Source organism: Pseudomonas sp. GW821-FHT02B10, assembly GCF_059421865.1.
Map to the genome: position 1 here is coordinate 283,047 of NZ_JBWKVU010000005.1, position 112,610 is coordinate 395,656.

Genomic DNA, 112,610 nt, shown 5'->3' on the forward strand with positions numbered 1-112,610 from the left:
CTGTAACCCCGACGTCCGTGGCCGACCGCCTGGCGGTCGGCCCTCGACCTGTAGGCGCGAAGCTCGCCCGCGAAGGCGTCCAACCTGACACCCCACCATCGCAGGCAAGCCACGCGCCCACGGGATCACCGAATTCTGGAAGGAATGCATTATGCGTATCGTCGTCGCACTGGGCGGCAACGCCCTGCTCCGCCGGGGCGAACCCATGACCGCGGACAATCAACGCGCCAATATCCGCATCGCCACCGAACAGATCGCCAAGATCCATCCCGGCAACCAGCTGGTGATCGCCCACGGCAATGGCCCGCAGGTCGGCCTGCTGTCGCTGCAGGCGGCGGCCTACACCTCGGTGTCGCCTTACCCGCTGGACGTGCTCGGCGCCGAAACCGAAGGCATGATCGGCTACATCATCGAACAGGAACTGGGCAACCTGCTGGATTTCGAAGTGCCCTTCGCCACCCTGCTGACCCAGGTCGAGGTCGATGCCAAGGACCCGGCGTTCCAGAACCCGAGCAAGCCCATCGGCCCGGTCTACAGCAAGGACGAAGCAGAAAAACTGGCCAAGGAAAAAGGCTGGGCCATCGCCCCCGATGGCGACAAGTACCGCCGCGTGGTGGCCAGCCCGAAACCCAAGCGCATCTTTGAAATCCGCCCGATCAAATGGCTGCTGGAAAAGAGCAGCATCGTGATCTGCGCCGGCGGTGGCGGCATTCCAACCATGTACGGTGAGGATGGCAAGCTCAAGGGCATCGAGGCGGTGATCGACAAGGACCTGTGCTCGGCACTGCTGGCCGAACAGCTGGAGGCCGATCTGCTGGTGATCGCCACCGACGTCAACGCGGCCTTTATCGACTGGGGCAAGCCGTCGCAGAAAGCCATTGCCCAGGCGCACCCGGACGAAATGGAAAAGCTCGGCTTCGCCGCCGGCTCCATGGGACCGAAGGTCCAGGCGGCCTGCGAGTTCGCCCGCCATACTGGAAAAGTCGCAGTGATCGGTTCACTCTCGGACATCGAAGCGATCGTCCAGGGCAAGGCCGGTACGCGCATCAGCACGGCCCAGCCGGGCATCACTTACCGATAAGAGCAACTCAGGGTGCAGGCCGCTGGCCTGCACCACTCCCCATGCCTTGTAAAGGAGAGAGCCATGGCCCAGTTCGAACCCGGTCATTTACACATCGAGCGACACGCACTGACCAAGGACGATGTCAGCTACAACATCTGTATCGACTATGAAGTCGCGCAGGACCCCAAGGAAGGCAAAGGGATGCAGTTCAAGATGCATGGAACGATTCAGGGCAAGGAGCTCGATGAACCGTTCTTTCTGCCCAAGGATCAGGCTTACAACTTCGCCAGCAACGTGACGAAAATCGCCGAGAAGTATGGGATTCCCAAGGCACTGAGCAGCATCGGCTCGCTGCACAAATATTACGACGCGATGTTTGAGGATGTGCGGGTGCAGTTGAATATGAAATCCGGGGATCCAGTCAACCCCGAACACCTCGAGTAACCCCAGCCCGTGGGTCGCGGGCTTCCCCTGCCCGCTTAACCTGTAGGAGCGAGGCTTGCCCGCGATGAACTCAAGGACGCCGCGGCGTATCAGGCCAGGCTTCCCGCGTCATCGTTGAGGCTATCGCGAGCAAGCCTCGCTCCTACAGAAGCCCGTGGCCACGGCGAATTTCACCAAACAGCATCCGCCAAGGCATACTTGCCACCCTCCGTTTTCCAGAACCCTTGACCGCCCCATGCGCATCCACGTCAGCTTTATCGACCGCGTCGGTATCACCCAGGAAGTCCTGGCCCTGCTCGGTGGGCGCAACCTCAACCTGGATGCGGTGGAGATGGTGCCGCCCAACGTCTACATCGACGCCCCGACCCTCAGCCCGCAAGTACTGGAAGAGCTGCGCGACGCGCTGTTCAGCGTGCGCGGCGTGCAGGCGGTGACGGTGGTCGACATCTTGCCCGGCCAGCGCCGCCACCTGCAGCTCGACGCCCTGTTGGCGGCGATGACCGACCCGGTGCTGGCCCTGGACAGCGCCGGCAAGGTGCTGCTGGCCAACCCTGCGTTGATTGCCCTCTATGGCCGCGAGCCGGCCGGGGAAAGCGTGGCCGAGCTGTTCGACGACCCGGCGCTGCTGGAAACCTTGCTGGAACAGGGCTTTCGCTTGCCCCTGCGGGAAATCACTCTCAATGGCCAGACCCTGCTGCTGGACGCCACGCCGATCACCGACGCCGGCGCGCTGCTGACCCTGTATCAGCCCAATCGCATCGGCGAACGCCTGTCGGCCCTGCACCACGACCATGCCGAAGGCTTCGACGCGCTGCTCGGCGACTCCCCGGCCATCCGCACCCTCAAGGCCCGCGCCCAGCGCGTCGCCGCGCTGGATGCGCCGCTGCTGATCCAGGGCGAAACCGGTACCGGCAAGGAACTGGTGGCGCGAGCCTGCCACGCCATCAGTGCGCGGCACGGCGCGCCGTTTCTGGCGCTGAACTGCGCCGCCCTGCCGGAAAACCTCGCCGAGAGCGAGCTGTTCGGCTACGCCCCCGGCGCCTTCACCGGCGCCCAGCGCGGCGGCAAGCCGGGGCTGATGGAGCTGGCCAACCAGGGCACAGTGTTTCTCGACGAGATCGGCGAAATGTCGCCCTACTTGCAGGCCAAGCTACTGCGTTTTCTCAACGACGGCAGCTTTCGCCGGGTGGGTGGCGACCGTGAGGTCAAGGTCAATGTGCGGATCCTCAGCGCCACCCATCGCGACCTGGAAAAGATGGTCGCCGAGGGCAGCTTTCGCGAAGACCTGTTCTATCGCCTCAACGTGCTGAATGTGGAAGTCCCGCCCCTGCGCGAGCGCGGCCAGGACATCCTGTTGCTGGCGCGCTACTTCATGCAGCAGGCCTGCGCGCAGATCCAGCGCCCGGTCTGCCGCCTGGCGCCCGGCACCTATCCGGCGCTGCTGGGCAACCGCTGGCCGGGCAACGTGCGCCAGTTGCAGAACGTGATCTTCCGCGCGGCGGCGATCTGCGAAAGCAGCCTGGTGGACATCGGTGACCTGGATATCGCCGGCACCTCGGTGGCGCGCCAGAACGACACCGAAGTCGAAAGCCTGGAACAGGCCGTCGAGGAGTTCGAGAAGGCATTGCTCGAAGGCCTCTACGTCAACTACCCCTCGACCCGCCAGTTGGCCAGCCGCCTGCAGACCTCCCACACCGCCATCGCCCATCGCCTGCGCAAATACGGCATCCCCAACAAGCCCTGAGCCTGCCGCGGCTTTTGATGTTGTAGCCGCTGTCGCAGGCTGCGATCGCTCCCGCAGGGAGCGCAAGCTCTCAAGATCGCCGAAGGCCTTCGGCCTTATCGCAGCCTGCGGCAGCGGCTACAAGTGGCGTAGTCGCATCTGAAAGCGACCTCCACCTGTACTGAAAGCGCTACAGCGGAACGATATCGCTACAGCCAGTTGTAATCGGCGCTACGCAAGGCTTTGATCCCCATAGGCTTTTCCCTGGCCCTCCAGCTGTAGCGTTTTCGCTACAGCCGTTAGCTTCCGGCAACCACCAAAAACTCATAACTCATTGATTAATAACAACTAAAAAACATTGGCCGCATTTTTGCTAAGGGCTTATCCATTCCGCTCGGCCCTGCACGAGCATTCAATCGCGTCCACCAGACGAATCTGGCCCCTTGAGGAGTTTCCATGAGCGAGTTGCGTTTTACTGAAGATCACGAATGGCTGCGTACCGAAGCCGATGGCAGCGTTACCGTCGGCATCACGGCTTTCGCGCAAAACGCCCTGGGCGATGTGGTGTTCGTGCAATTGCCGGAACTGCAGGCCTACGACAAGGGCGCCGAAGCCGCCACCGTGGAATCGGTAAAAGCCGCCAGCGGCGTGTACATGCCCCTGGACGGGGAAGTGGTGGAAACCAACCCGGCCCTGGAAACCAGCCCCGAGCTGGTCAACGAAGACCCGCTGGGCGAAGGCTGGTTCTTCCGCTTCATTCCCGCGAACGCCGCCGCTGTCGGCCAACTGCTGGATCAGGACGCCTACGACCGCCTGATCAAAGCCAACGCCGACGCCTGAGGAACCGCCATGACTCAAGTCAACCTGAGCACCGCCAACGAATTCATCGCGCGCCACATCGGCCCGCGCCAAGGCGACGAGCAAGCCATGCTCAACAGCCTGGGCTTCGACTCCCTGGAAGCCCTGAGCGCCAGCGTGATCCCCGATAGCATCAAAGGCACCAGCGTCCTCGACCTGCCCGCCGGGCAGAGCGAAGCCGACGCACTGGCCTCGATCAAGGCCATCGCCGCCAAGAACCAGCTGTTCAAGACCTACATCGGCCAGGGCTACTACAACTGCCACACGCCGTCGCCGATCCTGCGCAACCTCCTGGAAAACCCGGCCTGGTACACCGCCTACACCCCGTACCAGCCGGAAATTTCCCAGGGCCGCCTGGAAGCGCTGCTGAACTTCCAGACCCTGATCAGCGACCTTACCGGTCTGCCGATCGCCAACGCCTCACTGCTCGACGAAGCCACCGCCGCCGCCGAAGCCATGACCTTCTGCAAGCGCCTGAGCAAGAACAAGGGCAGCCACGCCTTCTTCGCCTCCAGCCATTGCCACCCGCAGACCCTCGACGTGCTGCGCACCCGTGCCGAGCCGCTGGGCATCGACGTGGTGGTCGGCGACGAGCGCAAGCTGACCGACGTCAGCCCGTTCTTCGGCGCCCTGCTGCAATACCCGGCGAGCAACGGCGACCTGTTCGACTACCGCGAGCTGACCGAGCGCTTCCACGCCGCCAACGCCCTGGTGGCGGTCGCCGCCGACCTGCTGGCGCTGACCGTGCTGACCCCACCGGGTGAATTCGGCGCCGACGTGGCCATCGGCAGCGCCCAGCGCTTCGGTGTGCCGCTGGGCTTCGGTGGCCCGCATGCGGCCTACTTCTCCACCAAGGACGCGTTCAAGCGCGACATGCCGGGCCGTCTGGTCGGGGTGTCCGTGGACCGTTTCGGCAAGCCGGCGCTGCGCCTGGCCATGCAGACCCGCGAGCAACATATCCGTCGCGAGAAAGCCACCAGCAACATCTGCACCGCCCAGGTGCTGCTGGCCAACATCGCCAGCATGTACGCCGTGTACCACGGCCCCCAAGGCCTGAGCCGGATTGCCCGGCGCATCCACCAGTTGACCGCGATCCTGGCCCAGGGCCTGAGCAAGCTGGGGATCAAGGTCGAGCAGGAAAACTTCTTCGACACCCTGACCCTGCACACCGGCGCACGCACCGCGGCGCTGCACGACAAGGCCCGCGCCCAGCGCATCAACCTGCGGGTGATCGACGCCGAGCGCCTGGGTCTGTCGCTGGACGAAACCACCGGCCAGGCCGATGTACAAGCGCTGTGGAGCCTGCTGGCCGACGGTCAGGCGCTGCCGGACTTCGCCGCGCTGGCCAGCACGGTACAGAGCCGTATCCCGGCGGCGCTGGTGCGTCAGTCGGCGATCCTCAGCCATCCGGTGTTCAACCGCTATCACTCGGAAACCGAGCTGATGCGCTACCTGCGCAAGCTCGCGGACAAGGACCTGGCCCTGGACCGCACCATGATCCCGCTGGGCTCGTGCACCATGAAGCTCAACGCCGCCAGCGAAATGATCCCGATCACCTGGGCCGAATTCGGCGCCCTGCACCCGTTCGCCCCGGCCGAGCAAAGCGCCGGCTACCAGCAACTGACCAGCGAACTGGAAGCCATGCTCTGCGCCGCCACCGGCTACGACGCGGTGTCCCTGCAGCCGAACGCCGGCTCCCAGGGCGAATACGCAGGCCTGCTGGCCATTCGTGCCTATCACCAGAGCCGCGGCGACGACCGTCGCGACATCTGCCTGATCCCTTCGTCCGCCCACGGCACCAACCCGGCCACCGCCAACATGGCCGGCATGCGCGTGGTGGTCACCGCCTGCGACGCCCGCGGCAACGTCGATATCGAAGACCTGCGGGCCAAGGCCATCGAGCACCGCGAGCACCTCGCCGCGCTGATGATCACCTACCCGTCGACCCATGGCGTGTTCGAGGAAGGCATCCGCGAAATCTGCGGCATCATCCATGACAACGGCGGCCAGGTGTACATCGACGGCGCCAACATGAACGCCATGGTCGGCCTCTGCGCCCCGGGCAAGTTCGGCGGCGACGTGTCGCACCTGAACCTGCACAAGACCTTCTGCATTCCCCACGGCGGTGGCGGCCCGGGCGTCGGCCCGATCGGCGTCAAGTCGCACCTGGCACCGTTCCTGCCTGGCCACGCGGCCATGGAACGCAAGGAAGGCGCGGTCTGCGCCGCGCCGTTCGGCAGCGCGAGCATCCTGCCGATCACCTGGATGTATATCCGCATGATGGGCGGCGAAGGCCTCAAGCGTGCCTCGCAGCTGGCGATCCTCAATGCCAACTACATCTCCCGTCGCCTGGAAGAACACTACCCAGTGCTCTACACCGGCAGCAACGGCCTGGTGGCCCACGAGTGCATCCTCGACCTGCGCCCGCTCAAGGACAGCAGCGGCATCAGCGTCGACGACGTCGCCAAGCGCCTGATCGACTTCGGCTTCCACGCCCCGACCATGTCGTTCCCAGTGGCTGGCACCCTGATGATCGAGCCGACCGAAAGCGAATCCAGGGAAGAACTGGACCGCTTCTGCGACGCCATGATCCGCATCCGCGAAGAAATCCGCGCGGTGGAAAACGGCAGCCTGGACAAGGACGACAACCCGCTGAAAAACGCCCCGCACACCGCGGCGGAAATCGTTGGCGAGTGGTCGCACCCCTACAGCCGTGAACAGGCGGTGTACCCGGTGGCCTCGCTGATCGAAGGCAAGTACTGGCCTCCGGTCGGCCGCGTCGACAACGTGTTCGGCGACCGCAACCTGGTGTGCGCCTGCCCGTCGATCGAAAGCTATCAGGACGCCTAAGACGGCATCGCCGTCCATCGCGGGCAAGCCTCGCTCCTACGGTTTCTGCGTATACCTGTAGGAGCGAGGCGGCTGGCGACGAATACCGGCCAGACCGAACCGCAATACCCGCTTCCCCCGTGCGTGCCGATCAACACAATAAGAAACCGGAGAACCAACATGTCCTTGAGCGTGTTCGACCTGTTCAAGATTGGCATCGGCCCCTCCAGCTCCCACACCGTAGGCCCGATGCGCGCGGCCGCGCGCTTCGTCGAAGGCCTGCGGCGCGACGGACTGCTGGGTGCCACCACCTGCGTCAAGGTCGAGCTGTACGGCTCGCTCGGCGCCACCGGCAAGGGCCACGGCAGCGACAAGGCCGTACTCCTGGGCCTGGAAGGTGAACACCCGGATACCGTGAATACCGAAAACATCGCCGCTCGCCTGCAGGAAATACGCAGCAGCGGACGCTTGAACCTGCTCGGCGAACACCTCATCGCGTTCAACGAGAAAGAACACCTGGCCATGATCCGCAAGCCCCTGGCCTACCACCCCAACGGCATGATCTTCCGTGCCTTCGATGCCGCCGGATTGCAGATCCGCAGCCGCGAGTACTACTCGGTGGGCGGCGGCTTCGTGGTCGACGAGGACGCCGCCGGTGCCGACCGCATCGTCGAAGACACCACCAAACTGACCTTCCCCTTCAAGAGCGCCAAGGACTTGCTCGGTCACTGCACCACCTATGGGCTGTCGATCAGCCAGGTGATGCTGACCAACGAAAGTGCCTGGCGACCGGAAGCGGAAACCCGTGCCGGCCTGCTGAAGATCTGGCAAGTGATGCAGGACTGCGTGGATGCTGGCTGTCGCAACGAAGGGATCCTGCCGGGTGGCCTGAAGGTCAAGCGCCGTGCCGCCGCCCTCCACCGCCAGCTGTGCAAGCACCCCGAGGCGGCCCTGCGCGACGCCTTGTCGGTACTGGACTGGGTCAACCTGTATGCCCTGGCGGTCAACGAAGAAAACGCCAACGGCGGGCGCGTCGTCACTGCGCCCACCAATGGCGCCGCCGGCATCATCCCGGCAGTGCTGCACTACTACATGCGCTTCATCCCCGGCGCCAACGAAGACGGGGTGGTGCGTTTCCTGCTGACCGCCGCCGCCATCGGCATTCTCTACAAGGAAAACGCCTCCATCTCCGGCGCCGAAGTCGGCTGCCAGGGCGAGGTCGGCGTGGCCTGCTCGATGGCGGCCGGAGCCTTGTGCGAAGTGCTCGGAGGTACGGTGCAACAAGTGGAAAACGCCGCCGAAATCGGCATGGAACATAACCTCGGGCTGACCTGCGACCCGATCGGCGGCCTGGTGCAGGTGCCCTGCATCGAGCGCAACGCCATGGGCTCGGTCAAGGCGATCAACGCCGTGCGCATGGCCTTGCGTGGCGACGGGCAACACTTCGTCTCCCTCGACAAGGTGATCCGCACCATGCGCCAGACCGGCGCCGACATGAAAAGCAAATACAAGGAAACCGCCCGCGGCGGTTTGGCCGTCAACATCATCGAGTGCTGATGCACGCACATACGCATCTCGCGTTTACCCAGGAGCTGAACATGTCCACCGAAACACTGTTGAAGACCCCGCTGCACTCGCTGCACCTCGAACTCGGCGCGCGCATGGTGCCGTTCGCCGGTTACGACATGCCCGTACAATACCCGTTGGGCGTGATGAAAGAACACCAGCACACCCGCGAGCAGGCCGGCCTGTTCGATGTCTCGCACATGGGCCAGATCCGCCTGACCGCCGCCAAGGCCGCCCAGGCCCTGGAAACCCTGGTGCCGGTGGACATCATCGACCTGCCCGTGGGCATGCAGCGCTACGCCATGTTCACCAATGAAAACGGCGGCATCCTCGACGACCTGATGGTCGCTAACCTGGGCAACGACGAGCTGTTCCTGGTGGTCAACGCCGCCTGCAAGGACCAGGACCTGGCCCATCTGCGCCAGCACATCGGCCATTTGTGCAGCATCGAGCCACTGTTCGAGGAGCGCGCCCTGCTCGCCCTGCAAGGCCCGGCGGCCGTCACCGTGCTGGCGCGCCTGGCGCCGGAAGTGGCGAAGATGACCTTCATGCAATTCACCCGCGTGAAGCTGCTGGGCGTGGACTGCTTTGTCAGCCGTTCGGGCTACACCGGCGAAGACGGTTTCGAAATCTCGGTACCAGCGGCTGACGCCGAAACACTGGCCCGCGCCCTGCTGGCCGAACCGGAAGTGGCCGCCATCGGCCTCGGCGCCCGGGATTCGCTGCGCCTGGAAGCCGGCCTGTGCCTGTATGGCCATGACATGAACAGCCAGACCACGCCGATCGAAGCCAGCCTGCTGTGGGCCATCTCCAAGCCACGGCGCGCCGATGGCGCGCGGGCTGGCGGCTTCCCTGGCGCGGAACAGGTGTTCGCCCAACAACTCAATGGCGTGAAACGCAAACGCGTGGGCCTGCTGCCCCAGGAACGCACACCGGTGCGTGAAGGTGCGGAGATCGTCAACGAAGCGGGCGAGGTGATCGGTAGCGTCTGCAGCGGCGGTTTTGGCCCGACCCTGGGTGGTCCGTTGGCCATGGGTTACATCGATAGCGCTTATGTCGCACTCGATACGCCAGTTTGGGCAATTGTTCGTGGGAAAAAGGTGCCAATGCTTGTAAGCAAAATGCCATTCGTTGCACAACGCTACTATCGTGGTTGATCAACTGTTTCTATAAGTAACGCGGTTGCGTTAAAAGTGCACTAATCTGTAACGCAACCGCCATAAAATAGTGCATATCTTCGATATTGAACTTGCCTTATAACAGTTGAAAACAATTGAACGACCCTATCGAATAAGCCCAGATGCCTAGTTCCGGCAAACAGCCACCAAGCTGAGGAAAACCGGGGTTTCGCAGGGCTTGTTTTTTCTCCCATAGTTGGCGTAGAGTTTCCCCACTGTGTTTGCATGGGTCGCTTGGAATCGTGACCTGGGCAGTAGCTAACAAGTTTGCTACAACCCGTTCGACGTCTCTTACTTTCCTGCAACCCAGCCCAGTACTCCTTCATGAGAAAGAGACTGTCATTAATTTTTTAGCGTCAAAGGAAATAAGAAATGTCCCAACGTCAGAGCGGTACCGTCAAGTGGTTTAACGACGAGAAAGGTTTTGGTTTTATCACTCCAGAAAGCGGTCCGGATCTGTTCGTGCATTTCCGCGCTATTCAGGGCAACGGCTTCAAGAGCCTGAAAGAAGGCCAGAAAGTGACCTTCATCGCTGTGCAAGGCCAAAAAGGCATGCAGGCTGACGAAGTTCAAGCCGAAGGCTGATCGTCTGTAACGAAAAAGCCCCTGATGCTGACATCAGGGGCTTTTTTGTGCGCGTAATTCCGTAAAATGGCTTCTTTCTTTCGATCGAGAGGCCTGTGATGCCGAAGCACCTGCTAACCCCCCAGGGCGATTTCCCCGCCGCTGGCCTGGGCCGTCGTCTGGCAGCGATGTTCTACGATTTCCTGCTGTGCACCGCACTGCTGATCGTCACGGGCGGCGTCTACAAGTTCATCCAGTTGCAGATCCTCGGTGAAACCCGGATGCGCACCCTGACCGAATCCGGCGCGCTGGACGGCGATCCGCTCTACTCCACCGTCCTGCTGTTCGTGCTGTTCGCCTTCTTCGCCAAGTTCTGGACCCATTCCGGCCAGACCCTGGGCATGCAGGTCTGGGGCATTCGTGTGCAGAACGCCGACGGCAGCCGCATCAGCCTGTGGCAGGCCCTCCTGCGCTTCATGGTCTCGATCGCTTCCTGGCTGTGCGCCGGGCTGGGTTTCATCTGGATCCTGGTAGACAAGCAGAAGCGCAGCTGGCACGACATCTACTCTTCCAGCCAGATCGTGCGCATTCCCAAGCAGAAAAAATAATCCGCCGCACAGAAAAACGCCCCGAATCTCGGGGCGTTTTTCTGTGCGCTTGTCGAAGGCGATCAGGCATTGCCCGCCAGCTTCATCCGCGCCGCCTGAGTGAAATCCAGCATGCGCTTGAGTGGGCGAATGGCCTGGGGAATCAGCGCCGGGTCGACGAATATCTCGTTGCTGCCCTCACGCAGGCTCTGCAAGGTGCGCTCCAGGGTATTCATGGCCATCCACGGGCAGTGGGCGCAGCTGCGGCAAGCCGCACCGTTGCCGGCCGTTGGCGCCTCGATGAACACCTTGTCCGGGCACAGCTGCTGCATCTTGTAGAAGATGCCGCGGTCGGTCGCCACGATCAGCGTCTTGTTCGGCAAGCGTTGCGCGGCGGCAATCAGCTGGCTGGTGGAACCCACCGCATCGGCCAGCTCGATCACCGACGTCGGCGACTCAGGGTGGACCAGAATGGCCGCGTCGGGATACAGCGCCTTCATGTCCTCCAGCTGCTTGGACTTGAACTCTTCGTGGACGATGCAGGCACCGTCCCACAGCAGCATATCGGCACCGGTCTGGCGTTGAATATAGGTGCCCAGATGCTTGTCCGGCCCCCAGATGATGGTTTCGCCGTTATCCATCAGGCTTTCGACGATTTCCAGGGCGCAACTGGAGGTCACGACCCAGTCGGCACGGGCTTTGACCGCTGCCGATGTGTTGGCATAGACCACCACGGTGCGTTCCGGATGCTGGTCGCAGAACGCCGAGAACTCTTCCACCGGGCACCCCAGGTCGAGGGAGCAGGTGGCTTCCAGGGTGGGCATCAGCACGCGTTTTTCGGGGTTGAGGATCTTCGCCGTCTCGCCCATGAACCTGACACCGGCGACCACCACGGTCTTGGCCGGGTGAGCGTTGCCGAAACGGGCCATTTCCAGGGAGTCGGACACACAGCCGCCGGTCTCTTCGGCCAGGGCCTGAATCACCGGGTCACAGTAGAAGTGAGCCACCAGCACGGCGTCCTGAGCCTTGAGCTCGGCAGCAATCGCGGCACGGTAATGGGCTTCCTCTGCGGCCGTCAGCGGCTTGGGCTGTTTGGCGTCAAGGTGGGCCTGAACCAGAAGGCGTTCGGAAATGTGCGTCATGATCGCAAGACCTGCGGGCGCTTATGCGCGAAAGTCGAGTATACACCCGGCTCCGGACCCATTGAGGGTACCGCCGGGAGAGTGAGTATTCATCAGGTGGTGCAGCGTTGAAACTGCGCAAGGCTACAGAATATCCCCTTGATGTAAAAGATGATTCTGACCTGTGTCACACGGCTCGCCCCGGCACGGAGCAGGCATCGGTCAAGGGGTACGAAAGCCTGCCAATTGCAGCCCCGACAGCGCAAACGCTTCAGTGACGCGCAACGCGCACTTGCACCATTTATGCGCATTGCATGCAGGCGAGCCTCGGCCCGGCGGTGAATCCCCTCGATCGACCAAGCGTTTTTTTACACTTCATAGCAATTTTACCTTTCTGCGCTAACGTCAGTTACAGAAACAGCTAACTGCTGGTTGGTTGCAGCAACACTTGGTGGGCTCTGGTTCAGATGACGGAGAAATGATCCCTGCTGACCGGCCCTTGCGGTTTCCCCCAGCCCAAACAAGGATGCAGTGCATGAACAGTGATTGTGTACAGGTGCTCAGGAGAGTGGCGTGGACATTGATTGTCGCTGGTCTTCCCACCGGAATGGCCATGGCGGCATCAAATAACTGCGCTGGATTGCAGCCACTGCCGTCGACGGTGGAAGTAGGAGAGGGTCAGCAGACGATAATGCACTCCCCCGTCGCCATTACCCGGTTGGCCGTGGGCGACCCGAAAATTGCCGATGTGTATCTCAATGGACGGGATTCGTACCTGCTGACGGGTATTGCGCCCGGCGCCACCAGCCTGATGGTCTGGACGGCATGCGACAAGGAACCTCGCCAGAGCATGGTGTTCGTCCAGGGCAAAGGCCCTCATTCAATGGTGAGCTCACTGTTGCCCCCCTCCGAAGATCCGGCGCTGGCCAGCCAGGTGCAGACCGATATCCGCTTTGTCGAAGTCAGCCGCACCAAGCTGAAAGAGGCCGGCACCTCGATCTTCGGCAAGAGCGGTAACTTCCTGTTCAGCTCCCCGGGCACGGTCCCGTTGGTGACGGTGACGCCCGGCAATATCGGTGGCGTCAGGCCGAACATACCGCTCAACAACGGCCAGTTCAATATCGGCTTTGGCGGCGGTAACGTCCTTGGGCTGATCAACGCTCTGGAAGGCAGTGGGTTTGCCTACACCCTGGCGCGTCCGAGCCTGGTGGCGCTGAGCGGGCAGAGCGCCAGCTTCCTGGCCGGTGGTGAAGTGCCGATTCCGGTCCCCAGCAGCGGCAGCGACAGTATTACCATCCAGTACAAGGAATTCGGCATTCGCCTGACCCTGACCCCCACGATCGTCGGAAATGACCGCATCGCCTTGAAGGTCGCCCCGGAAGTCAGCGAGCTGGACTTCAACAACGGGATTACCGTCAACGGCATCTCGGTGCCAGCCCTGGTTGTGCGTCGCACCGACACCAGCATCTCCCTGGCCGACGGTGAGAGCTTCGTGATCAGCGGCCTGATCAGCACCACCAATACCACAGCCGTGAGCAAGTTCCCCGGCCTGGGAGAGATTCCGATCCTGGGGGCATTTTTCCGTGATTCTTCGATCAGGCGCGAAGAGAAGGAACTGCTGATGATCGTCACCCCGCATCTGGTGCAACCGCTGGCGGTCAACGCCAAGCTGCCGGTACTGCCTGGCGAGCCATTGCGCAACTACGACCCGAACTGGTTCCGTCTGTACTTCCTGGAAAACGGCAATTATGACCAGGCCGCCAGCGGGCTTTCGCAATGAATCAGGGTTCTGGCTCGTCGCTCGCTACGTTCAGGCTCAACGACACCGGACTCGACAAGTCCGGTGTTGGCCATTCCTCGACAATCGGATTGTTCCAGGAGGGAAAAATGAAAGTAGTCATTGCTGCCTTAGGGCTGCTCATGCTCGGCGGCTGTGCCACGAATGGCGGCGGTGCCTGGTCGAAACAGGCATGCAGCAAGCTGGATTCGGATCAGGAACTGTCGCTAAGCCTGGCCGACGACATGATCGGCGAAGGCAAGCTGCATGCCGGTCTGGCCAATCTGCAACGCCTGCCGGATAACCTGGCACAGGTTCGCATGCGCAAGGCCAAGGTCTATCGCCAGCTCGGCCAAAGCGAGGCCGAGCCGCTGTACCGCAGCCTGCTCAGCACCTGCCTGGCCGCCGAAGGCGAGCATGGCCTGGGCCAACTGGCGGCGTCACGCAACGATAACGCTCTGGCCCTGGAACATCTGACGCGAGCGGCACGCCTGTCCCCCACCGACGAGAAAATCCGCAACGACCTGGGGGTGGTTTACCTCAACCAGGGAAATACCAGGCAAGCCCGCTTTGAGTTCCTCACGGCCATGGAGCTGAAACAGGACGATCAGCTGGCAACCCTGAACCTGGTGACCTTGCTGATTTATCAAGGCAACTGGAAACAGGCCTCGGACCTGGTCAATCGTGCCGGCCTGAAACCCGAACAAGTCTCCAGCGCCAAGGAGCGGGCCGAAAAACTCAGGAACGCGACGAAGAAGGCAGTTAAGGATCAGGCAGTCACTGCAACGGATTCGTCGCCATCGAGTGTCAATCAACCAATAACGCAGAGGTAGTGATGAAATACCAAACGCTTAGCTGCCTGGGACTCTTGCTTCTTCCGCTGGTGACCCAGGCTATCGAACCCGGCCCGGCCTCCCTGTCACAACAGTCGACCGAAACCTGGCTGCTGCTGCAGAGTCGTAACCAGGTCAAGTCGCCCATCCCGCAGAACGCCTCGCCCAGCGAACGGGAACTGACCCTGCAGCGCTGGCTGGACAACTACAAACACCCGATACCCGAGTACTACAAGGAGTACGCAGGTTCGGGTGGGTCAGGTGGTTCGAAGTGACAGCAAGTCGCGATGGCGTTCAGTTCAGAGGGGGCAATGCCATCCATGCCGATGGCCCTTGCCCCTCCCCTCTTTCATAACTTCCCGAATACTTTGAAGACGCCGATGATTGCCGGCCCTATGGCTACCAGAAAGAAGCTTGGCCACAGGCAGAAGATCAGCGGAAACACCAGCTTGGTGCCGATTTTCGCGGCTTTCTCTTCGGCCTGCTGTGTGCGCCGGTCACGAAACTCCTCGGCATAGATACGCAGGGTCGTCCCCACGCTGGTCCCGAAGCGAATGCTCTGCGCCAGCAGACTCACCAACCCGCGAATGTCTTCCAGCCCAGTACGCTCGGCCAGATGCTTGAGCGCTTCGGTACTGGGAATCCCGGCCCGGATCTCGGAGTTGACCAGTGCCAGCTCCATGGCCAGCTCAGGCTGGCTGACCGCTATCTCTTCCGATACCCGCTCGATCGCCTGGGGCAAGGCAAGGCCTGACTCCACGCAGACCACCATCAAGTCCAGCGCATCCGGAAAGGCGACGAGCAAACGGGTCATCCGCGCGTTCCTGCGGCTGTCGACATAGATGGCCGGTACCAGCCAGCCTACCCCCAACGCCAGGATCACCAGCCCCATCCCCAGAAGCAGCGATACCTTCGGTATCAGCGGCAGCGCCAAGACCGCCAGCGCCACCAATGCCAACGGTGTCAGCAGGCGCACCGCCCAGTACATCTGGACAGCGGCCGGGGAGCGAAAGCCCGCATGGATCAGCAAGGTCCGGGTCGCCGAGGCCTGTTCCTGTTCACCGGAGGCAAAACGCTGGCCGACCTGCTCCAGCATCAATTGCAGGTTGCTCGGCGCCCCCTGCTGCCGGTGACCATCGCCGCCATGACCGCGCTTGATCAGCAGAAGACGGCGGTGCACCGGGTCCTGCAACCCCTGCACCAGCAATACCAGGGTCGCCACGGCCAGCACCACGCTCAGGCCGATGGCCCCGGCGAACAGCAGGCGCGCCAGTTGCTCGCTACCGACCACACTTTGGATCAGACTCAGCAGATACTCCATGACCTCACCCCCTACGAGTGATTGTGCTCACACCTGGATCCGGATGATCTTGCGTATCCAGAAGATTCCCACCAGCATTGCCACAAACGCGCCAAGCACCATCTTCTGTCCCAGCGGCTCATTGATGAGCAGAGGCAGATAGGTCGGGCTCGAAAGCACAATCCCCGCCGCCAGTACAAAAGGCATCGCCACCAGGATCCAGCCCGACATGCGCCCTTCGGCCGAGAGCGTCTTGACCTTGCGCTGAAAGCGGAAGCGGCCGCGAATCAGGCTGCTCAAACGATCCAGTACCTCGGTCAGGTTGCCGCCCGTCTCGCGATGGATCAGCACAGTGGTCACCAGCATCATCACGGTCATGCTCGGCATGCGTTCCAGCAGGCCAAGCATGGCCCGACGCACATCGTTGCCGTAGTTGATGTCGGCAAAGGTCAGGCCGAATTCGTGGGCAACCGGCCCCTTGTGCTCGTCGGCCACCAACTGCAGGGTTTCGTTGAACGGATGTCCGGCACGCAGCGCCCGGCATATGGCATCCAGCGCATCCGGCAACTGCTCCTCGAACAGGGCAAAGCGTTTGTTGCGGTCCCGGGAGATTTTCAACACCGGCAGCCAGAAGGCCATAGCAGCAGCCGGGAGCGCCGCCCACCACAGCTGCGTGAACAGCCACGTCCCCATGCCAGCCACCATCATCAGGACCAGGCTGAGCATCAGCACCCGATAGGCGCGGTACTCATGCCCGGCCTGCTCGATCATTTGCGCCAGGGCCTCCATCGCTGGCAATTGCTCCAGACGCGCCTCCAGCGGGGACAGGCGACGCAGGTATTTCTGGCGCAGTACCGACTGCATGTTCTCCAGGTTACTGGCCCGTTCCAGCAGGTCGAGGCGACTGCGGATACGCTTGCGCACCTTGCCGGCCTCGCCGAACACCGGCACCGCCACGCTCTGGCTGAGCAGGAATATGGCGGTGAACACCATGCCGAGAAACGCCAGGATGAACTCGCTGGGGATCTGATGCATGACTAGCCCTCCATCCAGTCTGGCCGGAACAGGCTGAGCGGCAGCTCGATGCCCCGTTTGGCCAGCACATCACGAAACGCCGGAACCATGCCGGTGGGGCGGAATTCGCCCACAACCTCGCCTTTCTCGCCCAGACCACTGCGCACGAAAGAGAAGATCTCGGTCATGGTGATGATTTCCCCTTCCATGCCGTTGATTTCCTGCACGCTGACCAGCCGCCGCGTGCCGTCCTCCTGCCGCTCCAACTGGATGACCACACCGATGGCCGAAGCGATCTGCTGACGCAAGGCCTTGATCGGAAAGGTCGCCCCCGTCATCGACACCATGTTCTCGATCCGTCCCAGGGCATCGCGGGCGGTGTTGGCGTGGATGGTGGTCAGCGAGCCGTCGTGGCCGGTATTCATCGCCGTCAACATGTCCAGCGCCTCGGCGCCACGCACCTCACCGATGACGATGCGGTCCGGGCGCATACGCAGGCTGTTGCGCACCAGCTCCCGCTGGCCCACCTCGCCACGGCCCTCGATGTTCGACGGACGGGTTTCCAGGCGTACCACATGGGGCTGCTGCAGTTGCAGCTCGGCCGAGTCTTCGATGGTCACGATCCGCTCGTTGTGCGGAATGAAACTGGACAACACGTTGAGCATGGTGGTCTTGCCGCTGCCGGTCCCCCCGGAGATCAGGACATTCAGCCGGCCGCGGACGATGGCCTTGAGCATCAGGGCGATACCCGGGGTCAGGGTGCCCATCTGCACCAGGCTCTCGGTGTTGAGCAAGTCCACGGCGAAGCGGCGGATCGACATGCTCGGCCCGTCGATGGCCAGCGGTGGAATGATGGCGTTGACCCGCGAACCGTCCTTCAAGCGAGCGTCCACCAGCGGCGAGGACTCATCGATACGCCGCCCCAGGCTGGAAACGATGCGATCGATGATATTCAGCAGGTGCTGGTCGTCGCGAAAACGCACATCCGTTCTTTGCAGCTTGCCGAAGCGCTCGACGTACACCGAGGCATGACCGTTGACCAGGATGTCGGACACACTCGCATCGTTCAGCAGCGGCTCCAAAGGTCCGAGGCCGAGCACCTCGTCGGCGATCTGCTTGAGGATCAACTGACGGCTGCTGGAATTGACCGGCGCCGAATGCTCATCGAGCAGGCGCTGGCAGATGTCGCGGATCTGCCGCCCGGCCTCGGCCGGCTCCAGGGAATCGAGGAGCGACAGGTCCATGACCTTGAGCAATTGCTGGTAGATCTTTTCCCGCCACTCGGCCTCCATCGAGCCGAGTTTGGTCCTGGTTTCATAGAGCAGGTCCGGCACACTGGCCTCCCAGGCCATGAGCACACTGGCGCACTCTTTGCCATCGAGGGACGCGTCCTGGGTTTCTGCCGGTGCCTGTTTACCGGGTTGCTGACGCAGGCGATTACGAAAGTCGCTGAGCATGGCCTAGCCTCCGAACAGACGATTGAAGGTACGTTTGAACAAACTCTTCTCGGCGACCTCGATTCCGATCAGGTTCTGGGTCACCTCACGCAGGGCCAGGGTCACCCCGGAACGTGGCGCATGCAGCTCGAGCGGCACACCGGTGTTCTGACTCTCGCTGACCACCGCATAGTCATTGGGCACGGCTTGCAGGGTCGTACAGCGCAGGGCATCGGCAACATCCTTGAGGCTCACCGGCGAGGCCTTGTTGTAGCGGTTGACCACCACCTGTATCCGGTTGCTCTGCACATTCAGGTCGTCGCGCAGGATGCGGGTCAGGCGGGTGCCATCCTTCAGGTGGCTCAGGCTCTGCTGCAGCACGACGTAGATGCGATCGGCCTGCTCGAGCGTGACGCCGGTGAGGTGATCGATCTGTCGTGGCAAATCCACCACGACCCAGTCGTAGGTCCCACGGGCCAGGCGCAACAGTTTCTCCAGCTGGTCCAGGTGCACATCCTGCGTCAGGCACAGCTCCCCGGTACGCCCGCCCAGCACATGCAGGGTCGGGCTGAAGTGGTTGCAATAGCCACGCAAGGCGATGCTGTCCAGGGACTCGACCTGCTTCAGCACATCCACATGGCTGTGGGTAGGCACCACATCCAGGCAATGCGCCACGCTGCCGAACTGCAGGTCCAGGTCCAGCAGCAGGGTCCTGCCACCGCGGGTGGAAAGCTGATGCGCCAGGTTGCAAGCCAGCATCGAGGCTCCCGAACCGCCTTTGGCGTTCATCACCGCAATCAGCTTGCCACCGGTCCCCTGCTCCGCATTGGCCTCCATGAGCATACGGCCGATGGCCGCCTGCAGCTCTTCTGCCGCTACCGGCTCGGGAAGAAAGTCCCGGGCACCGGCCTGCATCGCCAGGCGCATGCCCTCGCGCTCATCCAGCGGGCCGCAGACCAACAGCGGTGGGCGTTCCTTGAGCGGGTGCTGCAACAAGGCCGCCAGCTCCTCGCGCCACAGATGGCTGACGCGCAACAGCAGGAAGTCGGGCATCTGCTCCAGCCCATACAGCGGATCGGTATGACCGTTGCTCACCAGGCGAGTGGTTACCTGCAGGTTCGGCAGCCCTTGGCTCAACGCTTTCAGATGATTCAAGGTGGTCGCGTCGCGCCCACTGATCAGCAGGCGCTTGCCTTGCTTTTCAGTAGCAGCGACAACGGGCGCTTCTCGGGTACTCAACATGGTGTGATCTCCGGTGTGACTGCTGCCTGGGGCTGCCGACCGAGGCTTTCACGTGGCACGGTCGACCTGAATACCGGTAAGACAAACACCCCGTTGAACCCAGGAATCAGCAGATTGAAACTGAAATTGGATACCTGTAGCTGGACATAACGAATGGCGACAAAGCCGCCGGTACCGCTCAGATCGTTGGGGCTGGTGACGACCGCGCCGTTGGCGTCCAGATAAACCAGGTTCAGGTTGGCGGCCGTCAGGTTATTGAGCAGGCTGCTCGGGCCGCCGTCGGTGGAAGCGTTGAACATCGCCCGACGCAGGATCACCGGATCTTGGATATCGCACACTGCCGCCAGACGCGCACCGCGGCGCACGGTTTCATTCAGGGCATTGACCGTGAAGTACAGCCGGCCCATTTCCAGCACACCGAACAGCACGGTGAACAGCACCAGGCTGGTGATCGCGAACTCGACGGTGTACAGCCCACGCATACCTTTGACGTTCATCACAAGGCCCTCATGACAACAGTGGAAGTCAAGGCCAGGCCCAGCGGCACGTTGCTGCCATACAAGACGGGCAAGGCACTGCCGATCACCGGCACATAGGTGTAGGTAATGCTGACCTGGATATGCTCGGCACCCACCGCGCTGACCGTGACATTCGCCGGCGTCAGCCCCGACACCACCGCTGGGTAGCCATTGGGGTTGGCGGGCACGCCATAGACAGCGACGTTCTTGGCCTGGGTCTGCAGCGTGCCGCTCAGGTCGAGCTTGCCGAGGGTGGCGTTCCACGCCTTGTCAGCGACATAACGCCCGGCGTCGCGACTGGCCTGCATCAGGCTGTTGTACTGGAACAACATGCGGCCGAACTCGGCGAAGGTCAGCATCAGCAACAGCAGCAGCGGCAGCGTCAATACCAGCTCCACCATCGCCAAGCCGCTCTGGTTGCGCGGCGACCTGAATCCTCTGCGTCCCATAAAGCCTCCTAAGAGTCGGTACTTGGCGTCTGGCTGTTGTCGATATAGGTCTTGTACAGCTGGATGATCTGCGGCCCGGTGGTATTGGCCGGGTTGGGACCCGGCACGTTGTCGCCTTCGCAGACACTCTCGAACTGACCGAATATCTGCGCCTCATTACCCTTTTGCGAAGCGGGCTGCAGGACGAAGTAGCAGCCGAACCCCAGCACCGGTATCGAGGACGACCCATCGTTCTTGCCCGAGCAATCACCGATCACGATCTTGATGATCCGCCGCTCGAACGCCCCGCTGCTCTGGCAGCCACCACCGCTACCGGCAACGCAGTTGGCGGAGTCCTGCACCCAGTTGTTGTAGTCGTACAAGGCGCTGCCACCCGCGGACAAATTGCCGCTGCTCGAGGTAACCGCCTGATTGTTGTACTGAATCTGCTTGAGCGTATCGTCGTAAGTGAATGACTTGGAGTTGGTTGTGATCACCAGGTCCGGTGGATAGTCCGCCGCGCTGAGACCGCCGGAATACTCATTGAAGCGTGTATTGAGGCCCTGCGAGGCAGGCCCCACGGTATTCCCCGGCTTGGTCTGGACATTCGAACCGACGCTGTTGCACTGCTTGATACCGCCTGCCAACCCCTGCCTGACCGTGCTGCCGCCCGAACCGAAATCGAGCAATTGGAAGTTGCCGGGGCCAATCGGCGAGCTGTTGCCTGCGGCAGTTTTCAGCACCTGCGGGTCGCCGAACTGGAACCCCCAGAACATCCCGGTGGACGGGTTGTTTTTCGTCGGGTCGCCGCACACCATCAGCGGCGTGAGGTCGCAAGGGCTGGCGGGGCTGGGCCCGGCGGTAGCGACCGCGCTCACGAACTTGTTACCGACCCCATTGCCCAGGGTCTGAAAGACGCCCCAGAAGAATCCGGCCAGGGAATAGTTGGTGACCGTCACCCGCACATAGCTCGCATTGGCCGGCCCCGGGAAAGAGAAAGGCCCATAGACAGTGGACGCCAACTCTACCGTGGCAAAGCCGCCGACATTGTTGGCGATGGCGGTGGCCAGCTCCTGATTGCCGCTGGCGTTGGCATTCAGGGTCAGGGTATTGAGCGCAGCGCTCTGCGCCAGGCTCGCGGCTCCCGTGGTACCCATTACCGTACTGAGGGTCTTGGCACCGCTCAGCGCCGCGGCATCCACTGCATTTTGCAGGCGGGACTTGTTCACCAGCATATGGCCGCCATCCAACGCCAGGGCCCCCATTAGCAGCATCGCGGCCAGGGCAATCACCACCAGGACGAGCATTGCGCCGCGCTGCTGCCGTGGGAAAGCACTCAATGGCTGTTGGATACGCGCGCTCATCATCAAGCCCTCATCGTTGGTTTATGTCGTACCCGATCATTTACAGCTGGGACTTCACAACGTTGACCTCGATCCCGCGGATCACCGTGATCCCGCTGTCGCCGCTGTCGCCGCTGGCACGACGCCGGACAATCGGCCGAACCACTGGCGGGGCAGGCACTTCCTGGATCATGGCGACCGGCTCGACCATCGCCGGTTGCTTCTGGTTGTCCAGCGGATTGCGCAGGGCCAGTTGCAGCTTGCCGGCCGCCATCCCCTTGACCAGTTCCTCGGCCTGCTGGGGGGTCATTTCCAGGGTCACGGCGCGCACGACCACCGGTTGGGTCTTGTCGGTACTGGCCGTCTGGTCCACCGCCAGCACCCGCAGGTCTTCCAGGATGGTCTTGGATTCGGCATCGCCGGTATTGCCGGTCTGCCGGGTAGCCAGCACATCGACCCGGTTACCCGGCAACAGGAAGCCCCCCACGCCGACCACGTCGTCCACCCGGACCGAGATCGCACGCTTGGTGGGCTCGATCAGCGACGCCAGGGTACTGCCGCCCAGGTGTTCGGCCAGACGCGCACCGCGCAGGATGTCGCCGCGCAGCATGGAGAAGGTGGCGATCTTGCCCACGACCTTCTCGGTCGCGTCGAAAGCATCCTCGGGCACCGTTTCCTTGGGCATACGGACCAGCGCGACCTGCTGTGGCTCGACCATTTGCCCGAAAGCGATTTCCACGGTCGCCACCACCACGTTCTGCTGGTTATCGTCGGGGGTAGCGTTGAGCCGTGCATTGAGCCAGGTGTTGGCCATCCATGCCGCGCCCAGGCCCAGAACCACGGACAGGGTCACCAGAGTGAAAGTACGAGAACTCATGTCGAAATCTCCTTACTCAAAGAAAGTCGAGCTGGACGAAGTAGCTGTGCCATGCCCACTCCAGTTCCAGGGTTGACAGGGGTCCGCTGGCGCCCACATAACGCTGGCGATCGAGCGCCATGCTCAAGAGATCCCGTGGGTGACAAGGCACCAGCGGCATGTTTTCAGCGCCATAGAGTTCATCCAGGACGTAGCGCAACAGCAGCGGGTCGTATTGGATGTTCAGGCGCTCTGTCTCTTGAATCCAGATACGTTCGTACTCCTCGGGCTTGAGGTAGCCGAACTGCAACTTGTAGCCAATCCGCCGCAGGAACGCCTCGTCGGCCAGTTCCAACGGGTTCAGGTTGGTGGAAAACACCAGGATCAGGTCGAACGGCAGCTCGCAGTGCCGCCCGCCGCCGAGGTTGAGGAAGTCGCGTTTCTCCTCCATCGGTACGATCCAGCGATTGAGCAATTCCGCGGGCGCCATGCGCTGGCGCCCCATGTCGTCGATGACGAACAGGCCATTGCTGGCCTTGAGCTGCAACGGTGCCTGGTACTGGCGAGTGAAGGGGTCGTAGCGGATATCCAGCTGTTCCATGGTCAGCTCGCCGCCGGTGATGACGATCGGCCGTTCACAGCACAGGAGCCGGCGGTCGATCCCCTCATTGAGCATCAGGCTGTTCTGCGGATCGCCGACATCCAGGCGCCGGTGTACCTGGGGGTCGTAGATCTCGATCACCGCATCGTTGATCGCAATCGCATGGGGCACCCAGATGGATTCGGAAAACAGCCGGATCAAGCGACTGCTGACATAGGTCTTGCCCGTCCCCGCTGGCCCGTAAATCATGATGGCGCGCCCGGAATTCAGGGCCACGCCCAACTGATCGAGCATGTTCTGCGCCAGCACCATGGAGCCGAAAGAAGCCTGCATGTCCCGGGCGCTGATACGGCCATGGTGAATGGTCTGTACCTTGAGCAGCGAGCGGTAGGCGCTCACCGGAAATGGCGCCGCGCCGATATAACCACTGCGCGACAAGGCATCGCGGGCAGCATTGCGGCCGCGCTCGGTCAGCCCGTAGCGCAAGCCCTGGCCACCGGCTTGGCCGAGGATCTCGACCCGGTGATCCTGACGCAGGAAGGTCAGGACTTCTTCAATCACCGCCCCCGTCAGCGCCAGGCGCTCTACCAGTCGGGGCATGTCCAGTACACCCGCATCGTGCAAATGCTTGCAGACCAGGTCTCCCAGGAAATTGTCGGCCAGCCCGGTCTCGAGGATCGTGCGTGGCTGTGGAGCCAGTCGCTGCACTGCTTCCCGGTCATTGCCGGTCGGACGGCTGTTACTGATGGCGTACATAATGTTCTCCTGAGCTACTGGCCAAGGGGCAACCAGAAAAAGCTGGCCAATGTGCCGAGCAGGATCGCAACCGAATAGGGAAAGGGTTTGCCGGCCACTTCATCGTCCGCCGGCGAAAAATAGGCCCTGGCTCTCAAAATCTGCCAGTAGCGCCCCATGGTCTGTTGAACTTGACCACGTACCAACACAATCAGTACCCCGCACGCGCCGCCGGCGATCAGGCTGAAAAATGCAGCCCAGAGGGCGTGCTGCGGAGTGAGAAAAGTGCCAACCATGGCCATGAGCTTGACGTCGCCGGCTGCCATCCCTCCAAAGGTGTACAGCGGGAGAAAAACGGCGAAACCGATCAACATGCCCAGCAGTCCATAACCAAACCCGATGACGCCTGAGGAGTAGACCTGGCCGGCAATCCCCAGTCCCAGCCCCAACAGCACCAAGAGGTTGGGAATACGGTGGCGACGAAGATCGCTCACCACCGCAATCCCCAGCAGTCCCAGCATCAATGCAACAACGAATAATTGCTCTTTGCCCATGACTGCAGCCCTCGGTGGAAGTTGGCGTTAGCAGACTTGCCCCTGGACAGCGCATCCCAGGCTGGTGATGGCAGTGGCCACGTTGCCGCCCAGGGTGATAAATGCAGCAACAGCGCCCAAAGTGATCAGGCCGCCGGCCACTGCATATTCCACAATGGTCAGGCCGTCTTCGTCTTTGGCGAACTTGATGATCGAAGTCTTGATCGATTGCAGATTCATTTTCCCACCTCACTCAAGTGTTTTTATGTAAGAGCAGCACTGTCGTACTGCCTGGTTGAACATTAGTCAGGGGAGCATTGGAAGGGTTAGGAGATTTTTGCTGATCGTTAGGACTTTATTGCTGTTGTTGAAAGATGCAAAAAAGCACCAGGAACAGCACAAGGAACAGATGGTTTATCTAAGGAAGGAATAATTGAAGAGTCGCCTGAAACAGTCTCGCCGTCGATGCAAGACCGACCTGAGCACTGGCCGACAAAGACAAAAGCCCCGGCCGCATTCGCTGCACCCAAACCATAGTGCGAAACGAAGTAACCCGGGGCTTCCATATCAGGATTTGATCTTCACGCGAGCAATACAGCGACGATACTCCAGAAGCTGCAAAGAGAATTTGCAGGCCGCGACAGAGCGATGGAGCCGTGCTCGGCCAAAGGTCACTTTAACGATTTGAACTCGCTCGAGAGCAAGACGGGAGCCATCCATCATCTACTGTGCGCTGACTGCACATACCGATTGAGGCGGCTCCATCTGTCCAGGCGAGAGTAGACAGAAAAAGGTGGGAAACACACATGGACCACAGGTACGGCCTCAGCCCGAGGGAAACCGCTCATCGCAGCCAGACCCGAGAAGTCTGGCTGCGTACGAGCGACAAGCAGCTCCAGCCCAGGGCCGAGGATTCGGCACAACGGCTGTCGTCAGCACACCTGGCCCTGAACGGCGCAACCCAGGCTGGTAATGGCGGTGCTCACGTTGCCCCCCAGAGTCACGAACGCGGCAACGGCGCCCAGGGTGATCAGGCCACCGGCCACGGCATATTCCACGATGGTCAGACCCTCTTCGTCCTTGATGAATGCCAGCACCGAGGTTTTGATTGTTTGCAGGTTCATCTTGTTCACCTCATATAAGAAAGTTGCTTTAAGGCGATCAGTATTTGTGCCGCCTGACTGAATCCTAGTCAGGGGCTAACACAAAGAGTTAGGAGTTTATTGTCGGTTTCTAGGACTTTTTTGCGCCCCTTGGCAAGACAGCAAAGAACACCAATGAAACTAAACCTGGCAGAGGGAGTTTTTTTCAGAAAAGGAACTGTTCTCATATAACACTAAATTGATTCAGCCGTGGCCGGTGATGCAAGAAAAGGCGATCGCAACAGCAAGGAGCTGCCTGTGACTCTTATCTCGCTGTCAGACATAGAAGGTAATCAAGAAAATTTATGAAGCGTTATCAGAACTTGATCCTTTGCCCGCAAAGCCCAGTGGCGATACTGACAGCCCAGAAAGTGACAGTGAGACACCAGGAAGGAATAAGGAAATGAAACCTGAGTCGGCCCAGAAACCCTCTCTTTTATGGTTCGACCTCACGCGCGACCGATCCTCTGAAGAACTGATCGCGCTGTTTCGCCCAACCTGCGATTGCCGGGTGTCGAAAGATGCGTCCCTGCCCGAAAAGGACACTCATCCTCTACCGGATATGATCTGCATGCACTATGACCGCCCGGACATGCGAGGGCTCAATCTGTTGCTGGAGATCAAACACAAGATTCCCTCCATTCCCATTGCCATGTTCACGGTGCAGCACTCCGAAGAACTCGCCGTCTGGGCCATGCGCTCGCGTGTCTGGGAATACATGGTGCTCCCTCTCTCGAGTGCCGAGATCCGGCGCTTCCTGCATGCGCTGAAGCAGCTCTGCGAGCTGCGCCACAGCAGCGGCCCCGGCAACAAGACGCTACAGATCGAACACGGCCCGTCCTTGCCGGACAGCATCCGACTGACCGTAGAGCACCAGAAACATCAGGCACTCAGCGATGTGCTGCTGTACATCGAGCAGAATTTTCGTGAAAGCATCGACCAGAAAGAGCTGGCCAAGCGTTGCGGCATGACCACGTTTCGCTTCAGCCGGCTGTTCAAGGAGGTCCATGGCCTGGGATTCATGGACTACATCCTGAGCAAACGCATGGATTGCGCCAAGAATCTGCTCGACAACAGCCAGATGCCCATCACCAGCATCGGCTATGAAGTCGGCTTCAAGGACCCGTCCTACTTTGCCCGCGCCTTCAAGCAATTCGCGGGCGCCAGCCCCAGCGAATACCGACAACGCCGAAGAATCCCGGAACGGGTAAAAAAAGAAGAGGCGGAACTGGAGCAAACGTTGTCTCAGGTGATCGACAGCCTGCCGCTGCGTATCGAAGGTCGCTGAACAGGCCAATGCAGTGGCGCCATTACATTTTCTGCAGGCAAAAAAAAACCCGAAAATCCTCACTTTCGTGGGCCTTTCGGATTTTAAATACTGCTAGAAAATGGTGGGTCGTGTGGGATTCGAACCTACGACCAATTGGTTAAAAGCCAACTGCTCTACCAACTGAGCTAACGACCCGCTGTGTGGTGGCGCGTATAATACTGATTTATAAAAAGAATTCAACACCCAATATGAAAAAAATCAAAAATAAGGTGTTGGGTCGCTGACACCGGCCGCGGCAAAACCTTCTGCACGCAGACGGCAGCTGTCGCATTTGCCGCAGGCACGCCCTTGATCATCGGCCTGGTAGCAAGACACGGTCAGGCCGTAATCAACCCCGAGCTTGACGCCCGCCTTGACGATATCGGCCTTGCTCAGGTTCTGCAGCGGCGCCTGGATACGGAACCCCTGCCCCTCTACCCCGGCCTTGGTCGCCAGGTTGGCCATGCGCTCGAAGGCCTCGACAAACTCCGGACGGCAATCCGGATACCCCGAATAGTCCACGGCGTTGACGCCAATAAAGATGTCCCGCGCCCCCAGTACTTCCGCCCAGCCCAGTGCCAGGGACAGGAACACGGTGTTACGTGCCGGTACGTAGGTGACAGGGATCCCTTCGCTCGGGGCCTCGGGCACATCGATGGAGCTGTCGGTCAGCGCGGAGCCGCCGATACCGTTGAGGTTGAGGCCGATCACCTTGTGCTCCACCACACCCAGGTCGCGAGCGACACGTTCAGCCGCCTGCAACTCGGCGCGATGACGCTGGCCGTAATCGAAGCTCATGGTGTAGCAGCGATACCCTTCGGCGCGGGCCATGGCCACTACGGTGGCCGAGTCCAGACCGCCGGACAGCAGGATTACTGCACGCTTTTCAGTGGCAACTTGGCTCTGTGCTTGTTCAGTCATATCAGCGCCCCGGCTCGTCATTCCAAAGGTATTTATGCAGCTGCAATTGCAGGCGCACCGGCAGGTTGTCCGCAACGATCCAGTCGGCCAGATCACGCGCATTGAGGTCGTGATGGCTCGGCGAGAACAGCACCTCGCCCGCCCGCCGCTCCAGACCATACTGGATCAGCTTGGAAACCGCCCAGTCATAGTCCTCGCGGGAACAGATGACAAACTTGACCTGGTCGTTCGGTGTCAGCAGTTCGATGTTTTCGTAACGATTGCGCTGAGCTTCCTGCGACCCCGGTGTCTTCAGGTCGAGCACTCGACTAACACGCGGATCGACCGCGGAAATATCCAGGGCTCCGCTGGTTTCCAGCGAGACTTCGTAACCGGCGTCACACAGCTGCTTGAGCAAGGGAATGGCATTAGGCTGGGCCAGAGGCTCGCCACCGGTCACACAGACGTAACGCGGGCGGAAACCGGCGACCTGCTCGAGAATGCTCTCGAGGGTGCGGATGCTGCCACCGCTGAAGGCGTAGGCACTGTCGCAGTATTGGCAACGCAGCGGACAACCGGTCAGGCGCACAAATACTGTGGGCAGGCCGGCAGTCCGAGTTTCACCCTGCAACGAGTAGAAAACTTCGGTAATTCTCAATGTGTCTTGCATAGTCGCCACGGGCGTAACAGCTAAACAGGCTGTCCGCCTCCGTCAGGCACCTCGAGGAATCCCGCAAACACGGTAATCCCAGGAAGCGTGTTTCATAAAAAGGGCATGGATTCTAACGAAAAAACCCGCGGCAAGCGCGGGTTTCTTCAAAACAGCTCAAACTCGATTACATGCGTTGCAGATCGCGCTGAGCCAGCTGGGCGGCGGAAGTACCCGGATATTGGGCCACCACCTGCTGCAGAATGCCCTTGACCTTGTCAGTGTGGCCCAGGCGGCGCTCTACGTCAGCCAGCTTGTACAGCGAGTCCGGCACCTTGGCATGCTTCGGATACAGCTGGGAGACCTTGGCAAATGCCTGGCCGGCACCTTGCAGGTCGCCTTTGGCCAGGTTCACTTCGCCCAACCAGTACTGGGCATTACCCGCGTATTGGCTGTTTGGGTATTTACGCAGGAACGCGGCGAAAGCCTGGCTGGCCTTGTCGAAATCCTTGGCCTTGATCAGGTCGAAGGCTGCTTCGTAATACAGCTTTTCCTTCGCCGGATCGCCCGGTTCACTGCTTGCCGCTGGAGCTTGCGAGGCAGCCCCTGCAGCTGCACCGGCGACACTTGCATCGCCACCGGCAGAAGAATTATCAGGAGTCGCGGCAGGTGCACCGCCCGCTCCAATGCGTCGATCAAGATCCTGGTAACGCTCCAGGCTTTCCTGCTTCATACGCGCAATATCGTTTTGCAGTACTTCAATCACACCTTGTTGCCGTGCGATTTGATCCTGCATTTGCTGCAGTTGCTGGAACAGCTCGCCCTGTGCCGAGACAGGGGTCGAAACCCCTCCCCCGGCATAGGCGCCGTTCGTGCCATAACCCGCTGGCGGATAACTGCCTCCGCTATTGTTATAGCCCGAGTTGTTATCGACCACAGGAACCGCAGCCCACACCGAAAGCGGCGCGAGGCTGAGAGCCAAGACAGTTAGAGCACGACGGCACGTTCGCATGACGAATTACTTACGCAGTTCGACGCGACGGTTTTGAGCCCAGGACTGCTCGTCGTTGCCGGTAGCAACTGGACGCTCTTCGCCGTAGGAAACCAGTTCCAGCTGAGCTGGGGAAACGCCTTGCAGCACCAGGTAGCGCTGAACGGCTTTCGCACGACGCTCGCCCAGAGCCATGTTGTACTCACGAGTACCACGTTCGTCGGTGTTGCCTTCCAGAACAACGCGAGCGCCGTTTGCTTTCAGGTCTTTGGCGTGAACGTCCAGAGCGCGCATGGCTTCTGGCTTCAGGTCCGAGCTGTCGTATTCGAAGTAGAAGGTGGTGATTGCGCGCAGAGCAGCTTCTTCGCTCAGGGAGCCGTCAACTGCACCGGTGTTAGCGCCGTAACCAGCGTTTGGATCAACAGCGCCTTCACCAGCGTTGTCGCCGCCTTTGGAGGAGCAACCTACAGCTACAGCCATGGCCAGAGCCAGCGCAGCAAACTTACCAAACTTCAGCATTTCCATCGTGAAACTCCTAATGAACCCCAGTGTGTTAAGTAAAACGTAAAGCGCCGCGTCAGTTCAGGTAAGGGGACCAGGACGGTTCTCTGACTTCGCCTTGAGCGGTAGGAAGCGGGAGCCTCACGCGTCCATTAATGGACACGAGCATCAAGACTCCCCGGCCCTGCTGGCGGGTGGCGTAGATTACCATGGTGCCGTTGGGCGCAACAGTAGGCGACTCATCAAGTGTGCTGTCGGTAAGGATTTTCACGTTGCCACGCTGCAAATCCTGAGCAGCTACCTTGAAGTTTGTGAAGCCGTCCTGCCGATGAATCATGACCAGGGTTTTTTCGTCCGCGGACAGTTTCGGGTTGGCGTTGTAGTTGCCCACGAAAGTCACCCGTTCCGCACCGCCACCACCGGCACTGGTCTTGTAGATCTGTGGCTTGCCACCACGGTCCGAGGTGAAGTAGATGGTCGAACCATCCTTGCCCCAGAACGGTTCGGTGTTGATGCCAGGCCCCGCAGTCACACGCGAGATCTGACGCGAACCCAGGTTCATCACATAGATGTCCGGGTTGCCGTCCTTGGACAGCACGAACGCCAGGCGCTGGCCGTCCGGCGACCAGGCAGGCGCGCCGTTCAGGCCTTCGAAGTTGGTGATCTGCTCGCGACGGCCAGTGTCGATGTGCTGAACGAAGATGCGCGGGCGCTTCTGCTCGAACGACACATAGGCAATGCGCTTGCCGTCCGGCGCGAAGCGCGGCGACAGGATCGGCTCACGGGATTGCAGCAGGGTCACCGCGCGCGCGCCGTCATAGTCGGAGCGTTGCAGGGTGTAGCGCGTGTTCTTCTCGGAGAAACGCTCTGCCGTAACGTACAGCATGCGGGTCGAGAAGGCGCCCTTGATACCGGTGAGTTTTTCGAACGACTGGTCGGAGATGTAGTGAGCCATGTCGCGCAACTGGTCGACGCTGCCCGAGACGCTGCCGGTCAGCACTTGCTGTTCGGTGGCGACGTTGAACAGGGCGTATTGCACCTGCAGGCGACCGCCCGCCGGAACAATGCTGCCGACCATGATGTACTGGGCGCCCAGGGCCTTCCAGTCACGGTAGATGACTTCGCTGGCCTGGGTCGGCAGGCTGATCATGTTCTGCTTTGGAATCGGCGAGTAGTAACCCGAGTTGCGCAGGTCGTTGCCGATGATTTCCGCCATGTCATCGGGCAGCACGCTGCCCCCCTGCCAGCCGAATGGCACTACGGCGATGGGCGTGGCCCGGTCACTGCCACTGGTGACCAGAATGTTCTTTTCATCCGCTGTCGCTATCCCTGCCATACAGCAAATAACGACAAGCAATCCTCGAAGAAGGTTTCTCACAAGGCTAGATCCTCAGGTGTGAATGTCATCTTGAATGAACGATACGGAGCGAAATCGCTCGGCTTCATTCCCTGCATTTCTGTCAAACGTCCAATGTTCTTGACCGCAGCTACCGCCGAGGCATCGAACGGACCATCGCCGCTGGACTTGGCCACCGACACGGAAGTCACCGTACCATCCGGCAACATGCCGATTTGCAGCACGACAGTCATGTTGTTGCGCGCCGAAGGAGGACGAGCCCAGCCTTCCGCCGCACGAGCACGAATCAGATCGTCGAAACTGCCCGCGACTTCATCGCCCTGCTCGTCCGCCAAGGCCTGCTGACGCTGCGGCGTGTCGGAAAGCAAATCAGCCAGGGCCTGGGCCTTTTTATCTTCGGCGGATTTACGCGCTGCTTCCTGAGCCTTTTTCTTGGCTGCGTCGGCGGCGGCTTTCTTCTTCGCGTCCTCGGCGATCTTCTTCTTCGCCTCGTCTGCTTCAGCTTTCTTCTTGGCGTCTTCCGCGGCTTTCTTCTTCGCGTCTTCGACTATCTTTTTCTTCGCCTCTTCAGCGGCCTTTTTCTTGGCCTCTTCTTCGGCGGCTTTCTTGGCTTCTTCTTCGGCTTTCTTTTTGGCTATATCAGCCAATTGTTTCTCTTCAGCCTTTTTCGCTTCCGCAGCCTTCTTCGCGTCGTCGGCTTTCTTGGCTTCATCAGCCTTCTTCGCCTCATCCGCTTTCTTGGCTTCGTCGGCCTTTTTCGCTTCCTCGGCTTTTTGAGCAGCCTCTTCTTTCTTTTGTTCCGCAGCCTTGACCGCTTCCTGCTCGACCTTTTTCTGCTCCATCTGCTCGACTTCGGTCTGGCGCGCGGCGGATTTCTTCGCCTCACCCGCAATCTTCTGATTGGTCTGGGTGGTCGCCTGACTTTTCGATTTCAGCTGATACAGGGTCGCCTGGACGATCGGCTTGGACGGCGGCAACTCCGGCGTCATGGCAAAACTGACGAACAGCATGCCGAACACCAGAACGTGCAGGGCAATTGCCCACACGCTAGGCCAGAAGTAGCTTTCCGAGGCGGACGGCTCTCGCTGTTGCTGCATCAGGGCGCCTCGGTAATCAAGCCAACGTTACCGACGCCGGCCTTCTGCAGTCCGCCCATGGCGCCCATGACGGCGCCGTAATCGACGGACTTGTCGCCGCGAATGAACACTTGGGTATGCTTGCCGCCTTCATTGCCGGCGCGAATGATCTTGGTCACGGCGTCGGTCATCTGCGGCAAGGTCATGGCCTTGTCCATCTGCTTGTCGGTGTCGACTTCGCTGCCAAGGTTCCAGTAGTAGGTCTTGTCAGCCTTGATCGAAATGGTCAGGACCTGGGTGTTGTTGTCCTGCGGCAAGGCTTCGCTGGAAACCTTGGGCAGATCGACTTTCACGCCCTGATTGAGCATCGGCGCGGTCACCATGAAGATAACCAGCAGTACCAACATCACGTCGATGTAGGGCACCACGTTCATCTCGGCAACCGGCTTGCGTTTGTGGCGAACTCGGGCCATGGGGATTTACCTGCTCACTCTTCGCTGGTGTGCACTTTACGGTGCAGGATCGCCTGGAACTCGTCGGCGAAGGTGTAGTAACGGCTGATCAGGGTCTCGCCACGGGCCGCAAAGCGGTTGTAGGCGATAACGGCTGGGATCGCGGCAAACAGGCCGATCGCGGTGGCGATCAGGGCTTCGGCGATACCCGGCGCAACGGTCGCCAGGGTCGCCTGCTGGGCGCTGGCCAGGCCGCGGAAGGAGTTCATGATCCCCCAGACGGTACCGAACAGACCGATATACGGGCTGACCGAGCCGACAGTGGCGAGGAATGGCAGGCTCTGCTCAAGCTTCTCTTCTTCGCGGGAGATGGCGACACGCATGGCACGCGCGACACCTTCCATGACCGCCTCGGGATCAACGCCCGACTGCTGGCGCAGGCGCGAGAATTCCTTGAAGCCGGCACGGAAGATCTGCTCCACGCCCGAATCAGGGTCCGGGTTGCTGCCCGCCTGACGGTACAGCTTGGACAGGTCGATACCCGACCAGAAGCGCTCTTCGAAGCTCTCCAGGGCGCGTCGACCGGCACGCAGCAGGTTGCTGCGCTGAAAGATCATGATCCATGAGGTCACCGATGCGGCTACCAGGGTCAGCATTACCAACTGCACAACGATGCTGGCATTGCTGACCAGGCTCCACATGGAGGAATGGTCGACGACGTTAGCTTCCACGCTTTATCTCCTGCTCTGAGTGTGTACCCGCGCCGCTCACGTCGGCGAAGGCCGCACGTAGAGCTTCGGGAATGGCCCGGGGTTTCAAATTGTCGGTGCGCACACAGGCCACCAGAAACTGCCCTTCGCAGAGCAGTGCATTATCCGTGGCTCGCCTGACCTGCTGTTTGAAGCGCAGGCTGGCCCGGTTCAATTCGATGACTTCTGCACTTACCAGAAGCTCGTCGTCCAGTCGCGCCGGCGCGTGGTAGCGCGCTTCGCTGGAATGCACGACGAACAACAGGTTCTCCCCTGCCAGCTGCGATTGGGCAAAGCCCAGATCTCGTAGCCGTTCGGTTCGAGCCCGTTCCATAAACTTAAGGTAATTAACGTAATACACGATGCCGCCGGCATCGGTGTCTTCGTAATAAACGCGACAACGATGTGCGAACGACTCAAGCCCGTTTTGCGCGCGCATACTCTAGTGCTTACTCCTCAGGTTGCCAATCCGGCCGGGCAACTGTTTTTCATTCTCGAACGGCTTTCTGGCGAAATAACGGCAATGCCAGCCCCCTAGGACCGCACAAGCTGCGAATAAATCGCTGCCCAAGCGGTTATTAATCGTCCACGGCATCGAGGAATTCGTCTACCACAGGCATCTCCCCCAATCGTGACGGGATGTTTAGACCGAAATGCAGATAGGCATGCCGGGTCACCACACGCCCGCGCGGCGTACGCATGATATAGCCTTGCTGGATCAGATAGGGTTCGAGCACGTCCTCGATGGTATGCCGCTCTTCGCTGATGGCGGCCGCCAGGCTGTCGACCCCCACCGGCCCGCCGTCGAACTTCTCGATCATGGTCAGCAGCAGGCGCCGGTCCTGGTGGTCGAAGCCACGTTCGTCGACATCCAGCAGGTTCAGCGCCAGGTCAGCGATGGGTTTGGTGATGTGGCCCTTGGCGCGAACCTCGGCAAAGTCTCGCACCCGACGCAACAAGCGGTTGGCGATACGCGGCGTCCCGCGGGCGCGCCGGGCGATTTCAAAGGCGCCGTCCGGGTCCAGCGGCAAGCCGAGAATGCCGGCGGAGCGCCCGACAATGGTCGCCAGGTCCGCGGTGCTGTAGAACTCCAGGCGCTGGACGATACCGAAGCGATCGCGCAGCGGGTTGGTCAGCATGCCCGCGCGGGTCGTCGCCCCCACCAGGGTGAACGGCGGCAAGTCGAGCTTGATCGAACGGGCCGCCGGCCCTTCGCCGATCATGATGTCCAGCTGGAAATCTTCCATGGCCGGGTACAGCACTTCCTCGACGATCGGCGACAAGCGATGGATTTCATCGATAAACAGCACGTCGTGCGGTTCGAGATTGGTCAGCAGCGCCGCCAGGTCCCCTGGGCGCTCCAGCACCGGCCCCGAGGTGCTCTTGATCGACACCCCCATTTCCTGGGCGATGATGTTGGCCAGCGTGGTCTTGCCCAGGCCCGGCGGGCCGAAGATCAGGGTGTGGTCCAGCGACTCGTTGCGCCCGCGGGCAGCCTGGATGAACAGCTCCATTTGCTCGCGCACCGTCGGCTGGCCGATATATTCGGCCAGGCTGACGGGGCGAATCGCACGGTCCTGGACTTCCTCGCGCTCACGGGGGCCCGTGGCGGCGATCAGACGATCTGCTTCTATCACTTAAATCATTCCCTTCAGGGCGCGGCGAATCATGTCTTCACTGCTCAGGCCTTTTTCCTTGATCGCGGAAACGGCCTTGCTGGCTTCCTGCGGCTTGTAGCCCAGGGAGATCAGGGCGCTGACCGCATCGGTCTCGGCACTGGCCACCGGCATCGGCGCATCCGGCTGGTTCGGCACCAGGGCAAACATACTCGGTACGGCTTCCCAGGCCTTGAAGCGGTCCTTGAGCTCGACCAGCAGGCGCTCTGCGGTCTTTTTACCCACCCCCGGCACCTTGGTCAGCGCCGAGGTGTCCTGCGCTTGCACGCAACGCACCAGCTCGTCGACCTCCAGGCTGGACATCAGTGCCAGCGCCAGTTTCGGCCCCACGCCATTGAGGCGAATCAGTTCGCGAAAGAAGTCCCGCTCGCGCTTGCTGGCAAAGCCATAGAGTAACTGGGCATCTTCACGCACGACCAAATGGGTGTGCAGGGTGAGCGGTTCACCGACCGACGGCAGGCGGTAGAGGGTGGTCATGGGGACTTCCACCTCGTAACCCAGGCCGTTTACATCGAGAATCAGGTACGGCGGCTGTTTTTCAGCCAAGGTGCCGCGCAAGCGTCCAATCACGTTTCAGATCCTTAGCTCAGGCCAGATCAGCGGCCGGCGAGTCATAGAGCGAAGATCCGGGCCGGGCAGACAGGCGCGGGATGCTCCACTCATCAAATGTTTGCGCAGATGCTATCAGAGACGCAGGCGACCGCCACGACTGCGTGCGGTACCCAGGCCGTGGGGCAGCAGACTGGAACGGGTGTGGGCATGACAGATGGCAATCGCCAGGGCGTCCGAGGCGTCGATCTGCGGTTTGCTGGTCAACTTGAGCAAGTGCATGACCATCATTTGCACTTGTTCCTTGTTGGCCCCACCGGTGCCCGCCACGGCCTGCTTGACCTGAGTGGCGGTGTATTCGGCGATTTCCAGGCTCTCCTCGGCTCCCGCCACGATCGCCGCACCACGGGCCTGACCCAGTTTCAGGGCCGAATCGGCATTACGCGCCATGAACACCTTTTCAATGCCCATGGTCACCGGACCGTAGGTCTGAATGACCTCGCGAACCCCGCGATAGACGATTTGCAGCCGCTCATGCAGCTCGCCGGCGCCCGTGCGAATACAGCCCGAGGCCACGTACACGCAGCCACGCCCGGTATCACGTACTACGCCGTAACCGGTGATGCGCGAACCCGGGTCGATACCAAGAATAAGAGTCATAACGCCTGCAAAGAGAAAATTCGGTTGCCTAAGGTAACGCCGGGAGAAGCCGGAAAAACAAAAAATCGCAGCCTTCGACAGCTCCCCTACAGGTACAGCGTAACCCTGTGTGTAAAGGGGGGAAACCGCCGAAGGCTGCGATCTTTTATCGCGCTATCAACCGAGTTGCTCGGCAACCGACTGGGGAATATCCGCGTTGGAGTAGACGTTCTGCACGTCGTCCAGGTCTTCGAGCATGTCGATCAGCTTGAGGATCTTCTCGGCGCCTTCCAGATCCAGCTCGGCACTGGTGGTCGGCTGCATGACGATTTCCGCGTCATCGCCCTTGAAACCGGCCTCTTCGAGCGCGTTGCGTACCGCATAGAAGCCAGTGAACGAGGTAAACACATCGATCGAGCCGTCTTCGTGAACGACCACGTCATCGGCGTCGGCTTCCAGCGCCGCATCGGTCAGTGCGTCCTCATCGACGCCCGGCGCGAAGCTGATCTGCCCCTTGCGCTCGAACAGATACGCCACCGAACCATCAGTGCCAAGGTTGCCGCCACATTTGCTGAACGCATGGCGCACGGCCGCGGCGGTACGGTTGCGGTTGTCGGTCATGCATTCGACCATCACCGCCACGCCGCCCGGGCCATAACCCTCATAGGTCAGCTCTTCGACGTTGTCGGCCTCGGTCGCACCCGCGCCACGGGCGATGGCGCGATCGATGATGTCGCGGCTCATGTTGGCGCCCAGGGCCTTGTCCAGGGCCAGGCGCAGACGCGGGTTGGAACCCGGCTCGCCACCGCCCTGACGAGCGGCGACCGTCAGCTCACGGATCCACTTGGTGAAGATCTTGCCTCTCTTGGCATCCTGACGCTCTTTGCGGTGCTTGATGTTCGCCCACTTGGAATGACCTGCCATAACGCGCTCCAAATTCTCTTTGAAACATTGCCCGCAACGCCTGTAACAGCGGGCGGGCAACAAATATCTCGACCCAATAGAAAAAGGCGCATCCGAAGATGCGCCTTCAGGTCGGCCTTACTCAGCCTTTGGCTGTTCGCGCAAACGGATGTGCAGTTCGCGCAGCGCCTTGGCGTCGACCAGGCCAGGAGCCTGGGTCATCACGCAAGCGGCGCTCTGGGTTTTCGGGAAGGCGATCACTTCACGGATCGACTGGGCGCCGGTCATCAGCATCACCAGGCGATCCAGGCCGAACGCCAGGCCACCGTGCGGCGGCGCGCCGTACTTCAGGGCGTCCAGCAGGAAGCCGAACTTCTCTTCCTGTTCCGCTTCATCGATGCCCAGCAGACGGAAGACCGCCTGTTGCATTTCCTTGCGGTGGATACGGATCGAACCGCCACCCAGCTCGGTGCCGTTGAGCACCATGTCGTAGGCGCGTGACAGAGCGGTCGCCGGGTTGGCTTCCACTTCTTCCGGCGAGCATTTCGGCGCGGTGAACGGGTGGTGCAAGGCGGTGAAGCTGCCGTCGTCGTTCTCTTCGAACATCGGGAAATCGACAACCCACATCGGCGCCCATTCGCAGGTCAGCAGGTTCAGGTCGTGACCGAGCTTGATCCGCAGCGCGCCCAGGGCCTCGCTGACGATCTTGGCCTTGTCGGCGCCGAAGAACACGATGTCGCCGTCGACCGCACCCACGCGATCGAGGATCACGTTCAGGTTGGTTTCCGGGATGTTCTTGACGATTGGCGACTGCAGACCGTCAACGCCATTGGCGCGCTCGTTGACCTTGATGTAGGCCAGGCCCTTGGCACCGTAGATGCCGACGAACTTGGTGTAATCGTCGATCTGCTTGCGCGGCATGCTCGCCCCGCCAGGAACGCGCAAGGCGGCGATACGGCATTTCGGATCGTTGGCCGGACCGCTGAACACCTTGAATTCCACGTCCTTGAGCTGGTCGGCAACGTCCACCAGTTCCAGCGGGTTACGCAGGTCCGGCTTGTCGGAACCGTAGCGACGCATGGCTTCTTCAAAGGTCATGTGGGGGAATTCGCCGAATTCCAGATCCAGCACTTCCTTGAACAGGTTGCGGATCATGCCTTCGGTCAAGCCCATGATGTCTTTTTCATCGAGGAAGCTGGTTTCGATGTCGATCTGAGTGAACTCAGGCTGACGGTCGGCACGCAGGTCTTCGTCACGGAAGCATTTGGCGATCTGGTAGTAGCGGTCGAAGCCGGCGACCATCAGCAGCTGCTTGAACAGCTGTGGCGACTGCGGCAGAGCGAAGAAGCTGCCGGCGTGGGTACGGCTCGGCACCAGATAGTCACGCGCGCCTTCAGGGGTGGCACGGGTCAGGATCGGGGTTTCGACGTCGAGGAAACCGTTCTCGTCCAGATAGCGACGGATGCTGGTGGTCATGCGCGAGCGCAGACGCAGCTTCTCGGCCATTTCCGGACGGCGCAGGTCGATGAAGCGATAGCGCAGGCGGGTTTCTTCGCCCACGTCGGAGTATTCGTTGAGCGGGAACGGCGGGGTTTCCGCTTCGTTCAGCACTTCCAGCTGGTAGCCCAGGACTTCGATCATGCCCGAAGCCATGTTGGCGTTGCCGGCACCGGCCGGACGCAGGCGCACCTTGCCGGTGATCTTGACCACGTATTCGCTGCGCACGCGGTCGGCGGCGGCGAAGGTTTCAGCGCGGTCCGGGTCGAACACCACCTGGGCCAGACCTTCACGATCACGGATATCGAGGAAGATCACCCCGCCATGGTCGCGACGACGGTGGACCCATCCGCAAAGGGTAACTTCCTGACCTTCCAGGCTTTCGTTCAGTTGGCCGCAATAATGGCTGCGCATCATGGTAGTGGTTTCACTTCTCGTAATTCGAAATTCGATGGGAGGCCTTGCGCACCTCGGGGTACCGGATAATGCAAGAGCTCGCGCGTGTCGTTCAACTTAATCAGCTTTGTCGCCACCGGCCAGGTTCTTCTTGGCGCCGGTTTTGAAGTCGGTCTCATACCAGCCCGAACCGCTGAGGCGGAAACCTGGCATGGACAGCATTTTTTTCAGCTCGGGCGCCTGGCAGGCAGGGCAATCGACCAACGCAGGCGCGCTGATCTTTTGAATGGCTTCCAGCTGATGACCACAGGAAGCACATTGATAGTCGTACATGGGCATGAGAGCGTCTCGGCGTACTTAACGTCTGGCTTAACCCGTGCCGAGGCCCGGGTTATATAGCAAAGGGCGGGATTATATCCATTAAATCGGCCCTGTGCAGCCGTATGACGGCGCCGATAGACCACCACCCGCCGAAACAAAGCCAGCGCCCCGCTGCCATACCCCACTCATCGGGCCTGAGGACGAACAGCCATGATCGGACGACAAGTCACGCCCCATAAAAGCAAATGGCGCCGATAACGGCGCCATTCGATCTGCGGGACTATTGCTCGCTCAACAGCGCGCGCAGCATCCACGCGGTTTTCTCATGCACCTGCATCCGCTGGGTCAGCAAGTCTGCGGTGGGTTCGTCGCTGACCTTGTCGATGATCGGGAAAATGCCACGGGCAGTGCGGGTCACAGCCTCCTGCCCCGCCACCAGTTGCTTGATCATCTCATCCGCGCTTGGCACACCCTCTTCTTCCTTGATCGAAGAAAGACGCGCGTAGATGGAATAGGCACCTGGTGCCGGGAACCCCAGGGCGCGGATACGCTCGGCGATCAGGTCCACCGCCAGCGCCAGTTCGTTGTACTGTTCCTCGAACATCAGATGCAGCGTACGGAATTGCGGCCCCGTGACGTTCCAGTGGAAATTATGGGTCTTCAGATAAAGCACATAAGTATCTGAAAGCAGGCGAGAGAGCCCCTCCACGATGGATTTGCGATCTTCTGCGCTGATACCGATATCGATTGCCATGTCTATCTCCGTTAGCACATTGAATTCAACAGGTCAGGTACCGGACCACTCTAGCAAGACTGCCCTGCACCCGCAGCCCGGAATTGCCCGAGGCACTGCGACAGATTGCCCACCAAGCGGGCGGCCAGTACCTGCAAGAAGGTCCACGCCGGTTGTGACCCACCTGGAAAGCCGCCGTTCCACTTTTTGGGGTGCTGGCTCTCTAGAACAAGGCTTTGCCCGATAGTCCGGTATTCCCTCAGGACAACCTGGGCTTTCTCCCTCCTCCCGGCCACAGCGCCTGATTTGAGAAGGCCTGGGCTTTGCTGTTAAATAGAGGCCGTGTCGTTGTTGCCTATTTCTCGGCCTCAGCGCATAGGCTGATCCCGCGCACGTGCTCACCGCCTCCCATTGTTCAGAAGCGAACCGTGCACGCTCAGCTCTTCCTTGTGATCCGTCTTAACGTGAGTTCATTAAAATGTTGAAAATCGTCCACCTGCTAACGGGCGCAGCAGCCTTGCTGCTGTCCTTTATCCCTAGCCTGCGATCTGAAGCCGTTCCCTTCCTGCAACAACCCGATGCTCTTTACCTGGCCTTTTTCGGCCTGCTCAACCTGACACTGGCTCCGGTTATCCCCTACTGGAACAAAGGCCCGCGTCACCAACTGCAAAACCTGGTCAGCGCGCTCCTGGTGCTGGCGGTGGTCTTGCAGACCTTGACCCTGCTGGCACCAATGCCGGTTATCGCAGGTCAACCGGCTGTGCTGTTCAGCCTGCTGACCGCGGCGATCGCCGTTCTTCTGCACCTGGCCGTCAGCTTCTACAAATCGTCTCCCTCGGCCAATACCTCGCAAACCTACGACATGAGCAATCGCGATACCGGCACCGTCAAGTGGTTCAACACTTCGAAGGGTTTCGGCTTCATCTCTCGCGACTCCGGCGATGATATCTTCGTGCACTTCCGCGCCATCCGTGGCGAAGGTCACCGCGTCCTGGTGGAAGGCCAGCGCGTGGAGTTCTCCGTCATGAATCGCGACAAGGGCCTGCAAGCCGAAGACGTGATTGCGGCATTGCCGCGGCGCTGATTCACGCCCATAAAAAAACCGCGACGCAGCCATGCTGCTCGCGGTTTTTTATTGCCTGAACGGCAGGCCGCCCGATGCTCAGTAATGTGGCGGCGGAGCCTCTTCTTCGAATGATTCGAACTGCCCCACCATTTCCTCTTGTCGCTTGAGCAAGGCAGCCATCTGCAATTGCAGACGTTCGACCACCCGCTGCTGCCCTACCAGCACGTCGTTCAGGGCTTGAATGGTGTCATCCTGAAAAGCCAATCGGCTTTCCAGATCGGTTACCCGCTCTTCCAGGTTCATGACTCAGCCCTCCAGAAACTTGAAATCATCGGTCAGGACCAGTCGTAACCGCTCACGAATCACAGCCACCTGTTCGGCGGCGTAGGGCTTGGCAGGCAGCTTGCCCCATACCGGAGCAGGCCAGGCCGCATCGTCGCGCTTGCGAACGATAACGTGCATGTGCAACTGGCTGACGACATTACCCAGAGTCGCCACATTCAACTTGTCCGCATCGAACGAGTCTTTAAGCAACTCCGCCAGCGCCGTGGTTTCTCGCCATAGTTGCTGCTGGTCCGCGTCATCCAATTGAAACAACTCACTGATATCTTCCCGGCGCGGTACCAGGATGAACCACGGGTAATTGGAATCGTTGGACAATAGCAGCCGGCAAAGGGGGAAGTCCCCAATGGGCAGTGTGTCTTGTTGAAGTCGTGGATCTAAAGCGAACACCGCGCGCACTCCCGCTCAGCTCATCAAGTTTCAGCTTAGCGAACGCCATGACCGGCTGCCCGCCAAGCGACAGAACGGCAGCATACCTGCAAAAGCTCTTCCGTTCATCGCTCTGCTGCGCAGATCCCGCCTCAACATTCATCCTCGATACCACACGTCAGAGCGCCCCGGCCTGGAACATTTTCCAGCGGGCTGCACCACGACAGAACGAAGCTCATAAAAAACAAGGAGAAAACCACGAAAGACCCCCTTCCCTGCGCATTCTTCCAGTGCCCGACGCCGGATGACGATTGAGCTGCATCAAGAAACTTTTGCACCAAAACCTCACAGTGCGTCTACGCTCAGTGCGTTAACCATCCGCCATCTACTCACTCAGCAGGGTGAACCGGTAACGTTTTGGAATGTCATGCGTTTTTTTTCAGGGATCAACACCAGGAGGACAAGGAACGTCAAGCCCAAACAAAACGACCTTAAAACCACTGTTTTATGCGGTTTTTACAGCCAGAAGGGCTATCACCGAAAAAAACTCGGTGCCTTTGCGTTTTGTGCACGCTTGTTGCATTCACACCCACATTGTCCCAGGAGGAGCCATCGGAAAAAGGCCTCTCCTGTGACTAATAACAATAGTGGCAAGGCTGCCCCATGGAGATTTGACTGCTTGACCAAAGTTCTTTTTGTTCCAGGTTCAAGCCTTCGAAAACAGCGCTGAAGTTGTCAGTCCGGGTACATGCGGACTGCGGATTTGCGACATTGATCGAGCATTTTGCGACAGGGTCGTAAAGAAGCTGAAAGGACTGATACGCAAGTATCGCCAACATTGTCGGCGTGATATAAGTTTGCGCCGACACAAAAAGAAAGAGCCGCCCAGATAATAAAACAGGTGGGACGGCAGTACTCTTCTAAAAACCAAAGGAGCAAATCACGATGCGCGTGATGAAGTGGAGCATGATCGCACTGGCAGTTGCAGCAGCCGCCAGTACTCAAGTGGCTACGGCCGCACCTTTTGTAAGTGACCAATCTGAAGCCAAGGGCTTTGTTGAAGACGCAAAATTCGACGTACTGCTGCGTAACTATTACTTCAACCGTGACAACAAAGACCACAGCAACGATCAGAAAGACTGGACCCAGGGTATCTGGGGTAACTTCAGTTCTGGTTACACCCAGGGCACCGTAGGCGTCGGCGTCGATGCGTTCGGTTATCTGGCGATCAAACTGGACGGCGGCGACGGCACTGGCGGCACCGGCAACATGAGCCGCGACTCCGATGGCGACGTCAACAACAGCCAGGGCAAAGCAGGCGCTGCGGTCAAATTCCGCATCTCCAAAACCGAGTTGAAAGCTGGCGATATGCAGCCAAGCACCTCCCCGGTCTTCGCGGTCGGCGGTTCCCGTATCCTTCCTCAAACTGCCAGCGGTTTCCAACTGCAGAGCAGCGAGATCAAAAACCTTGATCTGGAAGGTGGTCACTTCTATTCGGCCACCAGCCAGGACTCCAACGCTCGTAACGGTAACTTGTATGCTAACTACGCCGGCGTGGCATCCAACAGCATCGACTACTTCGGTGGCAAGTACGGCATCACCGACAACCTGAGTGCATCGCTCTACGGTGCCAAGCTGGAAGACATCTGGAACCAGTACTACGCCAACCTGAACTACACCATCCCGATGGGTGGCGATCAGTCGCTGAACCTGGACGGTAACATCTACCGCACCACCGATGCTGGTAGCGCCAAGGCTGGTGACATCAGCAACACCACGTTCTCCCTGGCAGCTGCTTTCTCGTTCCTGAAAGCACACACCATTACCGTCGCTTTCCAGAAGGTCAATGGTGATACTCCATTCGACTATATCGGTGTAGGTGGTCACGACTCCTCCCGGCGCGGTGCCAACCGTGGCGGCGACTCGATCTTCCTCGCCAACTCCATCCAGTACTCTGACTTCAACGGCCCGAACGAGAAGTCCGCACAGATCCGTTACGATCTGAAAATGGCCGAGTACGGCGTTCCTGGTCTGAGCTTCATGACCCGTTATGTTAAAGGCTGGGACATCGACGGCACCGGTCTGGCTGACAACAGCGTGTACCGTAAAAGCAACGGCGATCCGATTTACGGTGCCGATGGCAAACACAACGAGACCAACTTCGAAGCCAAGTACGTTGTTCAGTCTGGCCCGGCAAAAGATCTCTCCTTCCGCGTTCGTCAAGCTTGGCACTTCGCTAACAGCGACCAAGGTGAAGGCGATATCAAAGAGTTCCGCCTGATCGTCGACTACCCACTGTCGATCTTGTAATAGCGGTTACTTCGCGAGTAATAAAAAAGGCCCATCATTCGATGGGCCTTTTTATTGGGGCTGGCAGCTCGCTGAAGCTCCGGTTATCGACAGTTTATTGTTACAGCCAGGTTTCAAATACCCTCCAGCGAGTACCGTGTTAAAAGCCTGACCATTCGATCAGACTTTTAATCCCTATCCCCGTTACTTGCTCAAACAGCCGCTTCCTGAACCACACGAATCACGCGCTGTGGAAACGGAATATCAATACCCGCTGCCTTCAAGCGATCACGGGACAACTCGTTGAAGCGGAACATCACATCCCAGTAGTCCGCGGTCTTCACCCAGACACGCAGCGAAAGGGTAATGGCGCTGTCACCCAGCATGGAAACCACCGCGACCGGCTCCGGATCGGCCAGCACGCGCTCGTCCTTGGCCAGGTCCAGCAGGACCTCACGGGCCTTTTGCAGGTCAGCCTCGTAGTTCACGCCGACATCGAAGATCACTTTGCGGGTCAGCTGGCGGTTGTGGTTGGTGATGATGCCGTTGGACAGGTTGCCGTTAGGCACAATGACGGTCTTGTTGTCACCGGTACGCAGCACCGTGTGGAAGATCTGGATGCTGTCGACCGTGCCGCTGATACCCTGGGCCTCGATCACGTCACCGATGCGGAAAGGACGGAACAGCAGGATCAGCACGCCACCGGCGAAGTTGGCCAGGCTGCCTTGCAAGGCCAGGCCGATAGCCAGGCCCGCCGCACCGATCGCGGCAACGAACGAAGTGGTTTCGACACCGATCATCGAGGCCACGCTGACAATCAGCAGCACCTTGAGAATGATGTTCGCCAGGCTGCTGATAAAACCCTGCAGGGCCTGGTCCGCATTACGCAGTGCCAGCAGCTTGCCGACCTTGTGCGTCAACCTGTTGATCAGCCACCAACCGATGGCCAGCGTGATGACGGCCAGCAGTACCCGACTGCCGTATTCCATGATCATTGGAATCCAGGCTTGGGAAGCCTTGACCAGGTTGTCCACTTCAGCATTCAAATCCATCTATCTCTCCTGATTCCCGGCTGCCGGGCACACAAAAAACAAGGGCAGAACGAGCAGCCTTATAAAGGCTCAATCGTTTCTGCCCACTACTCGGGCCTCGGACGCCAATAAGCTCGCGAGGTTCCCGAAAAATCCCATCAGTCGCGGAAGTTGTTGAACTGCAGCGGCATGCCGAACTCTTTCGCCCGCAGGGCGGCGATGGCTTCCTGCAGATCGTCGCGCTTCTTGCCGGTCACCCGTACCTGCTCGCCCTGGATCGCAGCCTGGACCTTCAGCTTGGCGTCCTTGATGTGGGCAACGATCTTTTTCGCCAGCTCTTTGTCGATGCCTTCCTTGAGGGTGGCTTCCTGCTTCATCACCTTGCCCGAAGCGTAAGCGTCCTTGACCTCAAGGCACTGCACATCGATCTTGCGCTTGACCAGGGCCAGCTTGAGGATCTCGATCATCGCTTCCAGCTGGAATTCGGCTTCAGCGGTCAGGTTGACGGTGAGTTCCTTTTCCTTGAACTCGAAGCTGCCCTTGCCCTTCAAGTCATAGCGGCGGTCCAGCTCCTTGACGGCGTTTTCCACTGCGTTGGTGACTTCGTGTTTGTCCAGTTCGGATACCACGTCGAACGACGGCATGTAATTTCTCCAATAAAAAAAGGGGCGCAGCTCGATAAAGATGGAGCACGCCCGGTTTGCGGTTAAAATCCGGGCTCATTATAACGGGTCTTTCCCCTCCTTCACTGCGAGCCTCGCATGCGCCTGCCAAACCGAGCACCACGCTGATGTCGACGACCTGGCACATTCTGGGCGCGGGCAGCCTCGGCACCCTGTGGGCGACACGCCTGGCCCGGGCCGGCTTGCCGGTACGCCTGATCCTGCGCGATCAGGCCCGCCTGCAGGCCTACCAGGCCGCGGGTGGGCTGACGCTGGTGGAGCAAGGGCAGGCCAGTTTTCACGCCATTCCCGGCGAGACGGTCGACAGCCCTGAGCCCATCACTCGGCTGCTGGTGGCCTGCAAGGCCTATGACGCGCAACAGGCCGTCAGCCAGCTAGTCTCGCGCCTGACGCCGGATGCCGAACTGGTCCTGCTGCAGAACGGCCTGGGCAGCCAGGACGCCGTGGCCGCCCAGGTGCCACAGGCCCGCTGTATTTATGCCTCGAGCACCGAAGGCGCCTTTCGCGATGGCGACTGGCGCGTGGTGTTTGCCGGCCATGGCTACACCTGGCTGGGGGATGCCAGCCACCCCACCGCGCCCTTCTGGCTCGACGACCTGAGCGCCAGCGGCATCCCCCATGAATGGAGCGCGGATATCCTGACCCGCCTCTGGCGCAAGCTGGCGCTCAACTGCGCGATCAACCCCCTGACGGTCCTGCACGACTGCCGCAACGGCGGCCTGCTGCAGCACCATTGCGAAGTGGCGATGCTGTGCGTCGAGCTGAGCGAACTGCTGGAACGTTGCGGTCAGCCCGCCGCGGCCGAGAACCTGCAGCAGGAAGTGGAGCGGGTGATCCAGGCGACCGCCGCCAACTACTCCTCCATGTACCAGGACGTTGCCAGTCGGCGCAGAACCGAAATCAGCTATTTATTGGGGCATGCCTGCGACGTTGCCGCCAGGCACCAGTTGCACCTGCCCAACCTCGGCCGCCTGCGCCGGCTATTGGTGGAACACCTGCAACAGCGCGGATTGCCCAGCGACTGAGCAGCGGCTACGCTGCCCACGTGTTCCTCTCTAGCGACGTCCCCGATGCCATTGCGCCAGCGCCTTGAAAACCTGCCGGTCGGCCAAAAACTGCTGGCCGCCTTGCTCGTCCTGCTGATTACCGTACTGCTGGTCGCCAACCTGACCTTTATCAGCGCTGCCTACTGGATCTCTCAGGAAAGCATGGCGCCGCAAGCCTTGCAGACCATCGGCCGGCTGGTATCCAACCCGACCCTGGCCGCGCAGGCGCTGGACTCGCCACAAAACGCCGAGAAGCTGCTCAACGAACTCAACAGCTACTCTCCCCTGCGCGCCGCAGCGATCTATGACGGCAAGGGCACGCGCTTGGCCCAGTTGCAACATGGCGAACGCCTGAACCTGCCGGAGCGCTATCGGCATATCGAAGCCTGGCAACTGACCGAGTTTCGCAGCAACCAGATCATCACCCTGCCTCGCGCCGGCCAGCCCCCCGGTCACCTGTTGCTGGTGGCCAGCAGTGAGCTGCCGATGGCCTTCTACACCGGCACCCTGACCGCGAGCCTGGGCATCCTGATCTTCAGCGTGCTGCTGTGGCTGATCATTGCCCGGCAGATCAAACGGCTGATCACCCAACCCATCCATCAGCTGGAAGAACTGTCCCGGCAGGTGACACGCGAGGAAAACTATTCCCTGCGCGCCGCCCGTGGCAACCACGATGAAATCGGCAGCCTGGCCGAGGCCTTCAACACCATGCTGTCGCGCATCGAAGCGCGAGAACAGCAACTCAAGCGCGCCCGCGACGACTCCCAAGCGGCCTATGACCAGGCCCAGGGCCTGGCCGAAGAAACCCGCCACACCAACCGCAAGCTGGAACTGGAAGTCCAGGTGCGCAGCAAGATCGAAAAGAAACTCACCGGCTTTCAGAACTACCTCAACAGCATCATCGACTCGATGCCCTCGGCGCTGATCGCCCTGGACGAGCAGCTCTATGTCACCCAATGGAACCAGGAGGCCAGCGCCCTCTCCGGCACCCGCCTGGACGAAGCGCTGAATCAGCCGATCTTCCTCGCCTTCGAACCGCTCAAGCCGTTCCTGCCGCAACTCAAGGAAACCGTGGAGCAACATACGGTCACCAAGGTCGAGCGGGTCACCTGGGTCAAGGACGACGAAGCCCGGCATTACGCCCTGACCTTCTACCCGCTGATGGGCGGTGCCGGGCGCGGCGTGGTGATCCGGATCGACGACATCACCCAGCGCCTGTCCCTGGAAGAAATGATGGTGCAGTCGGAAAAAATGCTCTCCGTGGGTGGCCTGGCCGCCGGCATGGCCCACGAAATCAACAACCCGCTGGGGGCCATCCTGCACAACGTGCAGAACATTCGTCGGCGCTTGTCCCCCGAGTTGCCGAAGAACCAGGAACATGCCGAGCAGATCGGCATCGAGCTGGAAACCGTCAACCGTTACCTGCAGAGCCGCGAAGTACCGCAACTGCTCGATGGCATTCAGCAGGCTGGCGCCCGGGCGGCGAAGATCGTGACCCATATGCTCAGTTTCAGCCGGCGCAGCAACCGGCAGATGGCGCCCTGCGACCTGCCGGCATTGATCGACCAGGCCGTGGAGATTGCCGGCAACGACTTCGACCTGGCCATAGGCTTCGACTTCAAGGGCCAGGCCATCATCCGCCAGTTCGACCCGCAACTGGGGCCGGTGCCCGGCACCGCCAACGAACTGGAGCAGGTCCTGCTCAACCTGCTGAAAAACGCCGCCCAGGCCATTCACCAGCGCGTGGATGACAGCGAACCCGGGCGCATTATCCTGCGCACCCGGCTGAACCCGCCCTGGGCGGAAATCCAGGTCGAGGACAACGGCATCGGCATGAGCGAAAACGTGCGCAAGCGTACCTTCGAGCCGTTCTTCACCACCAAGGAAATCGGCCAGGGCACCGGCCTTGGGCTTTCGGTCTCTTACTTCATCATCACCAACAATCACAAAGGCCAGATGGAAGTGCAGTCGACGCAGGGCCAGGGCACTTGCTTCACCTTGCGTTTGCCATTGGCGGGCAGTCAGCCGCCACCACTGGAACATCCCCCACTGGAGAGGTAAGCATGGGCTTTCGCTTGTCGAAGATTTACACCCGCACCGGCGACAAAGGCGAAACCGGGCTGGGTGACGGGCGCCGGGTTCCCAAGGACCATCCGCGGGTCGAGGCCATCGGCGAAGTCGATACGCTGAACAGCCAGCTGGGGCTGCTCCTGGCCGGGCTGGCGGAACAGCGTCTAGAACATCCCGGCCTGCAGGAACTGATCGACGTCCTGGCGCCTTGCCAGCACCGCCTCTTCGACCTGGGCGGCGAGTTGGCCATGCCGGTGTATCAGGCACTGAATATCGCGGAAGTCGAACGCCTGGAAGCGGCCATCGATACCTGGAACGAAGAGTTGGGGCCGCTGGAGAACTTCATTTTGCCGGGCGGTTCGGCCTTGATCGCCCAGGCCCATGTCTGCCGCAGCCTGGCGCGCAGTGCCGAGCGACGCTGCCAGCATCTGAATGCCGTGGAACCGCTGGAGGGGGTCGGCCTGGCCTACATCAATCGCCTGTCCGACTTGCTGTTCGTGGCGGCGCGCCTGATTGCCAAGCGCCAGGGGATTGCCGAGATTCTCTGGCAAGCAGCAGCGAAACCCGAATAGCGGGTGTTTTTCTCCGCCGGTCGCGAGCAAGCCCGCTCCTGCAACTTATGCAGGAGCGAACTGGCGGGTGAATGGCCTCAGGGCCAGAACGCGCGAATCCCCGCCACCCCTTGCGCACCGGCCTGCCAAGCCTGCTCGCGCTGATCCGGACCGACGCCGCCCAGCAGGTACACCGGCTTGTTGAAACCGCTGATCAGTCGGGCGGCCTGCTCCCAACCCAGTGGCTGCGCCTCAGGGTGAGTCTGGGTTGGCTGGACCGGCGACAGCGTCACGAAGTCCACATCCATCTGCTGCGCCAGGGACAACTCTTCAGCATTATGGCAAGACGCCGCCAGCCAGCGCTCCTTGCCAAAGGGACGTCCGGCGCTGGCGTATTTGCGCAGCTGCGCCGAAGTGATATGCCAGCCCGCCGAGGGGAAATCCCCCAGCCATTCGAACGGCCCCTTGAGCATCAATTGCGCCTTGCCCGCACACAGGCCGACCGCATCCACCGCCAGGTCGCGGTATTGCGGGTCGTAGCCATTGGGCGCGCGTAGCTGGATCAACTTGCTGCCACCGGCAATGGCCTTTTGCATGCCCCGCAACAGCGCCGGTGTTTCCAGGCCTTCCGGGGTGATCAGGTAGTCGCTCGGCAAGCGCGCCGCCGCCACGATCGGCTGGTTGGCCGCCGGGAACTCGTAGTTCTCCAGCTCACGGGCCGTGACCCAGGCCAAAGGCTGGCCCTCGGCGCCATGGGGTTCGCCGGTAAAGGCGCACACTTCCCAGACATCCAGCAACACCTGCTTGTCCGGGTAATCGTGCTGCACCTTGATCAACGGCCGTGCCTGGGACACCAGAATGCCCAGTTCCTCCTGCAGCTCACGGGTCAACGCCGCTTCCACCGCCTCGTCCGCTTCGACCTTGCCGCCGGGAAACTCCCAGAGGCCGCCTTGATGCTGGGTATCGGCACGTCGGGCAATCAGGATCCTGCCGTCGGCATCACGGATAACGGCCGCCGCCACATGTACTCGTTTCACCGCACTGCTTCCTCTAAACCGGCTTTCTGCCAGGCCTTGAAGGCTGGCCATTGATAGATCGTTTCAACATAGGCGGCATCGACAGCCGGCAGCGCCACCCGATAGGTACGCAGGCGCACGGCGATTGGCGCAAAAAAGGCGTCCGCCAGGCTGACCCGACCAAACAGGAAAGACCCTGGCTCGGTCGCGGCCGCGCGACATTCGGCCCATAACGCCAGCATCCTCTCGATATCGGCCTGGGCCTCGGGCGGCATGGGTGAAAGCGCGGCATCACGGCTCAGGTCGAACGGCAGGTTACCGCGCAAGCCAAAAAAGCCGCTGTGCATCTGCGCGCAGGCGGAGCGGGCCTGGGCACGGGCGGCCACATCCCGCGGCCAGAGCTCGGCTTCGGGAAAACGCTCGACCAGGTATTCGGCAATCGCCAGGGAGTCGGCAATGGTGCCGTGCTCGGTCTTCAGCAACGGGACTTTGCCGGTTGGCGAATGCTTGAGAATCAGCTCGCGGGTATCGGGCTGGTTCAGCTTGATCAGTTCTTCGGTGTAAGTCGCACCGGCCAGCTCAAGCGCCAGGGCGGCGCGCAGCGACCAGGAGGAATAGAGTTTGTCGCCGATGATCAGGTGAAGATTCATGTCGGGCACCTTTCAGAGGAGATGGAGGCCCGGGGCCTCCATCGCGAGCGGACTCGCTCCTACACGTGATGCGTCGCGTCCATGTAGAAGCGAGTAGCGGTGTATCAGGTACGGTATTCCGCGTTGATTTTCACGTACTCGTGGGACAGGTCGGTGGTCCAGATGGTTTCGCTGCAATCACCGCGTCCCAGCTCGATGCGGATGGTGATTTCTTCCTGCTGCATCACCGCCGCGCCCTGGGCTTCGGTGTAGCTGGCAGCACGCGCGCCACGGCTGGCGATACACACCTCACCGAGGAAAACGTCGATCTTGCTCACATCCAGGTCCGGCACGCCGGCACGACCGACAGCGGCCAGGATACGCCCCCAATTCGGGTCGGAAGCGAACAGCGCGGTCTTGATCAGCGGCGAGTGGGCCACGGTGTAGCCGACATCCAGGCACTCCTGGTGATTGCCGCCGCCGTTGACTTCGACCGTCACGAACTTGGTCGCGCCTTCACCGTCACGCACGATGGCCTGGGCCACTTCCATGCACACGTCGAACACCGCCTGCTTCAGCGCGGCGAACAGTGGGCCGCTGGCTTCGGTGATTTCCGGCAGGGCCGCCTGGCCGGTGGCGATCAGCATGCAGCAGTCGTTGGTGGAGGTATCGCCGTCGATGGTGATGCGGTTGAACGACTTGTTGGCGCCGTCCAGCAGCAGGTTCTGCAGCACTTCACGGGAGACTTTGGCGTCGGTGGCAATGTAGCCGAGCATGGTCGCCATGTTCGGACGAATCATGCCTGCGCCCTTGCTGATACCGGTGACGGTGATGGTCACGCCGTCGTGCTGGAACTGGCGGCTGGCACCCTTGGGCAGGGTGTCGGTGGTCATGATGCCCGTGGCGGCGGCGGCCCAGTTGTCCACGGACAGGTCATCCAGTGCGGCCTGCAGCGCGCCTTCGATCTTCTCGACCGGCAGCGGCTCGCCGATGACCCCGGTGGAGTACGGCAGTACGGCGCTGGCATCGACACCAGCCAGCTCGGCCAGCTTGGCGCAAGTGCGGGTCGCGGCGGCCAGGCCTGGCTCACCGGTGCCGGCGTTGGCGTTGCCGGTGTTGGTCAGCAGGTAACGCACAGGGCCTTGCACGCGCTGCTTGGCCAGGATCACCGGAGCGGCGCAGAACGCGTTCAAGGTGAACACACCGGCCACCGTAGAGCCCTCGGCACAGCGCATGACCACAACATCCTTGCGCCCCGGGCGCTTGATGCCCGCCGAAGCGATACCAAGTTCAAAACCGGCAACCGGGTGCAACGTTGGCAAAGGACCAAGACCAACAGCCATGAATGCGCTCCTCTTTAACCTGATGTGTGCACCGCCATCGCAACAGGCAGTGCGGCGAATGGAAAAACGCCGCGACGGCTGATGCCGGTCGCGGCGCGGGTATTTCAGTGTCTGGCGAAAATCTTAGTTGATCTGGCCGTGACAGTGTTTGTACTTCTTGCCCGAACCGCAGTAGCACAGTTCGTTGCGGCCCAGTTTCTGCTCGTTGCGTACCGGAGCCGAAGCCAGGGCCACGTCGACATCGACGCCCTCTTCCAGCGCTTCCGGCTGTTCCAGGCCCGGGGCTTCGGCATGCTCGAACTGCATGCGCTGGGCCAGTGCCTCGGCTTCCTGGCGCAGGCGCGCCTCTTCCTCGACCGGGTCCTCGCGGCGAACCTGAACGTGCGACAGCACACGGATCGAGTCGCGCTTGATGGAATCCAGCAGCTCGGAGAACAGGGTGAAAGACTCGCGCTTGTATTCCTGTTTCGGGTTCTTCTGCGCATAACCGCGCAGGTGAATACCGTGACGCAGGTGATCCATGGTCGACAGGTGGTCTTTCCACAGGTCGTCCAGTACGCGCAGAACGATTTGTTTCTCGAAGGTGCGCAGTGCTTCGGCACCGGCCTGGTCTTCTTTCTCGTTGTACGCCGCCACCAGCTCGTTGAGCAGTTTCTCGCGCAGGGTTTCTTCGTACAGGTGATCGTCTTCGTCGAGCCATTGCTGGATCGGCAGGCTCACACCGAAGTCGCTTTGCAGCGCAGCTTCCAGACCGGCCACGTCCCACTGCTCAGGCAGCGATTGTGGAGGGATGTGCGCGCTGACGGTGGCGTTAAGCACGTCCTGGCGGAAGTCGGAGATGGTCTCGCCGATGTTGTCCGCGGCCAGCAACGTGTTACGCATGTGATAGATCACTTTACGCTGTTCGTTGTTGACGTCGTCGAACTCGAGCAGTTGCTTGCGAATGTCGAAGTTGCGGCCTTCTACCTTGCGCTGGGCCTTTTCGATCGCGTTGGTCACCATGCGGTGCTCGATCGCTTCGCCGGACTGCATGCCCAGGGCCTTCATGAAGTTCTTCACCCGGTCGGAGGCGAAGATGCGCATCAGGCTGTCTTCCAGGGACAGGTAGAAACGGCTGGAACCGGCGTCGCCCTGACGACCGGCGCGACCACGCAGCTGGTTGTCGATACGACGCGATTCGTGACGCTCGGACGCGATCACCTGCAGGCCGCCGGACTCCAGCACTTGCTGGTGGCGCTTCTGCCAGTCGGCCTTGATCTGGGCAATCTGCTCAGGAGTCGGGTTTTCCAGGGAGGCGACTTCGACTTCCCAGTTACCGCCCAACAGGATGTCGGTACCACGACCGGCCATGTTGGTGGCGATGGTCAGGGCGCCCGGACGACCGGCCTGGGCAATGATTTCCGCTTCTTTTTCATGGAACTTGGCGTTCAAGACCTTGTGCTCGATGCCTTCCTTCTGGAGAAGGTTGGACATGTGCTCGGAAGTTTCGATGGTCGCGGTACCCACCAGAACCGGACGGCCCTGGGTCATGCACTCCTTGATGTCGTTGATGATCGCGGCGTATTTCTCGTCCGCGGTCAGGAACACCAGGTCGTTGTAGTCCTTGCGAGCCAGCGGCTTGTTCGGTGGAATCACCATCACCTGCAGGCCGTAGATCTGATGGAACTCGAAGGCTTCGGTGTCCGCGGTACCGGTCATGCCGGACAGCTTGGTGTACAGACGGAAGTAGTTCTGGAAGGTGGTCGACGCCAGGGTCTGGCTTTCGGCCTGGATGTTGAGGTTTTCCTTGGCTTCGATGGCCTGGTGCAGGCCCTCGGACAGACGGCGACCCGGCATGGTACGACCGGTGTGTTCGTCCACCAGGACCACCTGGCCATCCTGGACGATGTATTCGACGTTGCGGTTGAACAGCTTGTGCGCGCGCAGACCGGCATAGACGTGGGTCAGCAGGCCCAGGTTGTGCGCCGAGTACAGGCTCTCGCCTTCCGCCAGCAGGCCGACCTGGGTCAGCATCTCTTCGATGAACTGGTGACCGGCTTCGTTGAGTTCGACCTGACGGGTCTTCTCGTCGACGGTGAAGTGACCGGCCTTGGTGACCTCGCCTTCCACTTCCTCGACGTGCAGCTCAAGGCGCGGGATCAGCTTGTTGATTTCGGTGTACAGGCGGGAACTGTCTTCAGCCTGGCCGGAGATGATCAGCGGGGTACGGGCCTCGTCGATCAGGATCGAGTCGACTTCGTCGATCACGGCAAAATTGAGCTCGCGCTGGAACTTGTCTTCCATGCTGAAAGCCATGTTGTCGCGCAGGTAGTCGAAACCGAATTCGTTGTTGGTGCCGTAGGTGATGTCGGCGGCGTAGGCGGCGCGCTTCTCTTCCGGCGGCTGGAACGGCGTGACCACGCCGACCGTCAGGCCGAGGAATTCATACAGCGGGCGCATCCAGTTGGCGTCGCGGCGGGCCAGATAGTCGTTCACCGTGACCACGTGCACGCCCTTGCCGGACAGCGCGTTGAGGTAAACGCCCAGTGTTGCCACCAGGGTCTTGCCTTCACCGGTACGCATTTCGGCGATCTTGCCTTCATGCAAGGTCATGCCGCCGATCAACTGTACGTCGAAGTGGCGCATACCCATGACCCGCTTGCCGGCTTCGCGGGCGACCGCAAAGGCTTCGGGAAGCAGTTTGTCGAGGGTTTCACCTTTGGCTATGCGGGCCTTGAACTCTTCGGTCTTGGCGCGCAACTGATCGTCCGAAAGGGCCACCATTTGCTCTTCGAAGGCATTGACGATCTGTACCGTCTTGAGCATGCGTTTGACTTCACGCTCGTTCTTGCTTCCAAAAAGTTTCTTTAACAAAGGCGCAAACATATCGGCAGGATCTTCCACACATAGGGATGGAGGGCGGCCCCGTGAGTCGCCCGTGCAGCCCTCATGGCCGCATGCGAACGAGCATTCTACCCGGAAACGATGGTGAGGAAAGTGGCGTTATTCCACGATGCTGGTACAGCGCTGTGACGGGGCTCACTTACAATAAGGCCTTTTGCGCCAGTTTCAACCCGGACGAGTACGAAGTTAACCATTGATTTAATAGATAAAGCGCAGCCGCAGCGATGAACGAGGTCCGACCAGCGCTTTCTGCTACCATGGCGGCTCTGTAACTTCAGGTGTCTGATCATGGCATTTCGCCCTCTTACGGCCAGAGCACCCGCCGTACTCCTTCGCGAAGCCAAGCCTCTCAAAGCCATACTCGGCCACGCCCAGCGCCTGGCGCATTTGCAGCGCCTGCTGGAAAGCCAGCTGCAACCGGCCGCGCGCGCGCACTGCCACGTTGCCTCCTGGCGCGAAGGCAGCCTGCTGCTGATCGTCACCGACGGCCACTGGGCGACGCGCCTGCGTTATCAGCAAAAACGCCTGCAACGTCAGCTTTTGGAGTTCAATGAGTTCAACAATCTGACGCGGATTCTGTTCAAAGTGCAGCCCCCAACCGTGCAACGCGGCGCAGCCGGCCACACCATGGACCTGTCGAGCAACGCCGCCGAGACCATTCAGGCCACCGCCGACGGCATCACCGATCCCAACCTGCGCGCTGCCCTGGAGCGCCTGGCCAGCCACGCCAAACCACGGGCGTAACTGGCCAGCGGCCGATCAGCGGCGCTTGCTGCCACCCAGCAAAGATCCCATCAACCCGCGCACCAACTGCCGTCCCAACTGGTTGGCGGCCTGACGCATGGCGGATTTCAGGGCCTGACCGGCGGCAGTGCCGAGGAACTCGCCGGCCCGATCGGTAAAGCTCGGCTCCTCCGCGGCCGGTTTGCCCGGCGCAGACTCGGCCTCTGGTGCCAGGCCCTTGCGCCCCATCAGCACTTCATAGGCCGACTCGCGGTCGACCGGTTTGTCATAGCGACCGACCAACGGTGAACTGTTGATCAGCGCCGCACGCTCGGCCTCGGTCAGCGGCCCGATGCGCGATTGCGGCGGTGCCACCAGCACTCGCTGGACCATCTCCGGCGTGCCTTTTTCCTGCAGCGTACCAACCAGCGCCTCGCCGATCCCCAGCTCGGTCAACACCGACAGCGCATCGAACGCCGGGTTCGGCCGGAAGCCGTCCGCCACGGCGCGCAAGGACTTCTGTTCCTTGGCGGTGAAGGCCCGCAAGCCGTGCTGGACGCGCAGCCCCAATTGCGCCAGCACGTCGTCCGGCAAGTCGCCTGGCGACTGGGTGACGAAGTACACGCCCACGCCTTTGGAGCGAATCAGCCGCACCACCTGTTCCAGCCGGTCCTGCAACGCTTTGGGCGTGCCGGCGAACAGCAGGTGGGCCTCGTCGAAAAACAGCGCCAGCAGCGGCTTTTCCGCATCGCCGCGCTCTGGCAGTTGCTCGAACAGCTCGGCCAGCAGCCACAACAGGAAGGTCGCATAGACCTTGGGCGCCTCGTGCACCAGGCGACTGGCGTCGAGCAGGTGGATCCGCCCGCGCCCGTCACTGGCCGGCTGCAGGATGTCTTCCAGTTGCAGGGCCGGCTCGCCGAACAGGGCCTCGGCGCCCTGCTGTTCCAGGGTCGCCAGACGCCGCAGCAAGGCCTGGCTGGAGCCGGTGGTCATCAGCGCCGCGTCATCCCCCAGCAACTGCGGGTTGTCCTTGAGGTGGTTGAGCAACGCCTTGAGGTCTTTCAGGTCGAGCAGCAACAGCCCTTCGCGGTCAGCCACCTTGAATGCCGCGTACAACGCCGATTGCTGGCTGTCGGTCAGCTCCAGCAGGCTGCCCAGCAACAGCGGACCCATTTCGCTCAGGGTAGTGCGCAGCGGGTGCCCGGACTGCCCGTGAATGTCCCACAACGTGACCGGATAAGCCTGGGGCTTGTGGTTCAGCCACGGCATCCCGGCAATACGTTCGGCGACCTTGCCCTGGGGATTGCCCGCGGCGCCCAGGCCACACAGATCACCCTTGATGTCCGCGGCGAACACCGCGACACCGGCATCGCTGAACGCTTCCGCCAGTCGCTGCAAGGTGACGGTTTTCCCTGTCCCGGTAGCGCCTGCCACCAGCCCGTGACGATTTGCCAGGCGCATGGCCTGGGCAATCGGTTGCCCCGCGAGATCGGCACCGATAACGAGTTGCGATGAATCCGGCATTTTGTCACCCATGGTTAATCTTTAGCCTTGACCGGCCGATAGATCAGAAAAGACTGAAAAATAGTTCAGATAATTCCCCAAGGAGAGGTGGAAATATCAACTTACTTTCAACCCCGCCCATTTTGCGCGCTTTTATAAGAGCACGCTCGTGACATTAAGACCTAGCGGACACCACAAGCCATGAACAAAAACCTGCGCTTCAGCCATAAAATCCTGCTTGCCGCCGCCCTCATCGTTATTGCCGCCTTCGCTTCCTTCACGCTGTACAACGACTATTTACAGCGCAATGCGATCCGCGAAGACCTGGACAATTACCTGCATGAAATGGGCGATGTGACCGCCAGCAACATCCAGACCTGGCTTACCGGTCGCATCCTGCTGATCGAGAACCTTGCACAAAATCTGGCGATCGACCCGCAATCGACCAAGGTGGCCAGCCTGCTCGAACAGAAGGCCCTGACCTCGACCTTCATGGCCTCCTACCTGGGCGATGCCAGCGGCAGCTTCACCATCCGCCCGGACGCGAAGATGCCCGACGGCTTCGACCCGCGCGTTCGCCCCTGGTACAAGGGCGCCGAAAGCAGCAGCGGCTCGACCCTCACCGAACCCTATATAGATGCAGCCACCGGCCAGTTGATCATTTCCGTCGCCACCGCCTCGCGTAACGGCGGGCAGAGCATCGGCGTGGTGGGCGGCGACCTGAGCCTGCAAACCCTGATCGAAACCCTCAACGCCCTGGATTTCGACGGCATGGGCTATGCCTTCCTGGTCAGCGCCGACGGCAAGATCCTGGTGCACCCGGACAAGGCGCTGGTGATGAAGAGCCTGAGCGAGGCCTACCCGCAGAACACGCCACGCATCAATGGCGATTTCAGCGAAATCGAAGTCGAGGGCAAGACCCGCATCGTCACCTTCACCCCGATCAAGGGCCTGCCGTCGGTGAACTGGTACATCGGCCTGTCCGTGGACAAGGACAAGGCGTTCTCGATGCTCAGCGAGTTCCGCGCTTCGGCCATCATTGCCACCGTCATCGCCGTGGCCATCATCATCGCCCTGCTGGGCATGCTGATCCGGGTGCTGATGCAGCCCCTGCATGTCATGACCCGCGCCATGCAGGACATCGCCGATGGCGAAGGCGACCTGACCCGCCGCCTGACCATCCAGAACCAGGATGAATTCGGCATCCTCGGCACCGCGTTCAACCGCTTCGTGGAGCGCATCCACGGTTCGATCCGCGAAGTGTCGTCGGCCACCGAGCACGTCAACGAAGTCGCCCTGCGCGTGGTCAGCGCCTCCAATTCGTCGATGCTCAATTCCGACGAGCAGGCCAGCCGCACCAACAGCGTGGCCGCGGCGATCAATCAGCTCGGCGCCGCCGCCCAGGAAATCGCCCGCAACGCCGCCCAGGCCTCGCAACAGGCCAGCGACGCGCGCAGCCTGGCCGAGGACGGCCAGCAAGTGGTGGACCGCAGCATCCTGGCGATGAACCAGCTGTCGGACATGATCAGCGCCTCCAGCAGCAACATCGAAACCCTCAACAGCAAGACCGTGAACATCGGGCAGATCCTCGAAGTCATCACCAGCATCTCCCAGCAGACCAACCTGCTGGCCCTCAACGCGGCCATCGAGGCGGCGCGGGCGGGCGAGGCCGGGCGCGGTTTTGCCGTGGTTGCCGACGAGGTGCGCAACCTGGCCCACCGCACTCAGGAATCGGCGCAACAGGTGCAGACCATGATCGAGGAGCTGCAGGTCGGCGCCCGCGAGTCGGTCAGTACCATGAGCAACAGCCAGCGCCACAGCCAGGACAGCGTGGAGATCGCCAACCAGGCCGGCGAGCGCCTGAATAGCGTGACCCAGCGCATCGGCGAGATCGACGGCATGAACCAGTCCGTGGCTACCGCCACCGAGGAACAGACCTCGGTGGTGGAGTCGATCAACATGGACATCACCGAGATCAACACCCTGAACCAGGAAGGGGTGGAAAACCTGCAGTCGACCCTGCGCGCCTGTTCCGACCTGGAGCAGCAGGCCGCACGCCTGAAGCAACTGGTCGGCAGCTTCCGTATCTGATCCCTTCAGCCATCCGGTGCCTGGGCAAAACCCAGGCACCGGACTGCCGACAATCCCTCCCGCATCCGCAGCAAACCGTTCATCCAGACGCATCGCCAACCGCCACGGCATCCCGACCGAACATCTATCCTTGATAAGGGTCAACCCTAGGGAGAACACCGGATCGGAGGGATGATCATCGTGCATATCGCTGACATAACCATGTTCTACGCCCCTGCCAGCGGTGGCGTGCGCACTTATCTGGACGCCAAGCATCGTCGCCTGGGACGCCAACCAGGAATCCGCCACAGTTTGCTGATCCCCGGGGCCCACTTCAGCGAACGCGACGGCATCTATAAAGTCCCCGCTCCCGCCCTGCCCTTTGGCAAGGGCTACCGCTTTCCCCTGCGCCTGGGGCCCTGGCGCAATATTCTCCATGACCTGCAACCGGACCTGATCGAAGTCGGCGACCCTTACCTCACCGCCTGGGCGGCCCTGGATGCGCGGCGCCAGCTGGACGTACCTGTGATCGGCTTTTATCACTCGGACCTGCCGCTGCTGGTCAGCAACCGCATGGGCCCCTGGTTCACCCCGAATGTCGAGGCCTACGTGCGCAAGCTGTACGGCAACTTCGACCGGGTCCTGGCCCCCAGCCAGGTCATGGCCGACAAACTGATCGGCCTGGGCGTGCGCAACGTCTATGTGCAGCCGCTGGGCGTCGACCTGCAGACCTTCCACCCGAGTCATCGCGACCCCGGCCTGCGCACCGAACTGGGGATTGCCGAAGACAGCCGCCTGCTGATCTTTGCCGGTCGCGGCTCCAAGGAAAAGAACCTGCCGGTGTTGCTCAACTGCATGCAACGTCTGGGCAAGCGCTACCACCTGCTGCTGGTGGGCTCGGCCATGCCGACCGCCGTGCCGGAGAATGTCACGGTGATCGACCAGTTCTGCCCGGCCCCTCAGGTCGCCCGCCTGATGGCCAGCGCCGATGCGCTGGTCCACGCCGGGGACCAGGAAACCTTTGGTCTGGTGATCCTCGAAGCCATGGCCAGCGGCATTCCCGTGGTGGCGGTGGCCGCCGGGGCCTTCCAGGAAATCGTCACCACGGAAGGCGGCTTGCTCTGTGCGCCGAACAATCCGCTGGCGATGGCCCATGCCGTGCAGGAGCTGTTCGCCCAGGGCTGCGCCGAGCGTGGCCAACGGGCGCGCCGCCATGTCGAACGTTATTACGCCTGGGATACGGTGGTCGCCAGCCTGCTGGAGCACTATCGCGCCGTGCTCGGCACCCAGCAGCCGATGCTGGCCCATGGTTGAGTCCGCCGGGATGCCCAGCGTGCTGCTGGTATTGCACGATGTCGCGCCACAAACCTGGATCGACTACCACCCCTTCGTCGAAACCGTCGACGCCATGGGCAATGTGCCGATGACCTGGCTGGTGGTACCGGATTTTCACCGGCACAACCCGCTCGATGCTCATCCCGGTTTTCGCCGGCTGCTCAGCGCGCGCCTGGAACGCGGCGATGAACTGGTGCTGCACGGTTACTTCCATTGCGACGAGGGCCCGCCACCGCGCACCCCGTATGACTGGTTCATGCGTCGCGTGTACACCCATGAGGGTGAGTTCTACAGCCTCTCGGAAAACGCCGCCCTGGCACGCCTGCATGCCGGCCTGGAACTGTTCCAGCGTTACAACTGGCCCCTGCAGGGGTTCGTCGCCCCCGCCTGGCTGATGAGCCCGGGTACGCGCCAGGCCCTGCGCCAACTGCCCCTGCGCTACACCAGCGGCCCGCAGCATCTGTACCGGCTGCCGGACTTCTCGCCGATCGCCGCCCCCGGCCTGGTGTGGAGCGCCCGCAGCGCCTGGCGCCGCAAAGCCTCCCGGCTGCTCAGCCTGCAACGCGAACGACGCTGGCAGCAGGCAGCGGTGATTCGCCTCGGCCTGCACCCGGTGGACATGCGTCACCCCGACTCGCGCCAGTACTGGCTGGACACCCTCGAACGCCTGCTGGAGCAAGGACGCCAGCCACTGACCAAGGCCGACTGGCTCGACACCCAGCCGCCAAGGGCACGCGGTACCCCATGAGCCGGGCGATATGGCTGGCCATGGCCTTGCTGGCGGCGCTCCTGGTCCCGCTGCTGCTGGGCGGCGGCGAACTGTGGGGGCGGGTCCAGCGTTTTTCCCTGCCGTTGCTGCTGGGCATGCTGAGCATGATTCTGCTGTGCTGGATCATCAATTCGCTGCGCCTGAGCCTGCTGCTGGGTCGACATCGCGGCCGGCTGGGACGCTGGAAGAGTCTCGCGGTGGTGATGTCCACCGAGTTCGCCATGTGCGCCACGCCCGGCGGCAGTGGCGGCCCCCTGACCTTGATGGCCCTGCTGGCGCGTAACGGCGTGCGCCCGGCTCGCGGCAGCGCGGTGTTTGCCATGGATCAATTGAGCGACCTGCTGTTCTTCCTTTGCGCGCTGCTGGGGATCCTGTTCTACGCGCTGTTCCAGAACCTCAGCCAGCGCCTGGAATGGCTGCTGGCCCTCAGCAGCCTTTCGCTGTTCGGCGGGTTATGCATCTGCCTGGCGATAGCCCGCTACCACCGTCGCCTGATCCTGCTCAGCGGCCATCTGCTTGCGCCCTTCAAGATCCGCCCCGCGACCCGTCGGCGCCGGGCGCGCAAATGGCTGCATTTCCTCAAGGCCTTCGGCGATAGCCTGAAACTGCCCTGGCAGACCCTGACGGGGGTCTTTGCCTTGACCTGCATGCATTGGGCGCTGCGCTACAGCGTGCTGTACCTGGCGTTGCGCGGGCTGGGGGTGGACCTGCAATGGGCCTGGACCTTTCTGATCCAGATGCTCGCCCTGAGCGCAGGGCAATTCAGCCTGCTGCCCGGCGGCGCGGGAGCGGCGGAGCTGACATCGGCGGCGCTGCTGGCGCCCATGGTGGGGAAATCGACGGCGGCCGCGGCCATCCTGATCTGGCGGGCCGTCACCTACTATTTCTATCTGCTGGCCGGCGGCCCGGTATTCCTGATGATGGTCGGGCGCCCCTTGCTGCGCACCCTGATGAAGCTCAAGCAGGCTTAGGCGGCTCTGAATCCGGGGCATCCTGCTGCAACTGCTGCCACAGCTCGGCGGCGCCGGGAAACTCGGTGCCGTCCTCGGCGCTCATGTCGTCCGGGTCGTAACGGCTCAGGCAGCCCTCGCCGAGGGTGGCGGGTGCCTTGGATGTGGCTTTGTCCAGTGGATCACTCATCGGTCGATCCTCATGAAAAATCGCCGGACCAGGAGCTTGGATGCCCGGGCCCGGCGGATTCGATCAGAGCGCTTTTAATCAGAACACTCTGGATCAGAACACGACAGTCTTGTTGCCGTGCACCAGCACGCGGTCTTCCAGGTGGTAGCGCAGGCCGCGGGCCAGGACCATCTTCTCGACGTCACGGCCGAAACGCACCATGTCTTCGATGCTGTCGCTGTGGCTGACACGGACCACGTCCTGCTCGATGATCGGGCCGGCATCCAGCTCTTCGGTCACGTAGTGGCAGGTCGCGCCGATCAGCTTCACACCACGCAGGGAAGCCTGGTGATAAGGCTTGGCGCCGACGAACGACGGCAGGAAGCTGTGGTGAATGTTGATCACCTTGTGCGCGTATTCGCTGCACAGCTCCGGCGGCAGGATCTGCATGTAGCGCGCCAGCACCACCACTTCGGCGTCGTGCTGCTTGACCAGGCGCGAGACTTCGGCGAACGCCGGCTCCTTGTCCTGAGGGTTGACCGGCACATGGTAATAAGGAATGCCATGCCACTCGACCATGCTGCGCAAGTCGTCGTGGTTGGAAATCACACAGGAGATCTCGCAGTCGAGTTCGTCGCTGTGCCAGCGGTGCAACAGGTCCGCCAGGCAGTGGGACTCACGGCTGGCCATCAACACCACGCGCTTCTTCTGCGCGGTATCGGTGATGCGCCAGTCCATCGAGAACTCTTCGGCAATCGGCGCAAAGGCTTCACGAAAGGCTTCAAGGCCGAACGGCAAAGAGTCGGCACGTATTTCGTGACGCATGAAGAACCAGCCACTCAGGTCATCCGAGTGGTGACTGGCTTCGGTGATCCAGCCGTTGTGGGACGCCAGAAAGTTACTGACTTTGGCAACGATGCCAACGCGGTCCGGGCAGGAAATCACCAACCGAAAAGTGCGCATGAGGGGGAAACTCCAGAACTTCGCAAAGGCCGCCATTCTAGCGATTGCGCGACAAAACTGCAGTATTCGTGATGTCGGAATCCGATTCCTCTGAGCAGCCTGTAGGGCTCATGCCCGAGGCGAGAGGGAAATCAGTCACACTTGGAAATAGTCCTATAACTTTGTGGGAAATAGTCGTGCGGACTCGTTCACAATATTTAACTCATCAATCAGGATCTTTGCTAAACACTCTAATCAAATTAAATAAAAGCCGGCTTTATTGTTTACTTGAGGAAACTGCCTGACTATTATTACGCCACTGTCACCTGCCACTCAGCACTCAACATAAGGCAATTCTCATGTCCCTGATCAACGAATACCGCGCCACAGAAGAAGCTATCAAAGAGCTGCAAGCCCGTTTGAAGAACCTGTCGCAAGACGACAAACTGCAAGCCGAGCTGGAATTCGAAGGCAAACTGCGCGCCCTGATGGGTGAATACTCCAAGTCCCTGCGCGACATCATCGCGCTGCTGGATCCGGACTCGAAAGTTAAGGCGCCACGTGTTGCCGCCAAAACTACCGGCACCAAGCGCGCACGCAAGGTCAAACAATACAAGAACCCGCACAACGGCGAAGTCATCGAAACCAAGGGCGGCAACCACAAAACCCTGAAAGAGTGGAAAGCCAAGTGGGGCGGCGACGTGGTCGAAGGCTGGGCAACCCTGCTGGGTTAAGCCGTACACCCGTCACAGAGGGATTTGCGACCTTATGAAAAAACGCCAGCTTGCTGGCGTTTTTTTATTTCCGGCAAATGCCCGGAATGTACTAAGCCGAACAATCAAAGCCCGAAACGCAGGGCCAGCGACCGGCTGTAATCCTGCCATTCATCCAGCACCTGACGCTGAATCGATGTAGCACTCACCCGTAGTTCGGCAGCCGCCTGATTGAAACTTTCCAGGGTATTGGGCGCTCCCCACTGCGGGTCGCACAGGCGCTGCTGACAGAATGACTTCCAGCGCTCTTGCTCCTCCCCGTTCAAGGTTTCAGGAAAGTTACGGGCGCGATAACGAAATAATAATTCAGGCAAACGTTCATCATCGAACGGCCATTGCTCTTGCCCTAAATGAAGCGGCTCGGCATTGCGCACTTGTTCGCATAAGCGTCGGTCGCGATCGCCGATAAAACCGTCGTACAACTGCTGCTCGGGATCGATGCTGGGGGCAAAATCCTCGCTGGCATAAATTGCCGCAAGTTTATCCCGCCAAACTTCTTGTGCGTCACTTAGCCGCAGCGTCCGGGCCTTATATTCCGCCATGTCCAGTTGCAAACGCTGCTGGTCCTCGCCACGCAATACACTCAGCGGTGCGACGACCGGGCAGCGGTTGATATGGATCAGTTTCAACGGCACCGGCAACTCACCTTCGGCCAGGTCTTCGCGGCGGGTATACAAACGCTGGCGCAGCGTCTCGGCGTCCAGCTCGAGCAATCCCTGTGGGTCCAGGTGCAGGTCACAGACAATCAGGGCGTTGCGGTTGCGCGGATGCCAGGCCAGCGGCAGGACCACGCCGACATAACTGCGCGCCGCGGAAAAGCGTCCGGAAATATGCACCAGCGGTTGCAACAGACGAATCTGGTCCATGACTTTCTGCTTGCTGCGCAACTGGAACAGCCATTCATACAACTTCGGCTGCTTGTCCCGAATCAGCCTGGCCAGGGCAATAGTGGCGCGCACATCGGACAGCGCTTCGTGGGCATGTCCGTGATCGATGCCATTGGCGGCGGTCAGGCGCTCCAGCTTCAGGGTCACCCTCCCCTCCTCGTCCCGCGGCCAGACAATCCCTTCCGGGCGCAAGGCATAGGCGGTACGCACCACATCGATCAGGTCCCAGCGGCTGTTGCCGCCTTGCCACTCGCGGGCATAAGGGTCGAAGAAATTCCGGTACAGGCTGTAGCGGGTCATCTCGTCGTCGAAGCGCAGGGTGTTGTAGCCGGCGCCACAAGTGCCCGGTGCCGCCAGCTGGGCGTGCACCCGGGTCATGAAATCGGCTTCGCTCAGCCCCTGTTCGGCCAGCCGGCCCGGGGTAATGCCGGTGATCATGCAGGCCGCTGGATGGGGCAGGATGTCGTCGCTGGGCTGACAGTAAAGATTGACTGGCTCGCCGATCTCGTTGAGTTCGAAGTCGGTGCGAATCCCCGCCACCTGCAACGGCCGATCGCAGCGCGGGTTGATGCCGGTGGTTTCGTAGTCGTACCAGAAGATGGAAGTCACGGGCTGTTCCTGGGCAAAAGACCGGCAAAGTCTAGGCGCTTGGCACCGGCCGCGGCCAGCCTTGTGATGATTCAAGGGTAACGGCGCACGTCACGCGGCACAGTTAATGATGTCGTTCTCCCCTCCGACACTGCTAGCATCAGGCGGTCATCCATCGCCACCAGGCCAGCCTCAAGTTGCCTATGTTCGAGACGACAGCACTGCCAGGGAAAGCATTGCCCCCGCCACTGGACACCCGCTACCAGGTCGAAACGCCAGAAGGCATCGACCTGCCGCTGCGGCCGGCAGGGCTGATGTCGCGCGCCCTGGCCTTTGCCATCGACCTGGGCTTTCGTGGCCTGATCCTCGGCGTGCTGTTTATTGTCCTGGGGTTTCTCGGCCAGCTCGGCATGGGGCTGGGTTCGATCCTGCTGTTTCTGGTCAGCTGGTGGTACATGGTGCTGTTCGAGGTGTTGAATCAGGGCTGCTCGCCAGGCAAGCAGCTGATGGGCCTGCGGGTCGTGCAGGACGATGGCACACCCATCGGCTGGGGCCCTTCCCTGACCCGCAACCTGCTGCGTTTTGTCGACATGCTGCCGTTCGGTTATTGCCTCGGCGCCATCAGTTGCCTGCAGCACCCGACCTTCAAGCGCCTCGGCGACCTGGCCGCCGGCACCCTGGTGATCTACCGCGAGCAGCCGGTGGTTCGCCCGACCTTGCCGGCAGTGCCCGCCAGAACCGCCGCCTTCGCCCTGAGCCTGACTGAGCAACGGGCCATCCTCAGCTTCGCCGAACGCCAGGAACAACTGTCCGCGGATCGGGTCCAGGAGCTGGCCGCGCTACTCGCCGAGCCTCTGCACGTAACCCCCGCGCAGGCCCGTGACGAACTCAATGGCATCGCCCGCGGACTGCTGGGGCCGACATGAAACAGAGCCTGTTCGAAAACCGTCATCAAGCCTTGTGGCAGCGCCTGCGCGAACAGCTCGAACAACTGGAACGCGGCCAGGCGACGCCCGACACCTGTGCCCGCTTCCCTGAGGATTACCGTCGTTTATGCCAGCATCTGGCCCTGGCCCGGGAGCGCGGCTATAGCAGCTTCCTGGTCGACCCGTTGCAACAACTGGCGCTGCGCGGCCATCAGCAGCTCTATCGCCAACGCAGCCCGTTAGGCGCCCGGGTCCTGGGCTTTGTCCTGGCCGGTTTCCCGCAGCTGGTGCGCGAACAATGGCGCTTCGTCCTGGTGGCCAGCCTGGTGTTCTTTGGCAGCCTGCTGGGTGTCGGCCTGCTGGTGTACCTGGTGCCCGAACTGATCTACAGCGTGGTCAGCCCGCAACAGGTGGCCGAAATGCAACGCCTCTACGATCCAGACGCCAGTCGCCTGGGCCGCCTCGCCAATCGGGCCGCCGGCGAAGACTGGATGATGTTCGGCTACTACATCATGAACAACATCGGCATCGCTTTTCAGACCTTTGCCAGCGGCCTGCTGTTTGGCCTGGGGAGCCTGTTCTTCCTGTTCTTCAACGGCCTGACCATCGGCGCGGTGGCCGGGCACCTGACCCAGATCGGCTATGGCGCCACCTTCTGGTCGTTTGTCATCGGCCACAGTGCCTTCGAGCTCAGCGCCATCGCCCTGGCCGGCGCGGCGGGATTGAAAATGGGCTGGGCGCTGATCGCCCCCGGACGCCTGCCCCGCGGCGAAGCCTTGCTGCTGGCCGCGCGCACCAGCGTGCGGTTGATCTGCGGGGTCATCCTGTTCCTGCTGATCGCTGCCTTTATCGAAGCCTATTGGTCCTCCCTGACCTGGCCCGCGGCCTGGATCAAATACCTGGTCGGCGGCATCTGCTGGCTGCTGGTCCTGGCCTACCTGATATTCGCTGGACGCCGCCATGCGCCTGAGTGAAGCCAGCGTGGTGATTCGCCCGCGCACGACCTGGGAAGCCATGGACCTGGGAGTACTGCTGAGCCAGCGCCACCGACGCCTGCTGATGACCAGCTGGGCGCTGATCACCCTGCCGGTATTCGCCCTGCTCAGCCTGTTGCTCTGGGACTCGCCTACCCTCGCCCTGCTGCTGTTCTGGTGGCTCAAGCCGGCCTTCGAACGGCTGCCGCTGTACATCCTCGCCAAGGCCCTGTTCGGCGAAACCCCGACCTTGCGCCAGGCCCTGCACCAATGGCCCAGGCTGCTCAAGCCGCAACTGCTGGCCAGCCTGACCTGGCGCCGCCTGAGCCTGAGCCGCAGTTTCATCATGCCCGTGGTGCAGCTCGAGGGCCTGAGTGGCGAGGCGCGCCAGCAACGGGTGCGGGTGCTGCAACAGCGCAATGCCGGGGCCGCGCACTGGCTGACCCTGATCGGCGTGCACCTGGAAGGCATCTTGTGGATCGGCCTGCTGGCGTTGTTCTATCTATTGCTGCCACAACAGATCGAGCTGGACTGGGACTGGCAGACGCTGATTGCCGCCGCCGAGCAGGATTGGCTCTGGCTCGAACACCTGACCAACGCTTTTTACGCTCTGGTCCTGATTGTCTGGGAGCCGGTGTACGTCGCCTGCGGCTTCAGCCTCTACCTCAATCGCCGCACGCTGCTGGAGGCCTGGGATATCGAACTGGTGCTGCGCCGCCTGCGGCAGCGCTTGAGTGGCGCCGCCCTGCTGCTGGTCCTGGGCAGCCTGAGCCTGCTGCCCCTGCCGTCCGATGCCTGGGCCGCCGAGCCGGCCACTGGCCCTGACAGCCCGCGCCTGCTGGATCAGCCGCTGACCAGCCAGGCCGCGAAAGACAGCATCAACCAGATCCTCGACCAGCCGCCCTTCAAGAACCCGCAGACCGTGACCCGTTACCGGTTCGACGAAGACAGCCCGAAAAGCGCTGAACACTCTGAACTGCCGGGCTGGCTCAAGGCCCTGACCGACCTGCTGGACAGCAGGGCCTTTGGCACCGCAGCCAAGGCCCTGGAGATCCTGCTCTGGGCCCTGCTGCTGGGGGCGCTGGCCCTGCTGGTGTGGCGTCATCGTCAGTGGTTGCGGGCCTTTGTCGGCCGCCGTCCGCTGCCGGGCAAAGTCCCTGCGCGAGCTGCTCCGCACCAGCTGTTCGGCCTGGACCTCAGCCCCGACGCCTTGCCCGAGGATGTCGCCGCCGCTGCCGAGGCACTCTGGCCACAACAGCCACGCGAAGCCCTCGGGCTGTTGTACCGCGCGCTCCTGAGCCGGCTCCTGCATGACTTCCGCCTGCCGCTGAAACCGGCGGACACCGAGGGCCAGGTCCTCGAGCAGATCAAGGCTTTGCAGTTGCCCCAGCTGCAGGCGTTCAGCAACAGCCTGACCCAGCACTGGCAGAACCTGGCCTACGGTCATCGCCTGCCTCCCGCGCAATTGAAGCAGGAACTGTGCGATGGCTGGCGCACCCTGTTCGGCCCGGGAGCGCCACGATGAACCGGCGCCTGCTGCCGCTGCTCGCGCTACTGGTCGCTGGCCTGCTCGGCGGCTTGCTGCTGTACCTCTACCTCAACGCCAGGCCCTACCAGGAAACCATCGATCACGGCCCCTCCCCGCAAGCCCGCGCCAACCCATACCTGGCGGCGGAAATGTTCCTGCGCCAGCGCGGCTTGCAGGTTCACCACGCCAACGGCCTGGAGGTGCTGCCGACCCTCAAGCCGCAGCAGAACAGCCTGTTGCTGCTGGGTGAGCGCTCGAACATGACGCCGCAGCAGGTCGAGCAACTGCTGGACTGGGCCAGGGCCGGCGGGCGCCTGCTGTTCGTCGCCGAAGCACTGTGGAACAAAGAGGCCGGACGCAGTGGCGACCTGTTGCTCGATCGCCTGCACCTGCGCCAGTTTCTCAGCAAGGACCTCAAAGCCCCGCCGCCAGGCGCCGGCAAAGAGCCCTACCCGAAACTGACCAAGCTCTACCTGGAAGACGAAGATGCGCCGGCCTATATCGGTTTCGACACCGACTTCCACCTGGAAGACCCGGACAACCTCACCCAGTCCTGGGCCAACAGCGCCCGGGCCACCCACATGATGCAACTGAGCTACGGCCAGGGTTCGGTGACCGTGCTCACCGATGCCGAGATCTGGAAGACGCCGTTGATTGCCAAGTACGACAACGCCTGGCTGCTCTGGTACCTGAGCGCCGACAGCGATGTCACCCTGCTGTTCGACACCGATCACGACAGCCTCTGGAGCCTGCTGCTGAAGCATTTCCCCCAGGCGCTGGTGGCCCTGGCGGCACTGCTCGGCCTGTGGCTGTGGCATGTCGGGGTTCGCCACGGACCGATGCAGGCTCCGATGCCCAGGGCCCGGCGCCAGTTGCGCGAGCACCTGCAAGCCAGCGCCCACTTCCTGTTGCGCCACACCGGTCAGCAGGGGCTGCTGCATAGCCTGCAGCAGGACATCCTGCGCCGCGCCCAGCATCGTCATCCCGGTTTCGAACGACTCACCGCCGCCGAACAAGGGCAGGTCCTGGCCCGCCTTACCCGGCAACCGGACAGCGTCATCAGCCAGGCCCTGGCTCCCCAGCCGGCACAACGCCTTTCCAGCGCCGACTTCAGCCGTCTGGTCACCCACCTGCAAACTCTCAGGAATGCCCTATGAGCGACCTTCCCGCCGAACCGCTTCCCGCCACCGAGCCCGGCCATGCGCAAGCGCATGCCGTCCAGCAACGTCAGCGCGCCAGCCAGCTGGCCCAGGCCCTGCGCCACGAACTGCAAAAGGCGGTGATCGGCCAGGACGCGGTGATCGACGACGTGCTCACCGCCCTGATCGCCGGTGGCCACGTGCTGCTCGAAGGCGTGCCCGGGCTGGGCAAGACCTTGCTGGTGCGCGCCCTGGCCCGTTGCTTTGGCGGCGAATTCGCGCGCATCCAGTTCACCCCGGACCTGATGCCCAGCGACGTCACCGGCCATGCGGTCTACGACCTGCAGACCGAGCAGTTCAAGCTGCGCAAGGGCCCCTTGTTCACCAACTTACTGCTGGCCGACGAGATCAACCGCGCGCCGGCCAAGACCCAGGCCGCCCTGCTCGAAGCCATGCAGGAGCGCCAGGTCACCCTCGAAGGCCGGGCGCTGCCCATCGCCCAGCCCTTCATGGTCCTGGCCACGCAGAACCCGATCGAACAGGAAGGCACCTACCCGCTGCCGGAAGCCGAACTCGACCGTTTCATGCTCAAGCTGCGCATGGATTACCCGGACAGCGACCAGGAATTGCACATGGTCCGCCAGGTCACCCGCTCACCCCGGGCCGACATGCTCGACGTGCAGCCGCTGCGCACCCTGCTGCAGGCCAAGGACGTGCTGGCCCTGCAGCGGATCGCCAGCGACCTGCCGCTGGACGAGCAGGTCCTCGACTATGCCGTGCGGCTGGCCCGGGCCACCCGCAGCTGGCCGGGGCTGACCCTCGGCGCCGGGCCGCGGGCGTCGATCGCCCTGGTCCGTGGGGCCCGGGCCAGGGCCTTGCTGCGCGGCGGTGAGTTCGTCATTCCGGATGACATCAAGGGTTGCGCCCTGGCAGTGCTGCGGCATCGTGTGCGGATCGCCCCGGAGCTGGATATCGAAGGCTTGTCGGTGGAGCAGGTGCTCAAGCAACTGCTCGATCAAGTGCCGGCGCCGCGACTGTGAGCCCGCCAAAGTGATGAAACCCTCACGCCTGTTTCTGACCTGGCTCGGCGTATTGCTGGCGCTGGACGTGCTGCTCGGCGCCGCGCGGGCCTACGGCCTGGCAGTCGCGGCCAGCCTGCAAGCGATTGCCTGGGGCCTGCTCCTGGCCCTGTTGCTGCTGGCCGTGCTGGACGCCTTCCGGCTCAGGCGCCTGCCTTCGCCCCAACTGCGGCGCCAGTTGCCCGGCAGCCTGCCCCTGGGGCGCTGGAGCGAAGTGCGCCTAGAGGTTCGCCACGACTTTGCCCAACCGCTGACCCTGAAGCTGTTCGATCATGTGCCCGATGGCCTGGGCTTCGAATACCTGCCGCAGTCGCTGCTCCTGGAGCCGGGCCAGTCGCAGGAACTGGGTTATCGGGTGCGTCCGCTCAAGCGCGGCCATTTCAACTTCGAGTGCTGCGAGGTCAGCCTGCCCAGCCCGCAGGGCCTGTGGTCGGCGCGTCGGTTGCTGAAGCTCGACGACAGCACGCGCGTCTACCCGGACTTCGCCCGCCTCTACGGCGCCCGGCTGCTGGCCGTCGACAACTGGCTGAACCAGATCGGCGTGCGGCAACAGCCGCGTCGTGGCCTGGGCCTGGAGTTCAACCAACTGCGTGAGTTTCGCGAGGGCGACAGCCTGCGCCAGATCGACTGGAAAGCCACCGCCCGGCAACGCACACCGATTGCCCGCGAGTACCAGGACGAACGCGACCAACAGATCATCTTCATGCTCGACTGCGGGCGGCGCATGCGCAGCCAGGACGGCGAACTGGCGCATTTCGACCACGCGCTCAACGCCTGCCTGCTGCTCAGCTATGTCGCCTTGCGCCAGGGCGACGCGGTGGGCCTCTGCACCTTTGCCGGCGAACGCCGCCGCTATCTGGCGCCGGTCAAGGGCGTGGGCCAGTTGAGCGCCTTGCTCAACACTGTCTACGACCTGGACAGCAGCCAGCGCTGCGCCGACTTCCAGGCCGCCGCCAGCGAGCTGCTGGCCCGGCAGAAGCGCCGGGCCCTGGTAGTGCTGGTGACCAACCTGCGGGACGAAGACGACGAGGAGCTGCTGACCGCGGTCAAGCGCCTCGGGCGCCAGCACCGGGTGCTGGTGGCCAGCCTGCGCGAGGAAGTCCTCGATCAGTTGCGCCAGGCGCCGGTGCACAACCTGTCCGACGCCCTGACCTACTGCGGCACGATCAATTACCTGAATGCCCGCACCGACCTGCATGAACGCCTGAGCGCCCAGGGCGTTGCCCTGCTCGATGTGCGGCCGGGCGAACTGGGGGCGGAACTGGTGACCCGTTACCTCAGTTGGAAAAAAGCCGGGACCCTGTAGCGGTCAGGCGGAGGTCTGCACCGGGTAGAAACTGAAGTAGCTGCGCAAGGCCGTCACCAGCTCGCGGTACTCGGGAGGCGAACGCAGCAGCACGAAGCCGGTGTCGTAATGATGGGGTGTGACATCTTCATGGCACCAGCGGCAAGAGGCGGTGATCTCGATCGGTTGCAGCTGGCCGTCGCGGCCGGGAACCTGCAGGCGCAACTCGAAGTCGGCGCCGATCAGCATCGGCAACTGGCTGATCAACATGAAGCCGTCTTCGGAAACGTTGCCCAGATAACCGATGGGTCGATCGGTCAGCCGATTGAAGACTTTCAAAAAACACGGCAACTGGTGCCGCTCGATCCGCCGGTCCGTGAACATGTCATGCATCGCTATTTAGGAAGGTCATTGCGCATCGTCGCGCCGAGGACTGTCGGCCCCGGCCGGCCCATTTTAGAAACGATACTCTAAAACAGGCCCACAAATGTTAACTCAAGACGCACCCGGGACCAGCAATCGCCTGATGACGATTATTACAACGCGGTCGGACGCGCCTGAGCGCTGTTGCGCGAAGGGTAATGCCCCAGTTGCTGCAGGGTTTCCAGGCGCGCGCGGGCACGGTAGGCGTACTCGCTGTTCGGGTGTTCGGTGATGATGTACTGGTAGGTCTGCGCGGCATCGAGGAACAGCTTCTGCCGCTCCAGGCACTGTCCGCGTAGCATCGATACCTCGGGCTGGATATAAGGGCGCGAACGACTCGTGCGGTCGACCTGGCTCAGTTCGAGCATCACCCGTTCGCAGTTGCCGGCGTCGTAGGCGCGGTAGGCGGTATTCAGATGATGGTCCATCGACCAGCGGGTACAGCCGACAACACTGACGGCCAGGGCAGCAATGAGCACGAATCGCATGGGGGTTCTCCTGTCTTGTGCACGTTATCGACCCGCGTTGGAAAATCTTCAGGAATGTTCGTTTAAAGAAACAAACGAATAAGTAGTGCAAACGAACAATGACTACAGCTGCGGACCATAGTAGCCTCTCGTTGCGCTTGAACTCAGGAGTCTTTGCATGTCCGTCCGTCGTACCAAAATCGTCGCTACCCTTGGCCCGGCCAGTAACTCGCCGGAAGTTCTCGAACAGCTGATTCTGGCTGGCCTGGACGTCGCCCGCCTGAACTTCTCCCACGGCACCCCGGACGAGCACAAGGCTCGCGCCAAGCTGGTGCGTGACCTGGCCGCCAAGCATGGGCGCTTCGTCGCGCTGCTGGGTGACCTGCAAGGCCCGAAGATCCGTATCGCCAAATTCGCCAACAAGCGCATCGAGCTGAAGATCGGTGACAAGTTCACCTTCTCCACCAGCCACCCGCTGACCGAAGGTACCCAGGACATCGTCGGCATCGACTATCCGGACCTGGTCAAGGACTGCGGCGTGGGCGACGAGCTGCTGCTCGACGACGGCCGCGTGGTGATGCGTGTCGACACCGCCACCAGCACCGAACTGCATTGCACCGTGACCATCGGCGGCCCGCTGTCGGACCACAAGGGCATCAACCGTCGCGGTGGTGGCCTGACCGCCCCGGCCCTGACCGAAAAAGACAAGGCCGACATCAAGCTGGCCGCGGCCATGGACCTGGACTACCTGGCCGTGTCCTTCCCGCGCGACGCCGCTGACATGGAATACGCCCGCCAACTGCGCGACGAGGCCGGCGGCACCGCCTGGCTGGTGGCGAAGATCGAGCGCGCCGAAGCCGTGGCCAACGACGAAACCCTCGACGGCCTGATCAAGGCCTCCGACGCCGTGATGGTGGCCCGTGGCGACCTGGGCGTGGAAATCGGCGACGCCGAGCTGGTGGGCATCCAGAAGAAAATCATTCTGCACGCCCGTCGCCACAACAAGGCGGTGATCGTCGCGACCCAGATGATGGAGTCGATGATCCAGAACCCGATGCCGACCCGCGCCGAAGTGTCCGACGTGGCCAACGCCGTGCTCGACTACACCGACGCCGTGATGCTCTCGGCCGAATCCGCCGCCGGCGCCTACCCGCTCGAAGCCGTCCAGGCCATGGACCGCATCTGCATCGGCGCGGAAAAGCATCCGACCAGCAAGACCTCCAGCCACCGCATCGGCAAGACCTTCGAGCGCTGCGACGAGAGCATCGCCCTGGCCACCATGTACACCGCCAACCACTTCCCGGGCGTGAAGGCGATCATCGCCTTGACTGAAAGCGGCTACACCCCGCTGATCATGTCGCGTATCCGTTCCTCGGTGCCGATCTACGCGTTCACCCCGCACCGCGAAGCCCAGGCCCGCACCGCAATGTTCCGTGGCGTCTACACCATCCCGTTCGACCCGGCGTCCCTGCCGCCAAGCGAAGTCAGCCAGAAGGCCATCGACGAGCTGGTCAAGCGCGGCGTCGTGAAGAAAGGCGACTGGGTGATCCTGACCAAGGGCGACAGCTACCACACCACCGGCGGCACCAACGGCATGAAGATCCTGCACGTTGGCGACCCGATGGTCTAAGCCACCTGACGCAACAATAAAAAGCCCCGCAGTGAAGACTGCGGGGCTTTTTTATGGAGGGCACATTTATGGAGCTCACGAACCTGTAGCCGCTGCCGTCAGGCTGCGATGAGGCCGCCAGGCCTTCAGCGATCTTGGGACCTTACGCCCCCTTCGTCGGAATGCCGCCCAAATCGATCGCAGCCTCCGGCAGCGGCTACACGAGCGGTGCCGATTTCAGCTTTTAGCGAAAAAGCCCGACAAGGCCGCCAGCGCTTCCGGCGAATGCAGGCGCTGGGTGAACAGGGCGCCCTCCTCCTCGATCACCTTGCGCAGCTGTTCGCGATCGGGCGTGCGCATCAACTGCTTGCTGATCTGCACCGCCTGCGGCGCCAGCTTCTCGAAACGCAGCGCCATCTCCCGGGCCTTGTCCAGGGTCGCCGCACCATCGGCCAAGGCCTGGTTGGCAATGCCCCACTGCGCAGCCTGTTCACCGCTGAAACCTTCGCCCAGCAGCAACAGTTCGGCGGCCCTGGCCTGCCCGAGCAAGCGCGGCAGGATCAGGCTGGAACCGAACTCGGGGCACAAACCGAGATTGACGAAAGGCATGCGCAACCGGGCATCGCGGCTGACGTACACCAGATCGCAGTGCAGCAGCAGGGTGGTGCCGATCCCCACGGCCGGCCCGGCAACCGCGGCGACCACCGGCTTGCGGCACTCGAACAGGCTGAGCATGAACTGGAAGACCGGGCTGTCGAGACCGGTAGGTGGCTGCTGGAGGAAGTCGGCAATGTCGTTGCCGGCGGTAAAGCAATCGCTGCTGCCGCTGAGCAGTACCGCGCGGACCTCAGGGTCGGCGTCGGCTTGCCGCAACCCTACGGCCAGCTGGCTGTACATGGCCCGGGTCAGGGCATTTTTCTTGTCCGGGCGATTCAGGCGCAGGGTCAGCAGCCCGCCCTCGCGTTCAAGCAGGATGGTATCGGTCATGGGTGGTCTCGCTCAGGCCGGATCAGCGCTCAGCCGCGGGGCAGGAATACGTCGGCCAGCAGTTGATTGCGCGGCAGCCCCGCCAGGTACAAGCGTCGGGCGAAAGCATCGACGCTGTCGGGGTGCCCGCAGAGTAAAGCCTGGGTTTGCCGTGAAACAAGCCGCAGTTGTGCCAAAGCCGCTGGCAGCTCGGTCGCGGTCAACAGCTCGACACTGAGGTTGGCGTGGCTCGCCGCCAGCGCCGCCAGGGGCTTGGCCAGGTAATGTTCGCTGGCGTCATGGGCCAGGTGAATGACGCGGATGTCGCCCTGATGATCCTGGCGCAAAGCCTCGCGCAGGATACCGAACAACGGCGCCAACCCGGTGCCCGCCGCCAGCAGCCACAATGGCCGGGTTTGCCAGTCCGGGTCGTAGTGCAGCGCCCCGCCGCGCAGCTCGCCCAGGCGCAGCCCATCGCCGGGCTTGAGCTGGCGCGCCGCGTCGCTGAACGCGCCGGGCTGGCGGCAATCAAGATGGAATTCGAGAAACCGGTCCTCGCCAGGCAGGCTCGCCAGCGAATACGGCCGCGCCACGCCGGAAGCCGTCCACAGCACCAGGTGCTGGCCGGCCTGATAACGCAGGTTGCGCTCCGGCTGCAAACGCAGGCGCAGCACCGTGGCCGACAGCCAGTCCACACCGACCACCTCGGCCGGCGCGCCATCGCGCAGCGGGTCATAGGTTTCGACCCGCAGGTCCTCCACCACCTGACACTGACAGGCCAGCCGCCAGCCGCGCTGGCGCTGATCGTCGCTCAAGGCATCGGGCCGGCTGTCGCTGGGCAGGCCCTCGACGCAGTGCACCAGGCAGGCGTGGCAACTGCCGGCGCGGCAGCTGTAAGGCACCGCCACGCCGGCCTGATTCAAGGCATCCAGCAGATTGCTGCCCGCGACCACCGACCACTGCCGCTCACCGACACGCAGCTCAGGCATCGATATTTTCCCAGGCCGCGGCGCAGCGATTGCGTCCGTCGCGCTTGGCCCGATACAGCGCCTGGTCGGCACGTTGCAGGGCATCGTCCAGGTCGTCGCCCAGCTCCACCAGGGTCATCCCCACGGACAGGCTCAGGCCGGGCACCTCGACCCCGATCAACTGGGCGTCCATAAAGGCCACGCGCAGACGCTCGCAGCAGGAGGTCAGGCGTTCGGGATCGCAATCGGGCAACAACATGACAAACTCCTCGCCGCCGTAGCGGGCCAATACATCGCCATCGCGCAAGCAGGCGCTGGCTACGGCGGCGAATGCCTGCAACACCTGATCGCCGGCGGCATGGCCGTGCACGTCGTTGATCCGCTTGAAGTGATCGAGGTCGATCAGCGCCAGGCCATGCATCTGCTCCAGGCTCATCGCGTGCAGTTCGCGCGACGCCAGCCGCAGGAAATGCCGTCGATTGTACAGGCCGGTCAGTTCGTCGGTGGCAACCAGATCCTCCAGTTGTCGCATCATGCCGCGCAAGGTGTCCTGGTGCGCCTGCAAGGCGAAGCGCCGTTGCCGCATGCGCTGCCGGGAAGTCTGCACATAGCTGGCGTACAGGCACAGCCAGATCAGCACCGCGAACAGCACGCACACCTGCAGGACGGCGAGCATCGGATCGGCCAGCCGGAAGTGGTAGCCGTCCCACAGCGTGATTCCGGCAAAGCCGATGAAAATACACAGGGCGCACCGCACGAAGGCCCGGCGCGGAAGGTGGAACAGGCCGAACAGCAGCGTCAACAGATAGAACACCAGGAAGGTGCCACGCGCCGTATCGAGGTGGGCCAGCAGCCATGTCTGCCAGCCGATGGCCAGGAGTATCTGGATCTCGGTCAGGCTCGGGTCGCGAAAGCGCAGGTTGCGCCCGGAGACAAACAGCCAGAACAGCAGCGCCTGGCTCAGCACCACCAGGCCGGTATCGATCAGCGCCGAATGCACCGGCGCCGAATAGTAGCCACTGAAAATGGCCAGCCAGAGCAGCAGCAACGCCAGTCCATAGGTACCCGCCGCAAGAACGAAGCGCTTGAGTAAAAGACTCTGGATAGCGTTATGGGTCAATCGTTGACTCACCATGCGAAAGGGGGCTTTAAAGAGTTTCCTACCCTACAGGCCACTTGCCACTTTAGTGGTGTCGCCAAAAAATAACTATCCCATTTTTGTTCCCGCCCAGCGCCATCCGACCCGGGACCGCGCCCACCGTCATGCCTGGCGCCATCCCCCGACTGGCGCATCCCCGGCATGCGACTTTGGTTTGACTGCCGGCGCGTGTGCCCGGCTCCGAGGCGCGGTATACTGCCGCGCCTTTTTAGCGTCGCGCCAGTGTGTCCGGCGTGCCTTGAAGGTGCTTGCAACCGACCGATGCACCCAAGCTGCAAGCACCTTATTAAATGTTCCCGTCTTTTAGAGGAGCGCGACTCATGACCGTGATCAAGCAAGACGACCTGATTCAGAGCGTTGCCGACGCCCTGCAATTCATTTCCTACTACCACCCCGTGGACTTCATCCAGGCGATGCACGAAGCCTACCTGCGCGAAGAATCGCCAGCGGCCCGTGACTCCATGGCGCAGATCCTGATCAACTCGCGCATGTGTGCCACCGGCCACCGCCCGATCTGCCAGGACACCGGTATCGTCACCGTATTCGTACGCGTGGGCATGGACGTGCGCTGGGACGGCGCGACCATGAGCCTGGACGACATGATCAACGAAGGCGTGCGTCGCGCTTACAACCTGCCGGAAAACGTCCTGCGGGCCTCGATCCTCGCCGACCCGGCGGGCGCTCGTAAAAACACCAAGGACAACACTCCGGCGGTCATCCACTACTCCATCGTTCCCGGCAACACCGTGGAAGTGGACGTGGCGGCCAAGGGCGGCGGCTCCGAGAACAAATCGAAGATGGCCATGCTCAACCCGTCCGACTCGATCGTCGACTGGGTGCTGAAAACCGTTCCGACCATGGGCGCCGGCTGGTGCCCGCCGGGCATGCTCGGCATCGGCATCGGCGGCACCGCCGAGAAAGCCGCGGTGATGGCCAAGGAAGTGTTGATGGAGTCCATCGACATCCACGAGCTGAAGGCCCGCGGCCCACAGAACCGTATCGAAGAGATGCGCCTGGAGCTGTTCGAGAAGGTCAACCAGCTGGGCATCGGCGCCCAGGGCCTGGGCGGCCTGACCACCGTGCTCGACGTGAAGATCATGGACTACCCGACCCACGCCGCTTCCCTGCCGGTGTGCATGATCCCGAACTGCGCCGCGACCCGTCACGCGCACTTCGTGCTCGACGGCTCGGGCCCTGCGTCCCTGGAAGCGCCACCTCTGGACGCCTACCCGGAAATCGTCTGGGAAGCCGGTCCGTCGGCCCGTCGCGTCAACCTCGACACCCTGACCCCGGAAGAAGTGCAGAGCTGGAAGCCGGGCGAAACCGTCCTGCTCAACGGCAAGATGCTCACCGGTCGCGACGCCGCGCACAAGCGCATGGTCGAGATGCTGAACAAGGGCGAAACCCTGCCGGTGGACCTCAAGGGTCGCTTCATCTACTACGTCGGCCCGGTCGACCCGGTCGGTGACGAAGTGGTTGGCCCGGCTGGCCCGACCACCGCGACGCGGATGGACAAGTTCACCCGCCAGATCCTCGAGCAGACCGGCCTCTTGGGCATGATCGGCAAGTCAGAGCGCGGCCCGACCGCGATCGAAGCGATCAAGGACAGCAAGGCCGTGTACCTGATGGCCGTCGGCGGCGCTGCCTACCTGGTAGCCCAGGCGATCAAGAAGTCCAAGGTCCTGGCCTTTGCCGAACTGGGCATGGAAGCGATCTACGAGTTCGAAGTCAAAGACATGCCGGTCACTGTCGCGGTCGACAGCAAAGGCGAGTCGGTGCACATCACCGGTCCTGCCATCTGGCAGAAAAAGATCAGTGAAAGCCTGGCGGTAGAAGTGCAGTAAGCGCTGCTTGCTGTTACCCAAGGCGGCGTTGCTCGATGAGCAGCGCCGCCTTTTTCATGCCTGGCCGGGCAAGGACTGTCCACGATCAACGAAGCCTCGGACAGGCGTGTTATCTTTCCTGCCCCCTTTCTGCCTGCCCTTGACTCATGGTCCAGATCTCCCGCCCGCTGCGCTTGACCTTCTATACCCTGGTGATTCTCGCCGGCGCCGTGGTCAGCGCGACCTTCGCCATGCGCCATGCCGAGCGCCAGGCGCTGGAGGACGATGCCGCCCGCGCCAGCGAGCAACTGGCGCTGTACGCCAACTCCCTGCATACCCTGATCGAGCGTTACCGCGCCCTGCCCGCCGTGCTGGCGCTGGACCCGGAACTGCGCTCGGCGCTCAAGGGTCCGGTCGGCCCGCAGCAGCAGGACGCCCTGAACCGCAAACTGGAACAAATCAACGGCGCCGCCCGCTCCTCGACCCTGGAGCTGCTGGACCACACCGGCCTCGCCGTGGCCGCCAGCAACTGGCGTCTGCCCAGCAGCTATGTCGGACACAACTACGGTTTTCGCCCCTACTTCAGCCAGACCCGCAGCCAGGGCAGCGGACGCTTCTATGCGGTGGGCGTCACCAGCGGTATTCCCGGTTATTTCCTCTCCAGCGCGGTCAAGGGCGAGCAGGAGCAGTTCCTCGGCGCCATGGTGGTGAAACTGGAATTCCCCGAACTGGAGCGCGAGTGGAGCCAGGGCAGCGACACCCTGCTGGTCAGCGACGCCCGGGGCATCGTGTTCATCGCCAACCAGCCGGGCTGGCGTTATCGCCAGCTGCGCCCGCTGTCGGACAGCGACCACGCCGAACTCCAGGCCACCCGGCAGTACGACAAACAATTGCTGACCCCGCTTGAACATCGGCCGCTGCGACGCTTTGACGACGACAGTACGCTGACCCGGGTCGAGGGCCCGGACGGCAGCGTCGACTACCTGTGGGAATCCCTGCCCCTGGCCACCGAAGGCTGGACCCTGCATTTGCTGCGCCGCCCGCAGATCGCTTTTGAGGACCGCCGCAATGCCGGCCTGGCTGCGGCCGGTGCCTGGCTGACCCTGGTGTTCCTGCTGCTGTTCCTCAACCAGCGCTGGCGCCTGGCCAGGCTGCGCCAGCGCAGCCGCGAGGAGCTCGAACGCCTGGTCGAGGAGCGCACCCGCGACCTGCGTACCGCCCAGGACGGCCTGGTGCAATCGGCCAAGCTGGCGGCCCTGGGGCAGATGTCCGCAGCCCTGGCCCATGAAATCAACCAACCGCTGACCACCCAGCGCATGCAGTTGGCCACCCTGCGCCTGCTGCTCGATCACGGGCGAATCGACGAGGCCTACCAGGCCCTGAAACCGCTGGACGATATGCTGACCCGCATGGCCAGCCTCACCGGCCACCTGAAAACTTTCGCCCGCAAAAGCCCCAGCGGCCTGCGCGAACGCCTGGACCTGGCGGCGGTGGTGGATCAGGCCCTGCAACTGCTGGACACCCGGCTGCGCGACGAACAGGTCGACACACGCCTGCAACTGACGCGCCCGGCCTGGGTCCGCGGCGATGCGATACGCCTGGAGCAGGTGCTGATCAACCTGCTGCGCAACGCCCTGGACGCCATGCGCGACAAGCCCCTCAAGCACCTGGAAATCCGCCTCGAAGCCGACCAGCAGTTGTGGAGCCTGAGCGTCATCGACAGCGGTGGCGGTATCGCCGAAGAACACCTGCCGAACGTCTTCGATCCGTTCTTCACCACCAAGCCGGTGGGCGACGGCCTGGGCCTCGGCCTGGCGGTGTCCTACGCTATCGTCCACGAACTCGGTGGACGCCTGAGCGCCGGCAACCAGGGCCAGGGCGCGATCTTCACCCTGAGCCTGCCCATCGACCTGGAGGCGCATATCCCATGTTGAATTCGGTGATGCTGGTCGACGACGAAGCCAGTATTCGCACCGCCGTCGAACAATGGCTGAGCCTGTCGGGCTTCGAGGTGCAGCTGTTCAGTCGCGCCGAGGACTGCCTGGCCCGGCTGCCCAGGGACTTCCCCGGAGTGATCCTCAGCGATGTGCGCATGCCCGGCATCAGTGGCCTGGAACTGCTCAAAGAGGTGCAGCAACGCGACGCCGACCTGCCGGTGATCCTGCTGACCGGCCACGGCGACGTGCCGATGGCGGTGGAAGCGATGCGCGACGGCGCCTATGACTTCCTGGAAAAACCCTTCAGCCCGGAAACCCTGCTGAGCAGCCTGCACCGGGCCCTGGACAAACGCGGCCTGGTCCTGGAGAACCGGCGCCTGCACGAACAGGCCGATACCCGGGAGAAAATCGACTCCACCCTGCTCGGCGTGTCCCGCGCCTTGCAGACCCTGCGGCGCCAAGTGGTCGACCTGGCCGCGCTGCCGGTCAACGTGCTGATCCGCGGCGAGACCGGCAGCGGCAAGGAACTGGTCGCCCGCTGCCTACACGACTTCGGGCCGCGCGCCGACAGGCCCTTTGTCGCCCTGAACTGCGCGGCGATCCCCGAGCAACTGTTCGAAGCAGAACTGTTCGGCCATGAAAGCGGCGCCTTTACCGGCGCCCAGGGCAAGCGCATCGGCAAGCTGGAATACGCCGACGGCGGCACCCTGTTCCTCGACGAGATCGAAAGCATGCCACTGGCCCAGCAGGTCAAGCTGCTGCGGGTGCTGCAGGAACAGAAGCTCGAACGCCTAGGGTCCAACCAGAGCATCGAGGTAGACCTGCGGATCATTGCCGCGACCAAGCCGGACCTGCTGGACGAAGCCCGCGCCGGGCGTTTTCGCGAAGACCTGGCCTACCGCCTGAACGTCGCGCAACTGCGCCTGCCGCCGTTGCGGGATCGACGCGAGGACATTCCGCTGCTGTACGAACATTTCGCCCACGCCGCCGCCGAGCGTCTGGGCCGTAGCGTCGCGCCCCTGAGCGGGGCGCAGTTGAGCCGCCTGCTGAGCCACGACTGGCCGGGCAACGTGCGCGAGCTGGCCAATGTCGCCGAACGCCAGGTGCTCGGCCTGGGCGAGCCCGAGCCGGAAGCCATCGACCCCGGCCAGTCCCTGGCGGCGCAGCAGGAAGCTTTCGAGGCGCAATGCCTGCGGGCCGCGCTGACCCGGCACAAGGGCGACATCAAGGCAGTGCTCGTCGAGCTGCAACTGCCGCGCCGCACCTTCAATGAAAAGATGCAGCGCCATGGGCTGGCGCGGGAGATGTTTCTCGGGGAGGAGTGATGCCCGAGGTCCTATCGCGAGCAAGCTCGCTCCTACAGGGATCACGTAGCTTCTGTAGGAGCGAGCTTGCTCGCGAAGACGCCCTCACCAACACCACCTTCATCGGCAATTTTCCGCTCACGCACTTTCGCCAATGAGCGGATTTCCGCTCATTGCAATCTCAAGCCCCTTCTAAACCGGGCCTTTCGGCTCCTGGCACAGCTCCTGCTATAGCTCCAGCAGGCTGCGTTTCGGCGCGCTCCACAAAAACAATTAAATGAAGGATCCGTCATGGATAACTCGCAAACCCTGCCTCTTGGGTCGGCAGCTGCGCCTGCCAAAGAAAAGACCACCGCCAGCCGCCTGAAATCGATCTTCAGCGGTTCAGTCGGCAACATGGTCGAGTGGTACGACTGGTACGTCTACGCCGCCTTCTCCCTGTACTTCGCCAAAGTCTTCTTCCCCAAGGGCGACACTACCGCGCAACTCCTGAACACTGCCGCGATCTTCGCAGTGGGCTTCCTGATGCGTCCGATCGGCGGCTGGCTGATGGGGCTCTACGCTGACCGCAAGGGCCGCAAGGCCGCATTGATGGCCTCGGTGCTGCTGATGTGCTTCGGCTCGCTGATCATCGCCCTGACTCCCGGCTACGAGACCATCGGCGTCGGCGCTCCGATCCTGCTGGTGCTGGCGCGCCTGATGCAGGGCCTGTCGGTCGGCGGCGAGTACGGCACCTCGGCCACCTACCTCAGCGAGATGGCGACCAAGGAACGTCGTGGCTTTTTCTCCAGCTTCCAGTACGTGACCCTGATCTCCGGCCAGCTCATCGCCCTGGCGGTGCTGATCGTGCTGCAGAACGTGCTGACCACCGAGGAGCTGCAATCCTGGGGCTGGCGCATTCCGTTCGGCATCGGCGCCCTGTGCGCGATCGTCGCGCTGTACCTGCGTCGCGGCATGGAAGAAACCGAGTCCTTCACCAAGAAGAAGGAAAAGCCGAAAGAAAGCCTGATGCGCACCCTGATGCGTCATCCGAAAGAGCTGATGACCGTGGTCGGCCTGACCATGGGCGGCACCCTGGCCTTCTACACCTACACCACCTACATGCAGAAATACCTGGTGAACACCGTCGGCATGAGCATCTCCGACTCCACCACCATTTCCGCAGCGACCCTGTTCCTGTTCATGTGCCTGCAACCGGTGGTCGGCGCGCTGTCGGACAAGATCGGCCGCCGTCCGATCCTGATCGCCTTCGGCATCCTCGGTACCCTTTTCACCGTGCCGATCCTCACCACCCTGCACACCATCCAGAGCTGGTGGGGCGCGTTCTTCCTGATCATGGCGGCGCTGATCATCGTCAGCGGCTACACCTCGATCAACGCGGTGGTCAAGGCCGAGCTGTTCCCGACCGAGATCCGCGCCCTGGGCGTGGGCCTGCCCTACGCGCTGACCGTATCGATCTTCGGCGGCACCGCCGAATACATCGCACTGTGGTTCAAGAGCGTCGGCATGGAAACCGGTTACTACTGGTATGTCACCGCCTGCATCGCCGTGTCGCTGCTGGTCTACATCACCATGAAAGACACGCGCAAACACTCGCGGATCGAGACTGACTGACCGACAAAAAAAGCGCGAGGGTGCAAGGCCCTCGCGCTATGGTGTCATCAGGTAAAGCCTATCGCGGACAAGCCTCGCTCCTACAGAAGCGGGGCTTGCCCGCGATAACCGCGACGCAGCCGCTCCACGATCAAGACACGCCCTCCAGCTTCCGTAGCAAGCCCTCCGGCATTCATCGTCAACAGCATTCCCGCCCCTGCCGGGCAAACCGTTGATCGTGATTTTTCGACGGTGCGGGCAGGTTAATGACCGGTTAATGCCCAGCCCTCACTCTGCCTCCATCGAAATCGGTGTCGGCGCGTCAAACGCGGCAGAAGCAGGCAAGAGGTCTTATGCAGTGATTCTTGACGCCACAAACATCTACTAATTAGATATTTTTAAGCATTTATTTGCGCTTTTTAATCAAATTAACTGGCGTAGTATTCATTTCACACCCACTGCACAAAACTCACCGAACCTGGAGTGACCCTCATGAAAAGCAAACTGATCCTCGCCCTGACCCTTTCCGTACTGGCTGCCAATACCTTTGCCGCCGATGGTTACGACCGCACCGGCTCGGCCACTTTCACCTCGGGCAGCTCGGCCAGTGCCAGCCTGGCTTCCGACGGTTTCGATCGCACCGGCACCGCCGCCGCTATCGCCTCCGATGGCTTCGACCACACCGGCACCGCAGGCGCAGTCGCTTCCGACGGCTTCGACCACACCGGCACCGCTGACGCAATCGCTGCCGACGGCTTCGACCACACCGGTACCGCTGACGCAATCGCTGCCGACGGCTTCGATCGCACCGGGACTGCCGCCGCCATCGGCTAACCCTCAGGGATGCCCCGCAGCCCGGCTTCGGCCGGGCTTGGTTGTTTATGGCCCGGGGAAAACCGCACGCCGCAAGGCTGGCATTCACTTTCAATGGCTTGCACTATGGCGGCCTTCCCTCTTTGTCCGCGCAAGAGCCTGCCATGTCCGAAGACATTCATTACTACGAACCCGCCCAGGGCCACGGCCTGCCCCACGATCCGTTCAACGCCATCGTCGGCCCGCGCCCGATCGGCTGGATCTCCTCCCAGGACCAGCAAGGCCGGCTGAACCTGGCGCCCTACAGTTTTTTCAACGCCTTCAATTACATTCCACCGATCATCGGTTTCTCCAGCGTCGGTCGCAAAGACAGCCTGAACAACATCGAGCAGACCGGCGAGTTCGCCTGGAACCTCGCCACCCGCCCGCTCGCCGAGCGGATGAACCAGAGCTGCGCGGCCGTGCCGGCCGAGGTCAATGAGTTCGAACTGGCGGGGTTGACGCCCGTGGCCTCGAAAGTGATTGCGGTGCCGCGGGTAGCCGAAAGCCCGGTGTCCTTCGAGTGCAAGGTCACGCAGATCATTCAACTGCAGCGCGCGGATCAGGAGTTGGTGCCCAGCTGGCTGATCCTCGGCGAAGTGGTCGCCGTGCATATCGCCAAGTGGCTGCTCAAGGACGGGGTATACGACACCGCCGCGGCAGAGCCGATTCTGCGCGGCGGCGGGCCAGCGGATTATTTCCAGCTGGGGCCAGAGGCCTTGTTCAAGATGTTCCGCCCGGGGGCGGTCAGGTAGCTGCTCAAACCAACTAGCTGCGCAGATCAGGTAGCGACCCGGATCAGGCCGTTTCCCAGGCCAGTTCGCCGTCTTCGGTCACGTCGATCAACTGCTCAAGCTTCTGCGCGGCAGCCTGGTCGGCGTCATGGGCGGTCTTGAATTTCTGGTCGTCGAGGACCTTGTGAAAGCGCGGTGCCCCTGAACCACCCAGGGCCTTGACCGCGATGGCGGCGCTGTAGCCCCCTTCACCTGGAACCACGGCGGAAACCGCTTCGTATGCTGCAAACTCTTTACGTGCCATGTTGCTGGTCCTGGCCAATGGAAAGTCGGCCATTCTAAACCCTCAACTGGCCAGCTGGTGTACCGGTGCCCCGTTCAGTTGCGCGTATTCGCCTTCGGCCTGGGCCGCCGAGACGTCTCTGAAAGTATGGAAATCCAGGCTGTTGACCACCAGGTCCTGGACCAACTCGGCGAAGATCGCCATGGCCGGCGAACAGAAGTAATCGGTCATCGCCTGCTGGCTGCTCCAGAATCCGGATATCAGCCACAGGTCAGCGTCGCACTGCGAATGCTGCAAGGCGAACTGCAGGCAACCTTCGGCCTGGCGGGATGGTTCGATCAGACTGCTCAAGCGAGCACCCAACTCCGTTGAGCGGCCGGCGCGGGCGCGAACGAATGCCATATGGCTGACGGGAATATGCGTGGACATGTGCGACCCTCCCAGGGTGGTGTCGAGGCAGCCATGGGACGGGCTGCGACAGGATCCAAGATTAAGCGCCCGACGTAATGCTCGTTAGTCGATTCCTGCCGGCCTATTGCACAATCCTGCGAGTCTTGCCCAGGAACGCCGAATCCTGCCCGGCAAGCGGAAAAAAACCCACAACGTTGTTTCAAGCAAGTGACAGCCCGCGCACAGGACTCGACTCTACTCACGCGCGCACGCGTGGCAGGATCAGGCAAGATTTACGCAGGAATCGCCTACCCCTGGCGCTTGCACAAATTTAAGCTGTGGCCATTCGCAATCTTCCCGGAGGGGCCTTCATGTCATCGCTCGAAACCCAGCAGCCGCCACTGGATGCGGAAATGGAAAAACAGCGGGCGGAGCTGGCCGGGATCATTGCTCGCAATACCGGCGAAGACGGCAGCTATGCCACGGCGATCCAGTCGCTGTTCGTCTCGCGCTACAGCCACTCCCACGATTTCGCCTCGGTGCTGGCCCAGCCGGCCCTGTGCATCATGGCCCAGGGGCGCAAGGAAGTGCGGCTGGCCGACGAGGAGTTCAACTACGACCCGCTCAACTACCTGGTGGTCTCGGTTTCCATGCCATTGAGCGGGCGCCTGGCCGATGTCTCGCCGCTGGAGCCGGTCCTGGCCCTGCGCCTGGACATCGACCCGGCCGAGATCAGCACGCTGATCGCCGATGCCGGGCCGCTGGGGGTGCCGAACCGTCCTGTCGGCCGCGGCCTGTATGTGGAACGCCTGGACACGCCGATGCTCGACGCCGTGCTGCGCCTGACCCGCCTGCTGGACACACCCAAAGACATCGCCATGCTCGCGCCGCTGATTCGTCGGGAAATTCTCTACCGGCTGTTGCGCAGCCCGCAGGGCCACCGGTTGTATGAGATCGCCATCGCCAACAGCCAGAGCCACCGGGTCAGCCAGGCCATCAAGTGGCTGAACGGCAACTACGAGCAACCGCTGCGCATCGACGATCTGGCGCGAGGGGTGAACCTCAGCGTGTCTACCCTGCACCACCGTTTCAAAGCCATGACCGCCATGAGCCCCTTGCAGTATCAGAAGCAACTGCGCCTGCAGGAAGCCCGGCGCCTGATGCTGACTGAAGGGCTGGAGGCGTCCGCCGCCGGTTACCGGGTCGGCTACGAAAGCCCTTCGCAGTTCAGCCGCGAATACAGCCGCCAGTTCGGCGCCCCGCCGCTGCGCGACATGGCGCGCCTGCGCAGCAGCGTCTGACTCCCCCTTGTAGGAGCGAGCTTGCTCGCGATAGCCGCAAGGCGGCGCTCTATCTGTCGCACGGCGTCATCCTTGACCCGCATCGCGAGCAAGCTCGCTCCTACAGAGAACCATCTCGCTCCAAAAGACTGTTACCGCGCGCGAACCACGTGCTTGATCTCCTGGAACGCCTGCAAACCCCAAGGCCCCAGCTCGCGGCCGATGCTGCTCTGCTTGTAGCCGCCCCAGGCGGTCTGCGGGAAGATCACTTGCGGTGCGTTGATCCACACCAGCCCGGCCTGCAAGGCATTGGCGACTCGTTCGGCGTTCTGCACATCGGCGCCGACCACACTGGCCACCAGGCCGAATTCGCTGTCGTTGGCCAACGCGATGGCCTCGGCCTCGCTGGCGAAACTGCGCACGCAGAGCACCGGGCCAAAGATCTCCTCACGCCACAGCGCACTGTCGAGGGGCACTTCGGTGAAGATCGTCGGCCGCACAAAAAAGCCGCGCGCGCGGTCCGCCGGGCGCTCGCCACCGCATACCAACTTGGCCCCGACACTCAGCCCGCGATCGATATGGCCCAGCACACGCTGGTATTGCGCCTGGTTGACCAGCGCGCCCATCTCCACGTCCGGATCGAAAGGGTCCGCCACCCGAATCGCCTCGGCCCGAGCCTTGAGGCGCAGGAGGAATTCGTCCGCCAGCTCGTCGGCCACCAGCACCCGGCTGGTGGCGGAGCACATCTGCCCGGCGTTGAAAAAACCGCCGCCACAGGCCAGCTCCACCGCCAGTTCGAGATCGGCATCGGCCAGCACCAGCAGCGAAGATTTGCCACCCAGTTCCAGGCTCACGCCCTTGACGGTCTCCGCAGCACGCTGCATGACCTGGACCCCGACCGCATTGCTGCCGGTAAAGGAAATCTTCGCCACCCGCGGATCGGCCGCCAGCGGCGCGCCCACCGCCAGGCCGGTGCCACAGACCAGGTTGAACACGCCCTTGGGCAAGCCGCTCCCGGCGATGATCGCCGCCAGTTCCAGTTCCGGCAGCGGCGTGACTTCCGAGGGCTTGAGCACCACGCTGCAACCGGCGGCCAGGGCCGGCGCGAGCTTCCAGGCGGTGGTGACCATCGGGAAATTCCACGGCACGATCAGGCCGACCACGCCACAGGGCTCACGCCGCACACGGGCGCTGAAATCATCGCTGGGCAGCGGCACATCGCGGTCCTGGGCGGCGTCCAGGCCTTCGGCCAGCTCCGCGTAGTATTCGAAGGTGGCAATCACGTCGTCGACGTCGATGGCCGCTTCGAATTGCGGCTTGCCGTTGTTGCTCGACTGCAGGTGCATCAGGCGCTCACGACGCTCGGCGACACCGGCGGCGATCCGCCGCAACACCGCGCCACGCTCGGCGCCGCAGGTGGCGGCCCACTCGGCGAGCCCGGCCAGGGCGGCACTCACCGCCTGCTCGACGCTGTGCTGATCGCCGCCACCGACCACGGCCAGCGGCTCTTCGGTAGACGGATTGATCACCGGCAACCGCTCGCTGCCGGCATGCCACTGGCCATCGATGTACAGGCCGTTCAACAGGTTTGTCGGGTTCATGCCTGCACCGCCCGCATCCAGCCGGCCTGGTCGATTTCGATCAGGGTCGGGCCCTGACGATCACTGGCCGCGCGCAACGCATCGCGCAATCCGTCGACGCTGTCGATGGCCTCGGCGGCGCAGCCCAGGGCCTTGGCCACGCCGATGAAGTCTGGCGTGTAGATGTCCACGCCCACCGGCTCGATGTCGCGGTTGACCATGTACTTCTTGATCTCTTCATAGCCCTGGTTATTCCACAGCAGCACGATGATTGGCGTGCGTGCTTCCACCGCGCAGGCCAGTTCCGACAGGGTGAACTGCAGGCCGCCGTCGCCGATCAGGCACGCCACCGGGCCCCGGGCGTTGCGTTCGGAAGCGCCACCGAGCCAGGCGCCGATCGCCGCCGGCAAGGCATAACCCAAGGTGCCGTAGCCGGTCGAGGAGTTGAACCAGCGGCGAGGACGCTCGGGGTTGAAGGTCAGGTTACCGCTGTACACCGGCTGCGTGGAGTCGCCGACGATGACGATCTGCGGCAGCTCCTGCAGGACGGTTTCGAGGAACAGAGTCTGCGCCCGGGTCGGGGCGTCCCACTGCTGCTCCAGTGCGCTACGCAGGGCAGCGGCACAGGCCGCGCCCCAGGCGCTGTCGCGCTCGCTCAGCGGTTGTTTGCCCAGCTCGGCCAGCAAGGCCTCGGTTGCGCTGTGCGCGTCGGCCACCAGCGCCACTTTCGGCGGATAGTTGCGCACGGTCTGGTCAGGGTCGATGTCGATGCGCAGCAGGGTGCCAGGAATCTCGAAACCGCCGGCGAAAGTCACGTCGTAATCGGTTTCGGCCAGCTCGGTGCCGATGGCCAGGACCACGTCGGCATCGGCCACCAGGGCGCGGGTCGCCACCAGCGACTGGGTCGAACCGATCAGCAGCGGGTGCCGCGACGGCAGCATGCCCTTGGCGTTGATGGTCAGGGCCACGGGTGCCTGGAGCCATTCGGCGAGGCGGGTCAGGGACGCGGCGGCATCGATCGCGCCACCGCCGGCGAGGATCAGCGGACGCCTGGCGCCGGCCAGCAACTGGCTCATCCGCGCGATGGCGGCGGGCGCAGCGCCGGCCCGGGCGATGCTCACCGGCTCGCTGTCGAGCAGGTCGTCGGCCTCCTCCACCAGCACGTCGAGGGGGATTTCGATGTGCACCGGGCGCGGGCGGCCGGCCTGGAACAGGGCGAAGGCACGAGCCAGCACACCCGGCAGTTCCGCCGCGGACATCAGGGTATGGGAGAACGCCGCCACGCCGCCCACCAGGGCGCCCTGGTTCGGCAGCTCGTGCAGCTTGCCACGGCCGCCGCCGAGCTGGCTGCGCGATTGCACGCTGGAAATCACCAGCATCGGAATCGAGTCGGCATAGGCCTGGCCCATGGCGGTGGTGATGTTGGTCATGCCCGGGCCGGTGATGATGAAGCACACCCCCGGCTTGCCACTGGTGCGGGCATAGCCGTCGGCCATGAAACCGGCACCCTGCTCGTGACGCGGCGTGACATGCCGGATGCTCGAACGGGCCAGGCCGCGATACAGCTCGACGGTGTGCACCCCGGGAATGCCGAAGACCTGCTCGACGCCATAACCCTCGAGTAACTTGACCAACACTTCGCCGCACGTCGCCATGTCTTGCCCTTCTTGTTCGCTTGAGACGGTGTGCCTGGCTGGCCGCTGCATGGCCAGGCACGGGGAAGGCGTCATTGGAACGGGCTGCGTGTAGCGGGAACAATGGATAAAAAGTCATACTCGCCATGTCCTCACGTCATGCCTTGGCCCTTTATGAAACGCCTCCCGCCCTTGCCCGCGCTGCACACCTTTCTGATCACCGCGCGCTGCTGCAACTTCACCCACGCGGCCGAGCAGCTGCATATCACCCAGGGTGCGGTGAGCCGGCAGATCGCCGGCCTGGAGGGTCACCTGGGTTATGCCTTGTTCCAGCGCCAGGCCCGCGGCCTGAGCCTGACGGCCGAAGGACGGGAATGGCTGCCACGGGTGGAACAGGTGTTCGGCCTGATCAGCGAGGGGGTGGAACAGGTCGGGGTGAACCGCGACACCCTGCAACTCAAGGCGTCCACCTGTGTGATGCGCTGGTTGTTGCCGCGCCTGATGCAGTGGCAGAAAGAGCGGCCGGACGTGCCTGTGCGGCTGACCACCACCGTGCAGCACGGGGTGGACTTCAGTCGCGAACAATTCGACGCCGCGGTGATTTACGGTGCCCCGCCACCTTCCACCCTCGGTGCCTATCACCTGTTCGACGAACAGCTGACGCCGGTGTGTTCACCTGCACTGCTCGAAGGGGCGATACCACTCAACACCCCGGCCGACCTGCAGCAACACATGCTGCTGCACCCGACCCTGGATACCCATGACTGGAGTACCTGGCTGAAAGCCTCGGGGACGGTGCTGAACAACATCGGCAAGGGCCAGCATTTCGAAACCCTGGACCTGGCGATGTCGGTTGCTTCCCAGGGGACGGGGGTAGCTATTGGCGATTGGGCATTGATCGGCGAAGACCTGAGCGCCGGGCGGCTGGTCATGCCATTTGAATTGAAGGTCCGTACGGGGCTGGGCTATTACCTGGTGCACCCCGATCGCTCGGCACCGTCGCCGCAGTTACGGGCGTTGCTGGACTGGCTGGTGGAACAGGCCCGGGCACGATAGCCCTGTAGCCGCTGTAACCCTGTAGCCGCTGGCGCAGCCTGCGATCGAGCGTGTAGCGGTCGTAATCCGGTCAACACGTTGTACCTGCAAAAACGCGGTGTCTGGTTTTACGACTGCTGCGCAGCCGATCGCAGCCTCCGGCAGCGGCTACAGGATGTCTCAGTAACCGACGGTGAAACGCTGGCGGGAGTGCTTCGGTGTTTCCAGCTCATCGATCATGGCGATGGCGTAGTCGGCGAAGGTGATCCAGCTCTTGCCTTCGGCGCTCACCAGCAGGTGATCCTGGCCCAGGCGGAACTGCCCGCGGCGCTCGCCTTCGACGAACTCCGCCGATGGCGACAGGAAGGTCCAGTCCAGCTCTTGTTCCTGGCGCAGGGTATCGAGGAACACACTGCCGGCACTGGCTTCGGCCTTGTATTCGTCCGGAAAACCGGCGGCATCGATCACCCGGCTGCCGTCGGGCAACAGCAACGAACCGGCACCGCCCACCACCAGCAGGCGTTTGACCCCGGCCTTTTTCACCGGCTCGATCACGGCCTTGGGCGCGATGGTGGAAAAGTGCGCCGCGCTGATCACCGCATCGTGACCGGCGATCGCCGCTTGCAACGCCGCGCCGTCCAGCACGTCGACCGCCTTGCTCACCACACCAGCGCGATTGCCGATTTTCGCCGGGTTACGGGCAATCGCGGTAACGCTGTGACCACGACGCAGGGCTTCTTCCAGCAGTTGGCTACCGGCACGACCGGTGGCCCCAATGATTGCGATCTTGCTCATGACAGTTCTCCAGTTCCGATAAGTGACGCAAAGCCTTACAGGGAGTGCCCCCGCGCCAGGCGCGGGGACGGTCGAATCACCACTTCATTTCGCCCTTGGCGACCTTGGCGCTCAGCTCCAGGGAGCTGTCTTCGCCCAGGTCCGGGTAACGCTTTTTCATTGCCGCGATCAGTTCGGCGGAATCCTTGGCCTTGGCGGTTTCTTCATCGAAGGCCTTGATGTAGTCGGCGGTGAAATGCACCGGAGCCAGGGAGCGGGCGCTTTCGCCCAGGTAATGGCCGGGCACCACGGTCTGGGGTTTCAGCGCGGCGATGGTGTCCAGGGTGGTCAGCCAGTCCTTGTGGGATTGCGCGGTCTGGGTATCGGCCATCCACACATGGATGTTTTCCGCGACCACCACGCCACCGACGACCGCCTTGATCGACGGGATCCAGACGAAGGTGCGGTCAGGTTGCTTGCCGTCCAGGCCGATGATGTCCAGCTTCTGCCCTTCCAGGCTCAGGCTGTGGCCCTTGAGCACGCCCGGCACGATGGTCTTGGCCGGCACGTCGGCGCCCATTTTCGGGCCCCAGAATGCGAGCTTGCCGTCGACCGTAGCCTTGATGTGCTCGACGGTCGGCTGCGAAGCCACGACCTTGGCCTTGGGGAAGGCCCGGGTGATGGTGTCCAGGCCGAAGTAGTAGTCCGGGTCACCGTGGCTGATGTAGATGGTGGTCAATTGCTTGCCGCTGGCGCGAATCTTTTCCACCAGTTGCTCGGCCTGGGATTTGCCGAACTGCGCATCCACCAGGATCGCTTCCTTCTTGCCGCTCACCAGCACCGAAGTCACCGGGAAGATCGCCGCGGCGCCCGGGTTGTACACATCCAGGCTCAGGGCCGGCTCGACGGCGGCGGCATGGGCGGCGAAACCCAGGGTAGCGGTCGCCAGCAGCAGGCGCTTGAGTGAGGTGAATCCGATCATGTGCAGCTCCGATGGTCTGTCGGCCGTAAGTGGCCAGGGGTAGGTGGCGATAGGTAAATGGCGATGGAGATGAAGCTTAGTTGCCGCACTCGTTACAAAAAATGCGATGCTTGGACATAGTTTGTTTCTGAAAGCGGGCAAATCATGGATCGTCTTCAAGCAATGCGCGTCTTCGTCACCGTAGTCGACCTTGGCAGCCAGTCGGCCGCCGCCGACCACCTGGACCTCTCGCGGCCAGTGGTTTCGCGCTATCTGGCGGAGCTGGAGGACTGGGTCGGCGCCCGGCTGATGCACCGCACCACCCGCAAGCTGAGCCTGACCGCGGCGGGCACGGAGATCCTGCCGCGCTGCCGGCAGATGCTCGAATTGTCGACGGACATGCAGGCCGCCGTCAGCGAACCCGACGACGCGCCCCGCGGCTTGCTGCGCATCAGCGTCAGCACCTCGTTCGGCCAGGCCCAGTTGGCAGATGCCATGGCCACCTACGTCAAGCGTTACCCCGGCGTCAGCATCGACCTGCAGATGCTCGACCGCACGGTGAACCTGGTGGACGAGCGCATCGACCTGGCGATCCGCACCAGCAACGACCTGGACCCGAACCTGATCGCCCGGCGCCTGACGGTCTGCCGCTCGGTGATCTGCGCCTCACCGGCCTACCTGCGCGAGCACCCGGCGCCGCAACGCGTCGAGGAACTCAGCCAGCACAACTGCCTGACCCACTCCTATTTCGGCAAGAGCCTGTGGCATTTCGAGCAGGACGGCGAACAGGTTTCGGTCCCGGTGCAGGGCAATATCAGCGCCAACGAAGCCAGCACCCTGTTGCGCGCGACCATGGCCGGCGCCGGCGTGGCCATGCTGCCCAGCTACCAGGCCGGGGTGCATATCCACAGCGGCGAACTGGTGCGCCTGCTGCCCCACGCAGAGCCCCGGCAAATGAACATGTACGCGGTCTACGCCTCGCGCAAACACATGCCGGCGGCCCTGCGCAGCATGCTGGATTTCCTGGTGCTGCGCTTCCCCGAGGAGCCGGAGTGGGACAAGGGCCTTTAAAGCCCGATAAGACCGCTGAATACCGCATCAACACGCTGCCCGCGACCTGGCCGGCGGCCATGGCTGATCCACATGGCTGATCTATGCTGATAACAGTACCCCCACACGCGCAGGGGTATTCGTTCAGAGGTGTTTGCCATGAACATCAAAACAAGAAGATACCTGGCCATTTTCGTCACCTGTACCGCGACCCTGGCGCTGTATGGAACAGCGGCCTATCGCGTCGAGCAGGCCCGGCAACAGCCACGTGTCTACGCCAGCTGCAACGTCGACCAGTGCATCCCGCATACCGCGACCCTCAACTCCCTGAAATGATGCAGGCGCGCGGCGTCACGGTTCGTGATCGGTCTTCAGCCGGTCACGGAAAGCCTTGGGCGAGATCCCGACTCGGCGGCGGAACAGACGGGTGAAGTTGGTGGGATCGGAAAACCCCAGGGTGTCGGAAATCTCGTAGATGGTCATGCTGGTGTAGGTCAGCAGGCGCTTGGCCTCCAGCAGCTGACGCTCATGCATGATCTGCAGGGCCGGCTGGCCCGCCAGTTCGCGGCAGGTGCCATTGAGGTGGGAAACGGAAATCCCCAGCTTGTGCGCCAGGTCCTCGACCTTCACATGCTCGCGATAGTGGGCCTCCACCAGTTGGATATAGCCATTGAAATACTCCCGCGCCCGCTGCGGTCGCTGGCTGGCGCTGCGGCGCCGGATCGCCTGGCGGCTGACCCACACCATGATCACGCTGACCAGCGAGTGCATGAGCATTTCCCGCGCCGGCTCACGCCCCTGGTACTCGTTCTGCAACGCGGCAAACAGGCTGTTCAGGTAGTCGCCGTCGGCGCCCGCCGGGTAGCTCTCGGCTACGGCCAGGGCATTCACCGAGTGCCCCAGCTGGGCTTGCAGATGGGCCATCAAGGGCGCCGCCAGGGTCACCACATAACCGTCGATGTCTTCGGAAAAACGAAAGCCGTGCACCGACAGGGCCGGCAGGATCTGCAGCGCCGACTCCCCCAGCAGCGTGCGCTGGCCTTCGATCTCAAGCTCGGCCTGGCCGCGATGCACGAACAGTAATTGACAGAGATCGGCATGCCGATGCGGCTTGATTTCCCAATGGTGCTCGCGGCTGCGCTTGGAAATGGTTTCGCAGTGCAGCAGGTCCGGTGTCGGCCAATCCAGGCTTTCCCCATAGAGTTTGAACACCGGAATTGAAGGCAAGGCAGGCTTATTCATAACTGCAATCCAGGCCTCTGGGTGACGGGCGATAATCGCACCGATTGGTGAAATGAACAGGTATCGGCTCAGTTTTCACCTTCAACTGACAGCATCACAAGTGAAAAATGCAGGCACTCGAAACATAAAAATCAGTCAGCGAACCTGTTCGCATGAAGCTTGCGAGTCATAAAAACAATGAAAACCCTGAAAACTCAAGTCGCCATCATTGGCGCCGGCCCCTCCGGACTGCTGCTCGGCCAACTGCTGCACAAGGCCGGCATCGATACCCTGATCCTCGAACGACAAACCCCGGATTACGTACTCGGGCGCATCCGCGCCGGGGTACTGGAACAAGGCATGGTCGACCTGCTGCGCCAGGCCGGGGTCAGCCAGCGCATGGACGCCGAAGGCCTGGTGCACGGCGGCTTCGAACTGGCCCTCGACGGCCGTCGGGTGGCCATCGACCTGCACGCCCTCACTGGCGGCAAGAGCGTGACGATCTACGGCCAGACCGAAGTCACCCGCGACCTGATGCAAGCCCGCCAGGCCGTCGGCGCCCGGACCCTGTACCAGGCCGACAACGTGCGTCCTCACGACATGCAGAGCGACCAGCCCTACCTGACCTTCGATTACCAGGGCGAACCCCATCGCCTGGACTGCGACTACATCGCCGGCTGCGACGGCTTCCACGGGGTCGCCCGGCAGTCGATCCCGGCCGACAAGCTCAAGGTTTTCGAACGCGTCTATCCGTTCGGCTGGCTCGGCATTCTCGCCGACACCCCACCGGTCCACGACGAACTGGTCTATGCCCGCCACGAACGCGGCTTTGCCCTGTGCAGCATGCGGTCGACCACCCGCACCCGCTACTACCTGCAAGTACCGGCAGAGGAAAATGTCGCCGACTGGTCCGATCAACGTTTCTGGGACGAGCTCAAGAGGCGCCTGCCCGAGGAGCTGGCCGAACGCCTGGTGACCGGGCCGTCGATCGAGAAAAGCATCGCGCCGCTGCGCAGCTTCGTGGTCGAGCCGATGCAATACGGGCGGCTGTTCCTGGTCGGCGACGCCGCGCACATAGTGCCCCCCACCGGGGCCAAGGGCCTGAACCTGGCCGCCAGCGATGTCAGCACGCTGTTCAACATCCTGCTCAAGGTCTACCGCGAGCAGCGCACCGACCTGCTGCAGAAGTATTCGCAAATCTGCCTGCGGCGGATCTGGAAGGCCGAGCGTTTCTCCTGGTGGATGACCGCGATGCTGCACCGTTTCCCCGACTCCGACGACTTCAGCCAGCGCATCGCCGAGTCGGAGCTGGCGTACTTCGTCGACTCCGAGGCCGGGCGCAAAACCATCGCGGAAAATTACGTCGGCCTTCCTTACGAGGCTATCGAGTAGGAGCCTATCGAGTACACTGGCGAGCATTCCCGCTCGCCTTGCACCCTGCGGGTCAATCACTGCCCGCAGGTTATTTCGTGTCCAATCCCAACCAGCCTGGCCAGCCCAAACCGGCTCTTCGCAGCGTACTGATCGCCCTGATGCTGGCGATCTTCCTCGGCGCCCTGGACCAGACCATAGTCGCGGTCTCCATGCCCGCCATCTCCGCGCAATTCAAGGATGTCAGCCTGCTGGCCTGGGTGATTTCCGGCTACATGGTGGCCATGACCGTGTCGGTGCCGATCTACGGCAAGCTCGGCGACCTCTACGGGCGGCGCAAGCTGATGCTGTTCGGCATGGGTCTGTTCACCCTGGCGTCGCTGTTCTGCGGCATGGCGCAGAACATGGAACAGCTGGTCCTGGCGCGGATCTTCCAGGGCATCGGCGCCGGCGGGATGATTTCGGTCAGCCAGGCGATCATCGGCGACATCGTGCCGCCCCGCGAGCGCGGGCGTTACCAGGGCTATTTCAGCAGCATGTACGCGGCGGCCAGCGTCGCCGGCCCGGTGCTCGGCGGCTACATGACCGAATACCTGTCCTGGCGCTGGGTGTTCCTGATCAACCTGCCCCTGGGCCTGGGCGCCTGGCTGGTGGCCAGGCGCAACTTGCGCGGGCTGCCGATTCCGCAGCGCAAACCGATCATCGACTACCTCGGCACGCTGCTGATGATCATCGGCCTGACGGCCCTGCTGCTGTCGATCACCCATTTCGGCCAGGGCCACGCCTGGCGCAGCAGCGAAGTGCTGGGCCTGCTGGCGTGTGCTGTCGTCACCCTGGCCCTGTTCGCCTGGCATGAACGGCGCACGCAAGAGCCGCTGCTGCCCATGCACCTGTTCGCCAACCGCAACGCCATGTTGTGCTGGTGCACGGTGTTCTTCACCAGCTTCCAGGCCATCTCGCTGACGGTGCTGATGCCGTTGCGCTTTCAGAGCGTCACCGGCGCCGGTGCCGACAGCGCGGCATTGCACCTGCTGCCGCTGGCCATCGGCCTGCCGATGGGCGCCTACTTCGCCGGACGCATGACCTCGGTGACCGGCCGCTACAAACCGATGATCCTCGGTGGTGCCCTGCTGATGCCACTGACCGTTCTCGGCATGGCCTTCAGCCCGCCCCAGGCGGTGCTGCTGAGCAGTGTGTTCATGTTGTTCAGCGGGATTGCCTCGGGCATGCAGTTCCCGACGTCGCTGGTGGGCAGCCAGAACTCGGTGGAACAACGGGACATCGGGGTCGCCACCAGCACCACCAACCTGTTCCGCTCCCTGGGCGGTGCGGTGGGCGTGGCCTTGATGTCGGCGCTGTTGCTGGCGCTGTTGCAGGATTCCAGCTTCGCCCAGTTGAGCGGCTCGGCGCTGATCGGCGAAGGCCACTCGGGCAATGTGCTGCTCGACGGTCTGAACGCCGCGCCGGGTCCGGAACAGGGAGCCTTGCGGGCTGAGTTGCTGCTGACCTTCAAACACTTGCTGATGGTCAGCGCGGCGGTGTCGTTGCTCGGCTTGGCGGCGGCGCTGGCCATGCCCAACGCGCTGCTGCGCGGGCGCGAAGACAAGGTCAAATAACGGCATCGCCAGCCAGCTCTTCCACAGACGAGCTGGCTGGCGACCGACCTTTACGGGCTGTAGTACCCCACCGCCACCAGGAAGTGCCCGACCTTGCGCAGGTAGGCGTGCTTGTCTTCCACCTTGGCCGTCACCGGGTTCTTCCAGCGGTACTCATACTCGCCCTGCTCCTGGGTGGCCATCAGCGCCAGGATCGGCTCGCCCACCGGTTTGCCGTCCGGGTCCTTGACCTTGCCGAAGTCGGTATTGATCAACCGCAGATTGGTGCCGTGGGCCACGTAGCGCTGGTTGTCCAGATCGACCACGAACACATACAGGTCGTCCTGCAGGAAGCCGCCCTTGAGCGAGTTGATCGCTGTCAGCGTGCCCTTCTCATCCTTGACCAGTTCGGTCGCCGCCTTGTCCAGCAAGGCTTTGGCCTGCTCGGCGGAAGCCCGTGGCAGGTAATAGCCGACCGCCAGGATCCGCTCGCCGACCCGCTGGTAATACACATGCTTGCGCTCGACCTTGCCGTCGGCCCAGTTCTGCCAGCGGTATTCGGCTTGCTGGATGCCATTGCCCTCGGGAATCTTCAGCGCGTCCTTGAAGGCCTTTTGCAGATCCGGCCCGAGCACCTCGGAAACGTCGCGGCCGATCAGCGCCGACGACGGCCCGCCACTGGCCAGCATCACCCCCTTGGTGTCGACCACAAACACATAACGGTCCTTGTCGACGAACTCGCCCTGCCGGCTGAACGCGGCGAAGGCCTTGTCACCGTGGTCGTGGTAATAGGCCAGGGCCTTCTCCAGCAGGGCCTTGGCCGCCGTGGCATCGTCCGCCGCCTGGACCTGACTGGCGCAGAACATCAGCAACCCTCCCAGCACCGTGGCTCTAAGCAATCCCCTCATTGCGCGTCCCTCGTTCTTGTTGGTGTTTCAAGAGCGTAGACGGCTGCGGGATATGGTCGAGTATTCAGCGAAGCAGGGAGGCGAGAAGCAAAACCGCGACCTTCCCACGCCACGCGCGGGAAGGTCGCCAGGGTCAGGGGCGGGTATTGAGCTGCTGCTGCAGGTTCTGGATCTGGCTCTGCAGGGTATTGATGTTGCGAGTGACCTGGCCGCGGAAAGCGTCGAACTCGGCGGTGTTGGTGCCGCCCTGGGCCGCGGCGGGACGATTGTCCTGCTGGCTCTTGAGCACGATGATGTCCTGCTCCAGACGCTCGATGGCGGCGCTCGGGTTGCCCTGTTTCTTCAAGGCGGCGATCTCGGCGCTCAGGCTCTTGAACTGGGCATCGACCTTGCTGGTGTCGGCAGGCGCGCTTTTCAGGGCGGCCAGTTCGCTGCCCAAGGTTTTCACCTGTGCCTGCAACTGGGTATTGGCCGCCTGCTGCTCGGTGGCTTGCGCGGTCATCTGGGCCAGGCGCTTGTCCAGGTCCGTGGCCTGCCCGGCCACGCCTTGCTGCTGCTTGCCCTGGTCCTGCAGGCGGCTTTCCAGCTGTTTGATCTGCAACTTCAAGGCTTCGCTGTCGCTGTTGACGCTGGACTGGCTGGCCACCACCTTGCCGGAAATATCCTGCAGGCGCCCCGCCGCTTCTTCGCTGATGCGGGCGAAACTTTCCTGGGTGGCGACCAGTTGCTGCTCCATCAGCGAGATCTGCTGGAAGCTCCACCAGGCCAGGCCGATAAAGGCGAAGAACAAGGCGCCGACCAGCGCCCAGAGCGGCCCGGCACTCGGTGCCTTGACCTTGGCTGCCGGCACGCTGCGCGAATGCACCGAAGTACGCGCGCGGCCCGCGGCGGTGGTCGGGAAATCATCGTCGAGGGTATCGGCACGCAGGCTTGGAACATCGTCGAAGTCGTCGTTGGCATCGTTACGCATGGGGCAACCTTTCTAAACCGCGGTGATAGCTGAATGCGGCGAGTATAAACCGCTAACCCGCCGCCCTGATCGACCCTGAACCCCGAACTCGGTTCAGTGTTTATTTTCAGCGTATGTCCTGGGCCTTCCACCAGCCGCAGAATTCATCCAGGGCCGTCCACAGGCTGACCTTAGGTTCGTAATCCAGATAATGGCGGGCGCGGCTGATATCCAGGGTGAAGTTCTTGTTCATCACCTGCATGCCCAGGCGCGACAGGGTCGGCTCCGGACGGCCCGGCCAGAGCTTGCAGAAGCCTTCATTGAGGGCCGCCACGCTGTAGGCCAGGCCAAAGGAGCGGTAGCGCGTGACCTGCGGCACGCCCATCTGGCGCATCACGTAGTTCACCACGTCCCACAACGGCACGGGCGCGCCGTTACTGATGTTGTAGGCCTTGCCCAGGGCCGAGCCGCTGGCCAGCAGACTGCTGAGCAGCGCTTCGTTGAGGTTCTGCACACTGGTGAAGTCGACCTTGTTCAGGCCGTTGCCGATGATCGCCAGGCGGCCCTTGCGCTGCATCTTCAACAGGCGTGGGAAAATGCTCATGTCGCCGGCGCCGGTGACAAAGCGCGGGCGCAGCGCCAGCACCTCCAGGCCGAACTCCTGGGCGCCGAACACCTTCTGCTCCGCCAGGTATTTGGTGGCGGCATAAGGATGCTTGAAGCGCTTGGGCACCTGCTCCTCGGTCAGGCTCAGATGGTCGCGACCGTCGAAATAGATCGACGGCGACGACAGGTGCACCAGGCGCCGGACATGGCGCTTGAGGCAAGCTTCGACCACGTTTTCGGTGACCAGCACGTTGCCCTGATGAAAATCCTGATAGCGCCCCCAGAGCCCCACCGCTCCCGCGCAATGCACCACCGCGTCGACGTCGCGACACAGGTCGCGCACCAGGTCCGCGTCGCTCAAGTCGCCCTGGACGAACTCGGCCCCGCGCCGCACCAGATGCTCCACACCTTCGGCCCGACGCCCGTTGACCCGTACATCCAGGCCCTGCTCAAGGGCAAAACGCGCGAAGCGTCCACCAATGAAGCCGCTTGCGCCGGTGACCAGAATTTTCATGACTTGCTCCGATTGCTTTCGTGTTTCATGCCTGTCGCACTATGTATTGCTTAAAGCTATTGCCTGATGCCTTGACGCCTGACGTCACGCCAACGGCACCAGCCATTGCGCCGAAGAGCGCGCCAGGTGCTCGGTGAGCAGGCCCAGCAGTTGGCCACCATTGCGCCAATGATGCCAGTACAGCGGCACATCGATCGGCTTATCTGGCAAAAGCTCCACCAACACACCCCGCGCCAACTGGTCGCGCACCTGCAATTCGGGCACCAGCCCCCAGCCCAGCCCGGCCTCGGTCAGGCGGATGAAACCCTCGGACGAGGGACACAGGTGATGCTCGAACCCGCCATCGACCCCCAGTGCCGCCAGGTAGCGGTGCTGCAGGAAATCGTCCGGGCCGAACACCAGGGCTGGCGTGCGGGCCAGGCGCTCGGCTTGCACGCCTTGCGGAAAATGCCGTGCAAGGAAGGCCGGGCTGGCCAGGGCACGGTAGCGCATGGCACCCAGCAACACACTGCGGGCGCCCGCCACCGGCCGCTCGCTGGCGCAGACACAGGCCGCCACTTCGCCGGCGCGCATGCGCTTGAGGCCCACGGTCTGGTCTTCGACGATCAGGTCGAGGAGCAAGTGCTGCTCGGCACAAAAGTCGCCCACCGCCTCGGCCCACCAGGTGGCCAGGCTGTCGGCGTTGAGGGCGATGCGCAGACGCTCCGGCAAACCTTCCTCGTCCAGGGCCGGCACCTGGCTCTGCAGGTCGCGTTCGAGCAGGCGTACCTGCTGCACATGGTTGAGCAGGCGCCGGCCGATTTCCGTCGGCGCCGGCGGCGTGACCCGCACCAGCACCGGCTGGCCGATCCGCGCCTCGAGCAGCTTGATCCGCTGGGAAATGGCCGACTGCGACAACCCCAGCACCTGCGCGGCACGCTCGAATCCGGCCTGTTCGATGACCGCGGCCAGGGCGGACAGCAATTTATAGTCGAACATCAGTTTTCCTAATGAGCGATCAGTAATATTTGTTTTTCTTATACAGCCTGCCGCCAGAGAATAGCCAGCATGCTTTCTCGTTCAAGGACCTTTTTCATGGCTGGCGAAACCTCCCTCGATACCCTGCTGCGCAGCATGAGCCCGCAGCTCAACCACGGCGACTACGTGTTCTGCTCCATCGCCGATCGCGCGCTGCTCGAAGGTAGCGACGTACTGGGCAGCTTTCGCGAGCAGGAAGGACTCACGGTGATCCTCGAGCGCCAGCAGGCCGAGCGGCTGGGGCTGGGTTTCGATTACGTCGCGGCCTGGATCACCCTGAACGTGCATTCGGCCCTGGAAGCCGTCGGCCTGACCGCCGCGTTCGCCAGCGCCCTGGGCAAGGCCGGGATCAGCTGCAACGTGATTGCCGGCTACTACCACGATCATCTGTTTGTCGGTAAGGCCGATGCCGAACGCGCCATGGGCGTGCTGCGGCAACTGGCCTCGGGCGAGGAGTAAACGCCATGTGGCAGAGCTACGTTAACGGGCTGCTGGTGGCGGCCGGGCTGATCATGGCGATCGGCAGCCAGAATGCGTTTGTCCTGGCCCAGAGCCTGCGCCGTGAACACCACCTGCCGGTGGCCGTGCTGTGCGTGACCTGCGATGCGTTGCTGGTGGCGGCCGGGGTATTCGGCCTGGCCACGGTGCTGGCGCAGAGCCCGACACTGCTGGCGGTTGCCCGCTGGGGCGGCGCCGCGTTCCTGATCTGGTACGGCAGCCAGGCGCTGCGTCGCGCCTGTTCCAGGCAGAGCCTGCAACAGGGCGAGAACCAGACCGTGCGCTCGCTGCGCGCGGTGCTGCTCAGTGCGCTGGCGGTGACCCTGCTCAACCCCCATGTGTACCTGGACACGGTGCTGCTGATCGGCTCGCTGGGCGCGCAACAGACCGAACCCGGCGCCTATGTGGTCGGCGCGGCCAGTGCTTCGCTGCTGTGGTTTTTCACCCTCGCCCTCGGCGCCGCATGGCTGGCTCCGTGGCTGGCACGGCCGAGCACCTGGCGCATTCTCGACCTACTGGTGGCGGTGATGATGTTCAGTGTCGCGATCCAGTTGATGACCGCCGGGTGATTTATTCCAAAAGGCTAAGGGGATGCCCTCGCTAAATGACGAGCGCGCCGCCGCCCCGCAAAGCGCAAGACTAGGCGTGAGGAGCGTGGTTTGGTGGTCCAAATGAGCGACGAACAACGACGGATTGCGCTTTGCGGGGCGACGGCCCTTCGGGTTGGCGCTGTGATCGTGCCATGCTGCGTTGCGGGACTTGAAGAGGCAAAAAGCATCCTCTGCGTCCCGCGCCTTGCCTGGCACGATCACAGCGCCAACGCGTTTCGTCATTTAGCGAGGGCATCCCCTTGAACCTCTATCCCACACAGTTGTTGCGTGGTTATGCCGCACCCCCGGTGCTATGATCCGAACCCTGCGCCGCAAAGAGTACAAACTCCCCGGCGCTTGTCTGGCCGCCCGTGATCGGCCTTGCGCTCACCGCAACTGACCTGATTAGGAGAATCATCATGGCTTTCGAATTGCCGCCGCTGCCTTACGCACACGATGCCCTGCAGCCGCACATTTCCAAGGAAACCCTGGAATACCACCACGACAAGCACCACAACACCTATGTCGTGAACCTGAACAACCTGGTGCCAGGCACCGAGTTCGAAGGCAAGACCCTGGAAGAGATCGTCAAGTCTTCCTCAGGCGGTATCTTCAACAACGCCGCTCAGGTCTGGAACCACACTTTCTACTGGAACTGCCTGGCGCCAAACGCCGGCGGTCAACCAACCGGCGCACTGGCTGAAGCCATCAACGCCGCTTTCGGTTCGTTCGACAAGTTCAAGGAAGAATTCACCAAGACTTCCGTCGGCACCTTCGGTTCCGGTTGGGGCTGGCTGGTGAAAAAGGCTGACGGCTCCCTGGCCCTTGCCAGCACCATCGGCGCCGGCAACCCGCTGACCAGCGGCGACACCCCGCTGCTGACTTGCGACGTCTGGGAACACGCTTACTACATCGACTACCGCAACCTGCGTCCAAAGTACGTCGAAGCGTTCTGGAACCTGGTCAACTGGAAATTCGTGGCCGAGCAGTTCGAAGGCAAGACCTTCGTCGCCTAAGCCCGTTTGCAGTCAAAAAAACCCGGCATTGCCGGGTTTTTTCGTTTTACCGGCAAGGGCCAGATTTGCCGTGCCAGCCCGGCGGACTAATCTCTCTATTCAGCTAAAAAATCTCCGCCGTCCCTCAAGTTGCAAGGCTTGGCTACCGACATATAACCGATAAGCGCGGATATGCTGGCTCCCGGCATTCCAACCAAGCCTACAGGTGAAATATCCTGGGCCTGATTGTCCCTTTGACTGCCATCACGGGATTGCCAATACTCATGGCAACTTGACGCTACCCGCACGGAACAAGGAATAACCCTTTGAAGCTGGAACTCAAAAACAGCTTGTCGGTGAAGTTGCTCCGGGTTGTGCTGCTGTCGGCACTGATAGTGGGCGTAGTGCTGAGCTGCGCACAAATCGTCTTCGATGCTTATAAGACTCGGCAGGCGGTCGCTAATGATGCCCAGCGCATTCTCGACATGTTTCGCGACCCCTCGACCCAGGCCGTCTACAGCCTGGACCGCGAAATGGGCATGCAAGTCATCGAAGGCCTGTTCCAGGACGATGCTGTGCGCATGGCCTCCATTGGCCATCCCAACGAAACCATGCTCGCGGAAAAAACCCGTGAGTTGCAGAATTCCCCCAGCCGCTGGCTGACCGATCTGATCCTCGGCAAGGAGCGCACCTTCACCACCCAACTGGTGGGTCGCGGGCCCTACAGCGAATACTACGGCGACCTGAGCATCACCCTCGACACGGCCACCTACGGCCAGGGATTTATCGTCAGCTCGGTGATCATTTTCATTTCCGGCGTACTGCGCGCCCTGGCCATGGGCCTGGTGCTGTACCTGGTTTACCACTGGCTGCTGACCAAGCCGCTGTCGCGGATCATCGAGCACCTGACCACCATCAATCCGGACCGCCCCAGCGAACATCAGATCCCGTTGCTCAAGGGCCACGAGCGAAACGAGCTGGGAATCTGGATCAATACCGCCAACCAGTTGCTGGCATCGATCGAACGCAACACGCACCTGCGCCATGAAGCGGAAAACAGCCTGCTGCGCATGGCCCAGTACGACTTCCTAACTGGCCTGCCCAACCGCCAGCAGTTGCAGCAGCAACTGGACAAGATCCTGATCGACGCCGGCCGCCTGCAACGCCGGGTCGCGGTGCTCTGTGTCGGCCTCGACGACTTCAAGGGCATCAACGAACAGTTCAGCTACCAGACCGGCGACCAGTTGCTGCTGGCCCTGGCCGATCGCCTGCGGGCCCACAGTGGCCGCCTGGGCGCCCTCGCCCGCCTTGGCGGCGACCAGTTCGCCCTGGTCCAGGCCGATATCGAACAACCCTACGAAGCCGCCGAACTGGCGCAGAGCATTCTCGACGACCTGGAAGCACCGTTCGCCCTTGATCACCAGGAAATCCGCCTGCGCGCCACCATCGGCATCACCCTGTTCCCGGAAGACGGCGACAGCACCGAGAAGCTGCTGCAGAAAGCCGAGCAGACCATGACCCTGGCCAAGAGCCGGTCGCGCAACCGTTATCAGTTCTATATCGCCAGCGTCGACAGCGAGATGCGCCGGCGCCGCGAACTGGAAAAAGACCTGCGCGAAGCCCTGAGCCGCGAGCAGTTCCACCTGGTCTACCAGCCGCAGATCAGCTACCGCGATCATCGGGTGGTCGGGGTCGAGGCGCTGCTGCGCTGGCAGCATCCGGAACACGGCTTCGTCCCGCCGGACCTGTTCATTCCCCTGGCCGAGCAGAACGGCACCATCATCGCCATCGGCGAATGGGTGCTGGACCAGGCCTGCCGCCAACTGCGCGAATGGCATGACCTGGGCTTCAGCGACCTGCGCATGGCGGTCAACCTGTCCACCGTGCAACTGCACCACGCCGAGCTGCCGCGGGTGGTCAACAACCTGCTGCAGATCTATCGCCTGCCGCCGCGCAGCCTGGAGCTGGAAGTCACCGAAACCGGCCTGATGGAAGACATCAGCACCGCCGCCCAGCACCTGTTGAGCCTGCGCCGCTCGGGGGCGCTGATCGCCATCGACGACTTCGGTACCGGCTACTCGTCCCTGAGCTACCTCAAGAGCCTGCCGCTGGACAAGATCAAGATCGACAAGAGCTTCGTCCAGGACCTGCTGGATGACGACGACGATGCGACCATCGTGCGGGCGATCATCCAGCTGGGCAAAAGCCTGGGCATGCAGGTGATCGCCGAGGGCGTGGAAACCGCCGAACAAGAGGCCTATATCATCTCCGAAGGCTGCCACGAAGGTCAGGGTTATCACTACAGCAAACCCCTGCCGGCACGGGAGCTGAGCGCCTACCTGAAACAGGCCCAGCGCAGTAACGCGGCCATCCTCTGAAGACCCGATTGCGCGCATAAGCCTGATCCAGCGCAATCGCTTCCTGAATAGGAAATATTTACAACCACAACCCTTTACACATAATGCAAATCTTTCGCATTATGTCGCAGTTTTGCGCATCCCCCGCGCCACTCCACCCCTCTCTCGAAGCAGGATGTTCGCCATGATTCGTATGCCTCTGGCTACCGCCAGTCTGTTGGCCATCGCTATTTCCCTCGCCGGTTGCGGCGAAGGCAAAGACCAGGCTGCCGCGCCGCAAGCCGCTACCCCAGCTGCCAGCACCGCAGCCCCGGCCACCGCTCCTGCGGCCGGCAAGGTCGATGAAGCGGCAGCCAAGGCGGTCGTCGCGCATTACGCCGACATGGTCTTCGCCGTGTACAGCGATGCCGAATCCACCGCGAAGACCCTGCAGACCGCGATCGACGCCTTCCTCGCCAAGCCCAACGCCGACACCCTGAAAGCCGCCAAGGCTGCCTGGGTCGCCGCTCGCGTGCCTTACCTGCAGAGCGAAGTGTTCCGCTTCGGCAACACCATCGTCGACGACTGGGAAGGCCAGGTGAACTCCTGGCCGCTGGACGAAGGCCTGATCGATTACGTCGACAAGTCCTACGAGCACGCGCTGGGTAACCCGGGCGCCACCGCCAACATCATCGCCAACACTGAAGTCCAGGTCGGCGAAGACAAGGTCGACGTGAAGGACATCACCCCGGAAAAACTCGCCAGCTTCAACGAGCTGGGCGGTTCCGAGGCCAACGTCGCCACCGGCTACCACGCCATCGAGTTCCTGCTCTGGGGCCAGGACCTGAACGGCACCGGCCCTGGCGCCGGCAACCGTCCGGCTTCCGACTACCTGGAAGGCGCCGGCGCCACCGGCGGCCACAACGACCGTCGCCGTGCCTACCTGAAAGCCGTGACCCAACTACTGGTCAACGACCTGGAAGAAATGGTCGGCAACTGGAAGCCGAACGTGGCCGACAACTACCGCGCCACCCTGGAAGCCGAGCCGGCTGAAAGCGGCCTGCGCAAAATGCTGTTCGGCATGGGCAGTCTGTCCCTGGGCGAACTGGCGGGCGAGCGCATGAAGGTGTCCCTGGAAGCCAACTCCCCTGAAGACGAGCAGGACTGCTTCAGCGACAACACCCACAACTCGCACTTCTACGATGCCAAGGGCATCCGCAACGTGTACCTGGGCGAATACACCCGCGTCGACGGCACCAAGCTGACCGGCGCCAGCCTGTCGTCGCTGGTGGCGAAAATCGACCCGGCCGCCGACACCGCATTGAAGGCCGACCTGGCCGCCACCGAAGCCAAGATCCAGGTCATGGTCGATCACGCCAACAAGGGTGAGCACTACGACCAGTTGATCGCCGCCGGCAACGACGCGGGCAACCAGATCGTGCGTGACGCCATCGCCGCGCTGGTCAAGCAGACCGGTTCGATCGAACAGGCCGCGGGCAAGCTGGGCATCAGCGACCTGAACCCGGACAACGCCGATCACGAGTTCTGATCACTGTTGCGGGAATGAAAAGGCGACCTTCGGGTCGCCTTTTTTGTGCCTGTCTATGACGCGGCCCCTGTAGCCGCTGCCGCAGGCTGCGATAAGGCCGCAGGCCTTCAGCGATCTTGAAACCCTGCGCCCCCTTCGGTGGCGATCGCAGCCTGCGGCAGCGGCTACAGGACCAGACCAGAGCCGGGGGACAGGGACAGGCAGGCTTCGCTTGCGTTGTCCCACGTCAAGCGGAACGATAATTCCTCTTATTCAAACTCCCCTGCCCTGTTAGACTTTGCGCCCTTGTTTTGCTCGTCCTGCAGGATATCCGATGCCCCCGTCGCTGCTTCGCTGGTCTGCGCTGTTCATGGCCTTGAGCCTGAGTGCCTGCGATGACGCCCCGCGTTTTACCCAGGCCGAGCCGGGCGAAGCGCGTTCCGGCGGTGAAGCGACCGTGCGCAAGAGCGACCAGAACGCCTTTTCCATGCCGTCGGCCAACCTGTCGCCGACCCGGCGCCTGGACTTCAGCGTCGGCAACAGTTTCTTCCGCAGCCCCTGGGTGATCGCCCCCTCGACCACCACCGCCCGCGATGGCCTGGGCCCGCTGTTCAACACCAACGGCTGCCAGAACTGCCATATCAAGGACGGCCGCGGCCACCCGCCGACGCCCGACTCGGATAACGCCGTGTCGATGCTGGTGCGCCTGTCGATCCCCAATGAGCCGGCCTACGCCAAGGTCATCGAGCAGTTGGGCATAGTGCCCGAGCCGGTGTATGGCGGGCAGTTCCAGGACATGGCGGTGCCTGGCGTCGCCCCGGAAGGCAAGGTGCGGGTCGAGTACGAGCCGCTGACCGTGCGCTTCAAGGACGGCAGCGAAGTCGAACTGCGCAAGCCGAAGCTGCAGATCACCCAGCTCGGTTATGGCCCGATGCATCCCGACACCCGCTTCTCGGCCCGCGTGGCGCCGCCGATGATCGGCCTGGGCCTGCTCGAAGCCATCCCCGAGGCGGCGATCCTGGCCAATGCCCAAGCGCAAGCCAAGGCTGGCAATGGCATTGCCGGACGGCCGAACCGGGTCTGGGACGATGCCCAGCAAAAGACCGTACTCGGGCGTTTTGGCTGGAAAGCCGGACAACCCAACCTCAATCAACAAAATGTTCACGCGTTCTCTGGTGATATGGGCCTGACCACCAGCCTGAGACCCTTCGATGACTGCACCGACGCCCAGACCGCCTGCAAGCAAGCCCCCAACGGCAACGGGCCGGATGGCGAACCGGAAGTCAGCGACAACATCCTGCGCCTGGTGCTGTTCTACAGCCGCAACCTCGGGGTACCGGCGCGGCGCGAGGTTGGCTCGCCACAGGTGCTGGCCGGCAAGAACCTGTTCTATCAGGCCGGCTGCCAGTCCTGTCATACCCCCCGGTTCACCACCGCCGCCGACGCCGCGGAACCCGAGCTGGCCAACCAAGTGATCCGCCCCTACAGCGACCTGCTGCTGCACGACATGGGCGAAGGCCTGGCCGACCACCGCAGCGAATTCCAGGCCGGCGGCCGCGACTGGCGCACGCCGCCGTTGTGGGGGATCGGCCTGACGGAAACGGTCAGCGGCCACACCCAGTTCCTGCATGACGGTCGCGCCCGCAACCTGCTCGAAGCCGTGCTCTGGCACGGCGGCGAGGCCCAGGCGGCGCAGCGACAGGTTTTATCCTTCAATGCCGAACAGCGCGCTGCGCTGCTGGCATTCCTGAATTCTCTTTAACGCCTTCTTACAAGAAACGGGAGCCCGAACATGTTCCGTCCCAAGCTGTTGTTCACCAGCCTTGCCGCGCTCGCCCTGGGCGCCTGCTCGCCGCAGGACCCACAAGCCGTGACCTCGGCGGCCATCGCCAAACAGGTGATCCTGCCGACCTACAGCCGCTGGGTCGAAGCCGACCGCCAGCTGGCGATCAGCGCCCTGGCCTTCTGTGAAGGCAAGCAAAGCCTGGACACCGCCCGTGCCGACTTCCTGCACGCGCAGAAAGCCTGGGCCGAACTGCAACCCTTGCTGATCGGGCCGCTGGCCGAGGGCAACCGCTCCTGGCAAGTGCAGTTCTGGCCGGACAAGAAGAACCTGGTCGGCCGTCAGGTCGAACAGCTGGTCAGCGCCACGCCGCAGATCGACGCCGCCGCCCTGGCCAAGTCCAGCGTCGTGGTGCAAGGCCTCTCCGCCTACGAATACATCCTGTTCGACAGCAAGATCGACATGGCCAACAGCGAGCAGAAAGCCCGCTACTGCCCGCTGCTGAGCGCCATTGGCGAACGCCAGAAGCA

The 112,610-nt window shown here is 62.4% G+C and carries 108 protein-coding genes, 1 tRNA gene and 1 pseudogene (2 of these 110 cut by a window edge); 52 read left to right on the forward strand and 58 right to left on the reverse strand.

Annotated features, from left to right (window positions below; genetic code table 11):
- From AC07VU_RS14015 to AC07VU_RS14060, 10 genes are all read left to right on the forward strand, one after another.
- Positions 1 to 6, forward strand: partial view of an ornithine carbamoyltransferase gene (locus tag AC07VU_RS14015; RefSeq protein WP_007926269.1) — the 3' end only. Its footprint begins 1,005 nt before the window's first position; the window shows 6 of its 1,011 coding nt (coding positions 1,006–1,011); the start codon falls outside the window, past its left edge; the stop codon is at positions 4 to 6.
- Positions 7 to 151: 145 nt separating this feature from the next.
- Positions 152 to 1,081 (forward strand): carbamate kinase, encoded by a 930-nt coding sequence (gene arcC / locus AC07VU_RS14020; protein WP_457241495.1) that lies wholly within the window; start codon positions 152 to 154, stop codon positions 1,079 to 1,081.
- A 63-nt stretch (positions 1,082 to 1,144) separates the two neighbouring features.
- Positions 1,145 to 1,507 (forward strand): DUF5064 family protein, encoded by a 363-nt coding sequence (locus AC07VU_RS14025; RefSeq protein ID WP_053262373.1) that lies wholly within the window; start codon positions 1,145 to 1,147, stop codon positions 1,505 to 1,507.
- Between the two features lie 235 nt (positions 1,508 to 1,742).
- Positions 1,743 to 3,251, forward strand: a complete 1,509-nt coding sequence (gene gcsR, locus AC07VU_RS14030) for a transcriptional regulator GcsR (RefSeq protein ID WP_009045250.1) — start codon at positions 1,743 to 1,745, stop codon at positions 3,249 to 3,251.
- A gap of 435 nt (positions 3,252 to 3,686) precedes the next feature.
- Positions 3,687 to 4,070: a glycine cleavage system protein GcvH gene (gene gcvH / locus AC07VU_RS14035; RefSeq protein ID WP_009045251.1), complete on the forward strand. Its 384-nt coding sequence runs from the start codon at positions 3,687 to 3,689 to the stop codon at positions 4,068 to 4,070.
- 9 nt (positions 4,071 to 4,079) lie between these two features.
- On the forward strand, positions 4,080 to 6,938 hold the full coding sequence (gene gcvP / locus AC07VU_RS14040) for an aminomethyl-transferring glycine dehydrogenase (RefSeq protein ID WP_495030048.1): 2,859 nt from the start codon (positions 4,080 to 4,082) through the stop codon (positions 6,936 to 6,938).
- Between the two features lie 159 nt (positions 6,939 to 7,097).
- Positions 7,098 to 8,474, forward strand: a complete 1,377-nt coding sequence (locus AC07VU_RS14045) for an L-serine ammonia-lyase (protein ID WP_007931066.1) — start codon at positions 7,098 to 7,100, stop codon at positions 8,472 to 8,474.
- Positions 8,475 to 8,515: 41 nt separating this feature from the next.
- A complete protein-coding gene (gcvT, locus tag AC07VU_RS14050) occupies positions 8,516 to 9,640 on the forward strand; it encodes a glycine cleavage system aminomethyltransferase GcvT (protein WP_457274710.1) in 1,125 nt (374 codons plus the stop codon).
- Between the two features lie 393 nt (positions 9,641 to 10,033).
- Complete coding sequence (locus AC07VU_RS14055) at positions 10,034 to 10,246, forward strand: cold-shock protein (RefSeq protein ID WP_007931076.1); 213 nt, start codon at positions 10,034 to 10,036, stop codon at positions 10,244 to 10,246.
- A 98-nt stretch (positions 10,247 to 10,344) separates the two neighbouring features.
- Positions 10,345 to 10,833, forward strand: a complete 489-nt coding sequence (locus AC07VU_RS14060; RefSeq protein WP_007931077.1) for an RDD family protein — start codon at positions 10,345 to 10,347, stop codon at positions 10,831 to 10,833.
- Positions 10,834 to 10,895: 62 nt separating this feature from the next.
- Here AC07VU_RS14060 and nadA read toward each other — a convergent pair whose 3' ends face one another.
- Positions 10,896 to 11,954, reverse strand: coding sequence for a quinolinate synthase NadA (gene nadA, locus AC07VU_RS14065; RefSeq protein ID WP_007931079.1), 1,059 nt, complete (start codon positions 11,952 to 11,954; stop codon positions 10,896 to 10,898).
- 514 nt (positions 11,955 to 12,468) lie between these two features.
- Here nadA and AC07VU_RS14070 point away from each other — a divergent pair.
- The 3 genes from AC07VU_RS14070 to AC07VU_RS14080 all read left to right on the forward strand — a co-directional run bounded on the left by AC07VU_RS14070 (position 12,469) and on the right by AC07VU_RS14080 (position 14,818).
- Complete coding sequence (locus tag AC07VU_RS14070) at positions 12,469 to 13,713, forward strand: type II and III secretion system protein family protein (protein WP_053262377.1); 1,245 nt, start codon at positions 12,469 to 12,471, stop codon at positions 13,711 to 13,713.
- A 107-nt stretch (positions 13,714 to 13,820) separates the two neighbouring features.
- Positions 13,821 to 14,543, forward strand: coding sequence for a tetratricopeptide repeat protein (locus AC07VU_RS14075; protein ID WP_495030078.1), 723 nt, complete (start codon positions 13,821 to 13,823; stop codon positions 14,541 to 14,543).
- Positions 14,544 to 14,545: 2 nt separating this feature from the next.
- Positions 14,546 to 14,818: a DUF3613 domain-containing protein gene (locus AC07VU_RS14080; protein WP_053262379.1), complete on the forward strand. Its 273-nt coding sequence runs from the start codon at positions 14,546 to 14,548 to the stop codon at positions 14,816 to 14,818.
- Positions 14,819 to 14,892: 74 nt separating this feature from the next.
- Here the strand turns inward: AC07VU_RS14080 and AC07VU_RS14085 are convergent, their stop codons facing one another.
- The 12 genes from AC07VU_RS14085 to AC07VU_RS14140 all read right to left on the reverse strand — a co-directional run bounded on the left by AC07VU_RS14085 (position 14,893) and on the right by AC07VU_RS14140 (position 25,673).
- Positions 14,893 to 15,864 (reverse strand): type II secretion system F family protein, encoded by a 972-nt coding sequence (locus AC07VU_RS14085; protein WP_150052659.1) that lies wholly within the window; start codon positions 15,862 to 15,864, stop codon positions 14,893 to 14,895.
- 27 nt (positions 15,865 to 15,891) lie between these two features.
- The gene (locus AC07VU_RS14090; RefSeq protein WP_007931084.1) at positions 15,892 to 16,878 is read right to left on the reverse strand and encodes a type II secretion system F family protein; all 987 of its coding nucleotides are present in this window, start codon (positions 16,876 to 16,878) and stop codon (positions 15,892 to 15,894) included.
- 2 nt (positions 16,879 to 16,880) lie between these two features.
- Complete coding sequence (locus tag AC07VU_RS14095; RefSeq protein ID WP_102678998.1) at positions 16,881 to 18,314, reverse strand: TadA family conjugal transfer-associated ATPase; 1,434 nt, start codon at positions 18,312 to 18,314, stop codon at positions 16,881 to 16,883.
- Positions 18,315 to 18,317: 3 nt separating this feature from the next.
- Positions 18,318 to 19,535, reverse strand: a complete 1,218-nt coding sequence (locus AC07VU_RS14100; RefSeq protein ID WP_495030049.1) for an AAA family ATPase — start codon at positions 19,533 to 19,535, stop codon at positions 18,318 to 18,320.
- Entirely contained in the window at positions 19,529 to 20,032 is a 504-nt protein-coding gene (locus AC07VU_RS14105) for a TadE/TadG family type IV pilus assembly protein (RefSeq protein WP_053262384.1), read from the reverse strand. Before AC07VU_RS14105 ends, AC07VU_RS14100 begins: the two co-directional genes overlap by 7 nt.
- Complete coding sequence (locus AC07VU_RS14110) at positions 20,032 to 20,502, reverse strand: TadE/TadG family type IV pilus assembly protein (RefSeq protein ID WP_277589471.1); 471 nt, start codon at positions 20,500 to 20,502, stop codon at positions 20,032 to 20,034. The genes AC07VU_RS14105 and AC07VU_RS14110 overlap by 1 nt, the downstream gene beginning before the upstream one ends.
- A gap of 8 nt (positions 20,503 to 20,510) precedes the next feature.
- A complete protein-coding gene (locus tag AC07VU_RS14115) occupies positions 20,511 to 21,848 on the reverse strand; it encodes a TadE/TadG family type IV pilus assembly protein (protein ID WP_495030050.1) in 1,338 nt (445 codons plus the stop codon).
- Positions 21,849 to 21,885: 37 nt separating this feature from the next.
- On the reverse strand, positions 21,886 to 22,701 hold the full coding sequence (gene cpaB / locus AC07VU_RS14120) for a Flp pilus assembly protein CpaB (RefSeq protein WP_495030051.1): 816 nt from the start codon (positions 22,699 to 22,701) through the stop codon (positions 21,886 to 21,888).
- A gap of 16 nt (positions 22,702 to 22,717) precedes the next feature.
- Positions 22,718 to 24,037, reverse strand: coding sequence for a DUF8689 domain-containing protein (locus tag AC07VU_RS14125; RefSeq protein ID WP_274304451.1), 1,320 nt, complete (start codon positions 24,035 to 24,037; stop codon positions 22,718 to 22,720).
- 14 nt (positions 24,038 to 24,051) lie between these two features.
- On the reverse strand, positions 24,052 to 24,570 hold the full coding sequence (locus AC07VU_RS14130) for an A24 family peptidase (RefSeq protein ID WP_495030052.1): 519 nt from the start codon (positions 24,568 to 24,570) through the stop codon (positions 24,052 to 24,054).
- A 27-nt stretch (positions 24,571 to 24,597) separates the two neighbouring features.
- Positions 24,598 to 24,789 (reverse strand): Flp family type IVb pilin, encoded by a 192-nt coding sequence (locus AC07VU_RS14135; protein ID WP_025805893.1) that lies wholly within the window; start codon positions 24,787 to 24,789, stop codon positions 24,598 to 24,600.
- Between the two features lie 692 nt (positions 24,790 to 25,481).
- Positions 25,482 to 25,673, reverse strand: a complete 192-nt coding sequence (locus AC07VU_RS14140; RefSeq protein ID WP_053262390.1) for a Flp family type IVb pilin — start codon at positions 25,671 to 25,673, stop codon at positions 25,482 to 25,484.
- Positions 25,674 to 26,094: 421 nt separating this feature from the next.
- Between AC07VU_RS14140 and AC07VU_RS14145 the strand changes: the two genes are divergently transcribed.
- Positions 26,095 to 26,979, forward strand: coding sequence for a helix-turn-helix domain-containing protein (locus AC07VU_RS14145; protein ID WP_495030079.1), 885 nt, complete (start codon positions 26,095 to 26,097; stop codon positions 26,977 to 26,979).
- A gap of 101 nt (positions 26,980 to 27,080) precedes the next feature.
- On the opposite strand, the gene AC07VU_RS14150 is transcribed toward AC07VU_RS14145, so the two are convergent.
- The 17 genes from AC07VU_RS14150 to AC07VU_RS14230 all read right to left on the reverse strand — a co-directional run bounded on the left by AC07VU_RS14150 (position 27,081) and on the right by AC07VU_RS14230 (position 40,410).
- Positions 27,081 to 27,156: transfer RNA gene (locus AC07VU_RS14150), tRNA-Lys, on the reverse strand.
- Positions 27,157 to 27,219: 63 nt separating this feature from the next.
- On the reverse strand, positions 27,220 to 27,921 hold the full coding sequence (gene queC / locus AC07VU_RS14155; RefSeq protein ID WP_009045283.1) for a 7-cyano-7-deazaguanine synthase QueC: 702 nt from the start codon (positions 27,919 to 27,921) through the stop codon (positions 27,220 to 27,222).
- Between the two features lies 1 nt (position 27,922).
- Positions 27,923 to 28,570, reverse strand: a complete 648-nt coding sequence (gene queE / locus AC07VU_RS14160; protein ID WP_007931105.1) for a 7-carboxy-7-deazaguanine synthase QueE — start codon at positions 28,568 to 28,570, stop codon at positions 27,923 to 27,925.
- Positions 28,571 to 28,736: 166 nt separating this feature from the next.
- Complete coding sequence (gene ybgF / locus AC07VU_RS14165; protein WP_274304453.1) at positions 28,737 to 29,561, reverse strand: tol-pal system protein YbgF; 825 nt, start codon at positions 29,559 to 29,561, stop codon at positions 28,737 to 28,739.
- Between the two features lie 6 nt (positions 29,562 to 29,567).
- Entirely contained in the window at positions 29,568 to 30,065 is a 498-nt protein-coding gene (gene pal / locus AC07VU_RS14170) for a peptidoglycan-associated lipoprotein Pal (RefSeq protein ID WP_003178634.1), read from the reverse strand.
- 52 nt (positions 30,066 to 30,117) lie between these two features.
- Complete coding sequence (gene tolB / locus AC07VU_RS14175) at positions 30,118 to 31,377, reverse strand: Tol-Pal system beta propeller repeat protein TolB (RefSeq protein ID WP_007931107.1); 1,260 nt, start codon at positions 31,375 to 31,377, stop codon at positions 30,118 to 30,120.
- A gap of 38 nt (positions 31,378 to 31,415) precedes the next feature.
- On the reverse strand, positions 31,416 to 32,495 hold the full coding sequence (tolA, locus tag AC07VU_RS14180; protein WP_495030053.1) for a cell envelope integrity protein TolA: 1,080 nt from the start codon (positions 32,493 to 32,495) through the stop codon (positions 31,416 to 31,418).
- Entirely contained in the window at positions 32,495 to 32,947 is a 453-nt protein-coding gene (gene tolR / locus AC07VU_RS14185; protein ID WP_007931110.1) for a protein TolR, read from the reverse strand. Before tolR ends, tolA begins: the two co-directional genes overlap by 1 nt.
- A 14-nt stretch (positions 32,948 to 32,961) precedes the next feature.
- Positions 32,962 to 33,657, reverse strand: a complete 696-nt coding sequence (tolQ, locus tag AC07VU_RS14190; protein ID WP_007931111.1) for a protein TolQ — start codon at positions 33,655 to 33,657, stop codon at positions 32,962 to 32,964.
- Positions 33,647 to 34,114 (reverse strand): tol-pal system-associated acyl-CoA thioesterase, encoded by a 468-nt coding sequence (gene ybgC, locus AC07VU_RS14195; RefSeq protein WP_025805902.1) that lies wholly within the window; start codon positions 34,112 to 34,114, stop codon positions 33,647 to 33,649. The genes tolQ and ybgC overlap by 11 nt, the downstream gene beginning before the upstream one ends.
- Before the next feature lie 139 nt (positions 34,115 to 34,253).
- A complete protein-coding gene (gene ruvB, locus AC07VU_RS14200; RefSeq protein WP_009045286.1) occupies positions 34,254 to 35,312 on the reverse strand; it encodes a Holliday junction branch migration DNA helicase RuvB in 1,059 nt (352 codons plus the stop codon).
- Positions 35,313 to 35,921, reverse strand: coding sequence for a Holliday junction branch migration protein RuvA (ruvA, locus tag AC07VU_RS14205; protein WP_009045287.1), 609 nt, complete (start codon positions 35,919 to 35,921; stop codon positions 35,313 to 35,315).
- 114 nt (positions 35,922 to 36,035) lie between these two features.
- The gene (gene ruvC / locus AC07VU_RS14210; protein WP_007931118.1) at positions 36,036 to 36,560 is read right to left on the reverse strand and encodes a crossover junction endodeoxyribonuclease RuvC; all 525 of its coding nucleotides are present in this window, start codon (positions 36,558 to 36,560) and stop codon (positions 36,036 to 36,038) included.
- A gap of 156 nt (positions 36,561 to 36,716) precedes the next feature.
- Positions 36,717 to 37,463 carry a YebC/PmpR family DNA-binding transcriptional regulator gene (locus tag AC07VU_RS14215; protein WP_007931120.1) on the reverse strand — a complete coding sequence of 249 codons (747 nt, stop codon included), beginning with the start codon at positions 37,461 to 37,463 and terminating at the stop codon, positions 36,717 to 36,719.
- Between the two features lie 117 nt (positions 37,464 to 37,580).
- The gene (gene aspS, locus AC07VU_RS14220) at positions 37,581 to 39,356 is read right to left on the reverse strand and encodes an aspartate--tRNA ligase (protein WP_495030054.1); all 1,776 of its coding nucleotides are present in this window, start codon (positions 39,354 to 39,356) and stop codon (positions 37,581 to 37,583) included.
- 96 nt (positions 39,357 to 39,452) lie between these two features.
- Positions 39,453 to 39,674 (reverse strand): FmdB family zinc ribbon protein, encoded by a 222-nt coding sequence (locus tag AC07VU_RS14225; RefSeq protein WP_007931131.1) that lies wholly within the window; start codon positions 39,672 to 39,674, stop codon positions 39,453 to 39,455.
- Between the two features lie 262 nt (positions 39,675 to 39,936).
- Positions 39,937 to 40,410, reverse strand: a complete 474-nt coding sequence (locus tag AC07VU_RS14230; RefSeq protein WP_053262393.1) for a Dps family protein — start codon at positions 40,408 to 40,410, stop codon at positions 39,937 to 39,939.
- Positions 40,411 to 40,867: 457 nt separating this feature from the next.
- On the opposite strand from AC07VU_RS14230, the gene AC07VU_RS14235 reads away from it, so the two are divergent.
- A complete protein-coding gene (locus AC07VU_RS14235; RefSeq protein ID WP_007931134.1) occupies positions 40,868 to 41,473 on the forward strand; it encodes a cold-shock protein in 606 nt (201 codons plus the stop codon).
- 78 nt (positions 41,474 to 41,551) lie between these two features.
- Here AC07VU_RS14235 and AC07VU_RS14240 read toward each other — a convergent pair whose 3' ends face one another.
- Together AC07VU_RS14240 and AC07VU_RS14245 are read right to left on the reverse strand one after the other, a co-directional pair.
- The gene (locus AC07VU_RS14240) at positions 41,552 to 41,758 is read right to left on the reverse strand and encodes a SlyX family protein (RefSeq protein ID WP_007931136.1); all 207 of its coding nucleotides are present in this window, start codon (positions 41,756 to 41,758) and stop codon (positions 41,552 to 41,554) included.
- A 3-nt stretch (positions 41,759 to 41,761) separates the two neighbouring features.
- Positions 41,762 to 42,187 carry an HIT family protein gene (locus AC07VU_RS14245; protein WP_277590038.1) on the reverse strand — a complete coding sequence of 142 codons (426 nt, stop codon included), beginning with the start codon at positions 42,185 to 42,187 and terminating at the stop codon, positions 41,762 to 41,764.
- Positions 42,188 to 43,111: 924 nt separating this feature from the next.
- Here AC07VU_RS14245 and AC07VU_RS14250 point away from each other — a divergent pair.
- Positions 43,112 to 44,476, forward strand: a complete 1,365-nt coding sequence (locus AC07VU_RS14250) for an OprD family porin (protein WP_053262394.1) — start codon at positions 43,112 to 43,114, stop codon at positions 44,474 to 44,476.
- 191 nt (positions 44,477 to 44,667) lie between these two features.
- Here the strand turns inward: AC07VU_RS14250 and AC07VU_RS14255 are convergent, their stop codons facing one another.
- Together AC07VU_RS14255 and AC07VU_RS14260 are read right to left on the reverse strand one after the other, a co-directional pair.
- A complete protein-coding gene (locus tag AC07VU_RS14255) occupies positions 44,668 to 45,507 on the reverse strand; it encodes a mechanosensitive ion channel family protein (protein WP_007931142.1) in 840 nt (279 codons plus the stop codon).
- Between the two features lie 137 nt (positions 45,508 to 45,644).
- A complete protein-coding gene (locus AC07VU_RS14260) occupies positions 45,645 to 46,130 on the reverse strand; it encodes a YajQ family cyclic di-GMP-binding protein (protein ID WP_007931144.1) in 486 nt (161 codons plus the stop codon).
- Positions 46,131 to 46,276: 146 nt separating this feature from the next.
- On the opposite strand from AC07VU_RS14260, the gene AC07VU_RS14265 reads away from it, so the two are divergent.
- From AC07VU_RS14265 to AC07VU_RS14275, 3 genes are read left to right on the forward strand one after another with little or no spacing between them, the layout of a single operon-like run.
- Positions 46,277 to 47,194, forward strand: a complete 918-nt coding sequence (locus AC07VU_RS14265; RefSeq protein ID WP_123572548.1) for a putative 2-dehydropantoate 2-reductase — start codon at positions 46,277 to 46,279, stop codon at positions 47,192 to 47,194.
- 45 nt (positions 47,195 to 47,239) lie between these two features.
- The gene (locus tag AC07VU_RS14270) at positions 47,240 to 49,276 is read left to right on the forward strand and encodes a sensor histidine kinase (RefSeq protein ID WP_053262397.1); all 2,037 of its coding nucleotides are present in this window, start codon (positions 47,240 to 47,242) and stop codon (positions 49,274 to 49,276) included.
- Between the two features lie 2 nt (positions 49,277 to 49,278).
- Positions 49,279 to 49,857, forward strand: a complete 579-nt coding sequence (locus AC07VU_RS14275) for a cob(I)yrinic acid a,c-diamide adenosyltransferase (RefSeq protein WP_102679010.1) — start codon at positions 49,279 to 49,281, stop codon at positions 49,855 to 49,857.
- Positions 49,858 to 49,934: 77 nt separating this feature from the next.
- On the opposite strand, the gene AC07VU_RS14280 is transcribed toward AC07VU_RS14275, so the two are convergent.
- The 4 genes from AC07VU_RS14280 to secA form a co-directional block, all read right to left on the reverse strand.
- Positions 49,935 to 50,873: a Nudix family hydrolase gene (locus tag AC07VU_RS14280; protein WP_274304461.1), complete on the reverse strand. Its 939-nt coding sequence runs from the start codon at positions 50,871 to 50,873 to the stop codon at positions 49,935 to 49,937.
- A complete protein-coding gene (locus tag AC07VU_RS14285) occupies positions 50,870 to 51,502 on the reverse strand; it encodes a glutathione S-transferase (protein WP_277589476.1) in 633 nt (210 codons plus the stop codon). Before AC07VU_RS14285 ends, AC07VU_RS14280 begins: the two co-directional genes overlap by 4 nt.
- Before the next feature lie 104 nt (positions 51,503 to 51,606).
- Positions 51,607 to 52,824 carry a bifunctional glutamate N-acetyltransferase/amino-acid acetyltransferase ArgJ gene (gene argJ / locus AC07VU_RS14290; RefSeq protein WP_053262401.1) on the reverse strand — a complete coding sequence of 406 codons (1,218 nt, stop codon included), beginning with the start codon at positions 52,822 to 52,824 and terminating at the stop codon, positions 51,607 to 51,609.
- Between the two features lie 123 nt (positions 52,825 to 52,947).
- On the reverse strand, positions 52,948 to 55,689 hold the full coding sequence (gene secA, locus AC07VU_RS14295; RefSeq protein ID WP_053262402.1) for a preprotein translocase subunit SecA: 2,742 nt from the start codon (positions 55,687 to 55,689) through the stop codon (positions 52,948 to 52,950).
- 306 nt (positions 55,690 to 55,995) lie between these two features.
- Here secA and AC07VU_RS14300 point away from each other — a divergent pair, with 306 nt between their 5' ends.
- Positions 55,996 to 56,451 carry a DUF721 domain-containing protein gene (locus AC07VU_RS14300; RefSeq protein WP_150052695.1) on the forward strand — a complete coding sequence of 152 codons (456 nt, stop codon included), beginning with the start codon at positions 55,996 to 55,998 and terminating at the stop codon, positions 56,449 to 56,451.
- Between the two features lie 15 nt (positions 56,452 to 56,466).
- Here AC07VU_RS14300 and AC07VU_RS14305 read toward each other — a convergent pair whose 3' ends face one another.
- A complete protein-coding gene (locus AC07VU_RS14305) occupies positions 56,467 to 57,954 on the reverse strand; it encodes a helicase HerA-like domain-containing protein (protein WP_495030080.1) in 1,488 nt (495 codons plus the stop codon).
- Positions 57,955 to 58,134: 180 nt separating this feature from the next.
- On the opposite strand from AC07VU_RS14305, the pseudogene AC07VU_RS14310 reads away from it, so the two are divergent.
- The 5 genes and pseudogenes from AC07VU_RS14310 to gpgF all read left to right on the forward strand — a co-directional run.
- Positions 58,135 to 59,166: pseudogene (locus AC07VU_RS14310) on the forward strand (HAMP domain-containing protein); the annotation flags it as partial.
- Positions 59,167 to 59,259: 93 nt separating this feature from the next.
- A complete protein-coding gene (locus tag AC07VU_RS14315; RefSeq protein WP_371920946.1) occupies positions 59,260 to 60,024 on the forward strand; it encodes a methyl-accepting chemotaxis protein in 765 nt (254 codons plus the stop codon).
- 171 nt (positions 60,025 to 60,195) lie between these two features.
- On the forward strand, positions 60,196 to 61,317 hold the full coding sequence (gene gpgS / locus AC07VU_RS14320; RefSeq protein ID WP_495030055.1) for an N-acetylglucosaminyl phosphatidylglycerol synthase: 1,122 nt from the start codon (positions 60,196 to 60,198) through the stop codon (positions 61,315 to 61,317).
- Between the two features lie 10 nt (positions 61,318 to 61,327).
- Entirely contained in the window at positions 61,328 to 62,086 is a 759-nt protein-coding gene (gene gpgD, locus AC07VU_RS14325; RefSeq protein WP_495030081.1) for an N-acetylglucosaminyl phosphatidylglycerol deacetylase, read from the forward strand.
- Entirely contained in the window at positions 62,083 to 63,078 is a 996-nt protein-coding gene (gene gpgF, locus AC07VU_RS14330; RefSeq protein ID WP_277589478.1) for a glucosaminyl phosphatidylglycerol flippase, read from the forward strand. The genes gpgD and gpgF overlap by 4 nt, the downstream gene beginning before the upstream one ends.
- Here the strand turns inward: gpgF and AC07VU_RS14335 are convergent.
- Both AC07VU_RS14335 and purU read right to left on the reverse strand, forming a co-directional pair.
- Positions 63,065 to 63,247 carry a hypothetical protein gene (locus AC07VU_RS14335; protein ID WP_102679016.1) on the reverse strand — a complete coding sequence of 61 codons (183 nt, stop codon included), beginning with the start codon at positions 63,245 to 63,247 and terminating at the stop codon, positions 63,065 to 63,067. The genes gpgF and AC07VU_RS14335 overlap by 14 nt on opposite strands.
- A gap of 93 nt (positions 63,248 to 63,340) precedes the next feature.
- The gene (gene purU / locus AC07VU_RS14340) at positions 63,341 to 64,189 is read right to left on the reverse strand and encodes a formyltetrahydrofolate deformylase (protein ID WP_007931173.1); all 849 of its coding nucleotides are present in this window, start codon (positions 64,187 to 64,189) and stop codon (positions 63,341 to 63,343) included.
- Positions 64,190 to 64,527: 338 nt separating this feature from the next.
- Between purU and mvaT the strand changes: the two genes are divergently transcribed.
- Positions 64,528 to 64,902: a histone-like nucleoid-structuring protein MvaT gene (gene mvaT / locus AC07VU_RS14345; RefSeq protein ID WP_007931174.1), complete on the forward strand. Its 375-nt coding sequence runs from the start codon at positions 64,528 to 64,530 to the stop codon at positions 64,900 to 64,902.
- Positions 64,903 to 65,006: 104 nt separating this feature from the next.
- On the opposite strand, the gene sbcB is transcribed toward mvaT, so the two are convergent.
- Entirely contained in the window at positions 65,007 to 66,437 is a 1,431-nt protein-coding gene (sbcB, locus tag AC07VU_RS14350; RefSeq protein ID WP_274304464.1) for an exodeoxyribonuclease I, read from the reverse strand.
- A 182-nt stretch (positions 66,438 to 66,619) separates the two neighbouring features.
- Here sbcB and AC07VU_RS14355 point away from each other — a divergent pair, with 182 nt between their 5' ends.
- Genes AC07VU_RS14355 through AC07VU_RS14380 form a run of 6 tightly spaced genes read left to right on the forward strand, consistent with a single transcriptional unit; the run spans position 66,620 to position 73,368 of the window.
- Positions 66,620 to 67,342 (forward strand): RDD family protein, encoded by a 723-nt coding sequence (locus AC07VU_RS14355; RefSeq protein ID WP_274304465.1) that lies wholly within the window; start codon positions 66,620 to 66,622, stop codon positions 67,340 to 67,342.
- Positions 67,339 to 68,316, forward strand: coding sequence for a stage II sporulation protein M (locus tag AC07VU_RS14360; protein WP_274304466.1), 978 nt, complete (start codon positions 67,339 to 67,341; stop codon positions 68,314 to 68,316). The genes AC07VU_RS14355 and AC07VU_RS14360 overlap by 4 nt, the downstream gene beginning before the upstream one ends.
- Positions 68,303 to 69,841 carry a DUF4129 domain-containing protein gene (locus tag AC07VU_RS14365; RefSeq protein ID WP_274304467.1) on the forward strand — a complete coding sequence of 513 codons (1,539 nt, stop codon included), beginning with the start codon at positions 68,303 to 68,305 and terminating at the stop codon, positions 69,839 to 69,841. Before AC07VU_RS14360 ends, AC07VU_RS14365 begins: the two co-directional genes overlap by 14 nt.
- Positions 69,838 to 71,001, forward strand: a complete 1,164-nt coding sequence (locus AC07VU_RS14370; RefSeq protein ID WP_274304468.1) for a DUF4350 domain-containing protein — start codon at positions 69,838 to 69,840, stop codon at positions 70,999 to 71,001. The genes AC07VU_RS14365 and AC07VU_RS14370 overlap by 4 nt, the downstream gene beginning before the upstream one ends.
- The gene (locus AC07VU_RS14375; protein WP_087090210.1) at positions 70,998 to 72,023 is read left to right on the forward strand and encodes an AAA family ATPase; all 1,026 of its coding nucleotides are present in this window, start codon (positions 70,998 to 71,000) and stop codon (positions 72,021 to 72,023) included. Before AC07VU_RS14370 ends, AC07VU_RS14375 begins: the two co-directional genes overlap by 4 nt.
- 13 nt (positions 72,024 to 72,036) lie before the next feature.
- Positions 72,037 to 73,368, forward strand: coding sequence for a DUF58 domain-containing protein (locus AC07VU_RS14380; RefSeq protein WP_495030056.1), 1,332 nt, complete (start codon positions 72,037 to 72,039; stop codon positions 73,366 to 73,368).
- A gap of 3 nt (positions 73,369 to 73,371) precedes the next feature.
- Here AC07VU_RS14380 and AC07VU_RS14385 read toward each other — a convergent pair whose 3' ends face one another.
- Together AC07VU_RS14385 and AC07VU_RS14390 are read right to left on the reverse strand one after the other, a co-directional pair.
- On the reverse strand, positions 73,372 to 73,731 hold the full coding sequence (locus AC07VU_RS14385) for a PilZ domain-containing protein (RefSeq protein ID WP_037035875.1): 360 nt from the start codon (positions 73,729 to 73,731) through the stop codon (positions 73,372 to 73,374).
- 152 nt (positions 73,732 to 73,883) lie between these two features.
- A complete protein-coding gene (locus AC07VU_RS14390; protein ID WP_102679023.1) occupies positions 73,884 to 74,258 on the reverse strand; it encodes a hypothetical protein in 375 nt (124 codons plus the stop codon).
- Between the two features lie 157 nt (positions 74,259 to 74,415).
- On the opposite strand from AC07VU_RS14390, the gene pyk reads away from it, so the two are divergent.
- The gene (pyk, locus tag AC07VU_RS14395) at positions 74,416 to 75,867 is read left to right on the forward strand and encodes a pyruvate kinase (protein WP_007931191.1); all 1,452 of its coding nucleotides are present in this window, start codon (positions 74,416 to 74,418) and stop codon (positions 75,865 to 75,867) included.
- 216 nt (positions 75,868 to 76,083) lie between these two features.
- Here the strand turns inward: pyk and AC07VU_RS14400 are convergent, their stop codons facing one another.
- The 3 genes from AC07VU_RS14400 to AC07VU_RS14410 are packed head-to-tail and all read right to left on the reverse strand — an operon-like array spanning position 76,084 to position 78,900.
- Positions 76,084 to 76,833, reverse strand: a complete 750-nt coding sequence (locus AC07VU_RS14400) for an enoyl-CoA hydratase-related protein (RefSeq protein ID WP_495030057.1) — start codon at positions 76,831 to 76,833, stop codon at positions 76,084 to 76,086.
- Positions 76,834 to 76,862: 29 nt separating this feature from the next.
- On the reverse strand, positions 76,863 to 77,801 hold the full coding sequence (locus AC07VU_RS14405; protein ID WP_274330144.1) for an iron-sulfur-binding ferredoxin reductase: 939 nt from the start codon (positions 77,799 to 77,801) through the stop codon (positions 76,863 to 76,865).
- The gene (locus AC07VU_RS14410; RefSeq protein ID WP_087090206.1) at positions 77,794 to 78,900 is read right to left on the reverse strand and encodes a GGDEF domain-containing protein; all 1,107 of its coding nucleotides are present in this window, start codon (positions 78,898 to 78,900) and stop codon (positions 77,794 to 77,796) included. The genes AC07VU_RS14405 and AC07VU_RS14410 overlap by 8 nt, the downstream gene beginning before the upstream one ends.
- 359 nt (positions 78,901 to 79,259) lie before the next feature.
- Between AC07VU_RS14410 and AC07VU_RS14415 the strand changes: the two genes are divergently transcribed.
- From AC07VU_RS14415 to AC07VU_RS14440, 6 genes are all read left to right on the forward strand, one after another.
- Entirely contained in the window at positions 79,260 to 80,783 is a 1,524-nt protein-coding gene (locus tag AC07VU_RS14415) for a fumarate hydratase (RefSeq protein ID WP_007931196.1), read from the forward strand.
- Between the two features lie 146 nt (positions 80,784 to 80,929).
- A complete protein-coding gene (locus AC07VU_RS14420; protein ID WP_457274726.1) occupies positions 80,930 to 82,696 on the forward strand; it encodes a sensor histidine kinase in 1,767 nt (588 codons plus the stop codon).
- Positions 82,690 to 84,024 (forward strand): sigma-54-dependent transcriptional regulator, encoded by a 1,335-nt coding sequence (locus tag AC07VU_RS14425; RefSeq protein ID WP_277589486.1) that lies wholly within the window; start codon positions 82,690 to 82,692, stop codon positions 84,022 to 84,024. The genes AC07VU_RS14420 and AC07VU_RS14425 overlap by 7 nt, the downstream gene beginning before the upstream one ends.
- 270 nt (positions 84,025 to 84,294) lie before the next feature.
- On the forward strand, positions 84,295 to 85,617 hold the full coding sequence (locus tag AC07VU_RS14430) for an MFS transporter (protein ID WP_009045321.1): 1,323 nt from the start codon (positions 84,295 to 84,297) through the stop codon (positions 85,615 to 85,617).
- Positions 85,618 to 86,088: 471 nt separating this feature from the next.
- Positions 86,089 to 86,430 (forward strand): hypothetical protein, encoded by a 342-nt coding sequence (locus AC07VU_RS14435; RefSeq protein WP_277589487.1) that lies wholly within the window; start codon positions 86,089 to 86,091, stop codon positions 86,428 to 86,430.
- A 143-nt stretch (positions 86,431 to 86,573) separates the two neighbouring features.
- Complete coding sequence (locus AC07VU_RS14440) at positions 86,574 to 87,203, forward strand: flavin reductase family protein (RefSeq protein ID WP_009045323.1); 630 nt, start codon at positions 86,574 to 86,576, stop codon at positions 87,201 to 87,203.
- Positions 87,204 to 87,246: 43 nt separating this feature from the next.
- Here the strand turns inward: AC07VU_RS14440 and AC07VU_RS14445 are convergent, their stop codons facing one another.
- Positions 87,247 to 87,519: a hypothetical protein gene (locus tag AC07VU_RS14445; RefSeq protein WP_009045324.1), complete on the reverse strand. Its 273-nt coding sequence runs from the start codon at positions 87,517 to 87,519 to the stop codon at positions 87,247 to 87,249.
- A 9-nt stretch (positions 87,520 to 87,528) separates the two neighbouring features.
- Complete coding sequence (locus tag AC07VU_RS14450; protein WP_092417550.1) at positions 87,529 to 87,894, reverse strand: antibiotic biosynthesis monooxygenase family protein; 366 nt, start codon at positions 87,892 to 87,894, stop codon at positions 87,529 to 87,531.
- 332 nt (positions 87,895 to 88,226) lie between these two features.
- Here AC07VU_RS14450 and AC07VU_RS14455 point away from each other — a divergent pair, with 332 nt between their 5' ends.
- The gene (locus AC07VU_RS14455; protein WP_007931230.1) at positions 88,227 to 89,156 is read left to right on the forward strand and encodes an AraC family transcriptional regulator; all 930 of its coding nucleotides are present in this window, start codon (positions 88,227 to 88,229) and stop codon (positions 89,154 to 89,156) included.
- A gap of 131 nt (positions 89,157 to 89,287) precedes the next feature.
- Here AC07VU_RS14455 and AC07VU_RS14460 read toward each other — a convergent pair whose 3' ends face one another.
- Positions 89,288 to 90,736, reverse strand: coding sequence for an aldehyde dehydrogenase family protein (locus AC07VU_RS14460; RefSeq protein WP_277589488.1), 1,449 nt, complete (start codon positions 90,734 to 90,736; stop codon positions 89,288 to 89,290).
- A complete protein-coding gene (locus tag AC07VU_RS14465; RefSeq protein WP_277589489.1) occupies positions 90,733 to 92,370 on the reverse strand; it encodes a 5-guanidino-2-oxopentanoate decarboxylase in 1,638 nt (545 codons plus the stop codon). Before AC07VU_RS14465 ends, AC07VU_RS14460 begins: the two co-directional genes overlap by 4 nt.
- Before the next feature lie 153 nt (positions 92,371 to 92,523).
- Between AC07VU_RS14465 and AC07VU_RS14470 the strand changes: the two genes are divergently transcribed.
- Positions 92,524 to 93,405 (forward strand): LysR substrate-binding domain-containing protein, encoded by an 882-nt coding sequence (locus AC07VU_RS14470; protein WP_277589490.1) that lies wholly within the window; start codon positions 92,524 to 92,526, stop codon positions 93,403 to 93,405.
- 159 nt (positions 93,406 to 93,564) lie between these two features.
- Here AC07VU_RS14470 and AC07VU_RS14475 read toward each other — a convergent pair whose 3' ends face one another.
- Together AC07VU_RS14475 and AC07VU_RS14480 are read right to left on the reverse strand one after the other, a co-directional pair.
- Entirely contained in the window at positions 93,565 to 94,179 is a 615-nt protein-coding gene (locus AC07VU_RS14475; RefSeq protein ID WP_009045330.1) for an NAD(P)-dependent oxidoreductase, read from the reverse strand.
- 76 nt (positions 94,180 to 94,255) lie between these two features.
- The gene (locus tag AC07VU_RS14480; protein ID WP_007929792.1) at positions 94,256 to 95,140 is read right to left on the reverse strand and encodes an MBL fold metallo-hydrolase; all 885 of its coding nucleotides are present in this window, start codon (positions 95,138 to 95,140) and stop codon (positions 94,256 to 94,258) included.
- A gap of 144 nt (positions 95,141 to 95,284) precedes the next feature.
- Here AC07VU_RS14480 and AC07VU_RS14485 point away from each other — a divergent pair, with 144 nt between their 5' ends.
- Positions 95,285 to 96,190 (forward strand): LysR family transcriptional regulator, encoded by a 906-nt coding sequence (locus AC07VU_RS14485; protein WP_037035534.1) that lies wholly within the window; start codon positions 95,285 to 95,287, stop codon positions 96,188 to 96,190.
- A 138-nt stretch (positions 96,191 to 96,328) separates the two neighbouring features.
- Positions 96,329 to 96,505, forward strand: a complete 177-nt coding sequence (locus AC07VU_RS14490; RefSeq protein ID WP_009045332.1) for a hypothetical protein — start codon at positions 96,329 to 96,331, stop codon at positions 96,503 to 96,505.
- Positions 96,506 to 96,520: 15 nt separating this feature from the next.
- Here the strand turns inward: AC07VU_RS14490 and AC07VU_RS14495 are convergent, their stop codons facing one another.
- Positions 96,521 to 97,411 (reverse strand): helix-turn-helix domain-containing protein, encoded by an 891-nt coding sequence (locus tag AC07VU_RS14495; protein WP_053262424.1) that lies wholly within the window; start codon positions 97,409 to 97,411, stop codon positions 96,521 to 96,523.
- A gap of 186 nt (positions 97,412 to 97,597) precedes the next feature.
- Between AC07VU_RS14495 and pobA the strand changes: the two genes are divergently transcribed.
- Positions 97,598 to 98,782, forward strand: a complete 1,185-nt coding sequence (gene pobA, locus AC07VU_RS14500) for a 4-hydroxybenzoate 3-monooxygenase (RefSeq protein WP_274304478.1) — start codon at positions 97,598 to 97,600, stop codon at positions 98,780 to 98,782.
- 77 nt (positions 98,783 to 98,859) lie between these two features.
- Entirely contained in the window at positions 98,860 to 100,377 is a 1,518-nt protein-coding gene (locus tag AC07VU_RS14505) for an MDR family MFS transporter (RefSeq protein WP_277589491.1), read from the forward strand.
- A 50-nt stretch (positions 100,378 to 100,427) separates the two neighbouring features.
- Here AC07VU_RS14505 and AC07VU_RS14510 read toward each other — a convergent pair whose 3' ends face one another.
- From AC07VU_RS14510 to AC07VU_RS14525, 4 genes are all read right to left on the reverse strand, one after another.
- Positions 100,428 to 101,264, reverse strand: a complete 837-nt coding sequence (locus tag AC07VU_RS14510) for a cache domain-containing protein (RefSeq protein WP_037035532.1) — start codon at positions 101,262 to 101,264, stop codon at positions 100,428 to 100,430.
- Between the two features lie 133 nt (positions 101,265 to 101,397).
- Positions 101,398 to 102,234 (reverse strand): hypothetical protein, encoded by an 837-nt coding sequence (locus AC07VU_RS14515; protein ID WP_062824802.1) that lies wholly within the window; start codon positions 102,232 to 102,234, stop codon positions 101,398 to 101,400.
- A gap of 106 nt (positions 102,235 to 102,340) precedes the next feature.
- Positions 102,341 to 103,333, reverse strand: a complete 993-nt coding sequence (locus AC07VU_RS14520; RefSeq protein ID WP_277589492.1) for an NAD-dependent epimerase/dehydratase family protein — start codon at positions 103,331 to 103,333, stop codon at positions 102,341 to 102,343.
- An 84-nt stretch (positions 103,334 to 103,417) separates the two neighbouring features.
- The gene (locus AC07VU_RS14525) at positions 103,418 to 104,311 is read right to left on the reverse strand and encodes a LysR family transcriptional regulator ArgP (RefSeq protein ID WP_009045339.1); all 894 of its coding nucleotides are present in this window, start codon (positions 104,309 to 104,311) and stop codon (positions 103,418 to 103,420) included.
- 96 nt (positions 104,312 to 104,407) lie between these two features.
- Between AC07VU_RS14525 and AC07VU_RS14530 the strand changes: the two genes are divergently transcribed.
- The 7 genes from AC07VU_RS14530 to AC07VU_RS14560 form a co-directional block, all read left to right on the forward strand.
- Positions 104,408 to 104,809, forward strand: coding sequence for an ACT domain-containing protein (locus AC07VU_RS14530; RefSeq protein ID WP_102678500.1), 402 nt, complete (start codon positions 104,408 to 104,410; stop codon positions 104,807 to 104,809).
- Positions 104,810 to 104,814: 5 nt separating this feature from the next.
- Positions 104,815 to 105,417 (forward strand): LysE/ArgO family amino acid transporter, encoded by a 603-nt coding sequence (locus AC07VU_RS14535; protein WP_053262430.1) that lies wholly within the window; start codon positions 104,815 to 104,817, stop codon positions 105,415 to 105,417.
- A gap of 440 nt (positions 105,418 to 105,857) precedes the next feature.
- Positions 105,858 to 106,454, forward strand: a complete 597-nt coding sequence (locus tag AC07VU_RS14540) for a superoxide dismutase (RefSeq protein ID WP_007929765.1) — start codon at positions 105,858 to 105,860, stop codon at positions 106,452 to 106,454.
- A gap of 305 nt (positions 106,455 to 106,759) precedes the next feature.
- The gene (locus AC07VU_RS14545; protein ID WP_007929764.1) at positions 106,760 to 108,811 is read left to right on the forward strand and encodes a putative bifunctional diguanylate cyclase/phosphodiesterase; all 2,052 of its coding nucleotides are present in this window, start codon (positions 106,760 to 106,762) and stop codon (positions 108,809 to 108,811) included.
- A gap of 163 nt (positions 108,812 to 108,974) precedes the next feature.
- Positions 108,975 to 110,318: an imelysin family protein gene (locus AC07VU_RS14550; RefSeq protein WP_495030058.1), complete on the forward strand. Its 1,344-nt coding sequence runs from the start codon at positions 108,975 to 108,977 to the stop codon at positions 110,316 to 110,318.
- 313 nt (positions 110,319 to 110,631) lie between these two features.
- On the forward strand, positions 110,632 to 112,059 hold the full coding sequence (locus tag AC07VU_RS14555; protein WP_123572569.1) for a di-heme oxidoreductase family protein: 1,428 nt from the start codon (positions 110,632 to 110,634) through the stop codon (positions 112,057 to 112,059).
- A 30-nt stretch (positions 112,060 to 112,089) separates the two neighbouring features.
- A protein-coding gene (locus tag AC07VU_RS14560) for an imelysin family protein (protein WP_053262432.1) crosses the window boundary here: on the forward strand, positions 112,090 to 112,610 show its start. It continues 544 nt past the right edge of the window; only the first 521 of its 1,065 coding nucleotides appear in the window; its start codon is at positions 112,090 to 112,092; its stop codon lies off the right edge, out of view.

Bases quoted from the DNA above. Each gene is read 5' to 3' on its own strand.
- arcC (WP_457241495.1), top strand. From the start codon at position 152: ATGCGTATCGTCGTCGCACTGGGCGGCAACGCCCTGCTCCGCCGGGGC.
- AC07VU_RS14025 (WP_053262373.1), top strand. From the start codon at position 1,145: ATGGCCCAGTTCGAACCCGGTCATTTACACATCGAGCGACACGCACTG.
- gcsR (WP_009045250.1), top strand. From the start codon at position 1,743: ATGCGCATCCACGTCAGCTTTATCGACCGCGTCGGTATCACCCAGGAA.
- gcvH (WP_009045251.1), top strand. From the start codon at position 3,687: ATGAGCGAGTTGCGTTTTACTGAAGATCACGAATGGCTGCGTACCGAA.
- gcvP (WP_495030048.1), top strand. From the start codon at position 4,080: ATGACTCAAGTCAACCTGAGCACCGCCAACGAATTCATCGCGCGCCAC.
- AC07VU_RS14045 (WP_007931066.1), top strand. From the start codon at position 7,098: ATGTCCTTGAGCGTGTTCGACCTGTTCAAGATTGGCATCGGCCCCTCC.
- gcvT (WP_457274710.1), top strand. From the start codon at position 8,516: ATGTCCACCGAAACACTGTTGAAGACCCCGCTGCACTCGCTGCACCTC.
- AC07VU_RS14055 (WP_007931076.1), top strand. From the start codon at position 10,034: ATGTCCCAACGTCAGAGCGGTACCGTCAAGTGGTTTAACGACGAGAAA.
- AC07VU_RS14060 (WP_007931077.1), top strand. From the start codon at position 10,345: ATGCCGAAGCACCTGCTAACCCCCCAGGGCGATTTCCCCGCCGCTGGC.
- nadA (WP_007931079.1), bottom strand. From the start codon at position 11,954: ATGACGCACATTTCCGAACGCCTTCTGGTTCAGGCCCACCTTGACGCC.
- AC07VU_RS14070 (WP_053262377.1), top strand. From the start codon at position 12,469: ATGAACAGTGATTGTGTACAGGTGCTCAGGAGAGTGGCGTGGACATTG.
- AC07VU_RS14075 (WP_495030078.1), top strand. From the start codon at position 13,821: ATGAAAGTAGTCATTGCTGCCTTAGGGCTGCTCATGCTCGGCGGCTGT.
- AC07VU_RS14080 (WP_053262379.1), top strand. From the start codon at position 14,546: ATGAAATACCAAACGCTTAGCTGCCTGGGACTCTTGCTTCTTCCGCTG.
- AC07VU_RS14085 (WP_150052659.1), bottom strand. From the start codon at position 15,864: ATGGAGTATCTGCTGAGTCTGATCCAAAGTGTGGTCGGTAGCGAGCAA.
- AC07VU_RS14090 (WP_007931084.1), bottom strand. From the start codon at position 16,878: ATGCATCAGATCCCCAGCGAGTTCATCCTGGCGTTTCTCGGCATGGTG.
- AC07VU_RS14095 (WP_102678998.1), bottom strand. From the start codon at position 18,314: ATGCTCAGCGACTTTCGTAATCGCCTGCGTCAGCAACCCGGTAAACAG.
- AC07VU_RS14100 (WP_495030049.1), bottom strand. From the start codon at position 19,535: ATGTTGAGTACCCGAGAAGCGCCCGTTGTCGCTGCTACTGAAAAGCAA.
- AC07VU_RS14105 (WP_053262384.1), bottom strand. From the start codon at position 20,032: ATGAACGTCAAAGGTATGCGTGGGCTGTACACCGTCGAGTTCGCGATC.
- AC07VU_RS14110 (WP_277589471.1), bottom strand. From the start codon at position 20,502: ATGGGACGCAGAGGATTCAGGTCGCCGCGCAACCAGAGCGGCTTGGCG.
- AC07VU_RS14115 (WP_495030050.1), bottom strand. From the start codon at position 21,848: ATGATGAGCGCGCGTATCCAACAGCCATTGAGTGCTTTCCCACGGCAG.
- cpaB (WP_495030051.1), bottom strand. From the start codon at position 22,701: ATGAGTTCTCGTACTTTCACTCTGGTGACCCTGTCCGTGGTTCTGGGC.
- AC07VU_RS14125 (WP_274304451.1), bottom strand. From the start codon at position 24,037: ATGTACGCCATCAGTAACAGCCGTCCGACCGGCAATGACCGGGAAGCA.
- AC07VU_RS14130 (WP_495030052.1), bottom strand. From the start codon at position 24,570: ATGGGCAAAGAGCAATTATTCGTTGTTGCATTGATGCTGGGACTGCTG.
- AC07VU_RS14135 (WP_025805893.1), bottom strand. From the start codon at position 24,789: ATGAATCTGCAATCGATCAAGACTTCGATCATCAAGTTCGCCAAAGAC.
- AC07VU_RS14140 (WP_053262390.1), bottom strand. From the start codon at position 25,673: ATGAACCTGCAAACAATCAAAACCTCGGTGCTGGCATTCATCAAGGAC.
- AC07VU_RS14145 (WP_495030079.1), top strand. From the start codon at position 26,095: ATGAAACCTGAGTCGGCCCAGAAACCCTCTCTTTTATGGTTCGACCTC.
- queC (WP_009045283.1), bottom strand. From the start codon at position 27,921: ATGACTGAACAAGCACAGAGCCAAGTTGCCACTGAAAAGCGTGCAGTA.
- queE (WP_007931105.1), bottom strand. From the start codon at position 28,570: ATGCAAGACACATTGAGAATTACCGAAGTTTTCTACTCGTTGCAGGGT.
- ybgF (WP_274304453.1), bottom strand. From the start codon at position 29,561: ATGCGAACGTGCCGTCGTGCTCTAACTGTCTTGGCTCTCAGCCTCGCG.
- pal (WP_003178634.1), bottom strand. From the start codon at position 30,065: ATGGAAATGCTGAAGTTTGGTAAGTTTGCTGCGCTGGCTCTGGCCATG.
- tolB (WP_007931107.1), bottom strand. From the start codon at position 31,377: ATGGCAGGGATAGCGACAGCGGATGAAAAGAACATTCTGGTCACCAGT.
- tolA (WP_495030053.1), bottom strand. From the start codon at position 32,495: ATGCAGCAACAGCGAGAGCCGTCCGCCTCGGAAAGCTACTTCTGGCCT.
- tolR (WP_007931110.1), bottom strand. From the start codon at position 32,947: ATGGCCCGAGTTCGCCACAAACGCAAGCCGGTTGCCGAGATGAACGTG.
- ybgC (WP_025805902.1), bottom strand. From the start codon at position 34,114: ATGCGCGCGCAAAACGGGCTTGAGTCGTTCGCACATCGTTGTCGCGTT.
- ruvC (WP_007931118.1), bottom strand. From the start codon at position 36,560: ATGACTCTTATTCTTGGTATCGACCCGGGTTCGCGCATCACCGGTTAC.
- AC07VU_RS14215 (WP_007931120.1), bottom strand. From the start codon at position 37,463: ATGGCAGGTCATTCCAAGTGGGCGAACATCAAGCACCGCAAAGAGCGT.
- aspS (WP_495030054.1), bottom strand. From the start codon at position 39,356: ATGATGCGCAGCCATTATTGCGGCCAACTGAACGAAAGCCTGGAAGGT.
- AC07VU_RS14225 (WP_007931131.1), bottom strand. From the start codon at position 39,674: ATGCCCATGTACGACTATCAATGTGCTTCCTGTGGTCATCAGCTGGAA.
- AC07VU_RS14230 (WP_053262393.1), bottom strand. From the start codon at position 40,410: ATGGCAATCGATATCGGTATCAGCGCAGAAGATCGCAAATCCATCGTG.
- AC07VU_RS14235 (WP_007931134.1), top strand. From the start codon at position 40,868: ATGTTGAAAATCGTCCACCTGCTAACGGGCGCAGCAGCCTTGCTGCTG.
- AC07VU_RS14240 (WP_007931136.1), bottom strand. From the start codon at position 41,758: ATGAACCTGGAAGAGCGGGTAACCGATCTGGAAAGCCGATTGGCTTTT.
- AC07VU_RS14250 (WP_053262394.1), top strand. From the start codon at position 43,112: ATGCGCGTGATGAAGTGGAGCATGATCGCACTGGCAGTTGCAGCAGCC.
- AC07VU_RS14255 (WP_007931142.1), bottom strand. From the start codon at position 45,507: ATGGATTTGAATGCTGAAGTGGACAACCTGGTCAAGGCTTCCCAAGCC.
- AC07VU_RS14260 (WP_007931144.1), bottom strand. From the start codon at position 46,130: ATGCCGTCGTTCGACGTGGTATCCGAACTGGACAAACACGAAGTCACC.
- AC07VU_RS14265 (WP_123572548.1), top strand. From the start codon at position 46,277: ATGTCGACGACCTGGCACATTCTGGGCGCGGGCAGCCTCGGCACCCTG.
- AC07VU_RS14270 (WP_053262397.1), top strand. From the start codon at position 47,240: ATGCCATTGCGCCAGCGCCTTGAAAACCTGCCGGTCGGCCAAAAACTG.
- AC07VU_RS14275 (WP_102679010.1), top strand. From the start codon at position 49,279: ATGGGCTTTCGCTTGTCGAAGATTTACACCCGCACCGGCGACAAAGGC.
- AC07VU_RS14285 (WP_277589476.1), bottom strand. From the start codon at position 51,502: ATGAATCTTCACCTGATCATCGGCGACAAACTCTATTCCTCCTGGTCG.
- argJ (WP_053262401.1), bottom strand. From the start codon at position 52,824: ATGGCTGTTGGTCTTGGTCCTTTGCCAACGTTGCACCCGGTTGCCGGT.
- secA (WP_053262402.1), bottom strand. From the start codon at position 55,689: ATGTTTGCGCCTTTGTTAAAGAAACTTTTTGGAAGCAAGAACGAGCGT.
- AC07VU_RS14300 (WP_150052695.1), top strand. From the start codon at position 55,996: ATGGCATTTCGCCCTCTTACGGCCAGAGCACCCGCCGTACTCCTTCGC.
- AC07VU_RS14305 (WP_495030080.1), bottom strand. From the start codon at position 57,954: ATGCCGGATTCATCGCAACTCGTTATCGGTGCCGATCTCGCGGGGCAA.
- AC07VU_RS14315 (WP_371920946.1), top strand. From the start codon at position 59,260: ATGCTCAATTCCGACGAGCAGGCCAGCCGCACCAACAGCGTGGCCGCG.
- gpgS (WP_495030055.1), top strand. From the start codon at position 60,196: ATGATCATCGTGCATATCGCTGACATAACCATGTTCTACGCCCCTGCC.
- gpgD (WP_495030081.1), top strand. From the start codon at position 61,328: ATGCCCAGCGTGCTGCTGGTATTGCACGATGTCGCGCCACAAACCTGG.
- gpgF (WP_277589478.1), top strand. From the start codon at position 62,083: ATGAGCCGGGCGATATGGCTGGCCATGGCCTTGCTGGCGGCGCTCCTG.
- AC07VU_RS14335 (WP_102679016.1), bottom strand. From the start codon at position 63,247: ATGAGTGATCCACTGGACAAAGCCACATCCAAGGCACCCGCCACCCTC.
- purU (WP_007931173.1), bottom strand. From the start codon at position 64,189: ATGCGCACTTTTCGGTTGGTGATTTCCTGCCCGGACCGCGTTGGCATC.
- mvaT (WP_007931174.1), top strand. From the start codon at position 64,528: ATGTCCCTGATCAACGAATACCGCGCCACAGAAGAAGCTATCAAAGAG.
- AC07VU_RS14355 (WP_274304465.1), top strand. From the start codon at position 66,620: ATGTTCGAGACGACAGCACTGCCAGGGAAAGCATTGCCCCCGCCACTG.
- AC07VU_RS14360 (WP_274304466.1), top strand. From the start codon at position 67,339: ATGAAACAGAGCCTGTTCGAAAACCGTCATCAAGCCTTGTGGCAGCGC.
- AC07VU_RS14365 (WP_274304467.1), top strand. From the start codon at position 68,303: ATGCGCCTGAGTGAAGCCAGCGTGGTGATTCGCCCGCGCACGACCTGG.
- AC07VU_RS14370 (WP_274304468.1), top strand. From the start codon at position 69,838: ATGAACCGGCGCCTGCTGCCGCTGCTCGCGCTACTGGTCGCTGGCCTG.
- AC07VU_RS14375 (WP_087090210.1), top strand. From the start codon at position 70,998: ATGAGCGACCTTCCCGCCGAACCGCTTCCCGCCACCGAGCCCGGCCAT.
- AC07VU_RS14380 (WP_495030056.1), top strand. From the start codon at position 72,037: ATGAAACCCTCACGCCTGTTTCTGACCTGGCTCGGCGTATTGCTGGCG.
- AC07VU_RS14385 (WP_037035875.1), bottom strand. From the start codon at position 73,731: ATGTTCACGGACCGGCGGATCGAGCGGCACCAGTTGCCGTGTTTTTTG.
- AC07VU_RS14390 (WP_102679023.1), bottom strand. From the start codon at position 74,258: ATGCGATTCGTGCTCATTGCTGCCCTGGCCGTCAGTGTTGTCGGCTGT.
- pyk (WP_007931191.1), top strand. From the start codon at position 74,416: ATGTCCGTCCGTCGTACCAAAATCGTCGCTACCCTTGGCCCGGCCAGT.
- AC07VU_RS14400 (WP_495030057.1), bottom strand. From the start codon at position 76,833: ATGACCGATACCATCCTGCTTGAACGCGAGGGCGGGCTGCTGACCCTG.
- AC07VU_RS14405 (WP_274330144.1), bottom strand. From the start codon at position 77,801: ATGCCTGAGCTGCGTGTCGGTGAGCGGCAGTGGTCGGTGGTCGCGGGC.
- AC07VU_RS14415 (WP_007931196.1), top strand. From the start codon at position 79,260: ATGACCGTGATCAAGCAAGACGACCTGATTCAGAGCGTTGCCGACGCC.
- AC07VU_RS14420 (WP_457274726.1), top strand. From the start codon at position 80,930: ATGGTCCAGATCTCCCGCCCGCTGCGCTTGACCTTCTATACCCTGGTG.
- AC07VU_RS14425 (WP_277589486.1), top strand. From the start codon at position 82,690: ATGTTGAATTCGGTGATGCTGGTCGACGACGAAGCCAGTATTCGCACC.
- AC07VU_RS14430 (WP_009045321.1), top strand. From the start codon at position 84,295: ATGGATAACTCGCAAACCCTGCCTCTTGGGTCGGCAGCTGCGCCTGCC.
- AC07VU_RS14435 (WP_277589487.1), top strand. From the start codon at position 86,089: ATGAAAAGCAAACTGATCCTCGCCCTGACCCTTTCCGTACTGGCTGCC.
- AC07VU_RS14440 (WP_009045323.1), top strand. From the start codon at position 86,574: ATGTCCGAAGACATTCATTACTACGAACCCGCCCAGGGCCACGGCCTG.
- AC07VU_RS14445 (WP_009045324.1), bottom strand. From the start codon at position 87,519: ATGGCCGACTTTCCATTGGCCAGGACCAGCAACATGGCACGTAAAGAG.
- AC07VU_RS14450 (WP_092417550.1), bottom strand. From the start codon at position 87,894: ATGTCCACGCATATTCCCGTCAGCCATATGGCATTCGTTCGCGCCCGC.
- AC07VU_RS14455 (WP_007931230.1), top strand. From the start codon at position 88,227: ATGTCATCGCTCGAAACCCAGCAGCCGCCACTGGATGCGGAAATGGAA.
- AC07VU_RS14460 (WP_277589488.1), bottom strand. From the start codon at position 90,736: ATGAACCCGACAAACCTGTTGAACGGCCTGTACATCGATGGCCAGTGG.
- AC07VU_RS14465 (WP_277589489.1), bottom strand. From the start codon at position 92,370: ATGGCGACGTGCGGCGAAGTGTTGGTCAAGTTACTCGAGGGTTATGGC.
- AC07VU_RS14470 (WP_277589490.1), top strand. From the start codon at position 92,524: ATGAAACGCCTCCCGCCCTTGCCCGCGCTGCACACCTTTCTGATCACC.
- AC07VU_RS14475 (WP_009045330.1), bottom strand. From the start codon at position 94,179: ATGAGCAAGATCGCAATCATTGGGGCCACCGGTCGTGCCGGTAGCCAA.
- AC07VU_RS14480 (WP_007929792.1), bottom strand. From the start codon at position 95,140: ATGATCGGATTCACCTCACTCAAGCGCCTGCTGCTGGCGACCGCTACC.
- AC07VU_RS14485 (WP_037035534.1), top strand. From the start codon at position 95,285: ATGGATCGTCTTCAAGCAATGCGCGTCTTCGTCACCGTAGTCGACCTT.
- AC07VU_RS14490 (WP_009045332.1), top strand. From the start codon at position 96,329: ATGAACATCAAAACAAGAAGATACCTGGCCATTTTCGTCACCTGTACC.
- AC07VU_RS14495 (WP_053262424.1), bottom strand. From the start codon at position 97,411: ATGAATAAGCCTGCCTTGCCTTCAATTCCGGTGTTCAAACTCTATGGG.
- AC07VU_RS14510 (WP_037035532.1), bottom strand. From the start codon at position 101,264: ATGAGGGGATTGCTTAGAGCCACGGTGCTGGGAGGGTTGCTGATGTTC.
- AC07VU_RS14515 (WP_062824802.1), bottom strand. From the start codon at position 102,234: ATGCGTAACGATGCCAACGACGACTTCGACGATGTTCCAAGCCTGCGT.
- AC07VU_RS14520 (WP_277589492.1), bottom strand. From the start codon at position 103,333: ATGAAAATTCTGGTCACCGGCGCAAGCGGCTTCATTGGTGGACGCTTC.
- AC07VU_RS14525 (WP_009045339.1), bottom strand. From the start codon at position 104,311: ATGTTCGACTATAAATTGCTGTCCGCCCTGGCCGCGGTCATCGAACAG.
- AC07VU_RS14530 (WP_102678500.1), top strand. From the start codon at position 104,408: ATGGCTGGCGAAACCTCCCTCGATACCCTGCTGCGCAGCATGAGCCCG.
- AC07VU_RS14535 (WP_053262430.1), top strand. From the start codon at position 104,815: ATGTGGCAGAGCTACGTTAACGGGCTGCTGGTGGCGGCCGGGCTGATC.
- AC07VU_RS14540 (WP_007929765.1), top strand. From the start codon at position 105,858: ATGGCTTTCGAATTGCCGCCGCTGCCTTACGCACACGATGCCCTGCAG.
- AC07VU_RS14550 (WP_495030058.1), top strand. From the start codon at position 108,975: ATGATTCGTATGCCTCTGGCTACCGCCAGTCTGTTGGCCATCGCTATT.
- AC07VU_RS14555 (WP_123572569.1), top strand. From the start codon at position 110,632: ATGCCCCCGTCGCTGCTTCGCTGGTCTGCGCTGTTCATGGCCTTGAGC.